Origin of the sequence: Methylobacterium fujisawaense (genome assembly GCF_039619325.1) — a bacterium.
GTDB classification, from domain to species: domain Bacteria; phylum Pseudomonadota; class Alphaproteobacteria; order Rhizobiales; family Beijerinckiaceae; genus Methylobacterium; species Methylobacterium fujisawaense.
The window spans coordinates 3,058,373-3,171,470 of record NZ_CP155000.1 but is presented as its reverse complement, the minus strand read 5'-3'; the positions used below and the strand labels follow the sequence as shown (position 1 = coordinate 3,171,470).

Sequence of the window (113,098 nt, the reverse complement as noted above, 5' to 3'; positions counted from 1 at the left end):
GCACCGCCGCGTCGATATAGCCTTCCTCAATCAAGCCGAGGGCTCGCTCTACGCTCGGCACCGGCCCGACAACCGTAGCTCCAGCTGCCATCAGCCAGCGCTTCACATCCATAGCGATAAGGTACTCGTCCTCGACGACGAGGATGCGCCGGTGGGAGAGCGGTCGGGCGGCGTTGGACACTGGTGCTCCGGGACACGTGACGCGTGGGCTAGGCTCGTCACTCATGGACAGTCCTGCCTTGCGCCAGATCAGGAGACCGGCATCTCGATCCGGCAGCGGACGCCATCCGCGCCAAGCGCGTAATCGACCGTGGCTTCCAGTGCGTAGGCCAGCGCATCCTGGATCAGCTCCGTGCCGTAGCCGCGCCGTGTGACCTGATCGGTCTCGATGGCGACGCCGCTCTCGATCCAGCTAAGCTCCAAGCGGCGATGCTCGCGTCGGTCGCATATCACCTGCCAGGTTACGCAGAGATGGCCAGCGCCGTCGCGCAGCGCGCCATACTTGAGGGCGTTGGTCGCCAGTTCGTGCAGCGCGAGGGCGAAATTTTGCACCTGCCGGGCGGTCAGGAAGACCTCCGGTCCTGAGATCGTCGCGCGCTGAGATCCGCTTTCCCCATGTGCGGCCAACTCGGCCCGGACCAGCGCACCGACCTCGACCTGATCGCTGCCGGATTGGCTGAGCAGTCCCTGGGCGCGGCTGAGCGCTTGCAGCCGCACCTCAAAGGCTTCGACCGACCCGCCTCGCCCCACCGTGCGGTACGCTATGGACCTGATGACGGCGAGGAGGTTGCGCGCCCGATGCTGAAGCTCGTTGACCAGAACTTCCTGGCGCGCCAGCAGCTTGTGGCGGTCGGTGACGTCGATGTTCATGCCCGACCATTTGCGGATTGATCCGTCCGCATTCGTGATCGGCACGGCGCGGACGTTCGACCACCGCCACGACGTGGTCGGGGCATGCCACAGGCGGTACTCGTGATCGACCGCGGTTCGCGATGCTACGGCCCGCTGCCACTTCGCCGCGGTGAGATCCCGATCATCGGAGTGAACAGCGTTGAGCCAGCCGAGACCGAGCCAAGCGTCCAGGCTCTGGCTGGTGAACGCGCGCCAACCCGGACTATCGACCTCGATGAGCCCATCAGCCGACGCTTCCCAGCTGAACTGACCGAACCCTTCGACCAGACCGCGGAACCGCTCCTCGCTTTCGCGCAGCGCTGCCTCGGCCCCCTTGCGGGCTTCGACGTCGATGTTCAAGCCGACCCATTTCTCGATCGTTCCGTCGGCCCTGGGTACTGGGGCGGCACGGATGTTGGTCCAGCGCCACCCGCCATCAGGAGCGCGAAGGCGGAACTCGGCATCGACGAGCCCATGCGCTGCAATGGCCTCACACCAATGCCGTTCGGCAGAAGCCCGGTCGTCAGGATGGATGGCGTCCAGCCAACCGTAGCCGAGCCACGCCTCTAACGTCTGGCCGGTATAGGTACGCCAACTCGGGCTGTCGGTAGTAACGACGCCTGCAGCATCGGTCTCCCACACCGCCTGCGCCCAGCTCCCAATCAACAGGCGATGGCGCGCCTCGCTCTCGCGTATGGCCGCCTGTGCCTTGAAGCGGTCAGTCACCTCGAATAGCGTCTGGAGCGAACCTGCGATCCCGCCGATCTCGTCGCGAACCGGTGACCAGTCGGTGTCGAAGACGCGCTCCTCTAGCCGACCATCCCGCCCTTCAAGCGGGACCATGAAGTCGGTGAGCCGTGTCGCTCGCCCGGCCTGAGCATGGTCCACCAGCGGCGCGATCACGGTGTCATAAGCGTCCGGCCAACCTTCTGCGACAGGTCGACCGAGGAGTGCGGGATGCCGGTCTCTGGCGATGGGGATGTAGGCATCGTTGTAGATCTGAACGTGTTGTGGCCCCCAGAGGATCGTCGCAGGGCTCGGCATCGCCAACACGAGATCCACGACGGTGCGCAACGACTGTGGCCAGCACTCGATCGGTCCAAGCGGCGTCGAGGCCCACTCGAGCGTGCGGATGAGCCTCGCCATCTCGCTGCCTCTGTAGGGCCAATCCGTCATTGCTTCGGGCTCCTGGCGTGATCTCTCATGCCGGCAACTGTACCGCCCCACGGCAGGTTCGCCAGTTTGCCGGCCTGTTTCGGCCGCTGGAAGTGCCCCTTCGTCGTCGACACGCCGTCGGGCTGCTTACAGGGGTGAGCAGGCTCGCGGCCGATGTCCGCTTCTACGGCCCCCCATCCTGAAGCGGATTGGCGGAAAGCCACCCGACCCAGTCGTTCAGAGGCTCTCGCTCAAGCGACTGGGTCTGGCCGTAAACGGCCGGTCTGCTTCGGAGCAATATCGCCGCAAAAGCGGACGGCCTCCTATCGACCCATCTCGGTCACGCGGACCGCCGTCGGCGCTTCTCCAAAGCGGCCGTTCGTCATCTCGGCGGCAACTCCGGCTCGGGGTGGTTCCTGCTCGTCTGCTTCCGAACGACGGCTGCATTCGATATGACATAGCCCCAGCCACTTCTTGCGACCGACCACATCGAGATAGCGTCGGCGGGATAGGGTTCAGCACCGCCGCGCCAAGCAATCGTGGGACGTTGTCCTTGCCGAACTACAACTACGTCGTGGACGGATCCTCCAGGTAGGCGTCCACAGCAGCGTTCTGCTCGTCGGCGCCGATCGTCTTCGACCTGAAAAGCGATCCAATCGTTTGCTCGTCAGCCATGCCCCCGAATAGCCGTCACCGGCTGCTGGGATCTAGATGTGCGGTCCCACTGTCTGGCGGCCCAACTGACGGATCGCTCCGACGTCATACTGGCTCAACCGGAGTGATCTACCGACCGCACCTCCGAAATTTTGCTCCAGAAAGATCGCGGACCTCACTCCCTTCGCCCTCGGCCCCTTCTCCGAATACGATAGCTCCCGTCTTTCCAAAACCTGGCACTGTCAGCACAAATGCATACAGGCCATTCGGTACTCTACTCACCAAAATCCAGCTATTGCGACCCGATGCGTGGGCTCCTTCGCCATATGTATAACTAAAATCAACGCCGCTATACACATAGCGATTGCCATGACTTTCAATAATCACATGGTTTGCATCGATTTTGATGACTGGATCATTCAGGCTTTCGCATCTTTTAGCCCAAGTCCCAATATAATATTTAGGAATTTTCCTATTATCTTGCGCTTTGAGTGGCATCGGCAGTATCATTATAGTCATCGTTAGAATGACAGAGCCAATATGACGTGATACTATGTTATTAAAAGACATGCGCCTCACATTTATACCTTGTTGGCCTCTAACCTGATACTACACGCACGACGAGACTTGCTGTTTCTTTCATGAATTATGAATGTCGGTTAGTTAAGTGGAGTTTCGCTCAATAGGCTAGCGAAAAGGTTTTGCGGCCCGTCGGGTTGATCCGTGAATCGCTAGATTTCCAGATCTTGGACACGAAGGTCACGTTCTTCGTCGAGAACTTGATGCTCGATGGGTCCTGTCCGACGCTGATAAGTTGTCGCTTCACGCCCCAACCGGTTTCAACTTCTTCGGTAAGGATAGCAGCGCTTTGAACTGCGTTGCCGGTGGCGTCGGGGAGATATGTTACGAACACCAGCGCATGCTTGTTGTCGGGCGAGCGGAATATCTGGAAGGTAGTGTCTTCGGTGATCTTGCAGTCGATCGGGTCACCATTTGGATTCACGCACCCGAACGCCTTGTCCCCTTTGAACATAAACTGTGCGATGCCTAGGTGTCCGTCTTTCGATGCTGCGGACGCTGCTAGCGGCATCGAGACCGCGATTAGGGTGAGTACGATACGGAGCATCAGTCAGGCCCATCAATTGATAGCTAGACCTTATCTTAGACAACCTAACGGAGGGCTGACCAACTTCGTTGGCGACGCCTCTATTCGCCGTCAGGATTTCGTGCGGTCTCGATAAGAGATCACTTACCCTGATCATTCGCGTCGCGTCTCGCTCATGCGCTCGGGCCCCCGTCTAAGCTATCGGGCGGGCTAAGAAGCTCTTCCAACCGATGAAACGGACAACTTCCCCTTTCCCGAACAGGGAAGATGTGATGTCAGGCTTGATTTCGATGGGTGCTGAATCAATTTTGACGGTGCAGGGTGAGGCGATGCTGCAAAATGACGAGGTGGCCGCGATGTTGCAGATGCGTCAACCGGCCCTACGCGGTGGTCTGAGTTCGAGATTATTGCACGGTCAGGATCAAGGGTCATACGAGAGTAAGCGCGCCGACCATTTCCGCTATTTTGCATTGTCGCCCGGAAGCGGACGGGCAGAAAACCACCCGTCCGTGTCGTAGGCCCCCCTCATCGAGAGGCCTGCAAGCGGACGTTGCCATCGTCTGCAACGGGTCGGGAGCAGGCAAAGAGACGGCGTCCGATTCCGTGCTTCGTCGTCCGAGAGCGGACGGGCAGAAACTCACCGTACGCGGTCATTCCGCTGGCGACCCATATCGGTCGCTAACGCTGCCTTCGTTCAGCCCCGTAAGCAGACATTGGGCACGTCGGGGGCGCCCATCGCACAAATGCAGTCCCAATTGTTGGTGCCAAATTTAGATTGGTGGTTAGGTCTCTATAATCCCGCCGCGCGAGGCAGATTGCCTAAAATTTTGTGGATGCGCTCGGCGGTTGACTAACACATAGGTGGCGAAACTAAATCCGGCTCCGACAAAGAGAGCGGCAGCATCGAATGCTACGAACGCCGCATCGCTATCGTACGTTCTTGCGACAAGGTTGTACCCGATAGTGATGCAGTCTACGGCCGGGATAGCAAAAAATGCGGCGGCGGCCATTGCCACCCCAACAATCCAGGCTCGGCGGGCGTCGGCGAGCAGGCCTACGAGGGCCATTGACAGCCATCCGGCGAAAAAAAACCGCACTTCGACTTCGGAGCGTCCGGGCATCGCGACTGGAAACAGGCGATTGGCCAGGAAGTAGCACGCCACCGCGATCGGCAGCCCAGCCACGGTGCCGACGTTGAGCGCGTGGACGAGCCGGTGGCCCAACGGTATCGGCGAGGCGGCAGCCTTTTTGGGTAGTCGTGCCACCGACCACAGCACGAGACCCGTGGCCACCATGGCGCAGCCTGATAAGCCCGACAGGAAGAACAGGGCTCGTAGCGCCGGGCCGGCAAAATGCGCCTCGTGCAGGCCCACCATCGTGGTGAAGGTCGCGGTCGCCGGCCCCAAGTCACCTGCGCGGATCTCGACGATCTGACCGGTGGGACCGTTGAAGGCGATCTGCGGATTCTGGTGCGATAGGCCGTAAGGCTCCTCGAACACGGCCACAACAGTGGAGTTCGCGTCCCTCGGGTTGACGATCGTGAGCCGCTCCAGCGGCTGCGCGATCTTGCTGATGGCTGTTACGACCATCGGGCCGACGGGGGCTAGCTCGCCGGCTGAGCCCGTCGGCGGGCGCGGAGCGGTAATCTGGCCCGACTCGACGTAATACCGCTGAGTGTCGCCCCGGTAAGCGGCGTTCAAGCCCCACGGCATGTACATGACCGATAAGGTGATAAGCCCCGTGTATGTGATCATAAGGTGGAATGGCAGGGCAAGAACACCCGTGACGTTGTGGGCGTCGAGCCAGCCACGCTGATCGGCGCGCCGCCGAAACGTAAAGAAATCGACGAAGATGCGCCGGTGCGTGATGACGCCCGAGATCAGTGCGACCAGCATGATCATCGCGCAGATGCCGACGATCCAGCGCCCCCAAAGCGGTGGGAGGCTTAGTTCGAAGTGGAAGCGGTAGAGGAAGTCTCCGCCCCGCGTCTCCCGCACCGCAGCCAGCGCACCGGTATCTGGATCGAGCAGGATGTGGCCCGGAGGACGCCCGGGACCCGTTCGCCAGAACAGCTCCAGCACCGGCATTTCGGGCCGCGGCAGCGTGATGAACCACGTCCGCGCACCTCGCGCATGCGCCTGCAGATAAGCGACACCACGATCGGCCGCCGCCGCCAGCTCCGCCGGACCGAATGTCCGGCCGTACCGGAGTTCAGGCCTCATCCACTGCGAGATCTCGGTCCGATAATAGCTCGCCGTGCCAGTCACGAAGACGGCGAACAGGATCCAGCCGACGACGAGGCCAGACCAAGTGTGCAGCCAGGCCATCGACTGCCGGAAGGTCTTGCCCATAGCGCGAACCTCACCAGCGATAGCGTAGGGTCGCATAGACCGTGCGCGGCAGGCCGTAGTAGCAACCTGAATAGGTGAAGCAGCCGGTGACGTAGCGCTCGTCGAGCAGGTTCTGCACGTTGATCTGCGCCGTCAGTCCGGTCAGCCGCGGATCGAAGTGCTTCATGTCGTAGGAGACGACGGCGTCGATCAGCACGCTCTCCGGCACTTGGAAGGTGTTGGCCGGGTCGCCCCAGGACGGTCCGAGATAGCGTACGCCGCCGCCGAGGCCGAGGCCGAACAGTGGGCCCTCGGTGAAGCGGTAGTCGACGAACAGCGAGGCGGTCGTGTCGGGAACCTGCACCGGTCGCAGGCCCTGGAGCGGCACTTGCCGGCGGGTAAGGTCGTTCGCGGTGAAACCGGTGTCGCGGACGTTGCGGATGTCGAGGAGAGAGAAGCCACCGATCAGGCTAAGACCTTCAGCGATGGTCGCCCGCGCCTCGAACTCGACGCCTTGCACCCCGACCTCTCCGGTCTGCACGACAAAACCGGGATTGTTTGGATCGGTGGTGGTCGCATTCGAGCGCCGGATGTCGAAGAAGGCGGTCGTCAGCAGGATGTCAGTGCCGGGGGGTTGGTACTTGATACCTGCTTCGTACTGATTGCTGGAGATCGGGTCTGGAATGCGGCCGGCGGTCCCAAAGGACCGGTCGAAGATGCGCCCGGTGACGATCGGTTCGAACGCCTCGCTGTAGGATACATACGGGGCTACACCGCTGTCGAAGAGGTAGAGCAGGCTGGCGCGTCCGGTGAAGGCTTCAGCCGGCACGTCCTGGATGGCTAGGCTGTTCGTTGGGGAGAAGGTGCGGGTCGGACCGGTCTGACGCGCTGTGTCGTAGCGGCCGCCGAGCGTCAGGATGAAGCGGTCGACCTTCGCCTGATCCTGGAAGTACACGCCGGTCTGCTGCGCGTCGATCCGCGACGTCGATGTGAATGCCGGGAACCGGATTGGCAGGTTATGATCGGGGGCAAGCGCGTTCAAGCTCGTCGTTGCCGGGAACGGGCCGGTGACCGACCGTGTGCTGAAAGTCCGGTGATCGACGCCGAGCAGCGCCGTGTGGGCGATCGGGCCGGTGTCGAAGTTGGCGATGAAGTTGTTGTCCATCGTGTAGGCTTCGATGTCGACCTGGGTGCCGCCGATCGATCGGCCGATGAGTGGCCCGCTCGTGTATGGGCCGTTGACGTCGCCGAAGGTCGTGAACACGCTGCGGTAGTCGCCCTCCGAGCGCAGGTAGCGGCCGGCCGAGTGGAAGCGTAGGTTCTCGGAAATACGGTGGTCGAACAGGTACTCGATGGAGGCTTGGGTGCGATCGGAGCGCTCGATGTTGCGATCGCCGTCGTAGAAGTTCACCGGCAGCCGGCCGAAGACGCCGCTGCCGAAGTTGCGTGGGAATACCGTGCCGACGGCCGGGAAACCGCCGTAGAAGCCCGAGAACGGATCGCGCTGGTAGTTGGCGAGGATTGTGAGCGACGTGTCGGTGGAGGGCCGCCACGTGAGGCTCGGGTTGATGAAGGCGCGTTCGACCTTCGTGGTCACGGCTGGCCCATCGCCGTTCCACCCGAGGCCGATGACCCGGTAGGCGAACTGGTCGGCAAGTCCCGGGATGTCGGACTCGATTGGTCCACCGACGTCGAAACCACCGCGCACCTCGCTGAAGCCGCCGCCCTGGACGAAAATCTCGCCGTGGCGAACGAACTGCGGCACCTTCGAGACGAGGTTGACGAGGCCACCTGGGCCAGACTGCCCGTAGAGCACCGAGGCCGGCCCCTTGATGATGTCGACCCGCTCCAGCCGGTAGGGATCGACGGTGGGGAAGGCGTCGCGGCTGGTTGGTAGCGCCATATTGTCCAGGAAAATCGGGGCGGAGAAGCCGCGGATGAAGAACTGCTCCAGGCGGGTCGAGCCGGCACCGCCCCGCTGCTCGGTGGTGACGCTCGGGGTGTAGCGCAGCGCCTGATTGATGGTCAGCGCGTTCTGATCCTCGATCTGCTGTCGCCCGATGACCGACACCGACTGCGCCGTCTCCAGAATGGGCGTGTCGGTCTTCGTGCCGACCGTGCTGCGACTTGCGACGTAACCCGGGACTGGGCCAGTCGGACCGCCGCGTCCATACAGATTGCCGTTCAAGGTGCGCCCGCTTGATTCTCCCATCACGCTGAGTTCAGAGAGCTCAACATCGGAAGCCGGTAATTGCTGTGCGGCGGCAGTGCCTATCCAGCACAGTGCGCAAGTCGTTGATAGCAAGGATCCGAATGAGCAACGCTTTATGTGAAGCGCACGCCCGGACGTGAAGCGGCCGGGCCCTAAATGACGCATTGTAAAGACTCTAAAGTGCACGGATCGACACATCGACGATCAAGTACTTCTTTCTAATCACGGTCCCGTGATGAGTCTGTGTTCCTTCAGACACAGTGTGAATGAACGTACATTGTCATTGATCTAATGAAGATCAGGGACATTGCGGCCGCTTTCGGCCGATTCTGTTGAAAAGCTCGGGTGTTGCGGCGGTAGTCGTGAGGTGGTTCACTCCTGTCGATAGACGGAGACCGAAGCAGATGATGGGACCTCGGCAAGTCGAGCAGGGTGCCCTGTTCTACGAGTTCTCGCTCGATACCCACGTCCCCGTCGACCATCTGCTGCGCGCCATTGATCGGTTCGTTGACCTGTCGGATCTGCGTGCGCACCTGCGGCCCTTCTACAGCACGACGGGCCGGCCCTCGGTCGACCCTGAGTTGATGATCCGCATGCTGCTCATCGGCTACTGCTTCGGCATCCGCTCCGAGCGCCGCCTGTGCGACGAGGTCCACCTCAACCTCGCTTATCGCTGGTTCTGCCGGCTCGGGCTCGACGGCCGGGTGCCGGACCATTCGACCTTCTCCAAGAACCGTCAGGGCCGCCTCCGCGACAGCGACCTGCTGCGCCGCTTGTTCGAGACCGTGCTCACCCGCTGCATCGCCGAGGGGCTCGTGGGCGGCGAGGGCTTCGCGGTCGACGCCAGCCTGATCAAGGCCGATGCCAACCGGCAGAAGGGTGTCGAGGGTACGAACGGCCTGCCACCCGAGACCGTCAGCCGCGCCGCCCGGGAGTACTTGGCTGTGCTCGACGACGCCGCGTTCGGGGCTGCGACGCCGGTCGTGCCCAAGCTCGTCTCCCCCGCCGACCCGGCTGCGCGCTGGACGGGCGCGGACGGCGGGCTGGCCGACTTCGCCTACGCGGCCAACTACCTGATCGACCTCGACCACGCGGTCATCGTGGACGTCGAGCCGACCACCGCGATCCGGCAGGCCGAGGTCACAGCCGCCAAGCGCATGATCGTGCGCTCGCGCGAGCGCTTCGACCTCTACCCGGCACGGCTCGCCGGCGACAGCGGTTACGGATCGGCCGCGATGCTGGGCTGGCTCGTCCACGAGCAGGGCATCGAGCCGCACATCCCCGTCTTCGACAAGTCTGAGCGCCGCGACGGCACCTTCAGCCGATCAGCCTTCACCTACGACCCTGGCGCTGACGCTTACACCTGCCCGGCCGGCAAGCACCTGCGGCAACGTCAGAAGGTCTACAGGTCGCCGCCTCCGCTCGTCGACGCAGACGGGATGCTGCGCTACCGCGCGAGCAAGCACGACTGCGATGCCTGCGCGCTGAAGCCACGATGCTGCCCCAACGCATCCGCCCGCAAGATCCCACGCTCGATCCATGAGGGCGCCCGGCAGATGGCGCGCGACATCTGCGCCTCGGAGGCGGGCCGTACCTCGCGGCGGGCGCGCAAGAAGGTCGAGATGCTGTTTGCCCACCTCAAGCGGATCCTGAAGCTGGATCGGCTTCGGTTGCGGGGGCCGGATGGAGCCCGGGACGAATTCCACCTCGCGGCCGCCGCCCAGAACCTACGAAAGCTGGCCAAGCTGATCCCGCTGGGGCAGCCGAGCCTAGCCTGATCGGCTGGGGGAGGCCCTCAGCCAAGCCCCGATCAAACCTCGATCCAGGCCGACCGCGAGTTTCTCAACGAAATCGGCCGTAAGCGGCCGGTCCGCTCTGGGGGGCCAACTGCACCGGAGCGGACACTCGAAGCGGTTCAGGCAGAGGCCTCGGGGTGCGCCCCATCAACCGGATCGCGGCTTCGAAAGTCATTCAAAGGCGCGACGCGGCAGCGGCTCTCGAGCCGCCCGATCGTCGGTCCTGATCGCGCTGCCTTGGACCCGGTCGGTACTGGCCGGCTTGATGCGCCGCGTCGCGGCAGGCCACCGCCTCGACGGAAAGCGTTCTACGCGCGTCGTCCCATCACGAGCGTGACCGGCTGTCCCGCAGAAGTCTCGATGGCGGTAAATTTACGGGCGCGAAGTTCTGCCTCCATCGCAGCACACGACCATAGGTGGCCGCCGCTTCGGGCCAGCCGCAGGGCTGCAAGCGCGGCGCCGACCGGATCCGGAGGCGGAGCGTAGAGACCGACAACAAGGTATCCCTTCGGCTCAAGGGCGACCGTTAGCCGGTCGAGCGCTGTCCGAGCCGCGTCCTGGGAGAGGAAGGGTGCCGGAAGCCACGTCAGCGCGTAGCCGGCTGGATTATCGAACTGGGTCACATCCTGCAGGCGGAGCTCAATACGGCTGCGGAATGGGCTTGCCGCCACGTTCGCACGGGCCAGTTCGAGGGCCGGCTCCCAGATGTCCAGGCCCACGACACGCAGCGAGGGCCACTGCGCTGCGGCTTCGAGAGCAATGCCGCCCACACCCGTGCCGACATCCAGGAAGCGCCCGGTGAGGGCGGCCGCGAGCGCCGGGCGGTCGGCCGACAGGGCCGCCAAGCGCCGTACGACGACCCGCGAGGCTTGGCCCTGAGCCTGCAACATCGCAGGATCGCGGACCTGCCAGACGGGCGGTCGCTCGGGACACTCCAACTGATCCCGCGCCTCCTGCAGGGCGTGCGTGACGGAGGCCAGGGACGCGGAGACCTGCGCCTGATCAAGGTCACCGAGGCCGCCCGGCACCACGGCGGCGACCACGTCGTGCAGCCGGCGCGCGACCTCGGGATGAATGTCCGGCGCCTCCTGCCGCAGGCGTAGGGCTGCACCGATCGCGGCAAGGCCTCTTGCCGCATCGCCCATCTGCCGCAGCGTGTGTTGAACGTCTTGGAAAGTCATCGGCGACCGCCAGAATGAAGTTCACCACGACGCGGCGTGGCGCCCGAAGCAGAAGAGCCGGACCCGGCAGCCACAGAACCCGGCCGGGCCGAGACCCGCAGGGTGATCACAGGCCGTGCGCCTGAGCGATCATCTGTGCCGCCCGCTCGCCGATGATGGCGCAGGGGGCCTGCGTGTTTCCCGCCGTCACACGCGGCATGATCGAGGCATCCGCGATGCGCAGAGCGTCGATCCCGTAGACGTTCAGCGATGCATCGACCACCGACATGGCATCGCGGCCCATCTTGGCCGTGCAGCTCTGGTGCCAGTAGGTCACGGCGGCATCACGGATGAAGTCTTCGAGTGCGTCTCCCCGGATGTCGCCCGGCATGGCCTCTCCGCGGACATGCGGACGAAACGCCTGGGCGTTGCCCAGCGCGCGGCACAGATCCACGCAGGCGACGGCCGTCGTCAGATCCGCGGGATCGGACATCATGTTGGCCTCGATCGCCAACGGCACTCCGGAATCGGCACTCGTCAGCCGAAGCCGGCCACGGCTCGCCGGGCGCGCCAGACCGGCGAACATCGTCCAGCCCTGCGCCGGCACACCGCGCGCCGCGGTCCGATCGCTCGGCACGGGAAATTCGACCTGGCAGAAGAGCACGTCCGGCGCATCGAGCCCGGGGCGGCTCGTCCAATACAGGGTCGCCTCGCTGCCGCTGTTACGGGGGGCGATGGGTTCGGCATACTCCCAGATGCATCCGAACGAGACATGGTCCTGAAAGTTCTGGCCGACGCCCGGCAGGTGCTGCACCACCGGGATGCCGAAGCGCGTCAGCTCCGCATGGTCCCCGATGCCGGAATGCATCAGAACCTTGGGCGTCTGGATGGCGCCCAGGGACAGCACCACCTCGGCCCGGGCTCTGATCTCCAGGACCTGCCCGGCGCGGACCACTTCGACGCCGACCGCGCGCCGCTGCTCGATCAGGACGCGCCGCACGGTCGTGTCGGTGAGGACCGTCAGGTTGGGGCGGTCGAGCCAAGGGTGGACATAGGCCCGGTAAAGCGATTGGCGCCGGCCGTCGCGAACCAGCATGTCCGAAATCGAGGCGCCGCCCGGCCCCTCCATCATCTGGCCATTCGGATGCGCGAAGGTCGGGATGCCGACCTCGCGGGCCGCATCGAGCATCGCGTGTGCGATGGGGCTGGGATCCGAGGCGGGCTGGACCCAGACCGGCCCGGACTCGCCGCGATACCGCGGATCCGGTGAACCCTGCCAGTTCTCGATTCGACGATAGATCTGGAGGACGTTGTCGTAACTCCACTCGGCATCGCCCGCCTCCGCAGCGAAGTAATCCCAGTCACTGCGATGCCCGCGCGCCCAGACCATCACGTTGATGCTGGAGCCGCCCCCGAGACCTTTGCCCATCGACATCGACAGGGCACGACCGTTCAGGTGCGGGTTCGGCTGCGCCTGAAATCCCCAATCCCGCTCGCTGCCCAAGTTGGCCGGCCATTGTGCAGGGTCGAGCACCGTCTCGGCATCGTCGCTGCCTCCGGCTTCGATCAGCAGCACGCGCAGGTCGGGATTTTCCGCGAGGCGCCGCGCCACGACCGAGCCCGAGGATCCGGCGCCGCAAATGATGACATCGTATTGCGAGCGCAGGTCGGCGACCAGGCGCTGCTGGTTTTCCTGCGCGCGCCGGGATGAATCGCGGTCCTCGCGACGAGACTGACTCATGATAGGCAACATCCTTCTAATTCTGCGCTGCCGTTGCTGAGGAACGGAGCGTTTTGTCCCGCCAACACGGCGGGTCCCGCAAAAATGATCCTGAGTCGCAGGAATTCGGGTGGATGTTCCATGCCTTCGACCTCCGCGACTGTGATCGACGTCACACCGGAAGCGCGGGATGAAGTTCACGAGGGCCTGTTCGCTTCGGATCCCGAATGCGTTACAGAGATCTTCGCGGACTAGCATGCTGCGCTTCTCGTGATAGGCTCGGTTCGCCCCCACGCCATTGTCGTCGATCTTGCGGACGGAGATGCGTCTTGGTCCGGGCTTCTGCAAAGCCTCGGGACGAACCGATCCCTCGGTCACAGCCGCATCCTGGCTTTAGGAACTTCCGACCGAGGAGGGCCGTCCGGAGGTTCGGCGGGCGACCTGGATCGCGTCTCCCCGAGCGGCGGTGACGGCCATACGCCGATCGCTGGCCGATAGCCGGTCCTCGTGGGACGGCGTGGCCAGCCGGGCTGTGAGTTTTGTCACGGACCCGCCCGCCGGTCAGAGGCGACACGGTGCGGCATCATGCTGACACCAGGCTGCGCCGCGGAGAACTCTGCGGAGCGCACACGAGCCTGGGTCGGCACAGTCGAGAGAGGATGTCGTGAGCGCGCCGAACAGGCTTGTCGGGCTCTTGGCCGCCAACGCGTTCTTCGCCGAGCTGGGCCAAGACGCTCTACAAGCCATCGCCGGCCTTTGCCGGATGCGCAGCGTTGCGCGTCACGAGATCCTCTTCCAGAAGGGGGACCCAGGCGATGCCCTCTACGCGATCCGTCGCGGGCAGATCCGCATCGCCACCGGCACCGAGGACGGCCGGTCCGTGACGCTCAACCTCCTCGGCCCGGGCGATGTCTTCGGCGAGATCGCCCTGCTCGATGGCCATGCCCGCACCGCAGAGGCCATCGCGCTTGAGTCGACGGATCTCTTCGTCATCGACCGGCGGGACTTCCTCGAACTCCTGGCGCACGACGCGGCCCTGGCGGCGCGGATCATCGGCTTCCTGTGCCGACGGTTGCGCTGGATGAGCGAGCGCATGGAGGAGGCGACGCTCCTTCCCCTCGATGCCCGGCTGGCGCGGCGTCTGGTTATGCTGTCCGAGGATTACGGCGCAGAAATCCAGGTGACACAGCAAGAACTCGCCGCTTACGTTGGCGCGGCGCGGGAAAGCGTCAATCGCGTCCTTCAGGATTGGCGTCGATCCGGCATCATCGATCTGGGGCGCTCACGCGTGCGTGTGAAGGTCGCGCCGCGTCTGGCGGCCCTCGGCGCGCCCTCACGGCTCTGAGGCGGCAGAAGGGATCCACCCCATGAGGAATCTCGCGCGCGTCGTGACCGCATGCGCGGCCGTCGTCGTCCCGGTCACCGTCCATGCCCAGACGCGCTGCACGGAAACGACCCGCTTCGACCCGCCTCTGCGGATCCTGCGATGCGCCGACGGGCTCACGCTCGAAACCGAGCGAGCGGCCACGTTACGGCCGGTGGATCGGGACGGCGACGGGCAGCTCGAGGGAGCGGAGATCGGCGGCAGCGCCGTACTCGTGACCCTGCCGCCGCGCTCGAACACGCGCCGGGGCGGCTTCCAGATCCTCACCCCCCACGCGATTGCCTCCGTGCGCGGCACGATCTACGCCGTCGATGTGACCACCGCCAAGACGGCGGTTTTCGTGGCTCGCGGACGCGTCGCCGTCGCGCGCCGGAACACCCCAGGCGTGTCCGTCACGCTCGGCCCGGGTGAGGGCGTCGATGTCGGTGAGGATCAGGCCCCCCTGGACGTGCGACGGTGGCCGCAGGAGCGCGTCAGAAGCCTGCTCGAGCGCTTCGGGCGGTGAGAGCCGCGGGTCCGGTGCCGGGGCTTGAGTCGATCTCGCGCCCCGGGCGGACCGAGCGACGCTTCGCCCTCCTCATGTTCGTGGCCGCGCTGGGTTGGAGCGGCTGGCTCGCGCACCTGCACATCGCCGGACAGGCGACGCCCCTCGATTACCTGGAGGCGGCGGCGACGGACCTGCGCATGCGCGTGGCCGGTCCACGCACGCCGCCCAAAGATGTCGCGATCGTCGCCATCGACGACGAAATCGTCCGCCGGGAAGGAGGCTTTCCCATCTCGCGCACGACGATGGCGCGGCTGATCGAAACGATTGCCGCGGCCCACCCCCGTGCGCTCGCCGTCGATGTCCTGTTCCTCGAAGACGGGCGCCAGCCCGAGGCGGATCATGCCCTCGCCGCCGCCCTCCGCAAGGTGCCCGCCGTCCTGGCGGCGGCAGCCGTCTTCGACGAGGCCACGAACGAAGGGGGCATCCCGGTCACCACCGCCGTGCATCGCCCGATCCCGGTGATCGGCGCGGCCGCGCTGTCGGGCCTCGTCAACCTGTCCGAGGACGCCGCCGGCGTGCCGCGGCACCTTCCCCTCGTTGCCCGGACGGACGAGGGCGTTGCGGCCGCTTTCGTCCTGCGCACAGCGGCCCTGGCCGCCCGAAGCGATCCGGTTCTGAGCGAGGGACAGGTACGGATCGGGTCTGCCGTCATCCGGCTCGACCTCGGCTATCATCTTCCGCTCCGTCCCTACGGGCCGCGGCGCACGATCCAGACCTTGAGCGCCGCCGCACTTCTCGATGGGACGGCACCTGTCGCCGCTCTGGCGGACCGTGTCGTGGTGATCGGCGCGACGGCACTCGGGGGCAGCGACACCTTTGCGACGGCGTTCGATCCCGTGATGCCCGGCGTCGAACTGCTGGCGACCGGCATCGCCCATCTGACCGCGGGCGACGGACTCGTGCGCGATGCGCGCGTTCGGCGGCTCGACGGGGTGGCGGCCGGGATTCTCGCGGGCGCCGCCGTGCTCCTGATCGCGCTGGCCCCACCGCTCCCAGCGGCCATCCTCGTACTCCTCCTGCTGGCCGCCTGGTTCGCTCTGGGCACCGTCGCCTTCAGCCAGGGCATCTGGATGAGCGCCGCCCTGCCGCTCGCAGCCGCTGGCCTGCCGACGCTCCTGTGCGCGGTGGCCCGCCAGACGCTGGATCGCCGACAGGGCCTGAGGCTCGCGCGATCGGAGCAGGCCCTGCGCCGACTTCAACCCGCCGCGCTCGCGGAACGGCTCGCCTGGGACCCGACCTATCTGGCCGCACCCCTCACGCGCGAGATCCCGGTGCTCTTCATCGATCTGACCGGCTTCACCGGCCAGAGTGAGCGCCTGGGCCCGGTCCGCACCCGCGCCCTCCTCAAGACGTTCCACGATCTCGTGGACGAGACCGCCTCGTCGCACAAAGGCCTCGTCGTCAACTTCATGGGCGACGGCGCGATGGTCGTGTTCGGCGCCCTGGACCCCGATCCCGCGCAGGCCGAAAACGCCGTGCGGGCGGCCGGCGATCTCGTCGTCCGGACCCGCGACTGGATCGCGCGCGATCCCGAACTGGCAGGCGCCGGACGGGCGCTCGACGTGCGGATCGGCGCGCATTCCGGACCGGCGATCCTCTCGCGCCTCGGCAGCGACACCAATCAGCAGGTCACGGCGACGGGCGATACCGTCAACGTCGCGAGCCGCCTGCTGGCCGTGGCGTCGGAGGCCAAGGCCCGCCTCGCCGTCAGCGCCGATCTCCTGACGGCTGCCGGCATCGTTGAGCCGGCCGGCCTCTTCGACGAGCGGCGGACGGCTTCCATCCGCGGACGGTCCCAACCCATCGCGGTTTGGTTGACGCGCGAACCTGCGCGGCTGCCATAGATCCTGCGCCACGCCGCGTTTCCGGGCCTCTGTGACCGCGGTCACAGCGGCCGGCCATCGTCGGGCGCAGAGTGCTGTCACCCCAACAGGGAGAAGCACGATGAAGACGACTTCGACGAAGACGATGATGGTCGCAGGTCTCGCGCTCGCGACACTGGCCGGCGGTGCCGCCAGCGCCGATGCCCGCGGGTTCGGCCACGGCGGGTTCGGTCACGGCGGCTTCGGCCATCACGGCGGCTTCGGCCATCGCGGATTCGGGTACGGTCGCTTCGGAAACGGCGGGTTCGGCCACCATCGATACTTCCACCACCGTGGCTACCGTCGGCACTTCGGCGGGTTCGACTGGAATTATCCCACGGGTGGCTACTTCCTGAGGTCGGATTTCAGGGATTGCCGCGTCGTCTACAACCCCTTGTTCTTCGGACACGAGCGCGTCTGCAGCTGACGGAGCATCCGTCTTCGGCTGATTGAGGCCCCGGTGCGCGACCAGCCGCCGCTGCACCCGCAGCGGCGGCCGGTTGGCCGACGTCGTCACACCACCGCTTGCCGTGACGACGGGATGGGAGCCGGCACCTCGGACCCATTCGTCCCGAAGACGCCGCCCGAATATCGAAAGTCAAACCGCAACCGCATGAGACATGAGCCGAGCGGCAGCGCGGAGCGGAGCGGTCGCGAGTTTGTCGCCGCCGCAGCGCGTTCGCTTGAAGGCGTGCACGCGACCGTGGTGATGGTGGTCCCACCAAGGAAGATGTTGGTGCCGCGTTCCGGGCGCGCCGCGCGTCCGAGGCTGTGCCGGGGAGCAGGGCGATGACGGCGACGAGGACATCGGGACGTGCAGAGGAGCCAATCGAACCCGCAATGGGCCGCACGACCCCTGATTTCTATGCGAGCCTGCCCCAGTTTACCGCCTTCTCCAGCCTCATGGATCCAGGCCTCTATCGGCCGCTTCCCACGACCTGGTGGCTGGGTGTGACCGATGTCGTCGGCTCTCAGCAGCAGATCGGGCTCGGCCGCTACAAGGCGGTCAATGCGGCCGGCGCAGCCATCATCGCGGCCGTTTCGAATGCGCTCGGCCGGCGCGCGTTCCCGTTCGTCTTTGCAGGCGACGGGGCAAGCTTCGCGATTGCCCCGGAAGACGTAGACGCCGCCAGAGAAGCGCTGGCCGCAACGGCCGTCTGGGTCCGCGAGGCGCTGCAGCTCGAGTTGCGCACCGCTCTGGTACCGGTCTCAGCCGTGCGCGATCGCGGGCTCGACGTGCGCGTCGCGCGCTACGCGCCCAGTGCTCACGTTTCCTATGCCATGTTCAGCGGAGGCGGCCTGCCCTGGGCAGAGACCGCCATGAAGGCCGGCGACTATGCCGTCGCACCGGCTGAGCCCGGCAGCCAGCCCGACCTGACCGGCCTCTCCTGCCGCTGGCAGGCAATCCGTCCCCGCCACGCGTTGATTCTCTCGCTCATGCTCGTGCCGCAGCACAGCGGCGACGCGCCGGCCTTCCGGCAACTCGTGCAAGAAATCCTGCACAGTGTGGAGATCAGTGCCGCGGTCGCACATCCGATGCAGGAGAAGGGACCGCAGATGCACGGACCGTGGGCGGGCCTGGATCTTGAGCTGCGCGCCATGCCGGGCTCCCGTCGGAGCCGCCTCTGGCGCAAGCTTCGCCTCGTGGCACGATCGATCCCCGAATACCTGATCTACCGCATCGGCTTGCGGGTGGGAGGGTTCGATCCGGCCGCGCTTCGGCACGAGATCGTCGGGAATACGGACTTCCGCAAATACGATGATGCGCTGCGGATGACGCTGGACTGCACAGAGGCCTTCGCGGATCAGCTGGAGGCGCAGCTCGCCGGTGCGGAGGCGCGGGGGATCTGCCATTTCGGGCTGGAACGGCAGTTGGCTGCGCAGTTGACCTGCATCAGCCCTCCGGTGCCCGGCCGCGGGCACATGCACTTCATCGATGGCGCTGGCGGAGGCTACGCCGCGGCCGCCGCAAGGCTGAAGGCTCGGGCGGCAAGCGTCGGGGCCGTGGTGCCGACCAGCCCGTGAGGGGGCTGTGAAGCGTGGCTGCTGCCGGATGAAGCGCGGGCGCTCGGGACGACCTACCTCGAGCGGCGTTCAGGATCACTGTGCAGCACCGCACCGGCGAGCGTTTGGTCGATGACGGGACCTTCGCGGTCGGCGCCAGCCTGATCGGTGCCGCTGCCTGCGAGCGGCGACCGGTGGAAGGCGCGAAAATCTTCACCGTGTAGGTGCTTCTCCGGCCTGGGATCTTTGCGGAAGGGATGTCCGCTTCGGGGCGTTCTCGAAACACGCTGAATGACCGGGATGGGCGCATTGCTGCTGAGCTGGTCTCGAAGCCCCTCGACGCAGAAGCCGAGGGGCCGAACGCTCAAATCTCAGTTCCTTCGGACAGCGTCAGAGCATCTTCGACGTCCACACCGAGGTACCTGACCGTGCTCTCGATCTTGGTGTGACCGAGCAAGATCTGGACGGCACGCAGGTTGCCCGTCCGCTTGTAGATCAACGACGCCTTCGTGCGACGCAGGGAATGGGTTCCGAAGTCCTCGCTGCGCAGTCCGATGCCCCTGACCCACTCATCGACCAAGCGAGCATACTGCCGAGTGCTGATGTGTGTGACGCCGTCGAGCCGGCTCGGAAAGGCATAGTCCTCGAGCGTTCCACCCCTGGCCTCTAACCATGCGAGAATGCTGGTACGTGCAGGTTCGAGCAATTCGAACTGCACTGGTCGACCGGTCTTGCGCTGGATTACGATGGCGCGGCTACGGACGCGACCGCCGCTGACGAGCTCACCGATCTTAAGCTTGACGATGTCGCAGCCGCGCAGCTTGCTGTCGATGGCAAGGTCGAACAATGCCCGGTCGCGTGTACGCCGTTCGCGGTCGAGCCAGAATCGGATGGCCCAGACCTGCTGAGGTTTGAGGGCTCGTTTGGCGCCGAGCTTGCGGCCAGCGTTCCAGGCCGGCCGCCCTTTCGTGGCCGGATCGTGTGCTGAGTGTCCCATCGTCTGTCTCCTCGCCGGCTCATGCCGGCGAGGCGAGGAGACACCCGAACCAAAGTTATGAAGATGGGGGCATATGCGGACGTTCCGCTGGCGACCCAACCCAGCCGCCCGGACCGCTCCCGTCGCTTCTCTAAAGCGGACGTCCGTCGGCGGTTTGGCAACTTCGTTCGACCCACCCTTACGCGGTGTGCGCTTTATCACCGAGTCTTTGAGAGCGGGTGCTTTAGCCAGCTCAGATGAGCATCAGCATCCACGACGTCAGCGTCCCGATCTTTGTCAACGCGCTTCGCAACATGAGCATGTGGCTCGACAAGGCGGCATCGGAAAAGCCGGAAGCCGAGTTGCTCATCCGGCGGCTGGCTCCGGACATGAAGCCTCTGCCTGCCCAGTATCAAATGGCGTCCGACAGTGCGAAGAACGCGGTGGCACGGCTCGCCGGGATCGAAGCGCCCTCGATGCCCGACGTCGAGGCGACCTTCGCTGAACTCAAGGAGCGCTGTTCCAGGACGATTACCTTCGTTGAAGGCATTGATCCGGCGGCGTTGGCCTCAGGCGCGGAGCGGGAAGTGGAGCTGAAGTTTCCGAACGGCATGGGATACCGCTTCAGCGGGCAAGCCTATCTCACCGGCTTCGCGCTTCCGAACTTCTTCTTCCACGTGACCACAGCCTACGGGATCCTCCGCGGCGCTGGAGTGAGCCTCGGCAAGCCGGATTTTCTTCAGCATCTCGGGCCGCCGAACATTCACGCCGCGAAGTAGTCGATCCGGCTCCACCCAAAGCCCATAGCCGACCTGCCGGATTAGGTGAACGCGCGCATGACGCCTGCGCCGCGGCAAGTTCTGCGTCGCCGACCGAGCCAAAACGCTACGGGCGCGTGCTCGGTGCGGCTGAATGCGACCGAGTAAATGAGCTGGCAGGATTTCGACGTCCACTCTAATGTCTCTGTTGCGCGTAAGCAGACGGTCAGAAACCCACCCCCAAGTTGACGTAGCCACCGTACGTCGCCGGCCTGGTGTCGAAGCGGATCCACGACGAGGTGCCGTCCTCGCGCGGCGAGGCCGCGCCCCCGCCCGCGCTCAAGGTGCCCTACGTCTATTTCGGGCTGATGCGGCGCGGCGAGTACCAGATCGACTGCGGAGAGGCCTGGACAATCCAGGCGCGGCTCTACGCGGTCTCCAGCGCCTTCGACCGGGACCAGGGCTGGCGCGTCGTGACACGATGATCGCCGCCCGCAACGGCCTCGAGAGGCCCGACCTGCCGCTCACCGATCCCTACAGCCCGCGCACGCCGATCGAGGTGGTGCAGGCTGGCGACGTGATCGACCCGCTGCAGGCGAAGTCGGTCTTCCTCGATCTCCGCACCCGCATCGCCCGGCCCGCACCAGGAGCCCTGAGCATGGCCGAGCCCGCACTCCTCCCCGGCAACCGGTTCCGCGCCTATCGCGGCGCGGGCTAGCCCCTCGTCTACCACTTCGTCTGCCTCGCCACGTCGATCACCTGACGCTGACCAACACCTACGAGCACACCACGGTCGCCGATTGCGACGACCCAACCGGCATCGGCGCCTTCACCAGCCAGTTCCGGGGCGACGGCCCGCGGGCCTGGGCGCTAAGCGCGGCCCGGTCATATGAGCGGAGCCGAGACGGGCAGCACGCTGGTGACGGCGGACTTCGCCGGGCGGCCGTGCCGGTTCCAGTTGCGGCTCCGCGAGATGGCCGAGCTGGAGCGCCTGTGCGGGGCCGGAATCGGGGCGATCTTCATGCGGCTCGGCATGCACCAGTTCCCGCACCAGGACGTGTGGGACGCGATCCGCCTCGGGCTCGAAGGCAGCGGCCTGAGCGGCATCGCGGCCTCGGCCCTGGTGCTGCGCTATCAAGACGACCCGCTGATGGACCACCTGCCGCTCGCAGGCCGGATCGTCGCGGCGGCGGCCAACGGCGTGCCGAAGGCGGCCGACGCGGCGGGAAACGCCGAGGCCGAGGAGGAGGGGACAGCCGCCCCGGCGACCTCTCGGTCCTCTACGGCGCCGGGGCGGTCGCGGGCTTCGCGCAGGAAGCGGTCCGCCGGATGACGCTGGCCGAGTGGCATGTCGTGGTGGCGGCCTTCATCGCTGCAAACGGGCCGCCGGAGGCCGGTGGCAGCGAAGATGCGTTCCTGGCCGTGCTGGCGGAGGAGATGGCGGCGGGGCGGGCGTGAGACGATCGCTCGCGACGAACAACACATTTCGTGACAGCGCGATTTCGTGAACAGGAACGGATAGAGATTGGGACTCGTTGAACCTTCAGGTTGCGTTTTTTGAACCAGAACAACCGGGGAAATCTCGCATGACGCCATCGCTGAAATCCGCCCTTGCCGCCTCAGGCTATGTCGGCGTCTGGGAAACGAACCTCGCCACACAAACCGTCGCCATGACGGGGGCTCTGCCCAATCTGCTCGGCGTCGACGAGCAGCGGGCTGCGGCGGGTGTTCCAGTGTCCGCTTTTCTGGAGGGCGTTCACCCTGACGACCGAGAGCGGGTCGCATACCTCATACAAGAGGCCCATCGCACCGCAGGACGCTTCGAGGCCGATTTCCAAACCAACGATGGTCCCGGGGGTGTGCGTCGCGTCGCTGCACGAGGCCGGGTTGAGATTGACGCGGACGGCCGGGGTCATCGCTGCCTCGGTGTCGTTCTGGATCTCGGGGACGGCGGCCTCGCTGACCTCACGGTGTCAGCCCAGCGGTTTCGAGCGATCGATCGCGTCGTCGACGCGTTGATTGCCGTCCGGCCTTTGCTTGCAGACGCCGGCTCTCCGATCCTGCGTACGCTGATCGATGCAACGCTACTTGAATTCGGTAGGCTTCTAGCCAGTCAAATGGAGCAAGCTGACCGTCAAATAAATTGAGATTTATTCAGAGGCATTGCGCTGACGAGCGGCTACGGAGCGGACGAAATCGATACAAGCACGGCGATCGTCGCGATCAAAGACGCTTTCGAACGCGGTCAAGAGCTCGAGCGCTTCTCCGACTGAACTGACGTTTACGGGCTCGTCGTGGAAGATCGCAACGTCGTCCCCGAGCGCTGCAGCGATACGCTGCAGCATTTTGCGGCTTCCGGCTCGTTCTTCGATCATTGCTGCGCTCCAGCCCCAGGTAAACGGTCGCAGGTACGCGACCGCTGGAGGAAGCGAAACGAACACCCGACCCTGCCTCAGGAATGTGGAAGGACACCGCCCGGTATCCGGCGCCTGCAACCTGTGCGGGCGCACTAATATAATAATGCACCTGCGAAGGATCGGTTGCGACACGCCGGGCATCAAACGCGAGCATGGCGCACCGGCCTGAAATGTGCGTCGCGCGCCCGGTCAGCACGAGGATCGTCACGGACGCGCTGGGTGCTTGAGCTTAGCCCCTCTCGGCTGGACGACCCTCACCGGCCAGCCCGTGACCCCGTTTTTGGGATGAGGAAGGTTGGAGTGTCGTCATCGCGCCTGCTAGGAGATGCCTTCAGTGGGCGCACGCACCGACGCTGCTGAGTGGATCCGCGGAAAAGCGGACGGGCTCATATCGACCCAACCCAGCCATTCATCTGAGGATCCGGTCAGCCCGCAAGCAGACCTTGGAACAGCCTTCAACTCTAGCCGAACCGCAAGATCGGTCGAGTAGGTCATACGCATGTGGGCGTAGCTGGTCGCGCCACGAAGGTCGGGACGATGAGTGCGGCGCTTCGAAACTACCACGCCCGGATGCAGAGGGTGCTGGATCACATCGATCGGCACCTGGATGACGATCTGGACCTGGAGACGGTCAGCGGGATCGCTGCTTTCTCGAAGTTCCACTTCCATCGGCAGTTCACGGCGACCTTCGGGTTGTCCGTGCATCGCTACGTTCAGCTTGCTCGCATGAAGCGCGCTTCATACCGGCTGGCTTACAGGGACACCCAGAGCGTCACTGAAGTCGCGATGGATGCCGGCTACGACGCACCGGACGCCTTCGCCCGAGCCTTTCGGCAACGGGTCGGGCAGTCGCCCTCGTCGTTCAGGAAGGCTCCCGACTGGGAACCGTGGCTTGCGGCCTTCGGGCCTCTCGAAGAAGCGAGGAACAAGCTCATGCAAAGAACATTCACTGCCGACGACGTGGCGATCCGTAATGTGCCGTCGATGCGGGTGGCGATCATGGAGCACCGCGGCGATCCGGCGACGCTCGGTGCCACCGTCCAACGGTTCATCGCGTGGCGGAAGTCCGCCGGCCTCCACCCCAGGACGAACCCGACCTTCAACGTATGGCGGTCTGAGCGTCGTCCTGCGTCGCCGGTCGACTATAGCGTTGACCTCTGCGTCGGGACCGACAAACCGATCGAGGCGAATGGCGAGCAGATCAGGGTCGGTGAAATCCCTGGCGGACGTTGCGCGGTGCTGCGGGTCATCGGCAACACCGACAACCTGGAGGTTCCAGCGCTCTACCTCTATCACACGGGGCTTCCCTCCAGCGGCGAGGAGGCACGGGATTTCCCACTCTACTGCCAGCGCTTTGCGTTTTTCCCGGAGGTTCCTGAGCATGAGGCGATCGCGGAGTTATTCCTGCCGCTGAAATAGCCCTATGCAACGGCGGCCTGTCTCGCTTTCCAGCCGGAAGCGGTCAGTCCCGTTTCCACCCTGTCCGGCCATTCCGCATATGAGCCAAACCGTCCGTCTGGGCCGCCGTCTGCACTTCCCCATAGCGGTCATTCGTCGGCAGCCCGGCAAAGTGAGCTTGGGGCGTGAAGCCGGATTGTTGGCCTTCCCGATCACCGGTGCCTAACCAGCCCTGGTAATGCACCACCAGCCCAACGACTGGCAGGGTGATGGAAACGTCGAAGTGAAACAGCTCCGCCTCCTCCCACTCGCGGGCGGTGGCGCGGGGTGCGAGAGCCAGCGGCAGGGGCAGCCGCGCGACGGACCAGCCGCGCAGCACCATGCGCAGTCCGCCGCCCTCGGGCGCGAGGCCGAACCTGAAGCGAAGCGGACCGAACCGCTCCACGACGCAGCCACGCTCTTCGGAGAACTCGCTCGTGAATCGGCGACCGGAGAACGCACGCGTCCAGCGCTCCACCCCGCGCTTCTCGCTGAAGCTGACGTGAAGACCGTGTTCGCCCGCGACCGGCAATCCGAGGAGCGCGGCGAGGCCGCGTGTGACGGGGTTACGGCCCCGCCTCACGACGGCGCGACCGTTCGCCCCCGCCTCGCGCAGTACGCTGTGTAGAGCCGCGACGCTCGGCGCGAGGTCGGCGAAGCGCGGACCCAAGACGCGCGCGTAGAGCGCATCGGCCTGTACCGACTCCCGCACGTCGTGGCGGATCGACAGGCGCGCGAAGCTCGGCTCGAAATCGGATAGATCGAGCGCAGTTCCGGCGTCGCGCGCGCCGGGCGCGATCGCACCCGCCAGGATCCGCTCAGCCAGGATCGCCGCCGGCAGCACCGGGATCTCCGGGCCGTGACCGTCGGCCGCGATGAGGGTCCAGCATCGTTCGACGCGGCAGCCCTCGGCCGAGCCGAACATCCGGACGACCATGCCCGACCGATCCGATCCCCAGCGCGCGGTCAGCCGCTGCGCCAGCAGAAGCCCGCGCGCGAGCCCCTGCAAGGAGGGGATCCAGCCCCACCGCACCGGCCAGCTCGCACACCAGAGGCCGACCGTCTGCACCGCGAGTTCGGTCCCGGCCCTGAAGGTGACCGCCGGTCGGCCCGGAAGCCGATCGGGCAGGAGATCGAGGTCCGGGACGTCCGCCAGGGCCAGCCAGCGGCGGCCGAGGGACGCGCCGTCGGCCAGGGCGAAGCGCTCGCGCCGCAACTCCTGCCAGCCGACACCCGCCGACCAGCGCTGTCCGCGCCAGAGCCGGATCGGCTTGCCCACATAGCTCAGGATAGCCGCGGCGACCGACGTCCCGGCGGTCGCACGGTTCGAGGCGCTGATCGCGATCTCCACGGCGGTGACCGCGTCCATCCCCTGCGCCAAGCGCCGGGCGACGGCCCCGGACAGGGCGGGGACGCTCGATGCGCCGGCCAGGATCGTGACGCCGGCCGCGCGTGCGGCAGCGTCGAGCCGGCCGATCCCGGTCACGAATGCCCGGCCATCCGCGAGATCGAGGTAAGGGATCGCCGCCGCGATACAGGCCCGGGGCAGGTCGTAGCCGCTGCCCTGGAAGGGTCCGGCCGCATCGATCACGAGGTCGGGACGGACGCGTTCCAGCATGGGCGCGACGGCATCGTTGCGGTCGGCCTGAAGGGGACGGCATGGAGGATGGGCCGCGCAGAACGCATCGGCGCGCGCGAAGCGGCGGCCGGCGACGACCACGTCGTGACCGACCGCCGCCAGCCGCCGCGACAGGCGAGCCCCGAAGCCGCCGTACCCGCCGAAGACCAGTACCGTGCTCACGCCGCCTCTCCCTGCCCCGCCGGCTCGGCGTCCTGGAAGACCGCTTCCTGGTGGATCAGCCGCCCGAACCAGGGGTGGGCGATGTCGAGGATGAAGCGGAAGGCGCCCGGCGTCGCGTCCCCGCCGGCATCGGCGTGGGTTACGGTGAGCGCACCGGGGGTGAGCCATCCCGGCAGGTGCAGGCGGCGCCCGAGGTAGTCGATGAAATAGCGGTGGCTGCGAAACATCAGCGCCCCGTCCTCGACTGCCACGGTGAGGGTCATGCCGACGCCGGCGCCGACATGCTCCTCCAGGCCGGTGGGACCGGCGAAGCGCTTGGCCGAGTGGATTACCTGTGGGAAGCCGGATGCGCGGGCGTACAGCCGCGTCCAGATCTGACCACCGCCATCCGGGTCCTCGGTGACGGTGACCACGCCGGCACGGCCGGTCTCGCGTTCCAGAGGCAGCGGGCTGCCGACGAGGCGCGTGGCCTGCGCCACGAGCCAGCCGAGGCGGCTGACGTGCATCACGACGACGTGGCCGACATAGACCGCGCTCGCCCCCTGCGCGAGTCGCTTACCGAAGCGATGGCGCACGGCCGGCGACAGGTTCGCCCATTCGCGTTCCGGGATCAGGGCCCTGAAGCGCAGGTCGAGGAGGTCGCCCGGTCCGTCGATCGACCGTGCGGGGCAGAATGCGCGGGACGGCCCCGCATCGTCTCGACGGACGCTTGCCATCGCGGTCACCTGGGCACCTCGCTCGTTCCGTTTTCGTGATCCCGACCCTCGAAAGGTCACTCAGCCTAGGCCGGCAGAAACTTCACGATCCGACCGCCCAGCCGGATCAGTTTGGCCAGCGTCCCCCGAGGCACGTTGAGCATCTGGCCGTACCAGCGCTCCATCGACTCGGTGAAATCGAGCATCGCGCGCAGGCGCCGCTTGGCGACCGCCCCGAGCGCGGGGTCCGCGTCCGCCTCGGCGACGCAGGCGCGCAGCGCCGCGATAGCGGGATCGATCTCGCGCTCCTTGCGCCCGGCGGCGATGCGCGTGACCATCTCCCAGAGGTCGGTCTCAGCGGCAAAGTGGTCACGGCGCTCGCCCATCACCGGTACACGGCGGATCAGGTTCCAGCCGAGCAACTCTCGCAGAGAGTTCGAGACATTCGAGCGCGCGATGCCGAGCATGCCGGCGATGTCCTCGGCGGTGAGAGGACGATCGGAGAGGTAGAGCAGCGCATGGATCTGCGCGACTGAGCGATTGACGCCCCACTGGCCGCCTAGGTCGCCCCAGCGCAGCACGAAGCGCTCGACCGCAGCGGGCAGGGAACTCGGCGGGTCTGTTATTTCTGTCATGACAGAAATAACAGACCCAACCGAACCTCATGTCAAGGGGATGGGACAAAGGGGCGTCGACGCTCAACCGGAGGCGGGCGCGGCAGCGGGAACTCCCTATGACGAAGCAGGATGACGATATCTGGCGGCGGATGCGTGGCAGCAGGTATCGTGAGGGTTTACTCAGGGCTGTGTGCGGTTACTGCGATTTGATCCGCTACAACGCATCCGTTGTCCGGAAGCAGACCTGCCGAACAAGCGGACGGCCTTCTTTCGACCCAATGCAGTCGTTCACGCATGGCCGTGCAGCTCCCGGAAGCGGACCTATGTTCCTCCACATCTCTGGCGGTGATGCTCCTAATTCTACCGTTCAGAAGACTGACGCAGTCTTCGTAGCGGCTGAGCCTTTCGGTCCAAGCTGCTCCGGATGCAGACCTTCAGACTCTCTCATCGGAACGACGGATGGAAGATGCAAGGCCGACCGATGCTCCCTGAGCAGCACGAAAGCTGAATGGATCAAACGCCGCAGAAATCGGTTCTTCTGCCGCTGGCAGCCGAGCTCATTTCGCCATTGCCGACCTGGCAGCCTGGATCCTCGCCTTCACAGCTTCGAGGTTAAAGCTCGCACCCTTTTGCATCGGCGGGAACTCAATGGCCGTCATGGCCAGCTTCTCCACCTCTTGCTGAACGAAAACGTAGCGCCAGAACTCGTACAGGAACCAGCTCATGTAGTTCTGCGCCCCGGTTTTCGTCCCATCGTCCGGCCAGCCCGTGCGCTCGAAGGGATCGAGCCGCAAGTTTGTAATGTAGGGGATGTCGGGCTTGGACTTGTCCCCCACCCATCCGCGGGGCTGGTCGATGAAGCGGTACTTGTAGTCGCCGATCCGGACAGCCCCCAGTTCGCTCTCGCCGAAATACCAGACTTCGTTACGCTTAGACGGGCCCTTGCCGGTGAGCATGTCCAGCTGGTTGTAGCCGTCCAGATGCACCTTGTAGGTCCGGTCGCCGATCTGCTTGCCCTTCTTCAGCTCCTCAACGATGTTTGGGTCACCCGCTGCCGCTACAAGCGTCGCGAACCAGTCGAGACCGGATATGACGCCATTCTCGACCTTGCCGGCTGGCACCTTGCCAGGCCAGCGGATCAGAGCTGGCGCGCGAAAGCCACCTTCCATGACCGTACCCTTGGACTGCGCGAACGGTGTCTGACCGCCGTCAGGCCAGGTGAAGACCTCCGTACCGTTGTCCGTCGTGAAGACCACGATGGTGTTGTTGTCGATCCCAAGATCCGTCAGCTTCTTCATCACCGCGCCCACGACGTCGTCGAGCTGCGCCATGCCGGCTTCCTGGATGCTCCAGCCGTTCTGGGAGTTGCGCATACCCTGGTACTTCGGTGACAGGTGTGTGGTGACGTGCATGCGCGTTGGGTTGAGCCAGACGAAGAACGGCTTGCCGTCGGCCTTAGCTTTGTCGATGAACCCGAGGGCTAGATCACGGATCTCTTCGTCCACGGTCTCCATCCGCTTTGGGTAGAGCGTTCCGGCATCCTCGATCCGCTGCTTACCGACCCTGCCCCAGCGCGGGTCTTCGGTAGGATCATCGACGTTCGTCGCCCACGAGTGGATCATGTTGCGCGGGCCAACCCTGTTCAGCAGGTCCTGCGGGTAGGCGGGGTGGGCCGGGTCTTCCATAGCGTCGAGGTGGTAAAGATAGCCGAAGAATTCATCGAAGCCGTGCACCGTCGGCAGGAACTCGTTCTTGTCGCCGAGATGGTTCTTACCGAACTGGCCAGTGGTGTAGCCCATGCCCTTCAGCGCCGTGGCGATGGTCACAGCCTCTGCCGGAATGCCGATGGAGGCACCAGCTTGGCCGACTGTGGTCATGCCGGTGCGGATAGGCAGCTCGCCTGTGATGAAGGCCGCACGGCCCGCCGTGCAGCTCGCCTCCGCGTAGTAGTCGGTAAACAACATGCCCTCGGCGGCGATCCGGTCGAGGTGAGGTGTCCGTCCGGCCATCATGCCGCGGTGATAGGCGCCAATGTTCCAGATGCCGATGTCGTCGCCCATGATGACGAGGATGTTCGGCCTTTGCTCAGACGCTGGTTGCTGCTGGGGTTGTGATTGGGCCTGTGCGGATGTGGTTGAGGCAGCCGAGACCAGCGCGGCTGTGGCGAGGGCCGATGTCCCGGTGAGAAGCATGTTGCGGCGGTTCAGGCCTCCGTCGACGTGCAGATCTGCCGGATTTCTCTCGCGGACATGGTCAGGATTCATGGTTGCCCCCTCTCTCGCGCGATGCACCGGAAGCCGATGTGGCTAGTGGAGCTGTCGACCGGCTGCGGATGGCGTGCGGCCGGCCGGTAGCGTCGGCAGTAGTTCGGCGCGCACAGGTGCGAGCCACCCTTGACCACGCGGCGGGGCATGCGGATCGCAGGCTGGCTGGGGTCGTAGCTCCTGTCCTCGCGCTCGCCCCGAGGGTTCTCAGGGACGCAGCAAGTCTTCACGGCGTCTTCGGAGTGTCGCGGCGCGAAGAAGTCGGCCGTCCACTCCCAGACATTGCCGATCATGTCGTGCAGCCCGTAGCCGTTCGGCGGGAAGGCGGTGACCGGCGAGGTTCTCTCGTAGCCGTCCTCCGCGCGGTTCTCGTGCGGGAAGTCGCCTTGCCAAGTGTTGGCCATGTGGCGCCCACCCGGTGTGAGTTCGTCCCCCCAGGCGAACTCCGCCCCGTCAAGGCCGCCGCGCGCGGCATACTCCCCTTCGGCCTCGGTCGGGAGGTCCTTGCCGGCCCAGGCGGCACAAGACCCGGCATCCGCGTAGGCGAGGTGGACGACCGAGTGCTCGTCGAGGCCGGCGATGGAGGAGCCTGGCCCGTAGGGCCGGCGCCGGTGCACGCCGAACTTGAAGCGCCACCAAGCGCCTTCACCCCGCAGGTCGACGGGTCCCTTCGGCGGCTTGAACACCAGCGAGCCGGCCTGCAACATGTGCGGCAGCGCGCCGGGATAGTCTTTCGGATCAGGTTTTCGTTCGGCCAAGGTCACGTAGCCGGTAGCCCGCACGAAAGCGCGGAACTGGGCGTTCGTGACTGGGGTACGATCGATCCAGAAGCCGTCGACGGTGACCCGGTGGACCGGAGCCTCTTCCGGGTAATGCCGATCCGAGCCCATCCGGAAGGTGCCGCCAGGCACAAAGACCATGCCCAGCGATGCATCCGACGACACCGTTCGCCGACAGAGAAAAGAAGCGCCTGACATCGCGCGCTCCTAGACGCGGGTCAACGAGAATGCCTGCTCAGGATCGCAGCGCAGCAGGGTAGCAAGTCTGCGCACGGCAGCTTGATTGAATGGGACAGCAGTTCGGACTCGGCCCGGAAGCGTGCTCGATTTATGCCGTTCCGATTGGACTTGCCTCGCCGATTCGTCTCGTTGAGTTGCATGCTCACAATAGTGTCGCATTAACTGTTGCAAGGCCACCAAGATCCGTGGGAGAAGGTTAATACGCACGGCAGGCTTGCCGCAGGCAAAGTCTTGCGGAGTTTTGATCATGTCGAGAACCTAGCGAACACTGGCGACGGCGACCGTCTGCGCAGCGGGGCTACGGGCCTCCCCCGGCGCGAGGGCGGCCAAGTCGGCCCATGGCGTCTATCTGCTCGGATTTCGTGGCCCGCTCGCGGGTGCAACACCCCCGCTAGGCTTCTACTTCGAGTCCGACACCTTTTTCTGTCAGGGCGACTCAGAAGCTGGTGACCCTGCCCCGGAACGCCCTCGTTCGTAACCAGAGTCCGTTTTGATTCTAGTCCTGGCGGGGCCGGGCTGCGAACTCATTCGGGGTAAAGCCGCCTGACCTGACCGGTATATTGGACCGGGCCGAGTGAGAGGCTCCTGCATGGCCGCGGTCATGGGTAGCGGGAAAGCCAGATCCGGGTAGCTGACGGGCGCGGGCGGCCGATAGTCCAGCGACGAATGCGGTCGGACGCGGTTGTAGGTGGTTTGCCACAGCCCGACCACGATCTGCGCCTCCTTCAGCGAGTAGAAGATCTCCTAGCGTAGGCACTCGTCACGAAGCCTGCCGTTGAAGCTCTCGCAGTACCGGTTCTCCCAAGGGGATCCTGGCGCGATGTACTGGATCTGCGAGCCGGCCTTGGTGACCCACCTGCGCAGCGCCTTCGAGATCATCGCTGGGCCATTGTCGCAGCGGATGTACTCCGGGAGGCCGTGCAGGCACATGGCGTCGGCCAGCGCCTCGATCACGCCGACGCTGTTGATGCGCCGCGCCACCTTCAGCGCAAGGGACGCCCGGCTAAGCTCGTCGATCCGCGTCAGGATGCGCTGGCTCCGGCCGTCGTGCGTTTGAGCCTGCACGAAGTCGAAGCTCCAGACGTGATCGCGGTAAAGCGGCCGCAGCCGCACGCACGAGCCGTCGTTGAACCAGAGCCGGCTGCACGGGCGGTGCTTCCGGGGAACCTTGAGCCCCTCACGACACCAAATGCGCTCGACCCGATCCTTGCCGACCCGCCAGCCGTCTGGTCTCAACAGCGCGGTGACGCGGCGGTAGCCGTAGCGCCCGTATTCGGACGCCAGGGCGTTGATGGCGCGGGTCAGCTCATCCTCGTCGGCCAACACGGTGGGCACGTAGCGTTGCCTGCCGCGGTGCTGGCCGACGATCCGGCAGGCGTGACGTTCCGAGAGGCCGAATTTCTCCTGGATCGCCGCCACTGCCTGCCGACGTCGCTCGGGGGCTACAAATTTCCCGAGGCGACGTCCGCCAGCACCTGCTTTTCCAGGGACAGGTCCGCCACAAGCCGCTGCAACCGAGCGTTCTCGCGCTCCAGATCCTTCATCTTCCGCGCCTAGCATTACAGTTGCGTTTTTGGCGAGGTTCTGACTCCTTGCGGCACCATGATTCGCGCATCATGGACGTCGGGCGCCTCGATAGAGGCGACACTGGAACTCTGGGCCTCTTCGCTGCGGGAGGTGAAGGGACGCATGCGCCCGCTGTTCACGCAGGAGCGGGTGGCGGCCTCGGCGGGCGCATTCCTGGACGGACTGCTCGGCGCGGAGCGGCGCAAGACCGGTTGGATGCGGGCGGAAGCTGCGGGCGATCCCGGGCCCTGGCGTCAGCAAGCGGTGCTCGGTCGCGGACGCTGGGATGCCGACGCCCTGCGCGACGTCGTGCGGGACTATGCCCTGGAGACCCTGGCCGACCCGGACGCGGTTCTGGTTCTCGACGAGACGGGCTTTCTCAAGCAAGGCAAAACCTCGTGCGGTGTGCATCGCCAGTACACCGGCTCGGCCGGCAAGATCACGAACTGTCAGATCGGCGTGTTCGCGGCTTACGCCTCGCGGCACGGTCACGCGTTCATCGATCGGGCCTTGTACCTGCCCAGGACCTGGACCTCGGATCCGGCCCGATTGGCCGCCGCCCATGTACCGGAGGGGACGAGCTTTTCGACCAAGCCGGGATTGGCTCTGGCTATGATCGAGCGGGCGATGGCCGCCGACGTGCCGTTCTCCTGGGTCGCGGCCGATACCGTCTATGGGGTCGGCGACATCGAGATGGCTCTGCGGCGCGCGGGCAAGGGCTACGTGCTCGGGGTCAAGACCGATCACCTGTTCAATTCCTGGGTCGGCAAACCGCCGGTGGCCGGCACCGCCGAGGCGATCGCCAACGGCCTCGCACCGTCAGCCTGGACGCGCCTGTCGGCGGGCGAGGGCACGAAGGGCGCGCGGCTTTACGACTGGGCCTACTGCGAGTTGGCCGACCCTCGACGGTGCCGACTACGATCAGGCCGGCCTGTGGACGCGCGGCCTGCTGATCCGCCGTAGCCTGACTGACGGCAGCTTAGCGTACTTCACGACATGGTGCCCGGCCGGCACGTCGATCGCGACCCTGGCGGCGATCGAGGGCCAGCGTTGGGCGATCGAGGACGCGTTCGAGACGGCCAAGACCGAACTCGGGCTCGCTCACAACGAGACCCGTTCCTGGCACGGCTGGCACCGGCACGTCAGCTTGGTGATGATGGCGTTTGCCCTGCTGGCGGTGATCCGCCATCACGCCAACGCGCCGCCCCCAAAAAGACGGGCGCGGCCGAGACGGCGCACGCGCTGATCCGTTGGTCGGTCCAGGAGATCCGCCGGATCGCCGTGCAGCTGGCACAGCGGCGCATCCAGCCCGCTCACGTCATCACATGGTCGCTCTGGCGAAGGGCGCATCAGGCGGCCGCCCGAAACGCCCATCTCAAACGCCGTGCTTCAGCCGAAAGGGGACGTCGACAGCGTAAGCCCAGCGCGACAAACAGCAAGCGAAAACGCCCTAAAACGCAACTGTAATGCTAGTCGACCTGCAAGCCGCCGTACTCCTTGCGCCAGCGATAGTAGCTCTGCTCGGAGATCTCCGCGTCCTTGCACGCCAACGCCAAACTCTCGACCTGGGCTGTCTGCACCTCGATCTGGCGCAACGTCAGCACGACCTGCTCCGCGCTCGTCTTCTGACCTCGCTTCATGTCCCAGCTCCTTCGGTCCTGGCTGATCCTCTCAATCAGCCCGGTCCAAAGCCAGGCGGTCAGGCTACGGACCGACATGGATCAGGACGCCGTCCTCGAACACCACGTCCGCGCCGGTGCGGTAGACGTGGCCGCCGCTGTCGGGATCCCAGGCGACGACCCACCGGGGGCCCGTCACCAGGGTGGCGCCCATCGCCCCGTCCGCAGCTTCGTCGTGAATCGATACCCTCGCTCTTGCGCCGACGAGGCGGGCAAGATCGGTGCCCGGTCGGGCCGGCATCGCGGTGCGGCGCGGCCCGGGTTTCGCATCGCGCGGGCCACTGTCGTCAGCGGCAGGCCCGCGCGTCGGTTCCGCAGGAGGCGGCATGCATCATCGCGACACCACCGGACCCGCGCGCATCCTGGTCATCAACCCGAACGCCTCCCGGGCGGTGACGGCCGCCATCGACGCGGCGCTGACGCCGCTGCGCCTGGCCGGCGGCCCCGTCATCGCGGTGACGGACCTGCCCGAGGGGCCGGCGGGCATCGCGACCCAGCAGGACGCGGATTCCGTGGTGATGCCGCTGGCCCGGCGCATCGCGGAGGATCCGGCGGACGCCTTCGTCATCGCCTGCTTCAGCGACCCCGGCCTGCATACGGCCCGCGAGGTCGCCGGCGGCAGGCCCGTGATGGGGATCGCCGAGTGGGGCCTCCTCCGGTCGCTCACCCTCGGCGAGCGCTTCGGCATCGTCGCCCTCTCGGAGGGCAGCGTGCGGCGCCAGCGTCGGATGGTCCGCCAGATGGGCCTCGGCGAACGCTATGCCGGCAGCCGGCCGGTGGAGGCCCGGGCCGACGAGACGGCGGGGGAGGCGATCCGCGACCGCCTGATCGCGGCGGCCCGGACCCTGGTGAAGCGCGACGGCGCCGACGTCATCGTGCTCGGCTGCGCCGGCATGGCCCCGCACCGGGCCGCCGTCGAGCGGGCGGTCGGGTGTCCGGTCGTCGAGCCCTGCCAGCAGGCGGTGGCGGCGGCCCTCGGGGCGGTCCTGCTCCGGGCGGACCTATAGGGAGACACCGGCGATGCACTACGACCTGCTGATCCGCGGCGGCACCTGCGTGACGCCCTGGGGCACCGAGGCGATCGATCTCGGCATCCGCGACGGGCGCATCGCGGCCCTCGCGACCCCGGCCGGCGCGACCGCGGAGGCGGTGATCGACGCCGCGGGCCTGCATGTCCTGCCCGGCCTGATCGACAGCCACGTCCACCTGCGCGATCCCGGCGACCCGGCGGTGGAGACGATCGAGACCGGCACGCGGGCCGCGGTGCTGGGCGGGATCGCCACCCTGTTCGACATGCCCAACACCGTCCAGCCGATCGCCGATACCGAGCGCCTCGCGTGGAAGCGCGACTACGTTGCGGGCCGGAGCTGGTGCGACATCGGCCTCTACGTGGCCGGCACGAAGGCCAATATCGACGCGCTCGCCGCGCTGGAGCGCGTGCCGGGCGTCTGCGCCGTCAAGGTCTTCGCTGGCAGCTCCACGGCGGCGCTGATGATCGAGGACGACGCGCATCTCGAACGCGCCATGCGCGCCGGCCACCGGCGCATGGCCTTCCACAGCGAGGACGAGGACCGGCTCCAGGCCCGCAAGCCGCTGTTCGGCCGGGGCCAGCCGTACCGGACCCACATGGAATGGCGCGACCCGGAATGCGCCTTCCTGGGCACGCGCCGCCTCATGGCGCTGGCGCGGAAGACCGGCCGGGCGACCCATATCCTGCACGTCTCCACCGCCGAGGAACTCGCCTACCTGCGCGATTTCCGCGACGTCGCCACCTTGGAGGTGCTGGTCAATCACCTCACGCAGGTGGCCCCGGACTGCTACGACACCCTCGGTGGCTTCGGCGTCATGAACCCGCCGATCCGCGACGAGCGCCACCGGGCGGCCGCCTGGGCGGCCGTGCGCGACGGGACCGTCGACACGATCGGCAGCGATCACGCGCCCCATGCGCGGGCCGCCAAGGAGCGGCCCTGGCCGGACTGCCCGGCCGGCCTCACCGGGGTCCAGACCCTGGTGCCGATCATGCTCGACCACGTCGCGGCCGGGCGCCTGCCGCTCGCCCGCCTCGTCGACCTGATGGCGGCCGGGCCGGCCCGCGTCTACGGGCTCCGCGGCAAGGGCCGGATCGCCGCCGGCTACGACGCCGACTTCACCCTCGTGGACCTGAAGGCGCGCCGCAGGATCGAGGAATCCTGGATCGTCTCGCCCTGCGGCTGGACGCCCTTCGCCGGCACCGAGGTCACCGGCTGGCCCGTCGCCACGCTCGTGCGCGGCCACCTCGTGATGCGCGACGACGCGGTGCTCGGCACGCCCGTCGGCGGCCTCGCGCGCTTCGCCGCATGATGAGGCCCGCCCTCAACCGTCGCAGGTTTCCGCCGCCAGCCAGGTGGTGAGGATCGCGACGGCGTCGAGAAGGTCGTCGATCGCCATGGCCTCGTCGGGGTTGTGGCTGCCGTTGGCGTTGCGCACGAACAGCATGGCCATCGGCACGCCGGCCTTGGCGAAGGCGGCGGCGTCGTGGGAGGCGGGGCTGCCGAGGGGCCGTGTGGCGATGCCGAGCGCGTCCGCGGCCGCCGCGAGGCCGTCGCGGATCCGGGGCGAGACCGCGCCGACGCCCGCCTCGGCGCGGGGCCCGAGGGCCACCGTGACACCGCGGCGCTCCGACACGTCCGTCACGGCGGCCAGGAATGCGGCCTCCAAGGCCGACAGCACCTCGGCCGCGTAGGCCCGCATGTCGAGGCTGAACCGGAACTCGCCGGGGACGGTGGTCAGGCCGTGGGCCGCGGCATCGGTGTGGAACCGGCCGAAGGTGACGGCCATCGGGCAGCCGGCCGCCTCGCGCTCCGCCCAGACCCGATCGAGGGCCAGGGCAATCTCAGCGCCCGCCATGGCTGCATCGCGGCGGAAGCGGCGGGGTGTGCCGACATGGTCGTAGCGCCCGACGATCCGGACGTCGGGGTAGCGGACGTTGCCGGGGATCCCGGTGCAGAGGCCCGCCGGGATCCCGGCCTCCTCCAGGCTCGGCGCCTGCTCGATATGCACCTCCAGGAAGGCGTGGATCGCGGCGGCGTCGAGGGCGGGCGGGCCGCTGCGCAGCGCCTCCGGGTCGCCGCCCTCCCGGGCGATGTGCGCGGCGAGGCTGAGGCCGCTGTCGATCCGGGCGGCGTCGAGCGCCCCGTCCGGCAGGGTTCCGAGGGCCGCCCGGCTGCCGATATAGGACACCTGGAACCAGACGCTCTCCTCGGCGCGGATGCCCATGACGGTGATGTCGCGCGCCGGGGTCAGCCCCAGCTCGCGGAGCGCCGCGACGGCGGCGAGACCGGCCACCACCCCGGCGGCGCCGTCGAAATTGCCGCCGTGGGCCACGGTGTCGAGGTGGGAGCCGATCAGGATCGGCGGCAGGCTCCGGTCCCGCCCCGGCAGCGTCAGGGTGGTGTTGGCGGCCGCATCCCGCCCGATCGCGAGGCCGAGAGCGGCGGCGCAGCGCGTCACCACCCCGTGCGCCGCACTCTCCTCCGGACTGTAGGAGGCCCGCGTGAACCCGGGATCGGTCCGGCCGCACCGGGCGAGGTCGTCGAACAAAGCCGCCACCCGGCCGCGCTGCGCGCGGACCGCCGTGCCGATCGCCGATACCGTGTCCATCCCGCCGCTCCCGGTGCGCGGGCCCGGGGCGGACCGCGACGGCGCCATCCTGCCACTTTCGTGCCGGCGTCGGTGAGGTCGCGACAGGGTCACGGCGGTCGCGGAGATCCGGCCACCCGGCAGCCCACGGCTTCGCCGGCACGCCCGCCGGTCCGCGCCGCGTCCGGCGAGTGCGCCCCGACCGGCTCGTCCGTCCGCGCGCGGTCGGACACGGCTTCCGATTGATGCGGTCGCTGGATGCAGGCATCCCGTCGACGCACTACCGGCGACACCAGTTCGGCACCCGATACGAGAATTTTGACGTTCTCGGCACAGGACCGCCCGCAGCGCGCACAAATGCTGCCAATATGCGCAAGGCCCATGCCGGCCTGCAGCCTCTTTGACCTTCCCGTCCTCCGGACCTCGGCCGACAATCGCCAGATCCATCCATGGGAGCTTCGGGGTCGATGACGCATCTCACGCGACGCGGCGTCTTGGGCACAGGCCTCTCGGGCACGGCGGCGCTGCTCGCAGCCCCGGCCCTCATCCGCCCGGCCTTCGCGGCCGACACCGTCAAGCTCGGCTGCCTGTTCTCGTCCTCGGGCACGATGGCCAATCTCGAGGGCCGGCTGAACCACGTGGTCCGCATGGCCGCCGACGCGATCAACGGGCGCGGCGGCGTCAACGGCCGCCAGATCGAGGTGCTGACCTCCGATCCCGCCTCCGACTGGCCGCTCTACGCCCAGGTCGGCCGGCAGATGCTCCAGCAGGAGAAGGTCGCGGCCCTGTTCGGCTGCTGGACCTCCGTGTCGCGCAAGTCGGTGCTGCCGGTGGTCGAGCAGAATGACGGGCTGCTGTTCTACCCGCTGCACTTCGAGGGCGACGAGAATTCCAAGGCCGTCGTCTACGTGAACTCGCCGCCCGCGAGCTCCGTGCTGCCGGCGGTGGATTACCTGATGGGCCCGGACGGGGTCGGGGCGAAGCGCTTCTTCATGATCGGCTCGGACTACGTCTGGCCGCGCACGATCAACAAGCAGCTCAAGGGCTACTGGACCAGCAAGGGCATCCCCGAGAGCGCGTGGCGCGAGGAATACGTGCCGTTCGGCTTCTCGAACTTCCAGACGCTGGTGAACCAGGTCCGCAGCTTCGCCAGCCAGCCGGGCGGCCAGGCGATCGTGGTGCTCACCGTCGTGGGCTCCTCGATCCCCGACTTCCTGCGCGAATTCGCCAACCAGGGCATCAGCGCCACCGACGTGCCGATCCTCGGCCTCGACATGGTGGAGGCGGATCTCGAGGGGCTCGATACCGCCAAGCTCGTCGGCCACCTGAACTGCTGGGCCTATCTCCAGGCCGCCAAGGGCGAGCGCAACCAAAAGTTCCTCGCCGACTGGGCCGCCTACGTGAAGGCCAAGAACGTCCCGTTCAGCGCCGAAACGGTGATCGACCCGATGGTCTCGGCCTATGACAGCGTCAACCTCTGGGCGCTGGCCGCCGCCAAGGCCGGCTCCTTCGCGGTGCCGGAGGTGCGCAAGGCCTTCGCGGGCCTCAGCTTCGACGACCCGTCGGGCTACACGCTGACCATGACGGGGGAGAACAACTACGTCTCCCGCGGCGTGTTCATCGGCTCGGTCAACGAGAAGCGCGGCTTCGACGTCCTCTGGCAATCCCCGAACGCTCCGAAGCCGGTCCCGTTCAGCCCCTATGGCTGATCGGCTCCGCGCGCTCTTGGCCCTCTGCTGTCTGGCGCTGCTGGCGGTTCCTGCCTGCGCCGCGCCAATCGACCGGGCGGCCTTCGCGGCGGGTCTGTGCGGGGACGGCGCCGCGCAGGTCCGCGCGGCCGAGGGTCTCGTGCAAGCCGGCGGCGATCTGGCGGCCGACGACCTCGCCTATGCCGGCGGGCTCCTCGGCGCGCTGGCCGAGCGCCGTCTCGCCTGCCCGGCGGAGGGCGCACTCCTGCTCGACCGCCCGGGCGCATCTGACGGGCGCGATGCGGTCAGCGGCGCGCCGCGTCCGGCCGCCGAGGCGCGCGCGCCGATCCTCGGCCTGCGCCAGCGCGCCGCCGTCGAGACCGCGCGCGGCACCGTCGCCCTGCTGACCGGCCCGGATCCGGCCGCCCGCGCCGCCGGTCTCGCGATCCTGGAACGGCGCATCGCCACCGTTCCGGCTTCGGTCCTCGACCGGGCGCGGGACGCGGAGACGGATACCGGCCTGAAGGGGACGATCGCCGGTCTCGCCCAGGCCGCCGCCCTGTCGTCGCCCGATCCGGCCCGGCGCCGGGCGGCGATCGCCGCCGTGGCCGCGAGCCCGTCCGGGGCCGCTGAGGCGCGCCTCGCGGCGCTCAAGAGCGATCCGGCCTACGCCGCCGATCCGGCCTTCCGGGCGGCCCTCGATGCCGGCCTCGCGCAGGTCTCCCGCGCGGTGGCGATCGGCGACGGGCTCGCGGTCGTCTATAACGGCCTGAGCTTCGCCAGCATCCTGTTCATGGCGGCGGCCGGGCTCGCGATCATCTTCGGGCTGATGGGCGTGATCAACCTCGCCCAGGGCGAATTCATCATGCTCGGCGCCTACGCCACCTACGGCGTGCAGGAGGCCTTCCGCCGCCTCGCCCCCGGCCTGCTCGACCTCTACCTGCTCGCCGCCATCCCGGTCGCCTTCGGGGCGGTCGCCCTGGTGGGCATCGGGGTCGAGGCGCTGATCCTGCGCCACCTCTACCGGCGGCCGCTCATGAGCCTGCTGGCCACCTGGGCGGTGAGCCTGTTCCTGGTGAACCTCGTGCGCGTGACGGTCGGCACCCAGAACCTGCAATTCGTCATGCCGGCCTATGTCAGCGGCGGCGTGCCCCTCTACGCCGACTTCGTCATGACCTGGAACCGGCTGTTCGCCATCGCCTTCGCGGCCGCGACGCTGGTCCTGACGCTCGTGATCCTGCGCCGCACCCCGCTGGGCCTCGACATCCGCGCCGTGACCCAGAACCGCGACATGGCCGCCTGCCTCGGCCTGCCGACCCGCCGGGTCGACCGGCTCGCCTTCGGGCTCGGCTCGGGCCTGGCCGGGCTTGCCGGGGTGGCGCTCTGCCCGATCTACAGCGTCAATCCCGGCATGGGCTCGGGCTTCATCGTCGACAGCTTCATGGTCGTGGTGCTGGGCGGCGTCGGCAGCCTCGTCGGGACCCTGGTGGCGGCCCTCGGCGTCGGCGGCGCCAACGTGCTGATCGAGCCGATCTCCGGCGCGGTCGCCGCCAAGGTGATCGTGCTCGTCGGCATCATCCTGTTCCTGCAGCGCCGGCCCGAGGGGCTGTTCGCCGTGCGACGGCGGCGATGAGCGGCGCCGTGCAGACCGCCCTCGCCGCCCCCGCCGGACCGGGACGCCGCGCCGTGCGCGATCCCCTGGTCGCCGGCCTCGTCGGGCTCTGCCTCGCGGCCGCGGTCGGGCTCTTCGTGGCACCGCCCGCCCCGTATCTCGTCAACGCGGTGGGTCAGCTCGCCGCCTTCGCGATCCTCGCCGTGTCGCTGGATCTGGTCTGGGGCTATCTCGGGATCCTCAGCCTGGGGCACGGGCTGTTCTTCGCCATCGGCGGCTATGTCTGCGCCATGCACCTGCTGGCCCACGGCGTGGCCGTGACCGGCGTGCTGCCGGACTTCGTGCAGTTCATGGGCTGGAAGAGCCTGCCGGCCTACTGGACGGGCCTCGACCACGCGGCCTACGCCTTCGTCCTCGCCCTGGCGCTCGCCGGCCTCGTCGCCTTCGTGTTCGGGCTGGCCTCGTTCCGCTCGCGGGTCAACGGCGTCTACTTCTCGATCATCAGCCAAGCGCTCGTCTACGTCGCGATGCTGCTGATGTACCGCAACGATACCGGGCTCGGCGGCAACAACGGCATGACCGGCTTCCCGCTGCTGTTCGGCTGGCCGATGGGCTCCCCCGGCGTCGTCACGGGGCTCGCCGTCGCCGCCCTCCTGACGCTGGCGGCGGTGCTGGCCGGCGCGCGGCTCCTTGTCGGCAGCGCGATCGGGCGGCGGATGCTCGCCTGCCGCGACGACGAGACCCGCCTGCGCACGCTGGGCTACAGCACCACCCGGCTCAAGCTCGGGATCTGGTGCCTCTCGGCCATGATCGCGGCGCTCGCCGGCATCCTGTACGTGCCGCAGGTCGGCATCATCAACCCCCGGGTGCTGGCGCCGGACCTGTCCATCGAGATCGCCGTCTGGGTGGCGATCGGCGGGCTGGGACGGCTTGGCGGCGCGGTGATCGGCGCGATCCTGGTCAACGGCCTGAAGTTCTGGCTGAGCGCCGCGATGCCGGAGGCGTGGCCCTTCATCCTGTCCGGGCTGGTGCTCGTCGTGGTGCTGGTCCTGCCGAACGGCCTCCTCGACCTCGTGGGCTGGCGCCCGCGCCCGACCTGGCTGCGGGGCGCCCGATGACCGCCCTCACCATCGACGCCCTGACGGTCGCCTTCGGTCGCTTCACGGCCCTCGATGCCGTCTCGCTCGCGGTCGATCCCGGCGAGGTGCGGGCCGTGATCGGCCCGAACGGCGCCGGCAAGACCACCCTGCTCGACGTGATCTCAGGGATCACCAAGCCGGTCTCCGGCCGCGTGATGCTCGGCGACCGGATCGACCTGACCAAGCGCTCCGAGGCCGAGATCGCGAAGGCCGGCGTGCGGCGCAAGTTCCAGAAGCCCAGCGTCTTCCCCGCGCTCACCGTGCGCGAGAACCTGGAGATCGGCTGCGGGCCCGCGCTCCCCGCCCGCGAGCGGCCCGCCCGCATCGCCTCCGTCCTCGGCGAGATCGGCCTCGGACCCCGCGCCGAGGTGCCGGCCGGCCGCCTCGCCCACGGCGAGAAGCAGTGGCTGGAGATCGGCATGGTGCTCGCTGCCGAGCCGGCGCTGCTCCTGCTCGACGAGCCCGTGGCCGGGCTCTCCGACGCCGAGACCGCCCAGACCGCCGCGCTGATCCGGAGCCTGCGCCGGCCGGACCGGGCGATCCTGGTGATCGAGCACGACATGGGCTTCGTCGAGGCCATCGCCGACCGGGTGACGGTGCTGCACGAGGGCCGGACCCTCTACGAGGGCAGCATGGCAGGCGCCCGCCAAGACGCCCGGGTGATCGAGGTGTTCCTCGGCCGATGACGCCCGCATCCCAGCCCGCCCGCCTCGCCGTCGAGGGGCTCGACCAGCATTACGGCAGCGCGCAGGTGCTGCGCGGCATCGCCCTCACGGTCGAGCCGGGCGCCTGCCTCGCCGTGCTCGGCCGCAACGGCGCCGGCAAGACCACGCTGCTGCGCTGCCTCACCGGCTTGATCCCGGAAAGCCGCGGCCGGATCGCCCTCGACGGGACCGAGCTGACGCGCCTGTCGCCCGACCGGCGCGCCCGCTCGGGCCTCGCCTACGTGCCGCAGGGGCGCGAGATCTTTCCCGACCTGACCGTCGCCGAGAATCTGCGGGTGGCGGCCCGGGCCCACGGGCTGGAGCGGGCCGACGCAATTGACGAGGCGGTCGGCCTGTTCCCGGCGCTGCGCGGCCTCTGGCACCGTCCGGGCGGCAACCTCTCGGGCGGCCAGCAGCAGCAGCTCGCCATCGCCCGGGCGCTCGCCACCCGACCCCGGGCGCTCCTCCTCGACGAGCCGACCGAGGGCATCCAGCCCTCGATCGTCGCCGCGATCGAGACGGTGATCGCCGGGCTCAAAGGCCGGATCACCGTGCTGCTCGTGGAGCAGTATCTCGATTTCGCCCTCCGGGTCGCCGATTCCGTGGTGGTCTTGTCCCGCGGCAGCGTCGTCGAGCGCGGCGATCCGAAGGTGCTGAACCCCGAAGCCCTCACCCGTCACATCGCCGTCTGACATCCGCACAGGAGCCGCCGTGTCGACCCATCACGAGATCCCCGCGACGCCCGAGACCATGGTGCTCGGCTATTTCGACGCCGCGCTGCCGCCCGTGCTGACCGTGAAATCGGGCGACACCGTCACCCTGCACTCGCATCCGGCGGGCGGGCGCGAGTCGCTCCACCCCGACCCCGCCCGGGTGCCGGCCGACCTGCTCCACGCCCTCGACACCCTGGAGCGGGGCCCCGGCCCGCACTTCGTCACCGGCCCCGTCCACGTGGAGGGCGCCGAGCCGGGCGACATGCTGCAGGTCGACATCCTCGACCTGAAGTTCCGCCTCGACTGGGGCTTCGTGGCGATCCTGCCGCTCCTCGGCACCCTGCCGGACGAGTTCACCGAGTACGAGACCGTCCACGCCGACATCGACACCGCCCGCGGCCTCTGCCGCCTGCCCTGGGGCACGGAGCTGCCCCTCGACCCGTTCTTCGGCATCATGGGTACCGCCCCGCCCCCCGCCTGGGGCCGGGTCGGCAGCCCGGTGCCCCGTGCCTTCGGCGGCAACATGGACAACAAGGAACTGAAGGTCGGCACGACCCTCTACCTGCCGGTGTTCAACCCCGGCGGCGGATTCTACGCGGGCGACGGCCACGGCGTGCAGGGCGACGGCGAGGTCTGCATCACTGCCCTGGAGACCGGGCTGACCGGCACGTTCCGCCTCACCGTGCGCAAGGATCTCCCGGGCGCGTGGCCCTTCGCCGAGACGCCCACCGACCTGATGTCGATCGGCCTGCACGAGAGCCTCGACGAGGCGATGCGCCAAGCCGTGCGCGAGATGGTGCGCCTCGTCTGCGCACGCACCAGCCTCACCCGCAACCAGGCCTACATGCTGTGCTCGCTCGCCGGGAACCTGCGGATCACCCAGACGGTCGACGGCAACAAGGGCGTGCACATGCTGATGCCCAAGACTGCCCTCGCGTCGACGTCCGGGGCCGCCTGAGCGCATTCTCGGCTGATGCTGCCTCCTCCGTTTTTGCGAGCGCAGCGAAGCAATCCGGCAGCGCTACGTTCAACGGTCCCGCTGCCCTGGGTCGGTTCGCTGCGCTCGCGATGACGGGGAGGCAGCATCAGCCGATTCCTGCAGATGGAGACCGCCTCAGTTCGCGCTGCGTCCGAAGGCGAACCGGCCGACACAGGCTTGGGCGCCGCGATGGTGCGGCGGCTGGCTCAAGCTCGCGCGCTCCGTCGTGGCCGGTGCCCCGCGCCCCGGCTGGACGAGCAGGGCTGCCCGAAGCCGCAGCACCTCCGCCCGGAGGCCGGCATTCTCCCGCTCGACCTGATCGAGCCGGGCCACACCGGCGGGCTTCAGGCCGCCGAGGCGTCTTCGCCAGCGGTAGAAGGTGCCGAGCGAGATATGGGCGCTGGCGCAGATCGCGGCGATCGGTATGCCCCGCGCGGCCTCGTCCAGCAGGAAGGCGATCTCCTCGTCCGTGTGCAGGGATCGACGCATGCAGGGTCTCCCGGTTCGGCAGCCTCGGGGCACTCTTCGGGCGGAGGATCAGCAAGAAGCGGACCGGCCGCGACGGGCCGACCGCGGCGCTTTCGTGCCGCGAAGCCCGCGATCCGGGCCGGCGGCCGCCGATTCGCGTAACCGGCGCTCGGTTCTGCGGACTCCGTGCGCTTGGGTCTGCGGGGACTTGTTAGGCGCGCGTGGATCGGCGCTGCGACCGCATCGGAAAGGATTTTGGCATCGCCCAATCAGCTATGCCGCGGCGCGGCTGGCAAGGTAGCGGCGCCAGCCGCCGAACTGCGTGATGTCGGCGGCCCCCGCGACGCCCGCCGTCTCCACCAGGAAGCCCTTCGGCGCGGTCCCGTCGGCGAGCCGCAGGGTGCCGATCCCGAGCGGTTCCGGGATGGCCGCCACGAAGGCCCCGAAGGCGGCGGGCGGCAGGGCCCAGACCTCCGTCTCGATCGCGCCGCCGTCGCCCTCGGCCACCCGGAGCAGTCCGGGACGATGCGGCGGTCCGCCGGGCAGGGCGTAGAGGCGGTACTCCGGTCGGGTCGCCACCGTCCGCAGATACCGGGCGCCGTGCGCGGCGAGTTCGCGGTTCAGCGGCAGGCCCGACAGATGCGCCCCGACGACCGCCAGTTCGATCTCGCCGGGCCATCCGCGGGCCGGACCCGGCGCCACGGCCGGCACGGGCGTCTCCCCCGCGCCGATCCGGCCGGCCGCAGCCGCGTGCAGGCGGGCGCCCAGGGCGGCGAGGAGCCCATCGGAGCCACGCGGCGCGAGCAGGGTGATCCCCGAAGGAAAGCCGTCGGCGCGGGGCCGCCCCGGGACCGCGAGGGCGCACCAGTCGAGCAGGTTGACGAAGTTGGTGTAGGTGCCGAGCTCGCTGTTCGGGCCGATCGGGTCGGTGGCCACCGCCGCGCAGGTCTGGGGACGCGGATAGGTCGGCACGGCGAGCACGTCGACCCGGTCCCAGACCGCGTCCGCGTGCCGTCGCAGTTCCGCCAAGCTGTAGAGACCCGCGAAGGCGTCGGCGGCGTTGTAGCGCCCGGCGGCGGCGATCACCGCCCGCGTCGTCGGGTGCAGGATCTCGGGGCGCGTCTCCATGATCGGCCGGATCGCCGCGTAGCGCTCGGCGACCCAGGGCCCGTCGTAGAGCAGGGCCGCTACGGCGAACATCGGCGCGAAATCGACCGGCAGCGCCGCCCCGACGAGGGTCTCCAGATCGGCAATCGTCGCCGCGAAGGCCGCCTCCGAGTGGCCGTCGCCGCCGAAACGGAGGCTCGCCGCATCGGGAAGGCCCAGCCGCAGGCCGGGTGGAAGGCCGGCCGGTGCGGGCGGCACCGGCAAGGCCCGCGACCAGGGATCGGCGCTGTCGAAGCCCAGCATGACCCGGAAGGCGGCGTCGGCGTCGGCGACGGTGCCGGCGAACACGGAGAGCGTATCGAGGGTCCGGCAGGCCGGCAGCATGCCGCGGCTGGAGATTGACCCCAGGGAGGGTTTCAGACCGACGACGTTGTTGAGCGCCGCCGGCACACGCCCCGAGCCCGCCGTGTCGGTCCCGAGGGCGAAGGTCACGATTCCGTGGGCGACCGCGACGGCCGAGCCGCTGCTGGAGCCCCCCGGCACGTAGGCCGGATCGATGGCGTTGCGCGGGACCAGGTCGGGCGTGCGCAGGCCGACGAGGCCGGTGGCGAACTGGTCGAGGTTTGTCTTGCCGATCAGGATCGCCCCGGCCGCCTGTAATCGGGCCACGGCGGGCGCGGTCTCGGTCGGGGTGTAGGCGAAGTCCGGGCAGGCCGCGGTGGTCGGCAGGCCGGCCACGTCGATGTTGTCCTTGACGGCGAAGGGCACGCCCCAGAGCGGCCTCGACACAGGGTCGAAGGGCGGGAGCGCGGCCGCCTGCGCCAGCGCCTCGGCCTCCGGCACCAGGGCCAGGAAGATGCCGGGGTCGTCAACCGCGGCGAGCCGGCGGTAGGCCTCGGCCACGACGGTGCGCGGGTCGCGGCCGTCGGCGTAGGCCGCGTGCAGGAGCGGGATCGTCGGGAAGGGCGGCACGGCGGTTCCTCGGGTCGCTGCTCAGGATTCGTCGCCGGTGGCGCGGTACCAGTCGAGGATCTCGCCCCCCTGCATGAACACCGCGTCGCTGCGCACCAGGATCGCGTCGAGCAGCCGCTCCAGCAGGCCGATCCGGTGCGGGACGCCGGTGATGTAGGGGTGGATCGCGAAGCCCATCACCTTGGCGCCGCCGAGGGGACCGGGACCCGCCGCCTCGGCGGCGAGGCGGTCGAGGTTGGCGAGCGCCCGCTCCACGAACTCGTCGGCCCGGTGGTGTTGGATGGCGAGCAGCGGGATGTCGTTCAGCTCCACCGAGTAGGGCAGCGCCACGAGGGGCCCCGTGCGCGTCGCCACCCGACAGGGCCGATCGTCGACCACGAAGTCCCCGACATAGTCGACGCCGGCCGCGTGCAGGTGGTCGGGCGTGTCGAGGGTTTCGGTGAGGCCCGGCCCCAGCCAGCCGCGCGGCGGACGCCCCGTGGTCGCGGTGATCGCCGCGATGGTGCGAGAAATCATCTCCGGCTGGTCCTCGACCCGGTGAATCGGAACCTGATGGAAGCCGTGGGCCATGAACTCCCAGCCGGCCGCATGGGCGGCCTCGGCGATGCGGGGATAGGCCGTGCAGACCGAGCCGTTGATCGACAGGGTCGGGCGGATGCCGCGGCTGGAAAAAGCCTCGAGGAAGCGCCAGAAGCCGACCCGCATCCCGTACTCGTGCCACGCCCAGTTCGGGATGTCCGGGAGCAGGCTCGCGGCGGTCGGCGGCACCAGGATCTGGCGCGGCATCGGATGGTCGATGAGCCAGTGCTCGACATTGACCACCGGCCAGACGGCGACGTGCTTGCCCCCGGGCAGGGTCAGGCGCGGCCGGTCCACGGCGGCGCGGTAGGCGAGCCGGTTCTCGGGCCGGCGGGGATCGTCGGGGGCGGTGTCCATCAGGCGGCGGCCCGCGGGGCGTGGTGGCTGTGGAGCTGGGCCGCGAGCATCCGGCGCAGGTCGTTGAAGGCCGGGCTCGACACGTCGCGCCGCCGCGGCAGCTCGACCGGATGGATCGCCTCGATCCGGCCGGGGCCGGGCGACATCATCACGATGCGGTCGGCGAGAAAAATCGCCTCTTCAATGGCGTGAGTGACGAACAGGATCGTCAGCCCCGTCCGCGACCAGAGGTCGAGCAGCTCGTCCTGCAGCCGCTCGCGGGTCATGGCGTCGAGCGCCCCGAAGGGCTCGTCCATCAGCACGACCTCGGCCTCGTTGGCGAGCACCCGCGCGATGGCGACCCGCTGCTTCATCCCGCCCGAGAGCTGGTGCGGGTAGGCGTCGGCGAAGGCCTGGAGGCCGACCAGGGCGATGTAGCGCTCGGCGGTGTCGCGCACCTCGGCGGCGGGCCGCCCGCGGGCCTTCGGGCCGAAGCCGATATTGTCCCGCACGGTGAGCCACGGGAACAGGCCGTAATCCTGGAAGACCATGCCGCGGCTCGGCCCCGGCCCGGCGATCGGCTTGCCCCACATCAGGGCCTCCCCGGCGGTCGGGCCCTCGAAGCCGGCGGCGACCCGCAGCAGCGTCGACTTCCCGCAGCCCGAGGCGCCGAGCAGGCAGACGAACTCGCCGCGTCCCACGGTGAGGTTCGCCTCGCGCAGGGCCTCCGTGCGGCGCCCGCCGGCCGCGTAGGTCTTGGAGACCGCCCGCATGTCGAGGATCGGGATCGTCGGATCAGCCATGATTGGGGCTCCAGGCGAGCAGCCGGCGGCCGAGCTGCATGACCAGCCAGTCGGACACGAAGCCCGCGACCCCGATCACCGCCATGCCGCAGATCACGATCTCGGTGCGCGACAGCTGGCGCGCTTCCATGATGATCGCGCCAAGGCCGGTCTGGACCCCGGTCATCTCGCCGACCACGATCACCACCCAGGCGAAGCCGAGGCCGAGCCGCAGGCCGGTGAAGATCGACGGCAGCGCCGCCGGCAGCACCACCCGGACGAACTGCGCCGGCCCGGTGCAGCCCAGCATCGCGGCCGCCTCGAACAGGCGCGGCTCCACCGAGCGGACCCCGAACACGGTGTTGACCAGGATCGGGTAGAATGCCCCGAGGAACACGAGGAAGAAAGCCGAGCGCGGCCCGAGGCCGAACAGGATCATCGCCAGCGGCAGCCACGCGGTGACCGGGACGGGCCGCAGCACCTGCAGGACGGGGTCCAGCAGCGCCCGAATCAGGGGCACGCGGCCGATCAGCAGGCCGAGCGGCAGGGCGGCGGCGGCCGCCAGCGCGAAGCCGCCGTAGACCCGGCTCAGCGACGCCGCGAGATGGGTCCAGAGCGTGCCGCTGAACGCGTCGTCGTTGACGCCCCCGACCGCGAGGTCCCGCATTTCGGCCCAGACCTCCGCGGGCGGCGGGATCAGGCTGTAGGGCCGGCCCGCGGTGGTGACCTGCCAGACCGCGACGAGCGCGGCCGGCACCACGCAGGCGAGGGCCAAGCGGCGCAGGTGGGCGAGCCCGGCCCCGGCCCGGCCGGCCCCGCGGGCCGGGGCCGGCGTCACCGGCGCCGCTGCCGGCAGGGCGCCGGCCTCGATGCCGGTGCTCACGCCCGCCCCAGCGCGTCGACGAAGCGGGTGTCGATGAAGCCGGGCTCCGGCAGCCGCTTGATCTGCTTGAGCGCCAGCATGTGCTGCGCGTAGGCGTCGGCCTGCCGGACCTCGTTCGGCCCGAGGCGCCAGGTCAGCTCGACGTTCGGGGCCGAGAGTTCCAGCGCCTCGCGCTTCTGCCCGAGCTTGGCCACCGCCATGGCGATCATCGCGTCGCGGTCGCCCGCCGCGAAATCCGTCGCCTTGCGATGGATCTCCAGCATGGTCCGGACGAGGTCCGGCCGCTCCGCCAGCGTGTCGCGGTGGGCGCCGAACACCATGTTCAGCGCGCCCATCTCGGTGCCGTAGGGGTACTCGACGAGCTGGCCGACGTCCGAGGCGAGGCTGACGCCGGGCCCCGGCTCGGCGCCGACATAGGCGTCGACGTCGCCGCGGGCGAGCGCGATATGCATCTCCGAGAAGGAGACGCGCACGGGGGTGATGTCCTTCACCGAGAGGCCCTCCATGCGCATCCGCTCCAGGACGAAGACCTCCTGGGTGCTGCCGGGCCAGATCGCGACGCGCTTGCCGCGCAGGTCCTTGATGGCGTGGATGTCGGAGCCCTTCTTGGCGATCACCGCCATCCCGCGGTTGCAGGTGGAGGCGATCACCACGAGTGGCTCACCGGCGGCGGCGCCCAGCGTCGCGGCGGCGATGCCGAAGGTGCCGAAATCCACCGACTTGGTGACCACGGCGTTCTTGCACTCGGTGGGGCTCTCGAAGGGCACCACCTCCACGGTCACGCCCGCGGGGGTGAAGCGCTCGTAGAAGCTCGGCGCGATCGAGTGGATCAGCTTGAGCGAGCCCATCCGGATCGTGACCGGCGTGCCCGCGGCGCGGGCCCGCGACAGGGGACCGAGGGCGAAGCCGGCCCCGAGACCGGCCAGGAGGGTGCGGCGGCGGATCATCGAACGGCTCCTGCAGGGTCGCTATCGCCGTGACGCTAGGTGCGCTCCCTGTTGCAAGGAAGTGCTATTTTCTGAGCGTGTCGTTGCATTCTCGGCAACGGGGGCGCACGATGCCGGCGTGAAGCACCTGCGCACCGTCACCTACGTCGCCGAGGTCGCGCGTGCCGGCTCGATCCGGCGCGCCGCGGAGCGGCTGAACCTGACGCCCTCGGCCCTGACGCGGCAGATCCAGGATCTGGAATACGAGCTCGGCACGCCGATCTTCGAGCGCCTGCCGCAGGGGATGCGGCTCAACGCGGCCGGCGAGCTCTTCGCGCGGCACATCCGCGACCAGGTGGCGGATCTCGACCGGGTGAGGTCGCAGATCGCCGATCTGTCGGGGGTGCGCCGCGGTCACGTGTCGCTCGCCTGCAGCCAAGCCTTCGTCACGCAGGTGGTGCCCGAGGAGGTCGAGGCCTACCGGGCCCGGTTCCCCCAGGTCGGCTTCATGGTCCAGGTCCGCGATCACGCGCAGGCCGTGACGGCCCTGGCGGCGTTCGAGGCCGATCTCGCCCTGATCCTGCAACCGCCGCCTTCGGCGGAGCTGCATCCGCTCTTCTCCGGACACCAGATCCTCTGCGCGCTGATGCGCACGGGGCATCCGCTGGCGTCGGAGACCGGGCCGGTCCGGCTGCGCGACTGCCTCGGCCATGCCCTGGCCCTGCCCGACCACTCGCTCGCCATCCGCCATCACATCGAGCACGCCCTGGCCCGGCGCGGGGTCGAGCTCCGGCCGGTCGTCGAGTCGGGCTCGCTCGAATTCCTCCGCAACCTCGTCCTGCGGGAGGATCTCATCAGCCTGCAGATCCCGAGCGGCATCCCCCAGGATCCGCGGCTGCACAGCCGCCCGATCGATCTCCGCGACCTGACGCCGATGACGCTGGTCCTCGCGCAGTTGCGCGGGCGATCGCTCTCCGTCGCGGCGGCGAAGTTCGCCGATCAGCTTGTGGTTCGGCTCAACCGGGAAGCGGTCTGATGCGGCGCACGCCCTGAGGCCGGCGCGTCACCGTTCTCCGCACCCGATCAGGACGCGCCCGCTTCGGCCGTGGCGAGGAAGCCCCGCACGGTGTCGCGGAGAAAGGCGGCATCGGCCGGGTTGATCGACGGGTTGCCGGCGCGGTGGCCCCAGATGCTCGGGATCGGCTGCAGGACGGCGTCGCGCAGATGCGGCAGTTCGGCGGCGTTGTCGGCGACGCGGAAGTAGAGATCGGTCTCGCCCGGCATCAGCAGCAGCCGGGCGGTGATCGCGTTGAGCGCCCGGGTGAGATCGCCGCCGTAGCGCGGGTCGCGGCTGATGTCGCCCGCCTCCCAGGTGCAGAGCTGCGCGTAGAGATCGGCCGCAGGGCGGCGGGCGAAGCGTTCCTCCCAGTCGGTGCGCAGGAAGCTGTCGAGGTCCGGGGCGCCGAGCGCGGTGCGGTGGAGGTCCGCCCGGTAGAAGTCCTGGCTGAGCGCCCAGCCCGCATAGATGCGCCCGAAGGCCCGGAGGGCGGCGGCCGGCTCGGCCGAGAAGCGGCCCCCGCCGCCATGCTCCGGCGCCGCCTCCAGCACCGCCATGAGGCCCTTCAGGAACACGCGGTTGTGGGTGGCGGTGCGGGCGCTGCCGCAATTGATCACCGCGCGGGCCACGCGGTCGGGGAACAGGGCGGCCCAGTGATAGGCCTGCTGGGCCCCCATGGACCAGCCGTAGACGGCGTGCAGGCGCTCGATCCCCGACATCTCGGCGAGCAGGCGGCGCTGCGCGTGGACGTTGTCCCAGGCGGTGACGAGGGCGGGCCAGTCCGGGGTGTTCGACGGGCTCGACGACAGCCCGTTGCCGAACATGTCGGGGATGACGATGAACCAGCGGTTGGGATCCAGCACCCCGTCGGGGCCGATCAGCCATTCGAGGTCCGGATGCTGGGCTCCGTAGCTCGTCGGGTAGAGCACGACGTTGTCGCGCCCGGGCGACAGGGTGCCGTGCGTCTTCCAGCGCAGCTGCGCGCCCGGCAGCACCGCCCCCGACTGAAGCGTCAGGTCGCCGAGTTCGAAGGTTCCGGTGGCCGTCGCCCAGCCGCTCACGGGCGCAGCGTCCGCACGAAGCCGACCTGCCAGCGGTTGTCGCCCCGCTGCGGCACGCCGGGCCGCGCGCGCATCGCGGTATGGGCGTCCGGCAGGCGGTGGAACGGGATCGACGGATAGAGGTGGTGCTCGGTGTGGACGGGCATGGCCCACATGAGGCGCCGCATGAGGCCGTTGGTCAAGGTCGTGCGCGTGTGGGTCGGGCCGTTGTCGTCCATCGTGCCGGCCGCCCGCTCCAGGTCGGGCCGGCCTTCGGCGCGCCCGGTGTCGGACTGAGATACACGGAAGATCTACTGCGTACTTCGGTGTAATAATTTGTGTCGGAAAAATATTTCCCCATCCCGGCGATGTAATGGATCGGTCGGTCCGAAACCTGCTTGGCACGCGTGTTGCGAACGGGCTGGACGCTTCAGGAGTCCTCTGGCTTGTCCCGCACGTCCGACGTGACCGATCTCTCCCGCCGCACCGTTCTGGCGCTTCCCCTCGGCCTCGCAGCGGCCGCGAGCGGCGCGCGCGCCGCCGAGCCGAGACGCGGGGGCACGTTGGTGATGATCGTCCATCCCGAGCCCTCGACCCTGGCCCATTACGCGGTGTCGGCGGGCAACATCCCGCCGATCGCCACGCAGGTCTACGAGGGGCTCTGCACCTACGACTGGGACCAGAACCCGCAGCCGAACCTCGCGAAGTCGTGGGAGGTCGCGCCCGACGGCAAGACCATCACGTTCAAGCTCCAGGACGGCGTGACCTTCCACAACGGCAAGCCGTTCACCAGCGCCGACGTGCAGTACTCCTTCATGGAGATCCTGAAGAAGTACAATCCGATCGCACCGGTCATGCTCGCGGAGCTGGTGGCCGTCGACACGCCGGACCCGATGACCGCGATCCTGCGGCTCGCCAATCCGGCGCCCTACATCATGAAGGCGCTGTCCGGGCGGGACCTGCCGATCCTGTGCCGCTCGGTGTTCGAGGGCACGGATGTCCTGCAGAACCCCAGCGCCAACAAGCCGATCGGCACCGGTCCGTTCAAGTTCACGAGCTGGGAACGCGGCCAATTCGTGCGCCTGGACCGCAACGAGCATTACTGGAAGCCCGGCCTGCCGTATCTCAACCGGATCGTCGCCCGGTTCATCCCGGATGCGGCCACGCGCTCGGCCGCCATGGAGGCGGGGGAGGCGCATTTCGCCGGGTACAGCGCGGTGAACTACGCCGACCTCGCGCGGATGAAGACCAACCCGATCCTCGATCTGACGACCAAGGGCTACGAGATGACGCCGGCCCAGAGCGTCCTGGAGCTGAACGGCCGTCACCCGCATCTCCAGAAGAAGGACGTGCGCCAGGCGATCGCCTACGCCATCGACCGCAAGGTCATCCTCAAGGACGTGATGTTCGGCTACGGCCTGCCCGCCACCGGCCCGCTCAGCCGCAAGTTCAAGACCGCCGGCCTCTACACCGACGACGTGCGCCAGTACGACGTGCCGGACCGGCTGGACATCGCCAATAAGCTGCTCGACCAGGCCGGCGCCCCGCGCGGCGCGGACGGGACCCGCTTCGCCCTGCACCTGGAGGTGAACTCCTTCGGCGAGCAGTGGCTGCGGCAGGCCGAATATTTGAAGCAGGCGCTGGCCGTCGTGGGCATCGCCGTGACGCTGCGCTCCGAGGACACCGCGACCTGGCTGCGGCGCGTCTACACCAACTACGATTACGACCTGAACGAGCCGTTCCTCAGCCAGGGCGTCGACCCGGTCTACGGGCTGAACAAGCAGTTCCTCACCAGCCAGATCCGCAAGGGCGTGACCTTCGTCAACGACACCTTCTACAGCAATCCCGAGGTCGATCGCATGCTCGGCGAGGGCGCGCGCGAGCCGGATACCGAGAAGCGCGCCGCGCTCTACAAGAAAGTCCAGCAGATCCTGGCGGAGGACAGCCCGATGATCTGGCTCATCGACGTGCAGTACGTCAGCGTCTTCAACCGGCGCCTCAAGGACCACACGACCGGCCCCCTCGGAACCCAGCAAGCCTTCGAACGGGCCTGGATGGACACGTAGTCCCGTGCGGCTCGCGCGGTTCCTCGGTTACCGGCTGCTGCTGGCGATCCCGGTGGTGCTCGGCATCGTCGTGCTCAACTTCTTCCTGATCCACCTCGCGCCCGGCGACGCGGCCTCCGTGCTGGCGGGCGAGAGCGGCGCGGCGAGCCCCGAATACATGGAGCAGCTGCGCCACAAGTTCGGGCTCGACCAGCCGCTTGCCACGCAGTTCGGCGTCTATCTGCTCAACATGCTCCACCTCGATCTCGGCTACTCGTTCCGCAACGACAGCCCGGTGGGAAGCCTGATCGTCGACCGGCTCTGGCCCACCGGGCTCCTGATGCTCACCGCCTTCGCGGCCGCGTTGCTGATCGGCACGCTCCTCGGCCTCGTGGCCGCGACCGGGCGCAACAGCTGGCGCGACGCGGTCATCTCCCTGGTCAGCCTCGTGGCCTACGCGACGCCGGGGTTCTGGCTCGGACTGATGATGATCGTGGTCTTCGCGATCCGTCTCGGCTGGCTGCCCACCAGCGGTTACGACACGGTCGGCGCCGACAACGAGGGCTGGGACGAGGTCTGGGACGTCGGCCGCCACCTCGTCATGCCGGCGGTGGCGCTCGCGCTGTTCTACCTCGCGGTCTACGCCCGGGTGATGCGCGCCTCCGTGCTGGAACAGGTCGGCATGGACTACGTCACCACCGCCCGCGCCAAGGGGCAGACCGAGGCGCGGGTGATGACCGGGCACGTCCTGCGCAACGCGCTGCTGCCGGTGGTCACCATGGCGGGCGTGCAGGCCGGCAACCTGATCGGCGGCTCGATCGTGGTCGAGACGGTGTTCGGCTGGCCGGGGGTCGGCACGCTGGCCTTCAACGCGCTCCAGTCGCGCGACCTCAACCTGCTCCTCGGCATCTTCTTCGTCTCGGCCTGCCTCGTGGTGGTGATCAACCTCGCCGTGGACCTCGTCTACGTCTGCCTCGATCCGCGGCTGGAGCTCTAGCGATGCGTACGGCTCTGGCGCGGTTCGCCCGGAACCGCCTCGCGCTCGCGGGCGCGGCGGTGCTCCTCGGGCTGGTCGTCCTCGTGGCGCTCACGCCGCTCCTCTATCCGGGCGATCCGTTCGGGCTCGTCGGCCCCGCCCTCCAGCCGCCGGGCGGCCGGTTTCTGCTCGGGACCGACACGCTGGGCCGGGACGTGGCCGCCGAGATCGCGTACGGCGCCCGCACCTCCCTGATCATCGGCCTCAGCGCGACCGGGGCGGCAATCCTCCTCGGGACCCTGATCGGCGGGCTCGCCGGCTATTACCGGGGCGGCGTCGAGGTCGCGCTGATGCGGCTCACGGAGTTCTTCCAGACGATCCCCGCCTTCGTGCTGGCGATCCTGATCGTGGCGATCCTGTCGCCGTCGCTCTCCAGCGAGGTCGTGGCGATCGTGGCCGTCTCCTGGCCCGGCATCGCCCGGCTCGTGCGCGGGGAGTTCGTGGCGCTCGGCGGCCGCGAGTTCGTGCTGGCCTGCGACGGCCTGGGGGCGGGCGACGCCCGCATCGTCTTCCGCCACATGCTGCCGAACTGCACCGCGGCGATCATCGCGGTCGGCACGCTCCTGATCGGCACGGCGATCCTGATCGAGGCGGGGCTCGCCTTCCTGGGCCTCGGCGATCCGAACGTGATGAGCTGGGGCCTGATCATCAGCTCGGGCCGCGCGGTCCTCCGGTCGGCGTGGTGGATCTGTACCTTCCCCGGGCTGGCGATCCTGCTGACCGTCCTCGCCATCAACCTCGTCGGGGATGGCCTGAACGAGGTCCTGAACCCGAGGCTTCGAGAGCGATGAGCGACGCCGTCCTCGAGATCGAGACGCTTACGATTACGCTGCCGCCCGGCGCGGACCGGCCCAATGCCGTCACCGATCTGGATCTCGTCCTGCGGCCCGGTGCGGTCACCTGCCTGATCGGCGAGAGCGGATCGGGCAAGTCGATGGTGGCCCGCGCGATCCTCGGGCTGCTCCCGGGCCCGCGCGTGCGCGTCAGGGGTGGCCGCATCCTGTTCGAGGGCGCGGATCTCGCCGCGATCACCCCGCGTCAGATGCGCAAAGTCCGGGGCGCGCGCATCGCGATGATCTTCCAGGAGCCCATGACGGCCCTGAACCCGCTCCACACGATCGGGCGGCAGATCGACGAGGTCCTGCGCATCCACACGCCGCTCGGGCGCGCGGACCGCCGGGCGCGCATCCTCGCGCTGCTCGAAAGCGTCCACCTCCCGGATCCGGCCCGGCTGCTGCGCTCCTACCCGCACCAGCTCTCGGGCGGCCAGCGGCAACGGGCGATGATCGCCATGGCGCTGGCGTTGAACCCGCGGCTGCTCATCGCCGACGAGCCGACCACGGCGCTCGACGTCACCACGCAGGCGCAGATCCTCTCCCTGATCCGCGACCTGCAGCGCGAGCACGGCACGAGCGTCCTGTTCATCACGCACGATTTCGGCGTCGTGGCCGACATCGCCGACACGGTCGCGGTGCTGCAGAAGGGCGTCCTGGTCGAGCAGGGGCCCGCGGCCTCGGTCCTCGGCGCCCCGAAGCATCCCTACACGCGCGCCCTCATCGCCGCCGTGCCGAAGCTCGTGCCGCCGCCGCGGCGCGCCGCCAGCACCGCCCCCCTGGTGGTGGAGGCCAGGGGGGTCGAGAAGACCTACGGCGCCCGCGGCCTGTTCGGGGGCCGCGTCACCCGGGCCCTCGACGGCGTGGACGTCCTGCTGCGGCGGGGCGAGACCCTGGGCCTCGTCGGCGAGAGCGGCTCCGGCAAGAGCACGCTGGCGCGGGCACTCACCCGCCTGATGCCCGTCGACGGCGGGGAGATCCTGCTTGCCGGGCACAGCGTCGCCGAACTGAGTCGCCGCCAGATGCGTCCGCACCGTCGGCGCGTGCAGATGGTGTTCCAGGATCCCTACGGATCCCTCGATCCGCGCCAGCGCGTGGTCGACATCGTCGCCGAGGGGCCGATCATCCACGGCACCGAACCCGGCATCGCGCGGGTCCAGGCATGCGAGATGCTGGCGCTGGTCGGCCTCGACCCCGCGGCGGCGCAGCGCTACCCGCACGAGTTCAGCGGCGGCCAGCGCCAGCGGATCGGCATCGCCCGGGCGCTCGCCATGAAGCCCGAGATCCTGGTGGCCGACGAGCCGGTCTCGGCCCTGGACGTCTCCGTCCAGGCGCAGGTCCTGGCGCTGCTCGCCGACATCAAGGCGCGGCTCCATCTCAGCATGCTGTTCGTGACCCACGACCTCCGGGTCGCGCTGCAGGTCTGCGACCGGATCGCCGTGATGCGGTCCGGTCAGGTGGTCGAGGTCGCGCCGACGTCCGAGATCTTCTTCGCGCCGAAGCACCCCTACACGAAGGCGCTGTTCGCCGCGGTGCCCGGCGCCCAATGGCAGGACCCGATCCCCGCATGACGACCGCGCAGCCCCTCTCGACGGACCCGTTCCTGCCCGGGCCGCGCGTCCGCGTCGCCGGATCCGCGACGGGGCCGCTCGCCGGCCTCACCTTCGCCGTCAAGGATCTGATCGACGTCGCGGACAGCCCCACGGCGGGCGGCAACCCGGACTGGCCGCGGGTCTACCCGACGCCGACCCGCCATGCCGGCGTGGTGCAGAGGCTGCTCGATGCGGGCGCCTCGGCCGTCGGCAAGACGGTGACCGACGAGGTCTCCCTGGGAATCCTCGGCGAGAACGCCCACGACGGCACGCCGCTCAATCCCGCGGCGCCGGACCGGGTGCCCGGCGGCTCGTCCAGCGGCTCGGCCTCCGCGGTGGCTGCGGGCGCCTGCGACTTCGCCCTGGGCACCGATACCGGCGGCTCCGTGCGCGTGCCGGCGAGCTTCTGCGGGCTCTACGGCATCCGGCCGACGCACGGCCGCATCGACTTTTCCGGGATCTGCGTCCAGGCGCCGAGTTCGGACACCTGCGGCTGGTTCGCCCGGGACGCGGCGACCTTCGCGCGGGTCGGCGAGGTCCTGTTCGGCCAAGGCATGCCGGACCGTCTGCCCCACACGCTGCTCGTGGCCGCCGACGCGCTCGGCTTCGCGGACGCCGCCGTGCAGGAGGCGCTGGCCCCGCAGATCGACCGTCTGGCCGCCCTCATCGGCAATCGCCGCGACGTGACGCTCGCGCCGCAGGGCCTGTCCGTGTGGCAGCGGGCGCAGCGCGTCCTGCAGAGCAGCGAGGCGTGGCAGACCTTCGAGCCCTGGCTCGATGCCTGCAACCCCCGCATGGCCTTCTCGGTGGCCCGCTCGCTGATCCAGGGCTCGATGATGACCGATGCCGAGCGCAGCGCCGCGAGTTTGATGCGGATCGAGGCAAGGGCCCGCCTCGCGCGGCTCCTGCCCCCCGGCACGATCCTGTGCCTCCCGACCACACCGTTCCCGGCGCCGCTGCGCGGGCTGCCGCTCGGCGCGCTGCATCCGCTGCGCGAGCGGATCGCCTGCCTGACGAGCCACGGCGGCCTCACCGGCGTCCCGCAGGTCAATCTGCCGGGCGCCCACGTCGATGGCGCGCCGGTCGGCCTGTCGATCCTCGGGGCGCGCGGGACCGACCTCGATCTGATCCGCCTGGCGGTCGCCCTGGAGGGTTGAATGGACGTGACGGTGAACCGCCCGGAGATCGTGGCCGAGATCGCGGCATTGTTCGAGCGCTACGAGCAGGCGCTCATCGAGAAGGATGTCGCCGTCCTCGACGCGACCTTCTGGGACAGTCCGCACACGATCCGCTATGCGCTGGCCGAGAACTGCTACGGATTCGCCGAAATCCACGCTGCCCGCGTGGCGGCCGATCCGCCGCCGGGCGGCACCAAGGAGGCACGGATCCGGCTGGAGATCCTGACGCTCGGGAGCGACTTCGCCACCGTCAATCTGGAGTTCAAGCCGCGCGGCAAGGCCGGCATCGGGCGTCAGAGCCAGACCTGGATGCGCTTGCCCGGTCTCGGATGGAAGGTGGTGTCCGCCCACGTGTCCATCCTGCCGATCGGGACGTGACGCAGGATCGCCGGGCGCGGAGGACCGGACACATCTGGGTTCGGTCAGCCGCTCGGCGCGTCTCTGCCGCCAGCCAGTCGATGAACGTGTGAGCAGGACGCAGGCGTCCGCCTCTGGACGATTGCGCCGACGAGCTGAACGGCTGAGACGTTTTGGCAGGAGGCCGTCCGCTTTTGCAGCAGTCCCGGTTAAAGTCGGTGATCGCGGCGGTCGGGTTCTGCAGGCCGGCATAGGCGACCCCGCGATTGCGGAAGGCGTAGGGGTACTGATCGTCCGCCCGGATGGCGCTGTTGCAATCCGCCAGGGCATCCGCAAACGCACCCCGGTCGATGTTCGCCCGGCAACGCCCATCGAGTGCGATCGCGCGCTGCCGTGGTGTCCGGGCTTCGGCCAGGAGGCGGCTGCATCCGCTGACGCGCATCTCCGGGCTCCCGGACCGACACTTCTGAGTGGCATCAGCCAGAGCGGGTGAACTCGGGACCGCCATCGACGCGATCAGGCCGGCGTGGACCCATGCATTGAGGGCGAGCAAGGGAGCGCGTATGGTCGATCTGTCCTGCTTCCGGCTTGTCGGGCGGCACATCGATCTCAGCCGCAGCGATTGTTGAAGACGTCCCGGCCGGGCAGCTGCATCGAGTTCATCATGCGAAGCAGTTCGGCACGGTACAGATCGCTGAACTCGGCCGGGAAACGCCCCCCGATATTCGTGATCGTGCTGCGGTCGTCGCGCCGGATCGTCGCGAAATCGTAGAAGCTTCTGTCGTCGAAACTGCCTTGAGCGACAGCCGTGCCGCGGCCTTCGAGCACGAACCCGGCGCGAACCGGCGATGTATTGACCTCCTGCGTGCGGCAGATCTGGCCCCGTCGCGGCCGGATCTGCTCCGTGGTGAACTGTTGCGCGCTCCCGCAACGCTCGTTCGGGCTAACCTGCACCTACATCACCACCTGCTCGCCGTGCTGCCGCGAGTGCCAGATCGTCGTATAGGTCTGCTTCTGCGGATCGAACAGGTCGTTGGCGCGCGGTGGAATCTCGAGCAGGTTGGTCGAGTAGTTCAGCGTCCAGCCGGCGGCGCTGCCGACCGTGGTGCGCTGCCGCAGCTCACGCTGGCGCCGCTCCACCTCCGCACGGCGCTGCTCGTCCTGCTCCCGCTGACGTCGGACGTCCGCCCATTGCCGATCCATCTCCTCCTGCCGTCGCCGCCTGTCTTCCTCCTGACGCCGGGACTCGTTCGCCTGATGGCGCCGGGCCTCGTCCTGGCGATCCCGCGCGTGGGCGCATTCGACCGCGAAGGTGTCGACCAGGGCGCGGAAGCGGCCCGCCGGATAGGACGCGCTGTCGCTCGCGGTGGCCGTGGGATCTGTCCGTCGTCGGATGATGTTCTACCGCACATCGTCGAACAGCTTGCGCCGCCTCAGATCGGGCGCCTGCACCGGGCGGTTCCGGTGACATTCGTCACGGTCGCCGGTCGTCCGATCCGTGCCTCGGTTGGGATCCTGTCGCCCGGTCTTCGGATGGAGCTCCCCATCAGGTCGGGCGTTCGGCGCGCGGAACTTCGTGGGTCGCCTCCCAGGACACATCGCCGAATACGGCGCGCGTCGCGCGGTGAGCGCAGTCCCTGTCCGGTTCGGTCAAGGAGCGCCCGCCGAGACGGGCTATGTGAGCGGAGTATCGTCCGTTCAGCGGCTGCCGAGGAGGTCGCCATGGCGTTTTCACCGTTTTCACCGTTTTCACGAGGCGGGGCCGCCCTCCTGATGCTCGCCCTTACCGGCGGAGTCGCGGGTGGGGCCACCCGCGGGGAAGCGCAGATCCGCCTCGCGCAGGGTGGCATCGCCATCCCCAGCGAGGCGCAGCTCAACCGCCTCGAGCGCGAGGCGATCACCACGCCTCCCCTCGATGTGAGCGATCCTCCGCCGGGCGTCGAACCGGGCACGCAGAGGCGGCATCGGGACCCGCGGGATCGCCGCAACGACCGCAGGCTCCCGGGGGAGGGGGGCGCCTGCGAGGCGTGCTGAACGGTTCCGGCCGGCGCATCCGCGCGACACGCCCCCGGTCCGAAATCCCGGTGTGAGGTCACGATGCAGGATGCCAAGCCTGTCGCTGTCGATCCCGACCGGACGGGATCGGAAAGCCCGCGGCACCGCGCCAAGCCGCCCCGGCGGTGGAGCCGGGCGCTCGTGGCCGTCGCCATCCTGCTCGTGGCCGCCGGCGCGTTCGCGCTTGCACATGTCTGGTCGCCGCACGCCAACCTGCGCATCACGCTCGGCCCCCCCGGCAGCACGGCCGAGCGGTTCATCACAGCCTTCGTGTCCGTCTCCCGGGTGCAGCATCCCCGCGTCAATCTCGACCTCGTGCGGGTCGACGACCTCGCGGGGAGCGCCAAGGCTCTGGAGGAGCGCCGGACCGATCTCGCCATCGTGCGCAGCGACGCGGGGGCACCCGCCAACGCACAGACCATCGTCATCCTGCGCCGGGACGTGGTCGCCTTGATCGTGCCCCCGCACAGCCCTGTCACCTCGGTCGCCAACCTGGCGGGCAAGACCGTCGGCCTCGTGGCCGGGCCGCTGCAAGACACCAACACGCGTGTCCTCGACATGGTGCTGAGCTACTTCAACATCCCCGCCAAGGATGTCGGCAGGGCCATTCTTCCGATCGACGCGCTGGCCCAGGCCGTCCGGCAGAAGAAGGTGGCGGCCATCCTGGCGGTCGGTCCCATGGCGCCGGGCGAGATCGTCGATGGGGTCGCCGCCGTCGTGCGCGCCACGAAGGGCACGCCGGGCATCCTCGCGCTCGACGAGGCGGAGGCGATCGGCAAGCGGTTCCCCGGCTTCGAGGCGATCGACGTGCCCGTGGGGGCGTTCCGGGCGCATCCCGCCACGCCCAGCGAGTCGGTCACGACGCTGGCGGTCACCTATCGGTTCGCCGCCTCGGAGCTGATGCCCAACGTCGTCGCGGCCGCCATCGCCCGGTCGATCCTGACCACAAAGGCCAAGCTCACGGCCGTGACGCCGCTCGCCGCGCAGATCGAGGCGCCCGATCCGGACGACAAGAGCCCGATCCTGCCTGTCCATCCGGGGGTCGCCGCCTATCTCAGCAACGGGGACCAGAGCTTCTTCGACCAAGCCCAGCAATATCTCTATCTCGGCGGCGTGGTGATCAGCCTCGCCGGATCGCTCCTCGCCGCCGCCTCGGCGGGCTGGGCCCGGCGCCGATCGGAGGCGGAATGGCGCCCGGTCCGGCGCCTGGTCGAGATCGCCGACGCGGCGCCCGGCGCCGACCGTGCGGAGCTCGCCGCCCTGGAGGGCGAATTTCGGGCGATCGTCACGGCGATGCTGGGCTGCACGACCGGGGCCGTCAGCACCGACTGCCTGTCGGCCTTCGCGACGGCCCTGGCCCATGCGCGCGACGCCCTCGACCGCCGGCGCGCAAGCCTCGGCCCCGAGACGGCGCTCCCGTCCGCGCCGACGCTCGTGGTCGCCCATTGACGGTGGGCCGGGGCGGGGGCTCGGGCCGGCTGCGGCCGCCGATCGAGCGACCGAAGCCGTGAAGGCGCGCTAGCGCGCCGCCGGCGTGCGGAGGAGCAGGACGCGCAGGCGACCGCCGCCCAGCACGCGGCCGATCTCCCGGTAGGCGAAATACGGGAGCAGCGCCACGAACATCACCCAGGCGAAAGTGAGCACGCCCCGCGGGCCGCCGGCCATCTCCGGAAGAACGGTGCCCGGCGCCTTCCCGTGCCAGGCCCCCACCAGCACCTCTTCGAGTCCGTAGACCGCCACCAGGACGGCGGTGAACAGAAGGGAGCGATACAGGATCCCGTAGACGAGGGGGCCGCGCGTGATGCGCCGGCCGAGACGGAGGGATCCGAGCTTCGCCGCCTCGGCGATCAGCATGAACTTGGCCAGGACCAGGGCGTTGATCAGCCCGAGCGCATAGAAGTGATAGCTCGGATAGTGCGGGATATCCTGATCGACCCGTGCGTAGATGTTGATGCTGAACAGGATCAGGGTACCGAAAACGACGATCAGGTAGATCGCGAAGGCCAGGTAGCGCTTCGCTTCGACGGCGGCCCGACCTCCCAGGGATCGGGACTTTGCGCGCCCGTCGGCATCCGGCAGCTCCCGCGGGGCAGGGGCAGCCGCCATCGCCTCTCGAGACGTGACAGGGGGCATGGCTCGTTCTCCGCGGCTCCCGTGCGCCCATGGTCCGCGCGCCGGGCGCGTGGACCATGGGCCGGTTCCGCATGCGCGCCCGAAGCCCCGGGACCGGGCTGCCCGGTCCGGGGTCTGACAGGCCGCGGGTCAGGCCGCGAGCTTGACGGCATGCTTGCTCTCGATCGTCCGCCGGATCAGGCGGCGGGTCCGCTCGGTGAAGGCCATCTTGTCCGCCAGGCAGCTCTCCAGCAGGACGCCGACCCCGAAGTGACCGCTCACATCGGCCATGGCGACGAGGGCGACATACTCGGCGATGCGCAGATGCATCAGGTGATTGGCCTTGATCAGGATGAACAGGGCCTTGGCGGCCGGGGCCTGGATCTCGGCGAGCTCGCGCCGGAAGTCTTCGAGGAAGACTTCTTGAAGCCGACCGTTGGAGGCAATCGGTTTCTCGCCGATCAGCTGAAAGCAGCGATCGAGCGACTTGACCGTCTTCTCTTGGATGAAGGCGCGCGCCTGGAGCGCCTCTTGGATGGCCGGATCCTGTGTGGCTTGGCCCAGCTCCTCGTAAATCTTCGTCGCGCGCTCCGCGTGATGCCGCGCATCGCTCAACATGCGCACGAAAAGCTCCTTCGGTGACTTGATTGGCATGGTCATCTCCTCACGCTGCATCGTGATCAACCGAGGCATCTCTCGAATGCCGAGACCGCTTCGCGCGTCTTTGAGCAGACCGGAGTCAGCGTTCTTCCGATCGCCGGGATGTGCGGAACGCGCCGACCGCCGTGAAGCCCGGTCGGTCGCACCCTGACCGGGCACGCAAGGTCAGTTCCCTGCCTCGCCTCACCGCACCGAAGCGGAGGACCCATTATGCAGTCGCGGCGATCCCATGCTTGATCGGGGAAGACACCGGCCGCCGGCGCGATTGACAACGGCTTCGGGCCGCCTGGGCGCCGGACGGAAGCGACGTGCAGGATGGAACGCTGCGGTCCGAGCGGCGCAACGCGGCTGCGCCGGTTCACCGGTACGCGAGTCCCCGCGGATCAAGCGGCGTCGGCAGCTTAGCGTACGGTACGGCCGAGACGCGTCCGAGGGGCCGCAGGGCTTCGCGTCCGGCGCCCCTCGGCAGGTCGTTCTCCTGAACGGAGACCATCCATGAGAACTCTGCGGATTGCGTCGGTGGCCTGTGCTGCCCTGATCATGAGCGGCATGGTGGCCGAAGCGCGTGGCTTCTACGGCGGCCGGGGAGGCTTCCGCGGCGGTGGTTTTCGCGCCGGCGGCGTCCAGGGCGTCCGGGTCGGCGGCTATCGCGGGGGGGTGGGCTATCGCGGCCGCTACGGCGCGGTCGGCCGCTACGGCGCGGTCGGTCGTTACGGCGCAGTCGGCCGCTACGGCGCGGTCGGCCGCTACGGCGCGGTCGGCCGCTACGGTGCGGTCGGCCGCTATGGGGCGGTCGGTCGATACGGCGGGGTTGGCCGTTACGGATACGGATATGGCCGCTACGGCGTCCGTCCCTATGGCTACGGCCTGGGCGCGGCTGCCGTGGGCGCTGCCGCCGCCACCGGATACGGTGCCACCTACGGCCGCTGCGGACCCTACGCCTATTACGATGCCTATGCGGGCGTCTGCCGCCCGTATTGATCCTGCTGCGAGAGGGTCGAGGCCGGCAGGCCCCGACCCCTAACCCCCGATCATCCGGCCCGAGCCGGCGGCCCGCCCCGGCAGAGTGGCCCCAGAATGGGTTCGGACCAAGCCATGACCTCCCGAATCGTCGCCCCGCTCCTCCTCGCCGCCTGCCTGAGCGCACCCGCCCTGGCGCAGCCGTCCGGCTTGCAGCAGCCTGCGGCGCTCATTCACGGCAACTATTGTGGCCTCGGCAGCAATGCCCCGTTGCCGCCCGTCGATGCGCTCGATGCCGCCTGTGCGCATCATGACGCCTGCACCCCCGTCGGCGGATTGCCGTCACGGGCCTGCAATCTGCGGCTTCAGTGGGAGACGGACCGGATCGCGCGCGATCTGCGGCAGCCGGACGATATCCGCGCCCTGGCGGGCTTCATCGCAGCCGGGGCCGCAATTCTGCCGTTCGACCCCAATGCCCCGGTGGCCATGCGGATTCCGGCCTCCGTGCGCTACGACGTTCCTCCGGCTCGCGTCCATCGGCCCGTCTACCGCGCCTATTAGGGCACGACCTCCGGTTGCGTCGGCCGGACAAGGCTGCGGGGCAGCCAAGTCCGGCCGGCGCGGTTAAGTCTGGCCGGCGCGGTCAGCGGCGGAAGCCGCCCCGGAACCCGCCGACGCGCCGTCCGTAGACGGCGCGGCCCCCGTATACGCGGCCCCCCCGATACACCCGCGCACCCCGATAGACGGCACCGCCCCGGTATCCGTAGCGGGCGCCGCCGCGGTATCCGTATACGCCGCCACCCCGGGGCCCGTAGTAGCCCGGTGCGCCGGAGACGTTCGGTCGGCAGGCGCCGTAGGGGCCCCGATGAAATCCGGGCCCACAGCCGCCGGCGGCCTGCGCGGCCGCAATGCCGAGTCCGCCCGAGCCGATGGGAGGCAGGCCCAGCATGGCAGCCAGGGTGAGGGCTGCGAGCGAGATTGTCCGTGTCGCTTTCATCGGGATCTCCTGAATTCGCCGGGTGATGCCATGCAATCCGGATTCTTGTGCTCGATTGACCAATGCTGTCTGCCGTCCATGGGAAAGCGGTCGTCCGGCGATCGCGCCCTTGGCGCCCAAGGGCGGCCTGAAAGGCCGGCCCGATCCGTCCATTCAGGAAGGGGTACGGGATCGGGCGGCCCCGGATCGGCTGCCGCATCCGGAGGCCGGCTCCCACGCCTCCAGATGCTGGGCGTCGTACCGGACCAGCGTCTGAACGCGTGCGTGAAGGCGGCGGCTTCGGAAAAGCCCAGACAGGCCGAGATCTGCGCCAACGTCATGTTGGTATCGGCCAGGAGCTGCTGCGCCGTCTCGAACCGCATCTGGGTGGCCACCGACCGGAAGCTCGTGCCTTCGGCCCTCAGGCGGCGGCTGAGGGTGCGCCGATGCACCGCCAGATGGCGCGCGACGGCTTGGCCGGACCACGGATCCTGGATGAACTCCGCGCGGAGCAGCCGCCGCAACCGGTCCGACATCGGGAGCGGAGCTGCCGCCCCGACCTGTCGGATGCGGCCTTCGGCGATCCGGTGTGCCGTCCGATCTGCGCCCGGGACCGGCTGCTCCAGAAGGCGCGCCGGAAAGGCGAGGGCCGCCCATTCCTGATCGAACCTGACGGGCGCGCGGAAGAAGTGCCAATAGGGATCGGTCTGCTCCGGCGGTGTCCGCGGCAGCAGAAGCTCCGACGGGGACCAGCGGGCTCCGCACAGGGCGCGCACGATATTGACGACGGTGGCGAGCGCCCCCTCCGCCTGCAGGCCGACCGCTGTCGCGCCGGTCTCGTAGGGAAAGTAATGAAGCAGCGCCACGTCGGCCTCGACGAAGAGTCGGACCGCCGAGCCGCACGTCCAGGCCCAGGGCCGGGTCTCCAGCACATGGAGGGCGTCGCCGATGGTCGCCGCGTTCCGGATCAGGATGTTGCTGGGCCCGAGTGTGGCGAGGCCAATGCGCTGCCCCACCAGCAGGCCGAGATGGCCGCACCGCGTGCGGTTCGCCCCCAACTGGAGCACGCGGCCGAGCGCGGCGTTCGAGATCGGGCTGGCATCGTCTCCGGACGCCCAGCGATCGCAACCGGCCTCGCGCAGGATGTGGACGGGATCGGCGCCGAGTTCCCGGAGAGCGGCACGGGTCGCGCTCGCGACGCCGCCATGAACGGTTTCAACAGCGGGGGAAAGATCCGCATCCGATGGGTGGAAGAATTCGAGACTGTCACAAGAGTCTTCGCGCGCGAGAGCGAGGCGACTGTTCATTGCACAAATCCCATTTCTCCAAATCGGGGTCAATTCAAAATCTTGCCCTCCCGGCGGCATTGCGCTGGATCAATATTGTCCAAAAATCTGTGACATGTTTTGAATATGCAACTAAAATGCAGTATTCATGAAGGGTTTTGTCCGGGCATAGGGGGCCGATCGGCGTTTTCCCTATCGCGCGTCGGCATCTGCCGCTTCGGCCATCTCGAGCACGGCGAGGCGTGGTGCACGCCGGCGGGGAAGGCCTGGATCCCGCCCTCTCCGGAGAACAAGCCAGCGAGATCCGGGTGACGGACCGGGAACGGCGGGCGGCCTCGCGCGGGGCGATGCCGGCCCGGCGCCGCGCCTCCACCCGCAGCCGCGCCTCGGCCCGCAGGCCATCGCGCTCACCGGCGGGACGACGGACAAGGCGATGGGCTTAATGCAGCCCTATCCGGCCTGGAACACCGACATCGCGGCCCGCGGGATCGACATGCGCGCGCCGAAGAACCTGCCGGGCCCAGACGCCGCCGGCCTGCGCGATGCTGGGCCGACCGGGACACCCGACCGGCGGTCACCGGCTGCCGGGTCCGCGCGCGAGCCCCGCCAGGGTGAACAGATCGATCGACAGCTTGGCGCCGACCACGAAGGCGTCGGGGATGGTCTTGCGGTAGAATGGGAACCGGGTCTGGTCCGGACCGACGATGTATTGCAGGTTCGGCGTCAGCCGGATCGCCGGATTGACCTGGATGCCGTAGTTCAGCTCCATCATCACCTGCTGCGTCGGGATCTTGCGGAACAGGCCGAGCGTGCCCTGCGCCAGGGCGATGTTGGACAGGGCGAGCCGGCTGAAGGCCTGCGTGTTGATGACGAAGCCGACCGTGTCGAACGGCCGGCCCGCGAAGGTGCCGGTCTGCAGGGCGCCGATCTCCAGGAAGTGGTCCTCGACGAGCCGGCCCGAGGTGCCGGCCATCGCGACGCCGAACAGCGTCAGGCCCTGGATCGCCTTCGGATCCGGCCGCCACACCATCTGGTCGAACCGGGCGTAGACACCCGAGCGGCCGAACCGGGTCATCGCCGGCAGGCCGGTGAGCACCGCGGGCCGCCCGGTCACGTCGCGCACCGGATCGGCGTAATCCGAGGCGTCGTACCAGCCGCCGATCCCGTAATTGCGGGGCAGCACGTCGTTGGCGACGGTGGTCGTGTAGCCGAGTTCGAACGGCACGATGGCGCCCGTCGCGCCCTCGAGCGAGAAGTCGAGGCCGTTGTCGCCCGGCTGCTGATGCCGCGGGTTCGCCTCGTAGGCGCCGACATGGAAAAACGTCGTGTCGGTGAGCCACGCCCTGGCATGCGCCCCCCAGCTGGAGACCGGCCAGAAGGTGAAGTTCGAGGTCTTGAACACGAAGGTCGGGTTGCCGCAGGTAGAATTAGACTGGAAGTTGCAATAGAACGGCGAGTTCAGGAAGCTGATATTGGCGACCAAGCGGCCGACCTCGACGTCGAGGCGATTGTCGAACAGCTTCTGCTGGTAGGAGAGCAGCGTCAGCCGGGTGGTCTGGCCGCCGCCGTAGATCTCCTGCACGCTGGTGTTGTTGCCGATGACATCGTTCGACAGGCTGCGTCCGTGTCGGTTCGTCACCGCCACGTGGAATGCGCCGCCCTCGATCCCGGCGAGGCGCTGCAGGTCGCCGTCGATGCCGAGGACGAGCTGGCCGGCATAAGCCGCGCCCTGCCGGAGGCCGCCGACCGGGTTGATCGCCCCTTGCCCGGTGTAATTGGCCAGGAGACTGAGGCCGTTGCCGAGATCCAGGGTGCCGGGCGGCAGGGTCGGCGGCGTCGCGGTCTGCCCGAGCGTGTCGGCGGCGCCGGCCGCGCTGTCGGCCCCGTCGGAGCCCGGGCCGTCCGATCGCGGCGGCGGGCGGCTGGCCCGGCGCCGCAGCGCCGGGCCGACGGCCGTGGCCGGCACGGCGCGGCGGGCCCCCGCCTCCTGGCTCCATCCGGGCTGCGGCAGCGCCAAGCCCAACGCGAGCGCGAGCGCGGCGCGCATCGCCAAACCCTTCATGACGGATCCCCCCGTGACGCTCTGTGGTGTCCGGGCAAGGTCGTGCGCCGGGCTCCGGATCGGGGCCTCAGCCCGGGCGCTTCTTGATGAGGCCCACCGTGAGCGCGGTGACCAGGGTGCCGGCGGCGAGCGCCAGGACGGCACCCGGCAGGTTCGTGACGGCGTTCGGGATCGGCAGGACGAACAGGCCGCCATGCGGCACCTTCAGGGTCACGCCGAGGGTGAGCGCCAGGGCGCCCGCCACCGCGGACCCCGCGACCAGAGACGGGATCACCCGGAGGGGGTCGGCCGCCGCGAAGGGGATCGCCCCCTCGGTGATGAAGGCCGCCCCCAGCACGGCGGCGGCGCCGCCGGCCTCGCGCTCGGCTTGCGTGAACCGGGCCGGGAACAGGCGGGTCGCCAAGGCGAGGCCCAGCGGCGGGGTCATCCCGCCGAGCATCACCGCCGCCATGGGCGCGTCGACGCCGGAGGAGAGCAGGGCCGCCGCCGAGGCGTAGGCGGCCTTGTTGATCGGGCCGCCCATGTCGAGCGCCATCATGCCGCCGAGGACGAGCCCGAGCACCAGGGCGCTCGCCCCCTGCATGCCCTTGAGCCAGGTCGTGAGCGCCGACAGCACCGCCGCGACCGGCACGCCGACCACGTAGATCATCAGGAGGCCGGTGATCGTGGTGGCGAGGAGCGGCAGGATCAGGACCGGCTTCAGGCCCTCGAGGTTCCTGGGCAGCCGGATATGCGTGTTGAGGAAGCGGGCGGTGTAGCCGGCGATGAACCCGGCCGCGATGCCGCCGAGGAAGCCGGCCTGGAGATTGGCCGCCAGCATGCCGCCGATCATGCCGGGGGCGATCCCGGGCCGGTCGGCGATCGAGTAGGCGATGTAGCCGGCGAGCGCCGGGACGATCAGCGCGAAGGCCGCCTTGGCGCCGATCTGCCCGAGGGCGTAGCCCAGGGTTCCCGCGTGGTCCGGCGCCATGGCGTCGATTCCGCCGACCGCGAAGGCCAGGGCGATGAGCAGGCCGCCCGCCACCACGAAGGGCAGCATGAAGGAGACGCCGGTCATCAGGTGCTTGTAGGCGCCCGCCCTCCGCTCGGCCGCCTCCGGCCGTGCCTCGGCCGCGGCGTCGACCCCGGCATCGACCCCGGCATCGACCGCGCCGCCGGCCGCGCCGCCGGCCGCCTGCCTCTGCGCCTCGGCCAGCGCGGTGCCGATCAGCCCCTGGCCGTCGCGGATCGCCGCCTTGGTGTTGGTGGCGTAGACCCGCTTGCCGGCGAACCGCGCCCGGTCGATGCCGGTGTCGGCGGCGATCAGCACGATGTCGGCGGCGGCGATCTCCGCGGCGGTCAGGGTGTCGCGGGCGCCGACCGAGCCTTGGGTCTCCACGCGGATCGTGTGGCCCAGGGCCTCGGCCGCCGCCTGGAGGCCTTCGGCGGCCATGAAGGTATGCGCGATCCCGGTGGGACAGGAGGTGATCGCGACGATCCGCTTGGTCCCCGCCGCGGCTCTGGCGCCGGGGGCGGCCTCGGCGCCCGAGAGCGCCCGGTCGAGGACGCCGTTGACGTCGGTCAGCACATCCGCGATCGCGGCCCGCGCCCGGCGGAGCGCGCCGAAGCGGCCTTCGCCGAGGTCGCCCGAGCCCACGAGCAGCACCGCGCCGGCCTCGCGGATGGCCGCCTCCGGCAGCGGGTTTGCGCCGGGGGCGCCGCGCAGTTCCAGGAGGATCGGCTGGTTGCGCCGGCCGGCCGCCTTGCGGAGCGCCTCGAGGGCGAGAACGGCGTGGGTGGGGAGGTCTCCGCCTCCGACCACCGCCAGCAACTGTGCCATGGTTTCCTCCCTGCTTTGTGGTTCCGTCGCGCGGGTCGGCCGGGTGGCGCGGTGCGCGTCAGGCGAGCGTCCGCGTGCGGACCGCCTGCATCAGCGCCTGCACGGTGGCGCGGGGCGGCAGGCTCGCGCCCGCCTGGGTCAGCTTCCCGGCCGCGAAGGCGACGGCCAGTCGGGCGGTCCCGTCGGGGTCGAGCCCGGCTTCGAGCGCCGCCACGAGGCCCGCCACGAGGGCATCACCCGCCCCGACCGTGCTCGCCACGGCAATGGCGGGGGGCTGCGCCTGCACGGCGCCGGCCCGCGTCAGGAACAGGGCGCCCTCGGCGCCGAGGGACACCACCACCACCGGTATGCCGAGGCCGTGCAGGCGACGGGCCGCCGAATGCACGTCGGCGGGCGTCGGCAGCGCCCGGCCGGCCCATTCCTCCAGCTCCTGGCGGTTCGGCTTCACCGCGAAGGGAAGCGCCTCCGGGCCGGCCGCGAGGGCGGCCGCCAGCGGCGGGCCCGAAGCGTCGACGACCACCCGGGCCCCCCGGGCCTTCAGGCGCGCCGCGAGCTCCGCGTAGGTCTCCAGCGGCAGCGCCCCGGGCAGGCTCCCGGCCAGCACGATCCAGGCATCGCCGGCCGCATGATCGAGGAGCGCGGCCCGGGCCGCGCCGAGAGCGTCGGCCGTGACGGCGAGCCCCGGCAGGTTGATGTCGGTCGTGTCGCCGGTCCGCCGGTCGAGGAGCTTCAGGTTGGTCCGGGTCTCGCCGGGGATCCGCACGAAGCGGTCGGCGATGCCCTTCTCGGCGAACACCTGGGTGAAGGGGGCGGCGTTGTCGGTGCCCAGGATCCCGGTGGCGGTCACCGGCAGGCCCCAATCGGCCAGGCAGCAGGCGACGTTGACGCCCTTGCCGCCGGCATGGGACCGGACCGCCTGCGCCCGGTGGACCGTACCGGGCTCCAGGGCGTCGAGGATGACGGTCTGGTCGATGGCCGGGTTGAGCGTGAGGGTGACGATCGGGCTCACGCGGCGACCTCCGCGGCCTGCGCGGGACCGGGGGCGCGATCGAGGGCGCGGACCGCGGCCGCATCATCCTGCTCGCAGGCCAGGCTCGCGAGTGCCCGGAGCGCGCTCATGTCGGCGCCGCGCAGCCGCGCCTTGACGCCCGGCAGGTCGCGCGGCGTCATCGACAATTCGTGGACGCCGAGCCCCGCCAGCAGGCAGGCGCCGAACGGGTCGCCCGCGATCCCGCCGCAGACGCCCACGAAGCGCTTGTGGCGTGCGGCGCCCGCGCAGGTCATGTGGATCAGCCGCAGCACCGCCGGATGCAGGGAATCCGCCTCGGGCGCGAGGTCCGTGTTCTGGCGGTCGATGGCCAGGGCGTACTGCGTCAGGTCGTTCGTGCCGATCGAGAAGAAGTCGCAGTGGCGGGCGAGCACGTCGGCCTGGATCGCCGCGGCCGGCACCTCGATCATGATGCCAAGTTGCACGGAGGGGGCGCCGATCTCGGCGCGGATCCCCTCGGCGATCGCGCGCAGCCGCAGGATTTCGGGGACCGAGGTGATCATCGGCATCATGATCGAGAGCGGCGCGTGCGGGCCGGTCGGGGCGGCGGAACCGACATGGTCCCGGGCGGCCCGGTAGAGGGCGCGGAGCTGCGGCTCCAGCAGGTCCGGCCGACGCAGCAGCAGCCGGGCGCCGCGCACGCCGAGGAACGGATTCTCCTCCCGGGGCAGCTGCAGATGTGCGACCTGCTTGTCGCCGCCGATGTCGAGGGTGCGTACGATCAGCGGGCGGCCGTCGAGGGCCTTCAGCATGCCCGCGTAGGCGGCGTATTGGTCGTCCTCGGAGGGGGTGTCGCCGCGCTCCAGGAACAGGAATTCGGTGCGCATCAGGCCGACGCCCTCGGCGCCCTGGTCGAGGGCGAAGGGGACCTGATCGGCGTTGTTGACATTGGCGCCGATCGCGACCGCGTGGCCGTCGCGGGTGCGGGCCGGCAGCGCCCGCTCGCGCGCCTCGGCCTCGGCCTGCCGGCGCTGCCCGTCGCGCCACGCCTCGGCCGAGGCGCGGTCGGCCGGGCTCGGATCGAGGTAGAGGCGGCCGGTGGTCCCGTCGAGGATCGCCATCGTGCCGCCGGCGAGCGGCAGCAGCCCGGGGCCGCCGGCCACCAGGGCGGGGATGCCCAGCGTCCGGGCCAGGATCGCCGTGTGCGAGGTCGGGCCGCCCTGGGCCGTAGCGAGGCCGATCACGCGGGTGGGGTCCAGGCCCGCCGTGTCGGAGGGCGCGAGGTCGGGGGCGATCAGGATGCAGGGCCGGTCGGGCAGGTCGTGGCGGCCTTTCAAGGTCGGATCGATCTGCGCCAGCACCCGGCGGCCGACGTCGCGCAGATCCGCGGCGCGTCCGGCGAGGACCGGGTTGCCGAGGGCGGCGAGTTCTCCGGCGAGGCGGTCCACGGCTTGGTCCCAGGCATAGGCGACGCCGTGACCCTCGACCATGAGCTGGCAGGCGCGGGTGATCAGATCCGTGTCGGCGATCATCTCGGCCTGGGCCCGGAAGATCCCGGCATCGGCCTTGCCGAGGCGCCGCTCGGTGTCGTCGGCGAGGGCCTTGAGCTGATCGGCCGTCGCGGCGAGCGCGTGGTGAAGGCGGTCGGCGCCGCTCGTCAGGGGCTCGGGCGCGTCGGGAACGGTCACGTCGGCGCTGGCGAGGACGTGGATCGGCCCGATGCTGAGGCCGGGGCTGGCGCCGATCCCCGCCAGGATCCGCGGCGCGTCCGCGGGGTTCCAGCCGGCGACGGGACCGGCCGCCTCCGCGGCGCGCTGCGCCGCCGCCTTCTCGCCGGCGCTCAAGCCCGTGACCGCCGCGCAGATCCGCGCCAGGGCGCCGGCCTCGTCGTCCCCCTCGGCGGAGATCGTCACCGGGTCGCCGCAGCGCAGGCCGAGCTGGAGCAGGCCGATCAGGCTCTTGGCATCGGCGACCTGGGCCGCGTGCCGGACCTGGATGCGCGCCGAGCAGGATTTTGCCACCGCGACCCAGTGCGCCGCGGGCCGGGCGTGCAGGCCGGCGGGATAGTCGACGGTCCAGTCGAACCGCTGGCGCAGGTCCGTGGCCGGGCCCGACGCGCCCGGGATCGCGTCCTCGGACAGGGCGTCGGCGATGTCGCGCTCGTGCGCGGTGGTGCGCAGCTGTTCCAGCCGCGCCTCGTCCTGGATCAGGCGCGTCAGCCGGCGCAGGACCGTGATGTGGGTGTCGGACTGCGCCGCGATGGCCACCACGAGATGGGCCGCCTGCCCGTCGGTCCAAAGGACGCCCGCGGGCACCTGCAGGACGGCGAGGCCGCTGTGGCGGACGAGGTGGCGGTCCTCGACCATGCCGTGCGGGATGACGACGCCGTGGCCGAGATAGGTGTTCGCTACCCCCTCCCGGCGCAGCATGCTCTCGCCATAGGCCCCGTCGATGCAGCCCGCCGCCGTCAGGAGCTGCGCCGCCTCGCGGATCGCCGCCTCCTTGCTGGCCGGTGCGGCCGCAATGCGCACCAGGATGCGCGGCGCGAATGTCGGTGTCGGTGCGAGCATGGCGTGCTCTCCTCCCATCGCGAGCGACGGCTCGTCGGCCACCTGCTCGTTGATGGCAGTGAAAACGTTTTCACTTTACCTGTCAACAAGGCCCGGGGCGCCCGATCGCCTCACGGTTGCGATACGGTTCGCGCGGTGGCATTGACGGTGTAACACCGCTGGAAACGTTTCCCGGATGATGCGGCGATGAAGGTGGGAATCCGCGACGTCGCCCGTGCGGCGGGCGTCTCGACGGCGACCGTGTCGCGGGCCCTCGGCCGCGGCCCCGTGAGCGAGGCTCTCCGCGAGCAGGTCGAGGCGGCCGTGCGCGCCACGGGCTACCGGCCCAATCTCTCCGCGCGGCGGCTGCGCTCGCAATCGGCCCGGACCATCGGCCTGATCGTCGCCGACATCCGCAACCCGTTCTTCACGGCGGTGAGCCGGGCCGTGGAGGATGCGGCCTTCGGCGCGGACATGCGGGTCATCCTCTGCAACACCGACGAGGACCCCGCCCGCGAGGCGATGTACCTGCGCCTGATGGAGGAGGAGCGGGTCACCGGCGTGATCTTCGCGCCGACCGTGGCCACGACCGGGGGGCTCGGCGCGCGCCGGTTCGATTTCCCGGTGGTGCTGATCGACCGGGCCGGACCGCCGGGGGCCTACGACAGCGTCGTCCTCGACAACGTGGCGGCCTGCGCGACCCTCGTCGATCATCTGGCGGCCCAGGGCTACGGGCGGATCGGCGGCCTGTTCGGCTCGACGAGTTCGACCGCGCAGGAGCGCCGTGCCGGCTATCTGGAGGCGATGGGGCGGCACGGCTTGGCGCCGCAGATCCGCAGCGTGCCCCCGAACGCGGCCGCGGCGATGGCGGAGGCCACGCGCTGGTTCCAGGAGCCCGACAGGCCGGAGGCGCTCGTGGTCTCGAACGGGCTCATCCTGATGGGGGCCGTGCGGGCGGCCCGTGCCCTGAATCTCGCGCTCCCGCGGGATCTCGCGCTCGCCGGCTTCGACAACGAGCCGTGGACCGAACTCGCCGAACCGGGCCTCACCGTGATCGAGCAACCGGTCGCCGAGATCGGCACCCAGGCGATGCGCCTGTTGTTCGAGCGGATCGAGAGGCCGGATCAGCCGGTCCGGCGCGTGGTCCTCAGCGGCTGTCTCGTCCCGCGCGGTTCGACTGGGACACGGTGACGGTCTGCCTATGCGCGCGCGGCGCAGCGGATCGGGTTGTCTGCCGGGCGGAACACGCCACCGGTTCCGGCCGCGCGGGGCGTTGGGTCGGCGGTCCGCGCCGGGCAGCGCCCGAAGCGGGTCTTCCGGCTACCCAGGGCAAACGCCATGCGGTAGCCTCCCGCCGGGCCCGGTCCGGACGAGCGGTCCCGGTCCACCTGCCGAAGGCTTCGGCGCGCATCTCCGGATGCCGGGCCGCGCCCGGCCGGATCGGCTGCGCGAAGGCTCCGACGGCCGGCACGGTCTCCGGTCGCGAAGGGCATGACCGACAGGGTGCCCGAGGCTCGGGACGACACCGCAGACATCCGCGCCTTCGAAACAGGATCCGACGATGACCGACGAACCGCACGGCCTCGATCGCGGCTTGACCAATTACGGCGACCGCGACTTCGCGCGCTACCTGCGCCGGTCCTTCGCCCGCTCCATGGGTATCTCGGTCGGACTCCTGAACAAGCCGGTGGTCGGCATCGCGATGACGCCGTCGGGCTTCAACAATTGCCACCGGGGCATGCCCGAGCTGGTGGAGGCGGTTTCCCGCGGCGTGCTGGCGGCCGGGGCCCTGCCGCGGCCCTTCCCCACCGTGTCGCTCGGCGAGGTTTTCCTCAATCCGACCAGCATGATGTATCGCAACCTGATGGCCATGGACACCGAGGAGATGATCGGGGCCCAGCCCATGGACGCGGTCGTGCTGATCGGCGGCTGCGACAAGACCGTGCCGGCCCAGCTCATGGGGGCGGCTTCCGCCGACCTGCCGGCGATCCAGCTCGTCACCGGGCCGATGTCCACCGGGCGCCACCGCGGGCAGAGGCTCGGCGCCTGCACGGATTGCCGGGGCTTCTGGGCCAAGTACCGGGCCGGCACCGTCGATGCGGAGGAGATCGCCGAAGTCGAGGGACGGCTCTCGGTCACGCAGGGCACCTGCGCGGTGATGGGCACGGCCTCGACCATGGCGTGCATCGCCGAGGCGCTGGGCCTGTCGCTGCCCGGCACCGCGGCGATCCCCGCGGTGCATTCCGACCGGCTGGTGGCCGCCGAGGAGACCGGCCGGGCCGCCGTGCGTCTCATCGAGACGAAGATCCGGCCCTCCCAGGTCATCACCGAGAAGTCGGTGGAGAACGCGATCCGGGTGCTGATGGCGGTCTCGGGCTCGACCAACGCCATCGTGCATCTCACGGCGATCGCCGGGCGGCTCGGCATCCGGGTCTCCCCCGAGCGCTTCAACCAGATCTCGGACGAGACCCCGGTTCTGGTCGATCTCAAGCCCGTGGGTCAGGGGTACATGGAGGATTTCCACGCCGCCGGTGGCATGGGGGCGCTGTTGCGCGAGCTGCGGCCGCTCCTGCACCTCGACACCGTCGATGTGGAGGGCCGCACCCTCGCCGAGCGCCTGGACGAGCCCGCCGGCTGGGTCGACCGCACGGTGATCCGCCCCTTCGCCGAGCCGGTCTCGGCCGTGGGCGGGTTGGTCGCCCTGTCGGGCAGCCTCGCCCCGGACGGAGCGATCTTCAAGCGCGCGGCCGCGACCCCGGCGCTGTTCGAATCCGAGGGTCGGGCGGTGGTGTTCACCGGCCTGGAGGATCTCTCCGCCCGCATCGACGATCCCGACCTCGACGTCGAGCCGGGCGATATCCTCGTGCTGCAGAACGCCGGTCCCCACGCCGCCGGCATGCCGGAGGCCGGGTACCTGCCGATCCCGAAGAAGCTCGCCCGGGCGGGGGTGACGGACATGGTGCGGATCTCCGACGCCCGGATGTCCGGTACGGCGTTCGGCTCGATCGTCCTGCACGTGGCGCCCGAGGCGGCGGTGGGCGGACCGCTGGCGGCGGTGCGCGACGGCGACCGGATCCGCCTCTCGATCCGGGACAGGCGGGTCGACCTGCTGGTCGAGGCCGACGAGATCGCCCGCAGGCTCGCTGACCACCGGCCGCCGCCGGCCCCGGCCCGGGGCTACAAGGCCCTCTACCGCCGCACCGTCACGCAGGCCCCGCACGGCTGCGACTTCGACTTCCTGACGAAGGTCGACGCCTAGGGCCTCGTCCGATCGCGCGGCCGGCCTGCGTCGTCGGGTCGACCGTCGCGACGTCCGATCCTATCCGACCTCTCGACTCGGCTCGGCGGTGAGGCCGTCGAAATAATCGAAGAAGACGCGGTCCGGATCGTACCTGTCGCGCAGGTCGCACAGCCTCCGCCACTTCTCGGGCGTGAAGGCCTGGGCGACGATCTCGGGCTGTTCGACCGTGTTGGTCTCGCCGATGTAGTATCCGACGTTGAACGGTTTCAAGACGGCGGTCACCGCCCGATGCCATTCGGCATTGACGGCGTCGGCATCCGCATCGTGCCACATCGTCCAGGGGCCGCCATAGATCTTGGAGGTGATCGAGCGCGCCATGTCCCGTTGCGGTCCCGGAACATGGGGCCCGCAGAAGATCGTCGTCAGGAACACCGAGATCGCCGAGGGGGCCCGCTGCCAGGCCGGCAGGATGGCCGCCATCACCGCGCCGGGGCAGTGGTCGGAATAGGTGGCTTCGACTCTGGATCGCACGCCCTCCGGGAAAAGCGCGCCGGAGGCATCGAAGAGCTGCTCGAAATCGAGGGGCGTGACCCGGGAACGCGACAGTGGCTCGACCGGCGCATCGTCCAGCGGCTGCAAGGCGCGCCGGGCCGCTTCCGGATCGTCCTCGAAGGCGGTCGCGGTGACCATGCAGACCCAGCCGTTGCTGCCGGCCGCCCTGTCCGCCAGCGCGGGCGGGGCCTGGACGAGGAACAGGGTCAGCTCGACGCTGGGCGAGATCGCCGGTGCGGCCTGCCCCAGCCAGGTGCCGACAGCCGGGGCATCCGCGAGCCGATAGAAGGACTGACTGCCATGAATCGCCCTCGGCAGCGGGTGAAGTTTCAGAACGTATTTCGTGACGATGCCGAAGAAACCCGAGCCTGCGCCGCGTGCGGCCCAGAAGAAATCCGCGTTCTCGGACTCGCTCGCCCGGATCAGCGTGCCCTCGGCCGTGACGAGTTCGATCGCCTCCAGGCTCTCGGTGCCGTATCCCCAGACCGTGGGGTTCCAGGCCATGCCGCCACCGAGGAAGTAGCCGCTGGCCTTGACCTGCGGACAATGGCCGGTCGGAAAGGCGAGCCCGTGGGCGTTGAGCGCCGTCTGGATCTCGCGATTGCTGAGGATGGGCTGGATGACCGCCCTGCGATGCTCGACATCGATCGAGAGGATCCTGTTGAGGCGTTCGAGGTCGATCAGGATGCCGCCGTTGCGCAGCGTCGGCTGGCACCAATTGTGGCCGCCGCCGCGGACGACCACCTTGAGGCCATGCGCGCGGGCGAACTTCACGGTGGCGATGATGTCGTCCTCGTCGGCCACCTTCACGATCATGCGCGGCGCCCGGTCCGGGATCAGCCGGTTCCACAGATTCCCATGAAGGGCGTCCCGGAACTGCGCATCGCCCGCGTCGATGACGGGACCCTTGCAGAGCGTCCTCAGATCCTGAGCATTCATGGCCAAGCCCTGCACGAGCAAGGAACCCGCCCGGACCGATCTGCCCGAGCGGGTTCAAGGTTGCGGGCGGTCGCCCGGCCCGACCCTCAATAGGGGACGCAGTCCGCCTTCTGGGCGTATTTCTTCCACACCTCCACGGCTTCTTCGCGCATGATCTGCTGGGTCGGGATCGAGCGCTCCCCGACATCCTTCTTGAGCTCGGCGTAGATCATGCTGTCGTCGAAGCCGCCGTATTCGAGCGCGTCCTCGACCTGAGCCGCATAGTAGACATTTTTGATCCCGGCCCAATACGCGGCCGCCATGCACATCGGGCAGGGCTCGGCACTGGTATAGAGCGTCGCGTCCCGCAGCTTGAAGGTACCCTGCGACTTGCAGGCCTTGCGGATGGCCTCGATCTCCCCGTGCCACGTCGGATCGTTCTCGGCGACGACGCGATTGGCGCCCTCCGCGATGATCTCACCGTCTTGGACGATCACGCAGCCGAACACGCCGCCGGCACTGTCGACCAGCGACGTCTTCTCCGACAGCGCGATCGCGCGGGCCATGAACTGTTCGTGTTTTTCGGTCATCGAATCCTCTGTATCGGCATGTTTTCGGGCCAAGTGCAACTATGATCTGCGGCGATGTTCTTGTCGATGTCCGGGGGTATGATCGTCGATCGACGGATTTGAACTTGGCGCCGTATGATCAAGAATCCTGCCTCGGAGGCCGGCATCGCCTTCGGTTCGGGACAGATGGTCTCGTGGGTCGATGAAACGGCGCAGGTTGCGGGGGGGGGGCGGGATCGAGCCGCGCCCGCATCCGCCGCGATGGTTCTCGCAGATCAGGTCGTCCCGCCAAGGCCGTGCGTCCCGTGAAGCGCATGTCCGTTCGCCAATACCGGATGGTCATGATCCGACGACGATCTGACTAGACATGGCACCGGGAGACGCGTCAACGCCGTCAAGACATCCGCCGCAATTGAATTGTAAATATTCACGAATGCAATAAATATCTGAAGCATAGACGATCAGATTCGCCGGGGTCGCGGTTCCTGCAGCAGATCCGAGGCGTTGCAGTCGCGCCGCGGAGTTTGCGAAGTCGGATGGCGCTCGGTCTGAGACGCAGGAACAAGAAAAAATATTTCCGCCTCCGCCTCGTCCGTTTGGCCAGCGCGCCGCCTTTTTGTTGTCGCTCCGTCCCAGACCTGCGGCACGCGAGGCGCCGGCGCGCTGGAAAAAGTCCGGCGATTCTGGCTGCGTCCCCGAGATATAACTATCCTTTCGATGTTTTGATTCGCAGAACGATCTATACCTGTATTATATTATATTTACAATATTTACATTGGCCTTTTCTGCCAAGGCCTTGACTTTAACTGGTGTCGGCTTGCTGATGGGGGCATGCAGAGCGACGCCGCCGGCGGAACGGCGGCTATGCGATGCGAGACCAATCTTCGGCTGTTCCTCCTCGTCTTTCGTGGGGCGGCGGGCTTCTTCAAGTCTGCCGCGGTCGCGGTGTGATGGTCCCCGAACCGATGCTTCGATCCGCCCGGCGGTGTGGCTCGGTTTAGCGCCGAGGGCCGCACCCCGCTTCGCACGAGCGGGCGAGGGCAGGGCGTCGTGCAACGGAAGTGCGTCGGTTCATGAGCGGTGCCTCGACGTCCGTCACCATCGTGACGCAGACGACCATCCGGCCGGAGAGCGCCGACGCCTTCGCCCGATGGCAGTCCGACACCCATGCCGTCGTGGCGACCTTTCCGGGCTTCATCGAGCAGCAGCTCATCCCGCCGCGGCCGCCGCTGCAGGTGGATTGGGTCATCCTGCAGCGCTTCAGCGGCCTGGAGCAGGCGCGGGCGTGGCTGGCCTCGCCCGAGCGGCAGGCCCGGATCGAGGGCGCCACGCCCATGCTCGTGGGCCGCGACGACGTCCATATCGTCAAGGACGATGCCAGTGCAGCCCGCACGTCGCCGGTCAGCGCGGTGATCAGCACCCGCGTGAAGCCCGGCCTGGAGGCCGCCTACCTCAAGTGGGAGCAGAAGATCGCCGCCGCCCAGTCGAAGGCGCCCGGCATGCAGGGCTACCGGTTCGAGCCGGCCGTGCCGGGGGTGCAGGAGGATTACGTCGCGATCCTGCGCTTCGACGGCGAGGCGAACCTGCAAACCTGGATGGACTCGCCCGAGCGGCGGGCCCTCGTCGCCGAAGCGGCGCCGCTGACCGCGGAATTCCACACGCGGACGGTGCAGAGCGGCTTCGAGCAATGGTTCCGCACCGTCGCCCCGGCCGGAGGCCCGGCGCCCGCGGCGTGGAAGATGAACATGATCGTCGTGCTGACGCTCTACCCCACCGTGTTCCTGTGGGGGGTCCTGGTCGGCACACCGATCCTCTCCGGGATGCTGAAGCTGGATTTCCCGGTCGCCCTGTTCATCGGCAACGTGTTCAGCGTGCTCCTCACCGCGCAGATGGTGCCCTGGACGGCCCGGCGGCTGGGCTGGTGGCTGTCGCCGGCTCCGGGGCGGCGGGCCCGGGCCAACCTTCAGGGCGCCGCGCTGCTGATCGCCGCCTACGCGATCATGATCCTTGCCTTCTGGAAGCTGTCTTGACCGGGCTCCGGTTGCTATCCCGGATGAGGCCGTTCTCCGCGGCGGGTCTGCTGATCCTGGCCTGCGGATCCGGGCCGGTCGGGCCGGCCCGGGCCGAGCCTTCGCCGGATTCGGCCACGTCCCCGGCTCCGGAGGTCGCCGGGGCGGCAGGCGGCACGCGCGTTCCCGGGGCGCGGGCTCCGGCCCGCGCGGAGCGCCAGGAGGCCGGAATTTCCGTGGCGGCCGCCACCGTGATGGCGGCGCCGCCGCCCTCGTACCTCGGCTTCTCCGACACGGTGGTGAGCTACCGCTTCCAGGGGCCGTCGGCGGAGCCCGGGCTCTTCGTGCGGCGTCCCGACGGCACGGCGCAGGGTGGGTTCGCCCCGCGCGAGGTGCCGAAGAACGTCGTCAACGTGTTTCACGCCGACTCATGGGCTTACGGCACCAACCTCATCTCCCTCGACATCCTCACATCCGGCTCCCAGGATCCTGCGGGCGACAAGCGGCGCCCGTTCAAGGATTACGGCGCGACCGAAATCTACCTGATCTATCGCGGCGTCCTGAGCCTCAACAAGATCTTCGATACCGAGACCTTCGCGATTCCGGGCTTCGTCAAGGATGTCGGCCTGTCGTTCGGGGCCGACATCAACACCAAGGACACGTATTTCGACGCCGAGAAGCGGGCCGGCACCTTCGGCCTCAGCTTCGCCTTCGACGTGCCGGCCGGGTTCGTGAACCTGAAGGTCCAGGGCTACAAGGACTTCTCCCGCAACGGCTTTGCGGGGAACGGGCCCACGCCGGGCATCCCCGGGAATGGCGCCGTGCCGGGCTTCGATTACTCGCACTTCCGCAGTGTCGAGTTCAAGTTGACCCCGGAATTCGAGATCACCTACACGATCCCGCTGCCGTTCACTGGGCTGCCGCTGTCCCTGGCCGGCTTCAACACGATCATCCTGCCCAAGGGGCGCTACGGCACGATCAACCAGAACGACACGCAATTGGAGTTCGCCTCACAGACGAACCTTGTCCTGGATGTCGGGCAGTTGCTCGCCGGGACCCCCAACCGGGTCGAGGTCTTCGCCGGGTTCCAGTATTGGCGCAACAAGTTCGGCGCCGACCCGCGGCGCACCATCAACACCGAGGAAAAGGCGCTGATCGCGGGGGTCGCCTACCACCTGAAGTGACGGCGACGCGCGTCCCCGCTCGCGGTGCGGGGGATGGCGCCGACGTCTCGGGGCCGGCGTCCCGGAAGGCCGCGCCGCCGGGACCGGCCCCGCGCCCTCAGGCGCGCACCAGCTTGGACACGACGGCCAGCAGCTGCTCGGGCTTGAACGGCTTGGTGATCCAGCCGGTCGCCCCGGCCGCCTTCGCCTGCTGCTTGATACCCTCGTCCGATTCCGTGCTCAGGAAGAGGATCGGAACGCCCGTGCAGGCGGGCAACGTTCGCAATTGCTTGATCATCTCCAGCCCGTTCATCACCGGCATGTTGAGATCCGTGATGACGAGGTTGAGGCTGGCGCTCTTGGCTTTCGCCAAGCCTTCGGCGCCATCGCCGGCCTCGATCACCGTGTGGCCGGCCGGGCCGAGGACGACCTTGATCATCTGCCGGATGCTGGGCGAGTCGTCGACGGCGAGGACAGTGGCCATGACAAGGATTCCGTTCTTGTGCCTGAAGCGTGGGCCTAGCGGAGTGCCTGGCCGGGGAGGGCGATCGCAGCGCGTTGGAACGCGCCGCTGACCGCCGGCGGCACATTGGCCAGCGCGATCTCCGTGGCTTGACGCTGTGCCGCCTTGTCCGCCGCGAGCACGATCTGGACGAAGGTGATGTCCGCGCGCTCGACCGCCGCGCAGTCCAGGGTGAGGCGCGTCGCGCCGGCGAGGGCCGCCGCCAAAGCGCCCTGCAGCGACCGGACCGTCCGGATGGTGCAGTCGGATTCGAGCGTGAGGACGGAAGCCTCGGACATGCGGGTTCAGGCCCTCGACGACAGGATTGGGCGCCGCTGCGCCTCTCCGGCGGAGACAACACCGCGGCGGGTAAATTCTTTCTGACCGACGGCAGACCAATCCACCGCTGTTGCCGCCGCCGCCGGACGCTGCACAGCTGGAATTCGATTCAGCATGGAACGGAATTCAAGCGTCAATACAGAAATCTGTTGTCTCGCTCTTGCGCTTCATTGCCGGTGATAACGCTTTCTTTAACGGCGATCCTTACCGTCGGGCCGACGCCGTCCATCGGTTTGCGGCTTGACCGGCGCGCGACGGTCGACGCCGAGAGATCCGACATCTGATGTCCTTCCAAGCTGCCCACGACATTCTCAGGCAGGTCCCGGCCCGCTTCCGGCGGGCCGACGGACGGCGCGGATCCGGCGCAGTGCCCGGCGCGGTGTCCGGCTCCGCGCTCGCGCCGCCGGATCGTCCCGAGACGATGGCATCCCCCGCCGCCGATACGTCGCCGGCGCCGCAGATCGAGATCCCGGCCGACCCGGCGGCCGCCACGCGGTCGGCCGATCTGCTCCAGGCCTGGCTCGGCCTCTCGGCGCAGCAGCGGGGGCTCCTGGACGCCCTCATCGCCGAGCTCGGGATCGTCTCCGCGGATGTGGAGGCGAATGTCCACGGCCTGTCCAACCGCTTTCAGAACATCGCGGCCTCGACCTGCGAGCAGTCGGAGATCGTGCGCGGCCTCGTCGCCTCGGTTCAGACCGTACGGATCGACGACAAGACCCTGGACCTCGGAGATGTCGCCGCCGGCCTCGGCGAGACGCTCGCCGCGCTGATCGCGCGGATCACGCTGATGTCCTCCCGCGGGACGACCCTCGCGCAGGGGCTGGCGGGGGCGCTCGACGGCCTGTCGTCGGTCGAGGGCAGCGTGGCGGAGATCGAGAAGATCAACCGCCAGACCAACCTGCTTGCCCTGAACGCCAAGATCGAGGCCGCCCGGGCCGGCAGCAGCGGCGCGGCCTTCGCGGTGGTCGCCGACGAGGTGCGCGGCCTCGCCACGACCATCAACGCCCTGTCGGACGTGATCAAGCAGCAGATCGGCACCATGGCGGCCGACCTGCGCAGCAGCCACGCCCTGCTGGGCGACATCGCGGCGATCGACATGTCCGAGGAGAGCCGCACCGCCGAGCTGCGCGTCCGCATGGTGATGCGGGCCCTCGTCGAGCAGAACGCCCAGGTCGCCGGCGTCCTGCGCCAGACCGCCGAGACGACGCAGGCCATCACCGAGGACGTGTCGGCGGCGATCGTGGCGATGCAGTTCCAGGACCGGGCCAAGCAGCGCATCGAGAACGTCGAAGGCCTGCTGCGCGCGGCCGGTGCGGAACTCGGCCGTCTCTCCGGCGCGAGCGCGGGCGACGGCGCGGTGCCGGATTCCGGCGCCGACCCGGCCTGGATCGAGGCGGCGATCGCGCGCTGCACCCTCGGCGAGGTCCGGGCGCGCCTGACGGAGCGACTGCTCGGGGTCGCCCCGGCCGCGCAGCGCCCGGCCGCCGACGATCTGGACGGCATCGACCTGTTCTGAACCCGAGCGCGCCGCCAGGCGCGGTCCGCGGGCAATCCGGTCCGGCCCGGTCGGCGGTTGCGCCGCGGCCGGGGCTTCGGCGCCGGATCTGCCGCGACCGGCCCCACGTCTCATCCCCGTCTCTCCGCCGGCCGCACCCAGCAGGGCCGCGGCCCGCATCCGCATGGGATGCACGACGAGAGCCCGTGCCGGACCGACCGGCGCAGGATGCCGGATACGGCGATCCTGTGATCCACGGCTCACGCGATCTCAGTATCCGATAATCAAATTCTCTGAGCAATTGGCGGATATACTGTCTGTCAGGCATCGAAACCTCGGCGTTAACCGAAAATTTTTAGTCGGATTATATACAACCGGCGAAATCGGGCGGCGGATGATCGTCGTTTCGCGTCGCCGTGAGGGTGCGGCGCGACTCGGCAATCCAGCCGAACGCCTGAGTTCAAAGACATTCGCCCGGTGACAAAGTCGAAGTCTTCGCGTTCGCTCGAAGCCGGGCGGTTCATTCTGCATCTGTATCTAGCGTGAGCGGGTCCGACCGTCCCATGACTGCTCTCGATCCCGCCGACGTCTTCCGGGCCGAAGCCGCCGAGCTTCTGGCCTGCCTGGAGACGACCCTGCTCGACCTCGGCGACAGGCCCGAGGACCGCGCCCTGATCGACACCGCCTTCCGCGCCCTGCACACCATCAAGGGCTCGGGCGCCATGTTCGGCTTCGAGCAGGTCGCCGCCTTCACCCACGACTTCGAGACCGCCTTCGACCGCGTCCGTCGCGGCGAGGTTGCGGTCGGCCACGACCTCGTCAACGTCTCGCTCTCGGCCAAGGACTATATCCGCGGCCTCATCGAGGAGCCCGAGGCCAGCGCGCCCATCATCGGCGAGGCCATCCTGGCCGAACTCGAGCAGCTCCTCGGCACCACCGGCCGCCCCGCCGCCGCGCCGTTGGCCCCCCATCCGGAGCCGGTCGCCGATCCCATCCCGATGGTGGAGGGTGGCTGGCAGATCGGCATCGCCTTCGCGCCCGACGTGCTGCGCAACGGTACCAATCCCCTGGCGCTCCTCGACGAACTGCGCGACCTCGGCGCCTGCACGATCGTGCCGCGCCTCGACGCGCTGCCCGAACTGCCGGGCCTCGATCCCGAGAGCCTCGCCATCGGCTGGGACGTCACGCTGCGCGCGGCCGTGACCCGCGAGGCGATCGAGGATGTCTTCCTGTTCGTGCGGGACGAGATGACCCTGACCCTGGTCCCGGTCTCGCCGGCGCAGCCGGACGCCGCACCCGAACCGGTCGAGGCCGCGCCCGGGCCGTTTGCGCCGCCGACCGTCACGGCTCCGGCGGCGGGTCTCGCCGCCATCGCCTCCGTCGAAGCCCCACCCGTCGCGCCGCCGGCGATCGCGCCCGCGGCCCCGACCCCTGAGCGGAGCCCGGCGCGGCGGGCCGAGGAGCGGCCGGCCAGCAGCGTGCGGGTCGAGGCGGAGCGGCTCGACGAGCTGATGGACCGGGTCGGCGAACTGGTCATCGCCCAGGCCCGGCTGAGCCAGCTCGCCGGCCTGAGCGCCGATCCCGGCCTCAAGGGCATCGCGGAGGAGATCGAGCGCCTGTCGGCGCGGCTGCGCGACACCACGATGAGCATCCGCATGGTCGCCATCGGCGCGCTGTTCGGCCGTTTCCGCCGCCTGATCCACGATCTCTCGCGCGATCTCGGCAAGCCGGTGGAGTTCGTCACCGGCGGCGAGGACACCGAACTCGACAAGACCGTGATCGAGCGGCTGGCCGACCCGCTCGTCCACCTGATCCGCAACGCCATCGACCACGGCATCGAGGCGCCCGGGCGCCGGGCCGCCGCCGCCAAGGCCGCGACCGGGCGTATCACGCTGACCGCCGAGCATGTCGGCGCCCAGGTGCTGGTGAGCGTGCGCGACGACGGCGCCGGGCTCGACGCGGCACGCATCCGCGCCAAGGCCGAGGAGAAGGGCCTGTGCGCGCCCGGCGCGGTGCTCACCGACCAGCAGGTCTACCAGTTCCTGTTCGCGCCGGGCTTCTCGACCGCCCAGGAGATCTCGGCCCTGTCGGGGCGCGGGGTCGGCATGGACGTGGTCAAGAAGACGATCGAGAGCCTGCGCGGCACGATCGACATCGCGACCGAGCCGGGGGGCGGCACGACGGTCGCCCTGCGCCTGCCGCTGACGCTGGCGATCATCGAGGGATTGCTGATCCGGGTGGGGGAGGGGCGCTACGTCATCCCCCTGGCGGCGGTGGAGGAATGCGTCGAGCTGCCCGCCGGCGAGCGCGGCGGGCGCGGGCGGGACTTCCTGAACATCCGGGGCGCGCTGGTGCCGTTCCTGCGGCTGCGCAGCCTGTTCGGGGCCGCGGGCGAGCCGGAGCTGCACCAGAAGGTGATCATCGTCGCGGCGGGCGAGGCCCGGGTCGGGCTGGTGGCGGACCAGATCATCGGCAACCACCAGACGGTGATCAAGTCGCTGTCGAAGCTGCACGCGGACGTGGCGACGTTCTCGGGGGCGACGATCCTGGGCGACGGCACGGCGGCGCTGATCATCGATGTCGGCCGGCTCGTGAGCGGCGGCGGCGCCGAGGGCGCGCGCGCGTATCAGGAGGTGGCGTGATGAGCGGCGGCGTGACGAGCGGTTCTTTCGGAACCGGACCGCAGGCGGGGGCGCGGGGCGGCCAGCAGGTGGTGATGTTCCGGATCGGTACGGAGAGCTTCGCGCTGGATGCCGGGATGGTGCGCGAGATCATCGATCCGATCCCGGCGACGCGGGTGGCGGGGGCACGGCCGCATATCGACCGGATCGTGAACGTGCGCGGCAACGTCATCCCCCTGGCCGACATCCGCGAGCACTTCGGGATGCCGGCGGCGGCGGACAGCCCGGACACGCGCTTCCTGGTGCTGGAGGTTGCGGTGGGGGGCGATCCGGTGGTGGTCGCGCTGGTGGCCGACAAGGTGTTCGCGGTGACGGAGATCGATCCGGCGAGCTGCCAGGCGGTGCCGCCGGTCGGCACGACGTGGCGCCCTGAATACATCCGGTCGATCGTCAAGGCGAGGGATGAATTCATCATCGTCCCCGAACTCGAGCAGATCCTCAACTGAAGTCTTGTGGCTGTCCTGTCCAAGTGTTGCGTGCGTGGGGTGAGTACGATGCGTTTCTCGATCAAGGCCAAGCTCGCAGGCGGTTTCGGCGCCGTCCTGCTCCTGACCGCCGCGGCCGGCGGCGTCGGCTATCAGAAGTTGATGTCTTCCGAGGAGTCGATGAAGTTCGTCATCAGCCGCGCCGAGCTGCAGGCCCTCGTGCTGGACGCGAAGGGCCACGCGATCAATGGCGTCAGCAACGTGCGGGCGGCGGTGATCAGCACCGATGACGCCCAGATGACGGAGTTCAGCAAGCGCGCTGCGGACAACCGCAACGACGCCGTGGCGGGCTTGGCCAAGGCGAAGGGCTACATCGTCGCGGATGAGGGCAAGCGGCTGCTGGATGACCTGTCCGACAAGTACGAGAAGCAGCGCGCCCTGGCCGGGAAGATCATCGATCTGACGAAGCAGAATTCCGGCGTCAGGACCTGGGCCGAGATCAACACGACGGGTCGGCCGGCGACGGCGGCGCTCCGTTCGGAACTCGACACCTTGGCCAAGGGCCGCTCGGGCGAGACATCGGGTGACGACTTGGCCAAGTCTGCGGCCGCCTTCCAGATCCGCATGGAGCGGGCCTGGGGACAGCTTCAATCGGCGACCGGTGCGACGACCCTCGAGGTGCTGGAGCAGCGGGTGAACGCGGCCAAGCAGGTGCGGGATGAGGTCGCGCACGCCATGGACGACCTCCTGCGCGCGAGCGCCGCGCAGGGCATCTCGACCGAGGGGGTGCGCCAGAAATACGCCGCTTGGTCGGCCTCGTTCCAGAAGGCGCTGGCGACCATCGAGACGGGGGCCGCCGTCAAGGCCGCCGACCTCGCCTCCGGCGAATACGCGACGCTGAGCCTCGCGGCGAACCGGGCCTTCGACGCGCTGGCCGAATTCCAGAACCGCCGCATGATCGACGCCGTCGGCAGGGCCAAGGCCGATGCGAGCGAGGGCCAGACGATCCTGCTCGCCACCGTTGCGGCGGCGCTCCTCCTCGGCCTCGGCATCGCCACCTGGCTCGCCTTCTCGATCTCCCGTGGCCTCGGCCGCGCCGTGACCCTCGCCGACGCGGTGGCGATGGGCGACCTGAGCCAGACCGCGAAGGTCACCTCCAACGACGAGCTCGGCGATCTCGTGGGGGCCATGGGCCGCATGACCGAGAACCTGAACGCGACGGCCGCGCTCGCCAACGCCATCGCCCAGGGCGACCTCAGGGTCGAGGCCCGGCCGCTCTCCGACAAGGACACGATGGGCATCGCCCTGCAGACCATGCTGACGAAGCTGCGCGCCGTCGTGGCCGAGGCGAGCGCGGCGGCGAGCAACGTGTCGGCGGGGTCCCAGGAGCTGTCGGCCTCGGCCGAGCAGCTGTCGCAGGGCTCGACCGAGCAGGCGGCCTCGACCGAGGAGGCCTCGGCCTCGATGGAGGAGATGGCAGCCAACGTGAAGCAGAACGCCGAGAACGCCAGCCAGACCGAGACGATCGCCCGGCAATCGGCCCAGGACGCGGAGGCCAGCGGCGTCGCCGTCGGCCGCGCCGTCGAGGCCATGCAGACCATCGCGCAGAAGATCACCATCGTGCAGGAGATCGCCCGCCAGACCGACCTGCTGGCCCTCAACGCCGCCGTCGAGGCGGCCAGGGCCGGCGAGCACGGCCGCGGCTTCGCGGTGGTGGCCAGCGAGGTGCGCAAGCTCGCCGAGCGCAGCCAGGCGGCCGCGGCCGAGATCGGCACGCTGTCGTCCGACACCGTCAAGGCCGCCCAGCAGGCCGGCGACATGCTCGGCAAGCTCGTGCCCGACATCAAGAAGACCGCCAGCTTGGTGGAGGAGATCACCGCCGCCTGCCGCGAGCAGGATGTCGGCTCGGGCCAGATCAATCAGGCGATCCAGCAGCTCGACAAGGTGACCCAGCAGAACGCCAGCGCCTCCGAGCAGGTCTCGGCCACCTCCGAGGAACTGGCCACCCAGGCCGAGAAGCTGCAGGCGACGATCGCCTACTTCCGCATCACCGAGGCGGCCGCACCGGTCGGGACTCTGGCCGGTGTCGATCAGGCGGTGACGCGGCTGCGCGCGACCGCGACGCGGATGGGCGCGCCCTCGGCGGCGATCCGCTCGCCGAGCCCGAAGCGGGCGGTGGGGCGCAACCCGGCCGCGGCCGGGGGCTTCGCCCTCGACATGGGCGAGGGCGACGCGCAGGACGCCGCCTTCACCCGCGTCGCCTGACACCTCGCCCGACAGGTCGCCCGACCTGTCGGGCGAGGCCCGGATCCGCGCGGCGCTCGTCCCCGCGCGGATCCCGCCGTCGGCGCGCGTCGCAGTCCATCCGGAGACTCTGCATGTCCAGTGTGTGGCAGTACCTGACCCTCGGTCTCGGCGCCGAGACCTTCGGGATCGACGTCGAGCACGTCCACGAGATCCTGGACTACCGGGTCCCGGCGGCCCTGCCGCAGGCGCCGGCCTTCCTGCTCGGCATGATCGACGTGCGCGGGCAGAGCTACCCGGTGGTGGACCTGCGCACCAAGCTCGGCCTGCCGCCCGTGGCGCGCACGCCGGCGACGCGGATCATCCTGCTCAACGTGCCGATGCCGGGCCGGGCGCTGCGGGTCGGGTTCGTGGCCGACCGGGTGATCGAGGTGACGGAACTCGACGGGACCGAGATGGAGGCGGCCCCCGAGGTCGGCGGCCGCTGGAACGCGCGCTACATCGCCGGGATCGGCCGCCGGGGCGAGGCGTTCGTGGTGGTGTTCGACCTCGTCGCGCTCATGGACGGCGACGGGCCCGCGCTCGCCGCGTCGCCCCAGGCCGCCTGAGCGGACCCGGGACCATGGAGACCGATCCGGGTCACCTGAGCGACCGGCATTTCCGCTCGGTCGCCGACCTCGTCCAGCACCATGCCGGCATCCAGCTGCCGCCGGCCAAGCGCACCATGGTCGAGGGCCGGCTGCGCAAGCGCATGCGCGCCCTCGATCTTCCGACCCTCGAGGCCTATGGCCGCCACCTGTTCGAGGCGGGCCATCTCGCGGACGAGTTCCCGCACCTCGTCGACTGCGTGACGACGAACAAGACCGACTTCTTCCGCGAGCCCGCGCATTTCGATCTGCTGCGCACGACGATCGTCCCGCGGCTGGCGGCGCGGGGCGACCGGCCGCTGCTCAAGGTCTGGAGCGCGGCGGCTTCGACCGGGGCGGAGGCCTATACGCTGGCGATGGTCCTGCAGGACATGGCCGCCGACCGGTTCCGCTACGCCATCCTCGGGACCGACATCTCCTCGGAGGTGCTCGAACGCGCCCGGACGGCGATCTACCCGGAGGAGATGCTGGAGGCGGTGCCGCCGGACCTGCGGCGGCGCTACGTGATGGTCGCGCGCGATCCGGCCCGGCGCGAGGGGCGGATCGTGCCCGAGCTGCGCGCCCGGGTGCGGTTCCAGCGGCTCAACCTGATGGACGAAAGCTACCCGATCGACCGGGACGTCGATCTCGTCTTCTGCCGCAACGTGCTGATCTACTTCGACAAGCCGACCCAGAAGGCCGTGGTCGCACGCCTGGCCGGGCACCTGCGCCCCGGCGGATACCTGATTGTCGGCCATTCCGAATCGATGGCGGGCGTCGGCGTGGCGGGCCTCGACCAGATGTCCTCGACCGTCTTCAGCAAGCTGAGGGATTCCGGCCGGTGAGTGCGTCGAGACCGATCCGCGTCCTCATCGTCGACGACTCGGCCTCCGTCCGCCAGACCCTGTGCGGCATCCTGGAGACGGCGCCCGACATCGCGGTCCTGGGTACCGCGGCCGATCCGTTCATCGCCGCCCGCCGGATCCAGGAGGAGATCCCGGACGTCATCATCCTCGATCTCGAGATGCCGCGCATGGACGGCCTGACCTTCCTGCGCAAGATCATGGCGCAGAAGCCGCTCCCGGTGATCGTCTGCTCGACCCTGACCGAGGCGGGTTCCCGGATCCTGTTCGAGGTGCTGGAGGCGGGCGCCGTCGACGTACTGCCGAAGCCGCGGGTCGACACCCGCCAGTTCCTGCTCGAATCCACGGTGCGGGTCTGCGACGCGGTGCGCGCGGCCGCCCGGGCCAAGCTGCGCGGCAGCCGGCCGCCGCGACAGCTCGTCGAAGCGAAGCTCTCGGCCGATGTCGTCCTGCCGCCGCCCGTGCCCGGACGTGTCGTGGTCGAGACCGACCGGATCGTCTGCATCGGTGCATCGACGGGCGGGACGGAAGCCCTGCGCGACGTGCTCGAGGTGCTGCCCGCCGAGTCCCCCGGCCTCGTCATCGTGCAGCACATGCCGGAGCACTTCACGGCGGCCTTCGCCAAGCGCCTGAACGGGCTCTGCGCGATCACCGTCAAGGAGGCGGAGGACGGCGATCCGGTGCTGCGGGGCCGGGCCCTGATCGCCCCGGGCGGGCGGCACCTCATGGTCGAGCGCCGGGGCGGCAGCTACGCGGTGTCGGTGAAGGACGGTCCGCTCGTCGCGCGCCATCGCCCATCCGTCGATGTGCTGTTCCGGTCGGCCGCCCGGGCGGCGGCCGCGAACGCGCTGGGCATCCTGATGACCGGCATGGGCGACGACGGCGCCAACGGCCTGCTGGAGATGCGCCGGGCCGGGGCGCAGACCGTGGCGCAGGACGAGGCGAGTTGCGTGGTGTTCGGGATGCCCAAGGAGGCGATCGACCGCGGCGCGGCCGCCAAGATCCTGCCGCTCGAGCAGATGCCTGGGGAGATCCGGCGGTTCGGCCTGACCGTGGCGGGGCCGCGCTGAGGCCGGTGTGACCGCCGGCCTCGGGCTCAGGACTGGTCGCGACGCTCGGACTTCGCCTCGGATTTCGCCCGGCGCGCCCGCGTGCGGCTGTATTGCGGAGGCGATCCGCGCAGCGCCCCGGCGGGAGCCGTCTTCACGGAGCGGGCCGGAGGCGGCCCCATATCCCCGCCGCGGCGCGCACCCGCTTTCGCGCGCTTCGTACTCCGCCCGCTCGACGTTGCGATGCTGCCTGCGCGGATGCCGGCCTCCTGTGTCCGGGCATTCAGCAGGTCCTGAACACCGGGCGGATGATCGGGCACGGGAAACAGGCTGGCCAGCCCGTCGGCGACGCCTCTGAGTACGGCATCCGCCTGCTCTTGATCTTCCCTGCCCTGTACGACGATGAAACTCATCTGCGCACCCGGATCGTTGGTTCAGATCCTAAACTCGATGGGATGCGAAGGGTTGCTCAGGCCGTTGTGAAGTCGTCCGGTGATGTCGGACATCGGCGCTTCATGAACGCGATGTAATCAACTTGCAGTCGTGTCGCGAAGAGTGCCGAATCATTGGGCAGGCCCGTGGCAGGGCTTCGCGACCTCTCGCGGCGACCTCTGGCGGCGACCTCTCGCGGCGGCCGCTTCGGCGCCGGCAGGGTCGGGGCCGGCCCGGCGCAGGACGGGGCGAGGCTGTGCCCGTGCGCCACGTCCCCAGGGCGCCGCGTGCCGGCACCTCCGTCACCACGCGGCGCGGAAAGCCCGGCCGGCTCACGCGGCGTAGCGGTCGAGCGCCAGATCGTCGCTCGCGATCTCCGGGGCCCGGCCGGACACGAGGTCGGCGAGCAGGCGGCCCGAGCCGCAGGCCATCGTCCAGCCGAGGGTGCCGTGGCCGGTGTTGGTGAACAGGTTCGCGATCCGCGTGCCCCCGACGATCGGCGTGCCGTCCGGCGTCATCGGCCGCAGGCCGGTCCAGAACGCGGCCCGGGAGAGGTCGCCGCCCGCGGGGAACAGGTCCTGCACCGAGCGCGCGAGGGTCTCGCGGCGCGGCAGGCGCAGGGCGCTGCTGAAACCGGCGAGTTCGGCGGTGCCGCCGACGCGGATGCGGTCGCCGAGCCGGGTGATCGCCACCTTGTAGGTCTCGTCCATCACCGTCGAGACCGGGGCGGCGGCCGTATCGGTGATGGGCAGGGTCAGGGAATAGCCCTTCACCGGGTAGACCGGCAGGGCGATCCCGAGGGGGCGCAGCAGGGCCGGCGTGTAGCTGCCCAGCGCCGCCACGTAGGCCTCCGCCCGCAGGAGCTCACCGTCGGCGGTCTCCACCGCCGTCACCCGGTCGCCGGCATGGTGCAGGCGCGCGATCGCCGTCCCGTAGCGGAAGGTGACGCCGAGTCCCTCGCAGATCGCGGCGAGGCGCTGCGTGAACAGGTGCGCGTCGCCGGTCTCGTCGCCCGGCAGCCGCAGGCCGCCGACGAACACGTCCGGCACCGCCGCGAGCGCGGGCTCCGCGGCGATGCAGCCCGCCGGATCCAGCACCGTGTAGGGCACGCCGTAGGCGTCGAGGACGCGGGTGTCGTCGCCGACATGGTCGAGCTGCTTCTGCGTCCGGAAGAGCTGCAGCGTGCCCTTCTCCCGGTGGTCGTAGGCGATGCCCGTCTCGGTGCGCAGGTCCCGCAGCACGTCGCGGCTGTACTCGGCGAGCCGGACCATGCGGCCCTTGTTCCGCCGGTAGGCCTCCTCGGTGCAGTTGGCGAGCATCCGCGTGAGCCAGCCGTAGAGGCGGGGCTCCAGGCGCGGCCAGAGCACCAGGGGGCGGTGCCGCATCATCAGCCACTTGAGCGCCTTCACGGGGATCCCGGGGGCCGCCCAGGGCGCCGCGTAGCCCGGCGAGACCTGGCCGGCATTGGCGAAGCTGGTCTCCAGGCCGGCGCCGGGTTGGCGCTCCAGCACGGTGACCTGATGGCCGGCCCGGGCGAGGTAATAGGCCGAGGTGACGCCGACGACGCCGCCGCCGAGGATGAGGACGTTCATGGCGGGCCTCAGGCTCCGAGAAAGACGCGATGGAAGCGGTGGCCGAGGTTGGTCAGGACCTCGTAGCCGATCGTGTCGGCCGCCGCGGCGACGGCGTCGACGTCGCGCTCCGGCCCGATGATGTCGACGAGCGCCCCCGGCCCGATCGTGCCGGGGGCCAGGTCGGTGACGTCCAGGACGAGGCTGTCCATCGAGACCCGCCCGACCACGGGCAGGCGCGTGCCGCCGAACCAGGCCGCGCCGCCCGCCGTGCTTCGGAAGAACCCGTCCGCGTAGCCGATCGCCACGGTGGCGAGGCGGCTGTCCCGGCCGACCTTCGCCGCGTGCCCGTAGCCGACGGGGGTTCCGGCCGGGACGCTGCGCGTCTGCATCACCCGCGCCCGCAGACCGATCACCGGCCGCATCGGATTCGGGGCGTCCGCCTGCGGGGCGATCCCGTAGAGGGCGGCGCCGGGGCGCACCAGGTCGAACCGGAAGTCCGGCCCGAGGAAGATCCCGGACGAGGCCGCGAGGCTCGCGGGCACGGCCGGCAGGCGCCGCCGGACGACCTCGAAGACGGCGCGTTGCGCCGCGTTGACGGGGCTGTCCGGCTCGCCCGCACAGGCGAGGTGGCTCATCACCAGCCGCAGGTCGAGGCCCGCGAAGGCGTCCGGCGCGTCGAGGAGCGCGCAGGCCTCTTCGGCCGCGAAGCCGAACCGGGCCATGCCGGAATCGATCTGGAGGATCGCGGGCAGGCGCCGGTCCAGGCGCCGGGCGAGACCCTGCCAGCCGTCGCGCTGCGACCGGTCGTTGAGGACGGGGACGAGGTCGTGGGCCGCGCAGGCCGCCTCGCTGCCCGGGGAGGCGCCGTTGAGCACGGCGATCACGGGGCCGGGGCCGAGGATCGCCCGGAGGGCGACGCCCTCGCCGACCTGCGCCACGAAGAAGTGCCGACAGCCGGCGGCGGCCAGGACCGGCGCCACCCGCTCGGCGCCGAGCCCGTAGGCGTCCGCCTTGACCACCGCCGCGCAGACGGCCGGCCCGGCCTGCAACGCGAGGGCACGGTAATTGTCGGCGATGGCCCCGAGGTCGATCGTCAGGAGCGCGGCTGCCGTGCCTGCGGGACCGGCATCGGGCCGGTGATCGCGATCGATCCTGCTCATGGCGACCCCCGGGGCGGCTCCCTGATGCGCTGCCGCCAAGCTATACGGAGGATCGTCGAACAGGCGTCCGATGTGTCGAAGCGTCTTGCGACGATGGGCGGCTCGTGCAATTTTCTACGACGATTTCGAAGATCCTTCGTGACCCGCCGTGGACGAGATCGACCGCCGCATCATCCAGGCCCTGCGCGTCGACGGCCGGATCAGCAATGCCGACCTCGCCGCCGCAATCGGCCTGTCCGCCTCCGCCTGCCACCGCCGCGTGCGCCTGCTGGAGGAATCCGGGATCATCCGGGGCTACACGGCGCTGATCGGCGGCGGCGCCGACGCGCCGGGCCTCGTGGTGCTCACGCAGTTCACCCTGGACCGCCAGACCGAGGATTACCTCAACCGCTTCGAGGCGGCCGTCCGGCGCTGTCCCGAGGTGCAGGATTGCTATCTGATGACCGGGACGGCCGATTACCTGGTCAAGCTCAAGGTGGTCGACGCGGCCGATTACGAGCGGCTGCACAAGGATGTTCTGTCGCGTCTCCCCGGCGTGGCCCGGCTGCAATCGAGCTTCGCCATCCGGACCGTCGTGGCGGCGGGCCGGCCCCTCTGATGGCCGATGCGGATCAGGATGCGAGAGGAGCCCCGGCATGACGTCGAGTCCTGGTTCTGACGCGGTAGTCCCCTGCGACCTGCGCCTGCGCGATGTCACGCTCGCCGAAGGCCGCCGGGCGACCATCGACATCCGGGACGGCCGCGTGGCCGTCCTGCACGATCCCGGCGCGCCGCTGCCCCCCGCTGCACGCACGATCAACCTCGGCGGCGCCCTGGTGCTGCCGGGCTTGGCGGACGGGCACGTCCACCTCGACAAGTGCCTGCTCGGCCTCGCATGGCGCCCCCACCGGGCGCAGGGATCCGTCCGCGCGATCATCGCGGACGAGAAGGCCTTCCGCCGGACCACGCGGGTGCCGCTCGCCGCGCAGGGCGCCGAGGCCCTCCTCGAACGCATGCTCCGCGGCGGCACGACGAGCCTGCGGACTCATGTCGACATCGACGATGTCACGCGGCTCGACCACCTCGCCCAGATCCTCGACCTGCGGGCGCGCTGGTCCGACCGGATGCAGATCCAGATCGTCGCCTTCCCGCAGAGCGGGATCCTGGGATGCCCGCCGGTCGCGGGCGACCTGGACGCGGCCCTGCGGATGGGCGCCGATCTCGTCGGCGGCCTCGATCCCGTCGGCATCGACGGCGATCGCGACGGTCACCTGGACATCGTCTTCGCCCTGGCCGAGCGTCACGGAAGCGGTATCGACATCCACCTTCACGACGGCGGCGAAGCCGGCCTCGACACGATCGCGGCGATCGCGGCCCGCACGGCGGCGGCCGGCCTCGGCGGGCGGGTCACGATCAGCCACGCCTTCGCCCTCGCGGAAGCCGACGATCTCCAACTCGGCCGGATCGCGGAAGGCCTGAACCGGGCCGGCGTCGCGATCCTCAGCAGCGTGCCGGGCGGGCGCCGGTGCCCGCCGATTCCGCGGCTGCGGGACCTCGGCGTCCCGGTCTGCTTCGGCACCGACAATGTCCGCGACTGCTGGAATCCCGCCACGGTCACCGGCATGGTCGACCGCGCCCAGCTCGCCGCCTACCGGTTCGATCTCCGCACCGACGGAGAGCTCGCCGCGCTGCTCGATCCCGTCACAACCGTCCCGGCGCGGGTTCTGGGGCTGGGCCCGGGCGTGGTGGCGCCGGGGGCCCGGGCCGACCTGATCGCCTTCCGCGCCGGCAGCGTGCCCCAGGTGATCGTCGAGCGCCAGGCGCCCGTGCTCGTCGTGGCGCGGGGGACCGTCGCGGTCGACCGGCACGGTGCGGCCGCCGGAGGCCCGCCGCCGTGAACGACCGCGCCCTGCGCTACCTCCTCGCCGTCGTGCGCGCGGGCTCGGTCCGGGCCGCCGCCGAGGGCCTGAACGTCGCCGCCTCGGCCGTCAGTCGGCAGATCATCGAGCTGGAGGCGCAGGTCGGCGAGACGCTGCTCGAACGCCTGCCCCGGGGCGTGGTCCCCACCGAGGCCGGCCGTCTGGTCGCCGAGCACGCGCAGCGGCAGGCCGACGAGGCGGCGCTCTTGGAGGACCAGCTCAAGCGCCTGCGCGGGGTGCAGCGGGGGACGATCAGCCTGCGCTGCGGCGCCGGCTTCCTGATCGACCTCCTCGACAACGCCCTCGCGGGCTTCGCGCAGGACCATCCGGGCATCGCCTATCAGGTCGAGATCGGCACCACCGACGGCATCCTCGCGGCGATCGCGCGGGGTGAGGCGGATATCGGCCTCGTCTACAATCCGCCCGCGCATCCGGATGTCCGCGGCGTCGTCTCCGCCCGGCAGCCCTTGCTCGCCGTCCTGCCGAAGGGTCACCCCCTCGCCAATGGGTCGGCGCCGGTTCCCCTGCGCAGCTTCGCCACCGAGCCGGCCGCCCTGCTGCCGCCCGACCACGGGGTGCGCCAGCTCCTCGGCCGCGTCGAGGCGGATGGCGGGTTCCGGCTGGTGCCGCGGCTGGAGACGGCGTCCTTCGAACTGCACCGCCGCTTCGTCATGGCGGCCATGGGGGTGGCCTTCCTGCCCCGCTTCGTGGTCGCGGCCGAATTGCGCGCCGACCTCCTGGACGCGGTGCCGTTGCGCGACGCCATCCTGTCCGAGGCGAGCGCCCACTTGGTCATCCGGGCCGGGCGACGGCTGCCCGAGGGGGCGGCCCGGCTGCTGGGCTGGCTGGCCGACCACATGGTGGCGTTCCGGCCGCCGCCGGCCTGACCGGGACCGTGCTGAATTTCCGCACGCATCGTGCAGAAATCGGTTGTTGTCGCAACGCTCGATTGCCGGAACGATAGTGCCGCATCGTGAGGACGGATCGGCATGACCATCGCAACGGTAGGGGTCGTCGGGCTCGGCAATATGGGTCTGGGCATGGCCGCGACCCTGGCCCGCAAGGGCTTCACGGTCCTGGGCTACGACCTCAGCCCGGCCCGGCGCCCGGCCGCGGAGGCCGCCGGCGTGACCACCCTCAACACCCTCAACGAGGTCCTGCAAGCGGCCGACGCCCTGGTCTTCTCGCTGCCGCTGGCGCGGGACGTGGAGGCGGTGGTCACCGCGGAGGGCGGCCTCCTGTCCCGGACCGACCGGAAGGTAATCGTGGTCGACACCTCGACCTCGGATCCCGGCACCACCCGGCGCCTGGCCGAGCGCCTCGCCGCGGCCGGCCACGCCCTCCTCGACGCGCCGGTGAGCGGCGGACCGTCCGGCGCCGCCGAGGGCACCCTGACCATGATGGTCGGCGGGGCGGAGGCGGATTACGCCCTGGCCCGGCCGGTCCTGGAGGCCATGTCGGCCCGCGCGCCGCATGTCGGGCCCTCGGGCGCCGGCAACATCGTCAAGCTCGTCAACAACCTGCTGGTGGCGGCCCATCTCGTGACCACCGGCGAGGCCCTGCGCCTGTCCGAGGCCGCGGGCCTCTCGGCCGACGAGGCGGTCAAGGTCGTCAACACCGCCACCGGCCGCAGCGCGATCAGCGAGGTCATGGTCCCGCGCTGGGTCCAGTCCGGCACCTTCGACAGCGGCTTCTCGGCCGGCCTGATGCGCAAGGACGTGCGCCTCGCCCTGGAGCTCGCCGCCGAATGCGGGATCGACCTGCCGCTCTCCGCCGAGGTGAAGCGGATCTGGCAGGCCACGCAGGCCGCCATCCCCGACACGGCCGACTTCACCCGCATGGCCGATTACCGCGATCACAAGGGAGCCCACTGATGTCCGGCACGCCGCACTCGCCCGCCGCCGACCGGGTCGCCGCCCTCCTGGCCGACCTCCTGCCGGGCGGCCGCATCGGCAGCGTCGTGGCCGGCGAGGTCCTCGCCGGGACCGGCGCCGCCCTCGACCTCGTCAACCCCGCGGACGGCGGTGTGCTCGCGACCTTCGCCGATGCCGGGCCGTCGGTGGTCGATGCCGCCATGGCGGCGGCCCGCGACGCCCAGCGCGCGTGGTGGGGGATGAGCGCCGCCGCCCGGGGCCGGGCCCTGTGGGCGGTCGCCGCCCTGGTCCGGCAGCACGCCGGGGCGCTCGCCGAGCTGGAGACCCTCTCGGCCGGCAAGCCGATCCGCGACACGCGCGGCGAGGTCGCCAAGGTCGCCGAGATGTTCGAGTATTATGCCGGCTGGTGCGACAAGCTCCACGGCGACGTCATCCCGGTGCCGAGTTCGCACCTGAACTACACCCGTCACGAGCCCTTCGGCACCGTGGTGCAGATCACCCCCTGGAACGCGCCGATCTTCACCGCCGGCTGGCAGATCGCCCCGGCCCTCTGCGCCGGCAACGCCGTGGTGCTGAAGCCCTCCGAGCTGACGCCGCTGACCTCGCTGGCGCTGGGCCTGCTCTGCGACCGCGCCGAGGGGATGCCCCGCGGCCTCGTCTCGGTGCTCGCCGGCGCCGGTCCGACCACGGGGGCCGCCGCGGTGGCCCATCCCGACACCCGCCTCGTCGTGTTCGTCGGCTCGGCCGAGGCCGGCGCGCAGATCGCCGCCGCGGCGGCCCGCGCCATCGTGCCGAGCGTGCTGGAGCTCGGCGGCAAGTCGGCCAACATCGTGTTCGCCGACGCCGACCTCGACCGGGCGCTGATCGGCGCGCAGGCCGCGATCTTCGGCGGCGCCGGCCAGAGCTGCGTGGCGGGCTCCCGGCTCCTCGTGCACCGCTCGATCCACGCGTCCTTCGTGGAGCGCCTGTCCCACGCCGCCGCGCGCATCCCGGTGGGGGCGCCGACCGACCCGGCGACGCAGATCGGGCCGATCAACAACCGGCGCCAGCGCGACAAGATCGCCGGCATGGTCGAGGCCGCGGCGAGCGCCGGCGCCACCATCGCGGCCGGCGGCTCCTGCCCCGCGTCCCTGCGGGACACGGGCGGCTTCTATTTCGGCCCGACCATCGTGGACGGCGTCGCGCCGGACGCGGCGATCGCCCGGGAGGAGGTGTTCGGCCCGGTCCTCACGGTCCTGCCGTTCGACGGCGAGGACGAGGCGGTGGCGCTGGCCAACGGCACGCCCTACGGCCTCGCGGGCGCGGTCTGGACCGGCGACGGCGGCCGCGGCCACCGGGTCGCGGCGGCTTTGCGGGCCGGAACGGTGTGGGTCAACGGCTACAAGACCATCAACGTGGCCTCGCCGTTCGGCGGCTTCGGCCGCTCGGGCTTCGGCCGCTCCTCGGGCCGCGAGGCGCTGATGGCCTACACGCAGACCAAGAGCGTCTGGGTCGAGACCGCCGCCGCGCCGGCGGTGACCTTCGGATACGTGGGCTAGAGCTGTGCCCAACCGCGGAACGGTAGACTGACGGGCGAGCGACGCGGGCTCGGACAGCGCGACGGACCCCCTCTCCCGTGCGGGAGAGGGTTGGGGTGAGGGGCGCAGAAGGTTCAGGATCGGGCACGCTCTCAATGGGCGGTCCCGTCGAGTTTCCCTCGGACGCCGCACACCCCTCACCCTGTCCCTCTCCCGCACGGGAGAGGGGACCCGCGCTCCGTCCGGCTCAGGCACGCCCCTCGGCGTCGTCCCGCGCAGAGATCAACGACAAGACCGGCGATCAAGACCGGCAGGCGGAGCAACGGGCAGCCCCGACGGGGCCAAGGAGGATGACGATGGCGGGCGAACTGTTTGCGACGAACACGCGGCCGGACGCGCCGCCCGTCTCCGGCGGCGGGAAGCTGACGCTGTTCCTGCTCGCCCTGGTCATCGTCATCATCGCCGAGGCGATCGGCAACGTCAGCATCCCGGTGGGGGCCGGCAAGATCGTCCTGCTGCCGCTGCTCTGGGCCCTGCTCCTCGGCGGGGCCCTGGGGCTGATGAGCCCGCGCCTCCCGGCGCCCCTGCGGCTGACGGGCGCCCTGCAGAACGCGGCCGGCGCCTATCTCCAGCCGGCGCTGCTGATCTTCATCGCCAAGCTCGGCCTGCTGGTCGGGGGCTCGCTGCCGAAGATCCTGGCCTCGGGCTGGGCGCTCGCCTTCCAGGAATTCGGCCATTTCTTCGGGACGATGGTGTTCGGCCTGCCGGTGGCGCTCCTCCTCGGCATCAAGCGCGAGGCGATCGGCGCGACCTTCTCGGTCGGCCGCGAGCCGAGCCTCGCCATCATCGGCGAGCGCTACGGCATGGATTCTCCGGAGGGCCGCGGCGTGCTGGCGGAGTACCTGACCGGCACGGTGTTCGGCGCGGTGTTCATCGCCCTGCTGGCCGGGCTGATCGCCAGCCTGGGCGTCTTCAACCCGCTGGCCCTGGCGATGGGCGCCGGCGTCGGCTCCGGCAGCATGATGGCCGCCGCCTCGGGGGCGATCGCCGCTCAGCAGACCCCCGAGGTCGCCAAGGATGTCGCGACCTTCGCGGCGGCCAGCAACCTCGTCACCACGACGATCGGCACGTACTTCACCCTGTTCCTGTCGTTGCCCTTCACGATCTGGGCCTACGGCAAGCTGGAGCCGATCCTCGGCCGCAACCGGCCGGATGCCGCCCGCCCGGCGGCGGTCGACCCGCAGGCGGAGGCACCGGTCCATCAGGAGGTGCGGATCGGCCTCGCCGAGACCGTCCTGGCCTGGATCCTGATCGGTGCCTACGGGCTCATCGGCAACTGGCTGACCTACGGCGTCGTCCCGGACGCGAAGGTCGTCGGCGGGATGGCGATCATCATCGGCACCGTGCTGGCCGGCTGGATCGTCTACCTGCTCCTCGGCCGGCGCCTGCCGGCGGTCCTGTGGGTCTCGATCATCGGCATGGCCCTGACCTATCCCGGCACGCCCTACGCCGCCGAGATCGCCGCCCTGACCGGCAAGATCAACTTCCTGGCCCTGGCCACGCCGATCCTGACCTTCGCGGGCCTCTCCGTCGCCAAGGACGTGCCCGCCTTCCGCCGCCTCGGCTGGCGGATCGTGGTGGTCTCGTTCATGGCCAATGCCGGGACGTTCCTCGGCGCGGCCCTGATCGCGCAGTTCTTCATGCATCCGCCGCTGGGGTGAACCGCCGCGCCGTCCGGCGTAGGGTGAGGCAGGGGGAACGAGGCGCTCCGGCGGCCTCTGGCATGGGTGAGAGACCACATGGGGATCGAGGCAGAGACCGTGGAGCGGATGGTCGCGTGGCGGCGCGACCTGCACACCCATCCCGAACTGGCCTACCAGGAGGTCCGCACGGCGGATCTCGTCGCCCGGGAACTGGCCGCCTGCGGCCTGTCCGTGAAGACCGGGCTCGGGCGCACGGGCGTGGTCGGGACCCTGAGCCGGGGCGACGGCCCGATCATCGGCCTGCGGGCCGACATGGACGCCCTGCCGATCCAGGAGGCGACAGGCGTCGCCTACGCCTCCCGGACGCCCGGCGTGATGCATGCCTGCGGCCATGACGGCCACGTGGCGATGCTGCTCGGCGCGGCGCGGCATCTCGCGGCCCGCACCGACCTGACCGGGACGGTCCACTTCATCTTCCAGCCCGCGGAGGAGTGCGAGGGCGGCGGGCGCGCGATGGTCGAGGACGGCCTGTTCCGGCTGTTCCCCTGCGACTCCGTCTACGGGCTGCACAATTGGCCGGGCCTGCCCCTCGGGACCTTCGCGACCCGGGTCGGCGCCATCATGGCCTCCCTCGACACGTTCGAGATCGCGGTCACCGGATTCGGCACCCATGCGGCCATGCCGGAGCGCGGCACCGACACGCTCGTGGTCGTCTCCGAGATCGTCCTCGCCCTGCAGACCATCGTCAGCCGCCGCATCGCCCCCACGGAGCCGGTCGTGCTCAGCGTCACGCAGATCCATGGCGGCGACGCCTACAACGTCATTCCCGACCACGCCGTCATCCGCGGCACGGTCCGCTGCCTGGACGAGGCGGTGCGCAAGCGCGTCGCGGAACTCATCGAGGCCATCGCCGGCGGGACCGCCGGCACGCACGGCGCCCGCGCGGCGGTAGCGTACCGGTTCGGATACCCGGCCACGGTCAACACCGCCGATGCCGTCGGCACCGCCCTCGCGGCCGCCGAGACCGTCCCGGACATCTCTGCGCGCCGCGGCGATGTCGGCCCCTCCATGGCGTCGGAGGATTTCGCCTACATGCTCGAAGCCTGCCCGGGCGCCTATGCCTGGATCGGCACCGACGGGACGCGGCCGAGCCTGCCGCTCCACAATCCGGGCTACGATTTCAACGACGAGGCCCTGCCGGTCGGCGCGGCCTACTGGGCTGCACTGGCCACACACAGCCTCGGGACCTGAGGCTGCGGGACGGAAGGCGCGGCCGCGGACATCGTCGGTCTGTCCGCGGCGCAGGCTCCAGAATAACGCCCGCGCAGGCCGCGCGGGCGCATCTTGAGGGCGGGTGTCAGGCCGCCATCGGCGCGTAGCGCTTGTGACCCTTCACGTCGAAGCGGTCGAGCATCATGACCTTGTCCCAGACCTTGACGAAGTCCGCCACGAAGCGCCGCTGGCCGTCGCTGCCCGCGTAGGCGTCGGCGATCGACCGGAGCTGTGCGTTCGACCCGAAGACGAGGTCGCTGCGGGTCGCCTCGAACTTCGTCTGGCCGCTCGCACGGTCCTTGAGCGCGAAGGTCATCCCGTCCGCATCCGCCTTCTCCCAGACCAGATCGACGTCGGTCAGGTTGCGGAAGAAGTCGGTCGTCAGCACCCCGATCCGATCGGTCAGGACGCCCCGGTTCGACCCGTCGTGGTTGGCGTTGAGCGCCCGCAGGCCGCCGGTCAGGACGGTCCATTCCGGGGCCGTCAGCGTTAGCAGGTTGGCCTTGTCGAGGAACATCTCCTCCGGCGAGACGCTGCGGGTCATCTGCCCGAAGCCGTCATCGACGTAGTTGCGGAACCCGTCCACGACCGGCTTCAGCCACTCGAACATCTCGAGGTCCGTGAGCGCCTGCGTCGTGTCCACCCGGCCCGGCGTGAACGGCACCGGCGTGTCGACTCCGGCATCGCGGGCCGCCTTCTCCACGGCGACGCAGCCGCCGAGCACGATCAGGTCCGCGAGGGAGATCTTCTTCCCGTCGCTGCGCCCGCCGTTGAAGGTCGACATCACGTTGCGCAGGGCCTCGATCACCGGCGCGGCCCGGCGGTTGACGGCCCAATCCTTCTGCGGGGCGAGGGCGAGTCGGCCGCCATTGGCACCGCCGCGCTTGTCGCTGTCCCGATAGGTCGAGGCCGCCGAGAAGGCCGTGAAGGCCAGATCGGACACCGACAGGCCGGTCCCGGCGATCGCCTGCTTCAGCACGGCGATCTCGGCCTCGCCGACGAGGTCGTAGTCACGCTCCGGCAGCGGATCCTGCCACAGGAGCCCGTCCTCGATCACCACCTCCGGGCCGAGATAGCGGTGCTTCGGACCCATGTCGCGGTGCGTGAGCTTGTACCACGCCTTGGAGAAGGCCTGGGTGAAGGCGTCGAAGTCGTTGAGGAACTTCTCGCAGACCTTGCGGTACTCGGGATCGACCTTGAGGGCGATGTCCGAGGTCATCATCATCAGCGGGTGCATCTGACCCGCGACATGGGCGTCCGGCGTCTTCGGCGCGTTGGGGTCCTTCGGCGTCCACTGGAGCGCCCCGGCCGGGCTCTTGGTCTGTTCCCACTCGAACTTGAAGAGGTTCTCCAGGTAGGCGTTGTCCCACTTGGTCGGATCGGGCGTCCAGCTGCCCTCGATGCCGTTGGTCATCGTGTCCTTGCCGGAGCCGGACCCCTTCGGATTGTGCCAGCCGAGGCCCATCGCCTCCATCGGCGCCATCTCGGGGGGCGGACCGATCTCCTTGGCGGGGGTCATGCCGTGGCTCTTGCCGAAGGCGTGGCCGCCCGCGATCAGCGCCACGGTCTCCTCGTCGTTCATCGCCATGCGGGTGAAGGTCACCCGGATGTCGTTGGCCGACCCCTGCGGATCGCCGTTGGCGTAGGGTCCCTCGGGGTTCACGTAGATGAGCGCCTGGTGGGAGGCGGCGAGCGGGTTCTCCAGGTCGTAGTCGGCGTCGCCGTTCTTGCCGCGCCAGCGCTTGTCGCGGTTCACCATGTCGTCGAAGCTCGAGACCGAGCCCATCTCGACCACCTCGGGGCCCCAGTAGGTGGCGTTGTCCGCCTCCCAGGCGTCGAGCCGCCCGCCGCCGAACCCGTAGGTCGGCAGGCCCATGATCTCCAGGGCGCAATTGCCGGTCAGGACCATCAGGTCGGCCCAGGACAGGGCGTTGCCGTACTTGTGCTTGATCGGCTGCAGGAGGCGGCGCGACTTGTCGGTGTTGCCGTTGTCCCACCAGCTCGAGATCGGCGCGAAGCGCTGCATGCCGGTGCCGGCGCCGCCGCGCCCGTCGGCGATCCGGTAGGTGCCGGCCGAGTGCCAGGCCATGCGGATCATCTGCGGGCCGTAATTGCCGTAGTCGGAGGGCCACCAGTCCACCGACGAGGTCAGGAACTGCTTGATGTCGCGCTTGAGCGCCTCGAAGTCGATCTTGGCGAACTCAGCCGCGTAGTCGAAATCCGGCCCGAGGGGATCGGCCGCCAGCCCGTTCTGGTGGAGCACTTCCACCCGCAGGCGATGGGGATACCAGTTCTCCAGCGTCGGCCGGTTGCCGTGGGCGCCGCCGATCCGGTCGCCGCCGAACGGACACTTGCCCGCCATCGGGAACGTCGTGGTGTCCGTCTTGTCGATCGTCTCGCTCATCAGTGGTCCCCTAGGCATTGAGCCGCCGGCCGCCCGAGGCTCGGGCATCGAAGGCGGCGGGGCGGTGCAGGCAGTTCGAACCTCCGGGGAATCCCCGTCGCGCTCGAGGCTGGTGACGAAATGAGGCAGTCGCTCCCGGGATCAAGTTCGGAGCAGCGAAGTCCTTCCAAGGACCGGGGCAGGCGGCCTCGCAATAGTGCCGATGACATTGCCGTGATCCGACACGCCTCCGCAGGCGCCGAGGGCGCGCGGGGATTCCACGTCGACACGGATACCCGCCCGGGGGTCGCTGATCCTCGCGAATCTGTGTCTCGGCGTGTCAGCGCACCACTTGGCGTACCCTCTGGCGTGAATCCGCTCCTCGTCAGGGCGCCGGACGCGCGCTGGCTGCCGGGGCGGCCCCGCCGGAGCCCGTCTCGGAACCGGTCACGACCTTTCGGGCCGCGGCCTGGCTCTGGCTGACGTAATCGGGGGGCGATGCCGCGCCCTGCCAGATCAGCAGACCGGCCCATGCGGCGATCATCAGCGCCACACTCACGGCGAGCACGACGAGAACCGGCCTGCCCCGCCGGCCCTGGCGGCTCTCCTGAGCCGTGCGACGTTCGATCATCCGCTCCTCGCTGAGCCCGTCTTTAGACATCCGGGCTCAAACCCGCGACGCTGCGCCTGGGTCCCGCCCTGCGACGCTGTGCACCGCCGCTGCCCTCGGCCCCATTGGCGGCGATGCGCGAGGATCATACAGTCATACACATGACCTTCACGCCCGCGCCGCAGCCCGATCTCCGTCTGCCGCTCTATCAGCGACTGCGCGACGCGATCGCCTTCCAGATCGCGCGCAACGTCTGGCGGTCGGGCGAACCGATTCCCACGGAGGCGGAACTCGCGGCGACCCATCGCGTCGCCATCGGCACCGTGCGCAAGGCGATCGATGTCCTGGTCGCCGACGGCTTGGTGGAGCGTCAGCAGGGCCGTGGCACCTTCGTCCGCCGGCCGCGCTTCGACCGATCCTTGTTCCGGTTCTTCCGGCATCTAGGGCCGGATGGGAGCCAGGCCGTGCCGGAAGGGCGGATCCTGCTGCGCGAGGCCCGGCCGGCGCCCGCGGCCGTGCGCGAAGCCCTCGGCCCCGACGCAGGCGGCGAGGCGATCCGCCTGATCCGGACGCGGCTCCTGCAGGGCCGACCGATCCTGTCCGAGGAGATCTGGCTGCCGGCCGCGCGCTTCGCACCGCTCCTCGAGACTCCGCTGACGGAGATCGGCGATCTCCTCTACCCCGCCTACGAGCGCCTCTGCGGCGAGATCGTCGCCCGGGCGGAGGAGACCCTGACGGTCGGCATCGCCGATGCGACCGACGCCGAGCGCCTCGGGATCGCGGAGGGCGAGCCCGTCGTCGTGATCGCGCGCCTCGCCTTCGGCTTCGACGCCCGCCCGATCGAGTGGCGCGTGACGCGCGGCGCCGCCAAGGACTTCCGGTACCACATCGACATCCGGTGAAAGGCCGCCGCCTTGACGGGCTGTCGGGCCCATGCTCATTAAGTCATATAAATGACTAGTCCTCTTCAGAGGGCGGAGGAAAGCCCGTGTTCCGCTGGTACCGTGAGGTCGGTCCGGCCGAGCGTCGCACCTTCTGGGCCTGTCTGGGCGGGTGGTCGCTCGACGCCCTGGACGTGCAGATGTTCAGCCTCGCCATCCCCGCCCTGGTCGCGAGCTTCGGGCTCAGCCGCCCGGAGGCCGGCCTGATCGGCGCGGTCACGCTGGTCACGGCGGCGATCGGCGGCTGGCTCGGCGGCCTCATGGCGGATCGGATCGGCCGCGTCCGGGCCCTCCAGATCACGGTGCTGTGGTTCGCGGTCGCGACCTTCCTGGCGGCCTTCGCGCAGAGCTTCGGCCAGCTCTTGATCGTGAAGGCGCTACAGGGGATCGGCTTCGGCGCCGAATGGGCGGCCGGCGCGGTCCTGATGGCGGATGCCATTCGGCCCGAGCATCGCGGCAAGGCGCTGGGCGCCGTCCAGGGCGGCTGGGCGCTCGGCTGGGGCGCGGCCGTGCTCCTGTCCACCGCGGCCTTCTCCGTCCTGGATCAGGAGACCGCCTGGCGGGCTCTGTTCGCCTGCGGCCTCGCGCCCGCGCTCCTCGTCCTCTACCTCCGCCGCTCGGTCCCGGAGCCGGTCCGACCGGCCGCCGGACCGATCCGGCCGGCCATCGGGCCGCTCCTGATCTTCTCGCCCGGCCTGCGCCGGATCACGGTGATCGGGACACTGCTCGGGCTGGGGGCGCACGGGGGCTTCCACGCCCTGTTCACGTGGCTGCCCACGTATCTGAGCGTTGAGCGCGGCGCCTCCGTGGCGGGCACCGGGCTCTACCTCGCGATCATCATCGCGGCCTTCGGCCTGGGCTGCCTCGTGGCGGGCGGCCTCGTGGACCGGCTCGGCCGCCGGCGGACGGTGGCGTTGTTCGCCGCCGGCTGCATGGCCCTGGTCGTCCTCTACCTGCTGGTGCCGGTCGGCGGCACGGGGCTGCTCCTTCTCGGCGCCCCGCTCGGTTTCTGCACGGCCGGGATCCCCGCGAGTCTCGCCGCTCTGTTCAGCGAGCTCTTCCCGGACGGCCTGCGCGGGACCGGGATGGGCTTCTGCTACAATGCCGGCCGTCTCGCCTCCGGGGTGCTGCCCCTCGGCGTCGGCCTGCTCAGCGAGATCTGCGGCCTTGGGACGGCGATCGGACTGTCGGCCATCGGCGCCTACGGGCTCGTCCTCCTCGCCGTCGCGCTCCTGCCGGATCGGCAGTCCGGCGGCGCGCTGCTCCCCCAGACCGTGAGATGATCCGATGAACCGGCGCCTGTTTTGCCGTACCCTGTTCGCGGGCGGCGTCGCGCTCGCATTCCCCGTCTGCGGCCGGGCGGCCGAGACGGGCCTCGACGCGCGCGACGGCGTGGCGGCGGTGGATACCCACGCCCACGTCTTCACCCGGACCCTCACCCTGGTCGGGGACCGGCGCTACGCCCCGGCCTACGACGCGAGCATCGCCGATTATCGCGCCATGCTGGACCGGAACGGCATGGCGCGCGGCGTGCTGATCCAGCCGAGCTTCCTCGGCACCGACAACAGCTACATGGTCTCGGCCCTGCGATCCGCCCCGGAGCGGCTGCGCGGCATCGCGGTGCTGGACCCCGCGGCGGAGACGGCCACCCTGCGCGATCTCGCCGACCAGGGCGTCGTCGGTCTGCGCCTCAACCTGATCGGCCGGCCGGACCCGGAGTTCGGCAGTCCGGTCTGGCGGGCCCACCTCGCCCGCGTGGCGGATCTCGGCTGGCAGATCGAGGTCCAGGCCGAGGCGCGGCGCCTCGCGCATCTGCTGCCGCCGCTGATCGAAGCGGGCGTTCCGGTGGTGGTCGATCATTTCGGCCGGATCGACCCCGCCCTCGGCATCGCCGATCCGGGCTTCGCCGACCTCCTCGGCTTCGGCCGCGGCGGCCGCGTCTGGGTCAAGCTCTCGGGCGCCTACCGCATCGGCAGCGGCGCGGCCGGCCGGCAGACGGCGCTGCAGGCGGCCGAGCGCCTGCGCGGTGCCTTCGGTGCGCGGCGCCTGCTCTGGGGCAGCGACTGGCCGCACACGCAGTTCGAGACCCAGGCCAGCCCCGCCGAAGCGCGGCGCGACCTCGACGCCTGGGTACCCGACCCGGCCGAGCGCCGGATCATCCTGGGCGAGACGCCCGCCGCCCTTTTCCGCTTCGACCACTGAGCCGCCCGGCGCGCGCCAGCCCGGATTTCAACGAGGACAGGACCATGGCAACACCGACCATGCCTCACGGGGCGGACGCGGCCGCCTTCGAGAGCCGAACGATGCGGAAGGTCGGCCTGCGCCTGATCCCCTTCCTCGTGCTCTGCTACTTCATCGCCTACGTCGACCGGGTGAATGTCGGATTCGCGGCGCTGACCATGAACCGCGACCTCGGCCTTTCCGCCGCGGCCTTCGGCCTGGGCGGCGGCCTGTTCTTCGTGGCCTACGTGCTGTTCGAGGTGCCGAGCAACCTCGCCATGGAGCGGGTCGGCGCCCGGATCTGGATCGCGCGGATCATGATCACCTGGGGGCTCGTCGGCATCGGTTCGGCCTTCGTCACCGGTCCGGCGAGCTTCGCCACCGCCCGCTTCCTGCTCGGCGCGGCCGAGGCCGGCTTCTTCCCCGGCGTGATCCTGTACCTGACCTACTGGTTCCCCAAGGCCTACCGGGCGCGGATCGTGGCGATGTTCATGGTCGCGATCCCGCTCTCCAGCTTCTTCGGCTCGCCGCTCTCGGCGGCGCTGCTCACCCTCGACGGGGCCGCGTCCCTGCGCGGCTGGCAGTGGCTGCTGATCATGGAGGCGATCCCGGCCGTCCTCCTCGGCATCGCCGCCCTGGCGCTGCTGCCGAGCCGGCCGGCCGAGGCGGCCTTCCTGAGCCCGGCGGAGCGCCGATGGCTGGCGGACCGGCTGGAGACCGAGCGCCGCGCCGCGGAGGCGGGTTCATCCCACCACGCCCACGGCCTCGCGGCGGTGTGGGCGGTGCTCGCCAGCCGTCAGGTCTGGCTCCTCGCCGTGATCTACGCGGGCAGCTCGGCCACCAGCAACACGCTGTCACTGTGGATGCCGCAGATCCTCAAGGGGTTCGGCCTCAGCAACCTGGAGACCGGCCTGCTGAACATGATCCCCTTCGGCATCGCCTCGGTGTTCATGATCGTCTGGGGCCTGCGGGCGGACCGCAGCGGCGAGCGCATCTGGAGCACGGCCCTGCCGCTGGCACTGACCTCGCTGAGCTTCGCCCTGACCCTGCTGACGGGCTCCCTCTGGATCACCCTGGTCCTGCTCTCGCTGGTCCTGCTCGGCAATTACGCGATCAAGGGCCCGTTCTTCGCCCTGGCGACCGAGACGCTGCCGCCGGCCCAGACGGCGGCCGGCATCGCGGCGATCAACACGCTGGCGCATCTGGGGACCGGAGCGATCACCTCGCTGATCGGGGTGCTGCGCGAGCAGACCGGCAGCTTCCCCGTCGCCCTGCTGCCGCTCTGCGCCCTCACGGGCATCGGCTGTGCCCTGGTCTTCTGGATCGGCCGGCACCCGTCGCGGCCGCCGGCCGTCGGCCCGGCCCCGTCGGTGGCGGGGGGCTGAGGCGGCGGGGAACCGTCCGGCCGCCCGTCGATCCCGCGACCGGCCTCCTCGGCGATCCCGCGCCGCCATGCCATGATGGCGCGGGAGGATTCGACATGCACGACAGCGGCGACGATCACACGCACCCGCATGCGCACGACGAGGCCCACGAGCCGGGCGCCCCGGAGCGGTGGAAGCACGACGGCGTGCGGGTCATCCCGGGCGACCGGCTCGATGCCAACACCGCGCAGACGCCCGGCATGTTCCGGCAGGCGGCCGTCAACGCCGCCCGGGTCGGCGCCCAGAAGATCTGG

Annotated in this window: 102 protein-coding genes and 3 pseudogenes (2 of these 105 cut by a window edge); 58 read left to right on the top strand and 47 right to left on the bottom strand. The window is 69.7% G+C overall.

Annotated elements, in window-relative coordinates; all coding sequences use genetic code 11:
* The 4 genes from ABC766_RS15095 to ABC766_RS15080 form a co-directional block, all read right to left on the bottom strand.
* Positions 1 to 181 carry the 5' portion of a hypothetical protein gene (locus ABC766_RS15095; protein WP_345822590.1) on the bottom strand. The gene continues 95 nt to the left of window position 1, outside the view, so the window shows 181 of its 276 coding nt (coding positions 1–181); its start codon is at positions 179 to 181; its stop codon lies beyond the left edge, outside the window.
* A gap of 68 nt (positions 182 to 249) precedes the next feature.
* Positions 250 to 2,037, bottom strand: coding sequence for a sensor histidine kinase (locus ABC766_RS15090; RefSeq protein WP_345822588.1), 1,788 nt, complete (start codon positions 2,035 to 2,037; stop codon positions 250 to 252).
* A gap of 792 nt (positions 2,038 to 2,829) precedes the next feature.
* A complete protein-coding gene (locus tag ABC766_RS15085; protein ID WP_345822587.1) occupies positions 2,830 to 3,198 on the bottom strand; it encodes a hypothetical protein in 369 nt (122 codons plus the stop codon).
* Between the two features lie 181 nt (positions 3,199 to 3,379).
* Positions 3,380 to 3,826, bottom strand: a complete 447-nt coding sequence (locus ABC766_RS15080) for a hypothetical protein (protein WP_342145323.1) — start codon at positions 3,824 to 3,826, stop codon at positions 3,380 to 3,382.
* 251 nt (positions 3,827 to 4,077) lie between these two features.
* On the opposite strand from ABC766_RS15080, the gene ABC766_RS15075 reads away from it, so the two are divergent.
* Complete coding sequence (locus tag ABC766_RS15075) at positions 4,078 to 4,323, top strand: hypothetical protein (RefSeq protein ID WP_345822586.1); 246 nt, start codon at positions 4,078 to 4,080, stop codon at positions 4,321 to 4,323.
* A gap of 264 nt (positions 4,324 to 4,587) precedes the next feature.
* On the opposite strand, the gene ABC766_RS15070 is transcribed toward ABC766_RS15075, so the two are convergent.
* Entirely contained in the window at positions 4,588 to 6,156 is a 1,569-nt protein-coding gene (locus tag ABC766_RS15070; protein WP_345822585.1) for a PepSY-associated TM helix domain-containing protein, read from the bottom strand.
* A gap of 10 nt (positions 6,157 to 6,166) precedes the next feature.
* Complete coding sequence (locus tag ABC766_RS15065) at positions 6,167 to 8,512, bottom strand: TonB-dependent siderophore receptor (protein ID WP_425287652.1); 2,346 nt, start codon at positions 8,510 to 8,512, stop codon at positions 6,167 to 6,169.
* A 239-nt stretch (positions 8,513 to 8,751) separates the two neighbouring features.
* Between ABC766_RS15065 and ABC766_RS15060 the strand changes: the two genes are divergently transcribed.
* Positions 8,752 to 10,125: an IS1182 family transposase gene (locus ABC766_RS15060; protein WP_345822584.1), complete on the top strand. Its 1,374-nt coding sequence runs from the start codon at positions 8,752 to 8,754 to the stop codon at positions 10,123 to 10,125.
* 326 nt (positions 10,126 to 10,451) lie between these two features.
* Here the strand turns inward: ABC766_RS15060 and ABC766_RS15055 are convergent, their stop codons facing one another.
* Both ABC766_RS15055 and ABC766_RS15050 read right to left on the bottom strand, forming a co-directional pair.
* Positions 10,452 to 11,288 carry a class I SAM-dependent methyltransferase gene (locus ABC766_RS15055; RefSeq protein ID WP_342145465.1) on the bottom strand — a complete coding sequence of 279 codons (837 nt, stop codon included), beginning with the start codon at positions 11,286 to 11,288 and terminating at the stop codon, positions 10,452 to 10,454.
* A 142-nt stretch (positions 11,289 to 11,430) separates the two neighbouring features.
* A complete protein-coding gene (locus tag ABC766_RS15050; protein ID WP_287090218.1) occupies positions 11,431 to 13,044 on the bottom strand; it encodes a GMC family oxidoreductase in 1,614 nt (537 codons plus the stop codon).
* Between the two features lie 643 nt (positions 13,045 to 13,687).
* Between ABC766_RS15050 and ABC766_RS15045 the strand changes: the two genes are divergently transcribed.
* The 6 genes from ABC766_RS15045 (at position 13,688) to ABC766_RS15020 (ending at position 19,044) form a co-directional block, all read left to right on the top strand.
* Positions 13,688 to 14,368, top strand: a complete 681-nt coding sequence (locus tag ABC766_RS15045; protein WP_342145466.1) for a Crp/Fnr family transcriptional regulator — start codon at positions 13,688 to 13,690, stop codon at positions 14,366 to 14,368.
* Positions 14,369 to 14,390: 22 nt separating this feature from the next.
* Positions 14,391 to 14,912: a FecR domain-containing protein gene (locus ABC766_RS15040; protein WP_345822583.1), complete on the top strand. Its 522-nt coding sequence runs from the start codon at positions 14,391 to 14,393 to the stop codon at positions 14,910 to 14,912.
* Positions 14,913 to 14,926: 14 nt separating this feature from the next.
* Complete coding sequence (locus tag ABC766_RS15035) at positions 14,927 to 16,798, top strand: adenylate/guanylate cyclase domain-containing protein (protein ID WP_342145468.1); 1,872 nt, start codon at positions 14,927 to 14,929, stop codon at positions 16,796 to 16,798.
* Positions 16,799 to 16,898: 100 nt separating this feature from the next.
* The gene (locus ABC766_RS15030) at positions 16,899 to 17,243 is read left to right on the top strand and encodes a hypothetical protein (RefSeq protein ID WP_342145613.1); all 345 of its coding nucleotides are present in this window, start codon (positions 16,899 to 16,901) and stop codon (positions 17,241 to 17,243) included.
* Between the two features lie 413 nt (positions 17,244 to 17,656).
* Entirely contained in the window at positions 17,657 to 18,841 is a 1,185-nt protein-coding gene (locus ABC766_RS15025; protein ID WP_345822582.1) for a DUF3095 domain-containing protein, read from the top strand.
* A gap of 80 nt (positions 18,842 to 18,921) precedes the next feature.
* Positions 18,922 to 19,044 carry a hypothetical protein gene (locus ABC766_RS15020; RefSeq protein ID WP_345822581.1) on the top strand — a complete coding sequence of 41 codons (123 nt, stop codon included), beginning with the start codon at positions 18,922 to 18,924 and terminating at the stop codon, positions 19,042 to 19,044.
* A gap of 140 nt (positions 19,045 to 19,184) precedes the next feature.
* Here the strand turns inward: ABC766_RS15020 and ABC766_RS15015 are convergent, their stop codons facing one another.
* On the bottom strand, positions 19,185 to 19,817 hold the full coding sequence (locus ABC766_RS15015) for a tyrosine-type recombinase/integrase (protein WP_345822580.1): 633 nt from the start codon (positions 19,815 to 19,817) through the stop codon (positions 19,185 to 19,187).
* A gap of 236 nt (positions 19,818 to 20,053) precedes the next feature.
* Here ABC766_RS15015 and ABC766_RS15010 point away from each other — a divergent pair, with 236 nt between their 5' ends.
* From ABC766_RS15010 to ABC766_RS14985, 6 genes are all read left to right on the top strand, one after another.
* Positions 20,054 to 20,575: a DUF1993 domain-containing protein gene (locus ABC766_RS15010; protein ID WP_342145331.1), complete on the top strand. Its 522-nt coding sequence runs from the start codon at positions 20,054 to 20,056 to the stop codon at positions 20,573 to 20,575.
* Between the two features lie 254 nt (positions 20,576 to 20,829).
* The gene (gp17, locus tag ABC766_RS15005) at positions 20,830 to 21,039 is read left to right on the top strand and encodes a tail completion protein gp17 (RefSeq protein WP_342145330.1); all 210 of its coding nucleotides are present in this window, start codon (positions 20,830 to 20,832) and stop codon (positions 21,037 to 21,039) included.
* Positions 21,036 to 21,272 (top strand): hypothetical protein, encoded by a 237-nt coding sequence (locus tag ABC766_RS15000; protein WP_345822578.1) that lies wholly within the window; start codon positions 21,036 to 21,038, stop codon positions 21,270 to 21,272. The genes gp17 and ABC766_RS15000 overlap by 4 nt, the downstream gene beginning before the upstream one ends.
* A 171-nt stretch (positions 21,273 to 21,443) precedes the next feature.
* Positions 21,444 to 21,887: a gene transfer agent family protein gene (locus tag ABC766_RS14995; RefSeq protein WP_342145328.1), complete on the top strand. Its 444-nt coding sequence runs from the start codon at positions 21,444 to 21,446 to the stop codon at positions 21,885 to 21,887.
* Positions 21,884 to 22,012, top strand: coding sequence for a hypothetical protein (locus ABC766_RS14990; protein ID WP_345822576.1), 129 nt, complete (start codon positions 21,884 to 21,886; stop codon positions 22,010 to 22,012). The genes ABC766_RS14995 and ABC766_RS14990 overlap by 4 nt, the downstream gene beginning before the upstream one ends.
* A 128-nt stretch (positions 22,013 to 22,140) precedes the next feature.
* Positions 22,141 to 22,701, top strand: coding sequence for a PAS domain-containing protein (locus ABC766_RS14985; protein ID WP_342145326.1), 561 nt, complete (start codon positions 22,141 to 22,143; stop codon positions 22,699 to 22,701).
* A gap of 3 nt (positions 22,702 to 22,704) precedes the next feature.
* Here ABC766_RS14985 and ABC766_RS14980 read toward each other — a convergent pair whose 3' ends face one another.
* Positions 22,705 to 22,929, bottom strand: a complete 225-nt coding sequence (locus ABC766_RS14980) for a hypothetical protein (protein WP_342145325.1) — start codon at positions 22,927 to 22,929, stop codon at positions 22,705 to 22,707.
* Between the two features lie 579 nt (positions 22,930 to 23,508).
* Here ABC766_RS14980 and ABC766_RS14975 point away from each other — a divergent pair.
* Positions 23,509 to 24,390, top strand: coding sequence for an AraC family transcriptional regulator (locus tag ABC766_RS14975; protein WP_345822575.1), 882 nt, complete (start codon positions 23,509 to 23,511; stop codon positions 24,388 to 24,390).
* 43 nt (positions 24,391 to 24,433) lie between these two features.
* Here ABC766_RS14975 and ABC766_RS14970 read toward each other — a convergent pair whose 3' ends face one another.
* From ABC766_RS14970 to ABC766_RS14945, 6 genes and pseudogenes are all read right to left on the bottom strand, one after another.
* Complete coding sequence (locus tag ABC766_RS14970; RefSeq protein ID WP_345822574.1) at positions 24,434 to 26,209, bottom strand: DUF4166 domain-containing protein; 1,776 nt, start codon at positions 26,207 to 26,209, stop codon at positions 24,434 to 24,436.
* Positions 26,206 to 26,925, bottom strand: coding sequence for a DUF4166 domain-containing protein (locus ABC766_RS14965; protein ID WP_345822573.1), 720 nt, complete (start codon positions 26,923 to 26,925; stop codon positions 26,206 to 26,208). The genes ABC766_RS14970 and ABC766_RS14965 overlap by 4 nt, the downstream gene beginning before the upstream one ends.
* Before the next feature lie 65 nt (positions 26,926 to 26,990).
* Complete coding sequence (locus tag ABC766_RS14960) at positions 26,991 to 27,539, bottom strand: GbsR/MarR family transcriptional regulator (protein ID WP_345822572.1); 549 nt, start codon at positions 27,537 to 27,539, stop codon at positions 26,991 to 26,993.
* A gap of 539 nt (positions 27,540 to 28,078) precedes the next feature.
* Positions 28,079 to 29,713 (bottom strand): arylsulfatase, encoded by a 1,635-nt coding sequence (locus tag ABC766_RS14955; RefSeq protein WP_345822765.1) that lies wholly within the window; start codon positions 29,711 to 29,713, stop codon positions 28,079 to 28,081.
* 68 nt (positions 29,714 to 29,781) lie between these two features.
* Complete coding sequence (locus tag ABC766_RS14950) at positions 29,782 to 30,705, bottom strand: formylglycine-generating enzyme family protein (RefSeq protein WP_427902308.1); 924 nt, start codon at positions 30,703 to 30,705, stop codon at positions 29,782 to 29,784.
* A 684-nt stretch (positions 30,706 to 31,389) separates the two neighbouring features.
* A pseudogene (locus ABC766_RS14945) lies at positions 31,390 to 32,357 on the bottom strand (IS3 family transposase); the annotation flags it as partial.
* 49 nt (positions 32,358 to 32,406) lie between these two features.
* Between ABC766_RS14945 and ABC766_RS14940 the strand changes: the two are divergent.
* A pseudogene (locus tag ABC766_RS14940) lies at positions 32,407 to 33,616 on the top strand (IS701 family transposase).
* A 226-nt stretch (positions 33,617 to 33,842) separates the two neighbouring features.
* Here the strand turns inward: ABC766_RS14940 and ABC766_RS14935 are convergent.
* Together ABC766_RS14935 and ABC766_RS14930 are read right to left on the bottom strand one after the other, a co-directional pair.
* A pseudogene (locus ABC766_RS14935) lies at positions 33,843 to 34,010 on the bottom strand (transposase); the annotation flags it as partial.
* A gap of 64 nt (positions 34,011 to 34,074) precedes the next feature.
* Positions 34,075 to 34,203, bottom strand: a complete 129-nt coding sequence (locus tag ABC766_RS14930) for a hypothetical protein (RefSeq protein WP_342144791.1) — start codon at positions 34,201 to 34,203, stop codon at positions 34,075 to 34,077.
* 172 nt (positions 34,204 to 34,375) lie between these two features.
* On the opposite strand from ABC766_RS14930, the gene ABC766_RS14925 reads away from it, so the two are divergent.
* A complete protein-coding gene (locus tag ABC766_RS14925) occupies positions 34,376 to 35,056 on the top strand; it encodes an aspartate/glutamate racemase family protein (RefSeq protein ID WP_345822569.1) in 681 nt (226 codons plus the stop codon).
* A 13-nt stretch (positions 35,057 to 35,069) separates the two neighbouring features.
* Positions 35,070 to 36,389 (top strand): dihydroorotase, encoded by a 1,320-nt coding sequence (locus tag ABC766_RS14920; protein ID WP_345822568.1) that lies wholly within the window; start codon positions 35,070 to 35,072, stop codon positions 36,387 to 36,389.
* A gap of 12 nt (positions 36,390 to 36,401) precedes the next feature.
* Here ABC766_RS14920 and ABC766_RS14915 read toward each other — a convergent pair whose 3' ends face one another.
* A complete protein-coding gene (locus ABC766_RS14915) occupies positions 36,402 to 37,688 on the bottom strand; it encodes a hydantoinase/carbamoylase family amidase (protein WP_345822567.1) in 1,287 nt (428 codons plus the stop codon).
* Between the two features lie 446 nt (positions 37,689 to 38,134).
* On the opposite strand from ABC766_RS14915, the gene ABC766_RS14910 reads away from it, so the two are divergent.
* The 6 genes from ABC766_RS14910 to ABC766_RS14885 are packed head-to-tail and all read left to right on the top strand — an operon-like array spanning position 38,135 to position 44,481.
* Positions 38,135 to 39,376: a transporter substrate-binding protein gene (locus ABC766_RS14910; RefSeq protein WP_345822566.1), complete on the top strand. Its 1,242-nt coding sequence runs from the start codon at positions 38,135 to 38,137 to the stop codon at positions 39,374 to 39,376.
* Positions 39,369 to 40,988 carry an urea ABC transporter permease subunit UrtB gene (gene urtB / locus ABC766_RS14905; RefSeq protein WP_345822565.1) on the top strand — a complete coding sequence of 540 codons (1,620 nt, stop codon included), beginning with the start codon at positions 39,369 to 39,371 and terminating at the stop codon, positions 40,986 to 40,988. The genes ABC766_RS14910 and urtB overlap by 8 nt, the downstream gene beginning before the upstream one ends.
* On the top strand, positions 40,985 to 42,085 hold the full coding sequence (gene urtC, locus ABC766_RS14900; RefSeq protein ID WP_345822564.1) for an urea ABC transporter permease subunit UrtC: 1,101 nt from the start codon (positions 40,985 to 40,987) through the stop codon (positions 42,083 to 42,085). Before urtB ends, urtC begins: the two co-directional genes overlap by 4 nt.
* Entirely contained in the window at positions 42,082 to 42,792 is a 711-nt protein-coding gene (locus ABC766_RS14895) for an ATP-binding cassette domain-containing protein (protein WP_345822563.1), read from the top strand. The genes urtC and ABC766_RS14895 overlap by 4 nt, the downstream gene beginning before the upstream one ends.
* Positions 42,789 to 43,502: an urea ABC transporter ATP-binding subunit UrtE gene (gene urtE / locus ABC766_RS14890; RefSeq protein ID WP_345822562.1), complete on the top strand. Its 714-nt coding sequence runs from the start codon at positions 42,789 to 42,791 to the stop codon at positions 43,500 to 43,502. The genes ABC766_RS14895 and urtE overlap by 4 nt, the downstream gene beginning before the upstream one ends.
* Positions 43,503 to 43,521: 19 nt before the next feature.
* A complete protein-coding gene (locus tag ABC766_RS14885; protein ID WP_043385385.1) occupies positions 43,522 to 44,481 on the top strand; it encodes an acetamidase/formamidase family protein in 960 nt (319 codons plus the stop codon).
* A 156-nt stretch (positions 44,482 to 44,637) separates the two neighbouring features.
* Here ABC766_RS14885 and ABC766_RS14880 read toward each other — a convergent pair whose 3' ends face one another.
* The 6 genes from ABC766_RS14880 to ABC766_RS14855 all read right to left on the bottom strand — a co-directional run bounded on the left by ABC766_RS14880 (position 44,638) and on the right by ABC766_RS14855 (position 50,576).
* Positions 44,638 to 44,991, bottom strand: a complete 354-nt coding sequence (locus tag ABC766_RS14880; RefSeq protein WP_345822561.1) for a transposase — start codon at positions 44,989 to 44,991, stop codon at positions 44,638 to 44,640.
* 252 nt (positions 44,992 to 45,243) lie between these two features.
* The gene (atzF, locus tag ABC766_RS14875) at positions 45,244 to 47,049 is read right to left on the bottom strand and encodes an allophanate hydrolase (RefSeq protein ID WP_345822560.1); all 1,806 of its coding nucleotides are present in this window, start codon (positions 47,047 to 47,049) and stop codon (positions 45,244 to 45,246) included.
* Between the two features lie 21 nt (positions 47,050 to 47,070).
* Positions 47,071 to 47,985 carry a polysaccharide deacetylase family protein gene (locus tag ABC766_RS14870; protein WP_345822559.1) on the bottom strand — a complete coding sequence of 305 codons (915 nt, stop codon included), beginning with the start codon at positions 47,983 to 47,985 and terminating at the stop codon, positions 47,071 to 47,073.
* A complete protein-coding gene (locus tag ABC766_RS14865) occupies positions 47,985 to 48,767 on the bottom strand; it encodes an ABC transporter ATP-binding protein (protein WP_345822558.1) in 783 nt (260 codons plus the stop codon). Before ABC766_RS14865 ends, ABC766_RS14870 begins: the two co-directional genes overlap by 1 nt.
* Positions 48,760 to 49,629, bottom strand: coding sequence for an ABC transporter permease (locus ABC766_RS14860; RefSeq protein WP_345822556.1), 870 nt, complete (start codon positions 49,627 to 49,629; stop codon positions 48,760 to 48,762). The genes ABC766_RS14865 and ABC766_RS14860 overlap by 8 nt, the downstream gene beginning before the upstream one ends.
* On the bottom strand, positions 49,626 to 50,576 hold the full coding sequence (locus ABC766_RS14855; protein ID WP_342144304.1) for an NrtA/SsuA/CpmA family ABC transporter substrate-binding protein: 951 nt from the start codon (positions 50,574 to 50,576) through the stop codon (positions 49,626 to 49,628). Before ABC766_RS14855 ends, ABC766_RS14860 begins: the two co-directional genes overlap by 4 nt.
* Before the next feature lie 118 nt (positions 50,577 to 50,694).
* Here ABC766_RS14855 and ABC766_RS14850 point away from each other — a divergent pair, with 118 nt between their 5' ends.
* The gene (locus ABC766_RS14850) at positions 50,695 to 51,591 is read left to right on the top strand and encodes a LysR family transcriptional regulator (RefSeq protein WP_342144302.1); all 897 of its coding nucleotides are present in this window, start codon (positions 50,695 to 50,697) and stop codon (positions 51,589 to 51,591) included.
* A 47-nt stretch (positions 51,592 to 51,638) separates the two neighbouring features.
* Here ABC766_RS14850 and ABC766_RS14845 read toward each other — a convergent pair whose 3' ends face one another.
* Entirely contained in the window at positions 51,639 to 52,673 is a 1,035-nt protein-coding gene (locus ABC766_RS14845) for an alpha/beta fold hydrolase (RefSeq protein WP_342144301.1), read from the bottom strand.
* The gene (locus tag ABC766_RS14840; RefSeq protein ID WP_287090624.1) at positions 52,670 to 52,891 is read right to left on the bottom strand and encodes a fatty acid desaturase; all 222 of its coding nucleotides are present in this window, start codon (positions 52,889 to 52,891) and stop codon (positions 52,670 to 52,672) included. Before ABC766_RS14840 ends, ABC766_RS14845 begins: the two co-directional genes overlap by 4 nt.
* Before the next feature lie 207 nt (positions 52,892 to 53,098).
* Between ABC766_RS14840 and ABC766_RS14835 the strand changes: the two genes are divergently transcribed.
* The 6 genes from ABC766_RS14835 to hpxZ are packed head-to-tail and all read left to right on the top strand — an operon-like array spanning position 53,099 to position 59,714.
* Positions 53,099 to 54,718 (top strand): ABC transporter substrate-binding protein, encoded by a 1,620-nt coding sequence (locus tag ABC766_RS14835; protein ID WP_342144298.1) that lies wholly within the window; start codon positions 53,099 to 53,101, stop codon positions 54,716 to 54,718.
* A gap of 4 nt (positions 54,719 to 54,722) precedes the next feature.
* Positions 54,723 to 55,694: an ABC transporter permease gene (locus tag ABC766_RS14830; RefSeq protein WP_043755366.1), complete on the top strand. Its 972-nt coding sequence runs from the start codon at positions 54,723 to 54,725 to the stop codon at positions 55,692 to 55,694.
* Positions 55,695 to 55,696: 2 nt separating this feature from the next.
* On the top strand, positions 55,697 to 56,524 hold the full coding sequence (locus ABC766_RS14825) for an ABC transporter permease (protein WP_345822554.1): 828 nt from the start codon (positions 55,697 to 55,699) through the stop codon (positions 56,522 to 56,524).
* The gene (locus ABC766_RS14820) at positions 56,521 to 58,137 is read left to right on the top strand and encodes an ABC transporter ATP-binding protein (RefSeq protein ID WP_043385410.1); all 1,617 of its coding nucleotides are present in this window, start codon (positions 56,521 to 56,523) and stop codon (positions 58,135 to 58,137) included. Before ABC766_RS14825 ends, ABC766_RS14820 begins: the two co-directional genes overlap by 4 nt.
* Complete coding sequence (locus tag ABC766_RS14815; protein ID WP_342144294.1) at positions 58,134 to 59,315, top strand: amidase; 1,182 nt, start codon at positions 58,134 to 58,136, stop codon at positions 59,313 to 59,315. Before ABC766_RS14820 ends, ABC766_RS14815 begins: the two co-directional genes overlap by 4 nt.
* Positions 59,316 to 59,714, top strand: coding sequence for an oxalurate catabolism protein HpxZ (gene hpxZ / locus ABC766_RS14810; protein WP_279901376.1), 399 nt, complete (start codon positions 59,316 to 59,318; stop codon positions 59,712 to 59,714).
* A gap of 588 nt (positions 59,715 to 60,302) precedes the next feature.
* Here the strand turns inward: hpxZ and ABC766_RS14805 are convergent.
* Positions 60,303 to 60,521 (bottom strand): hypothetical protein, encoded by a 219-nt coding sequence (locus ABC766_RS14805; protein ID WP_342144291.1) that lies wholly within the window; start codon positions 60,519 to 60,521, stop codon positions 60,303 to 60,305.
* Positions 60,522 to 60,647: 126 nt separating this feature from the next.
* Positions 60,648 to 60,896 (bottom strand): hypothetical protein, encoded by a 249-nt coding sequence (locus tag ABC766_RS14800; RefSeq protein WP_345822552.1) that lies wholly within the window; start codon positions 60,894 to 60,896, stop codon positions 60,648 to 60,650.
* A 519-nt stretch (positions 60,897 to 61,415) separates the two neighbouring features.
* On the opposite strand from ABC766_RS14800, the gene ABC766_RS14795 reads away from it, so the two are divergent.
* Together ABC766_RS14795 and ABC766_RS14790 are read left to right on the top strand one after the other, a co-directional pair.
* A complete protein-coding gene (locus ABC766_RS14795; protein ID WP_345822550.1) occupies positions 61,416 to 61,727 on the top strand; it encodes a hypothetical protein in 312 nt (103 codons plus the stop codon).
* Between the two features lie 63 nt (positions 61,728 to 61,790).
* Positions 61,791 to 63,197, top strand: a complete 1,407-nt coding sequence (locus ABC766_RS14790; RefSeq protein ID WP_345822549.1) for a TAXI family TRAP transporter solute-binding subunit — start codon at positions 61,791 to 61,793, stop codon at positions 63,195 to 63,197.
* Positions 63,198 to 63,266: 69 nt separating this feature from the next.
* On the opposite strand, the gene ABC766_RS14785 is transcribed toward ABC766_RS14790, so the two are convergent.
* Together ABC766_RS14785 and ABC766_RS14780 are read right to left on the bottom strand one after the other, a co-directional pair.
* The gene (locus ABC766_RS14785; RefSeq protein WP_345822548.1) at positions 63,267 to 63,854 is read right to left on the bottom strand and encodes a hypothetical protein; all 588 of its coding nucleotides are present in this window, start codon (positions 63,852 to 63,854) and stop codon (positions 63,267 to 63,269) included.
* Between the two features lie 156 nt (positions 63,855 to 64,010).
* Positions 64,011 to 64,535, bottom strand: a complete 525-nt coding sequence (locus ABC766_RS14780; protein WP_345822764.1) for a DUF892 family protein — start codon at positions 64,533 to 64,535, stop codon at positions 64,011 to 64,013.
* A gap of 480 nt (positions 64,536 to 65,015) precedes the next feature.
* On the opposite strand from ABC766_RS14780, the gene ABC766_RS14775 reads away from it, so the two are divergent.
* Together ABC766_RS14775 and ABC766_RS14770 are read left to right on the top strand one after the other, a co-directional pair.
* Positions 65,016 to 65,501 carry a hypothetical protein gene (locus ABC766_RS14775; RefSeq protein ID WP_345822547.1) on the top strand — a complete coding sequence of 162 codons (486 nt, stop codon included), beginning with the start codon at positions 65,016 to 65,018 and terminating at the stop codon, positions 65,499 to 65,501.
* Between the two features lie 114 nt (positions 65,502 to 65,615).
* The gene (locus tag ABC766_RS14770; RefSeq protein ID WP_345822546.1) at positions 65,616 to 66,041 is read left to right on the top strand and encodes a hypothetical protein; all 426 of its coding nucleotides are present in this window, start codon (positions 65,616 to 65,618) and stop codon (positions 66,039 to 66,041) included.
* 82 nt (positions 66,042 to 66,123) lie between these two features.
* Here the strand turns inward: ABC766_RS14770 and ABC766_RS14765 are convergent, their stop codons facing one another.
* From ABC766_RS14765 to ptsP, 6 genes are all read right to left on the bottom strand, one after another.
* Positions 66,124 to 66,477 (bottom strand): GCG_CRPN prefix-to-repeats domain-containing protein, encoded by a 354-nt coding sequence (locus ABC766_RS14765; protein WP_236961854.1) that lies wholly within the window; start codon positions 66,475 to 66,477, stop codon positions 66,124 to 66,126.
* Positions 66,474 to 67,823 carry an AraC family transcriptional regulator gene (locus tag ABC766_RS14760; RefSeq protein ID WP_345822543.1) on the bottom strand — a complete coding sequence of 450 codons (1,350 nt, stop codon included), beginning with the start codon at positions 67,821 to 67,823 and terminating at the stop codon, positions 66,474 to 66,476. The genes ABC766_RS14765 and ABC766_RS14760 overlap by 4 nt, the downstream gene beginning before the upstream one ends.
* Before the next feature lie 493 nt (positions 67,824 to 68,316).
* Positions 68,317 to 69,804, bottom strand: a complete 1,488-nt coding sequence (locus ABC766_RS14755; RefSeq protein ID WP_345822542.1) for a carbohydrate porin — start codon at positions 69,802 to 69,804, stop codon at positions 68,317 to 68,319.
* A gap of 67 nt (positions 69,805 to 69,871) precedes the next feature.
* On the bottom strand, positions 69,872 to 71,623 hold the full coding sequence (locus ABC766_RS14750; RefSeq protein ID WP_345822541.1) for a fructose-specific PTS transporter subunit EIIC: 1,752 nt from the start codon (positions 71,621 to 71,623) through the stop codon (positions 69,872 to 69,874).
* 58 nt (positions 71,624 to 71,681) lie between these two features.
* Positions 71,682 to 72,632: a 1-phosphofructokinase gene (pfkB, locus tag ABC766_RS14745; RefSeq protein WP_342144383.1), complete on the bottom strand. Its 951-nt coding sequence runs from the start codon at positions 72,630 to 72,632 to the stop codon at positions 71,682 to 71,684.
* A complete protein-coding gene (ptsP, locus tag ABC766_RS14740) occupies positions 72,629 to 75,181 on the bottom strand; it encodes a phosphoenolpyruvate--protein phosphotransferase (protein WP_345822539.1) in 2,553 nt (850 codons plus the stop codon). The genes pfkB and ptsP overlap by 4 nt, the downstream gene beginning before the upstream one ends.
* A gap of 186 nt (positions 75,182 to 75,367) precedes the next feature.
* On the opposite strand from ptsP, the gene ABC766_RS14735 reads away from it, so the two are divergent.
* Both ABC766_RS14735 and ABC766_RS14730 read left to right on the top strand, forming a co-directional pair.
* Positions 75,368 to 76,351 (top strand): LacI family DNA-binding transcriptional regulator, encoded by a 984-nt coding sequence (locus ABC766_RS14735; RefSeq protein ID WP_043389142.1) that lies wholly within the window; start codon positions 75,368 to 75,370, stop codon positions 76,349 to 76,351.
* Positions 76,352 to 76,721: 370 nt separating this feature from the next.
* Positions 76,722 to 78,419, top strand: a complete 1,698-nt coding sequence (locus ABC766_RS14730) for a dihydroxy-acid dehydratase (protein WP_043389141.1) — start codon at positions 76,722 to 76,724, stop codon at positions 78,417 to 78,419.
* A gap of 60 nt (positions 78,420 to 78,479) precedes the next feature.
* Here ABC766_RS14730 and ABC766_RS14725 read toward each other — a convergent pair whose 3' ends face one another.
* Positions 78,480 to 79,892 (bottom strand): FAD-binding oxidoreductase, encoded by a 1,413-nt coding sequence (locus ABC766_RS14725; protein ID WP_345822538.1) that lies wholly within the window; start codon positions 79,890 to 79,892, stop codon positions 78,480 to 78,482.
* A gap of 86 nt (positions 79,893 to 79,978) precedes the next feature.
* Positions 79,979 to 80,461, bottom strand: coding sequence for a nucleoside deaminase (locus ABC766_RS14720; RefSeq protein ID WP_345822537.1), 483 nt, complete (start codon positions 80,459 to 80,461; stop codon positions 79,979 to 79,981).
* Between the two features lie 1,052 nt (positions 80,462 to 81,513).
* Here ABC766_RS14720 and ABC766_RS14715 point away from each other — a divergent pair.
* Entirely contained in the window at positions 81,514 to 82,470 is a 957-nt protein-coding gene (locus ABC766_RS14715) for an antibiotic biosynthesis monooxygenase (RefSeq protein WP_043760000.1), read from the top strand.
* A 23-nt stretch (positions 82,471 to 82,493) separates the two neighbouring features.
* Positions 82,494 to 83,633: a hypothetical protein gene (locus ABC766_RS14710; protein ID WP_345822536.1), complete on the top strand. Its 1,140-nt coding sequence runs from the start codon at positions 82,494 to 82,496 to the stop codon at positions 83,631 to 83,633.
* Between the two features lie 97 nt (positions 83,634 to 83,730).
* On the opposite strand, the gene ABC766_RS14705 is transcribed toward ABC766_RS14710, so the two are convergent.
* From ABC766_RS14705 to ABC766_RS14695, 3 genes are all read right to left on the bottom strand, one after another.
* Positions 83,731 to 84,096 carry a response regulator gene (locus ABC766_RS14705; protein WP_043389132.1) on the bottom strand — a complete coding sequence of 122 codons (366 nt, stop codon included), beginning with the start codon at positions 84,094 to 84,096 and terminating at the stop codon, positions 83,731 to 83,733.
* Between the two features lie 35 nt (positions 84,097 to 84,131).
* Positions 84,132 to 84,413 carry an STAS domain-containing protein gene (locus tag ABC766_RS14700; RefSeq protein ID WP_043389130.1) on the bottom strand — a complete coding sequence of 94 codons (282 nt, stop codon included), beginning with the start codon at positions 84,411 to 84,413 and terminating at the stop codon, positions 84,132 to 84,134.
* Between the two features lie 173 nt (positions 84,414 to 84,586).
* Positions 84,587 to 84,733, bottom strand: coding sequence for a hypothetical protein (locus ABC766_RS14695; protein WP_158498479.1), 147 nt, complete (start codon positions 84,731 to 84,733; stop codon positions 84,587 to 84,589).
* Between the two features lie 3 nt (positions 84,734 to 84,736).
* On the opposite strand from ABC766_RS14695, the gene ABC766_RS14690 reads away from it, so the two are divergent.
* From ABC766_RS14690 to ABC766_RS14660, 7 genes are all read left to right on the top strand, one after another.
* The gene (locus ABC766_RS14690; RefSeq protein WP_345822535.1) at positions 84,737 to 85,969 is read left to right on the top strand and encodes a methyl-accepting chemotaxis protein; all 1,233 of its coding nucleotides are present in this window, start codon (positions 84,737 to 84,739) and stop codon (positions 85,967 to 85,969) included.
* Positions 85,970 to 86,511: 542 nt separating this feature from the next.
* Positions 86,512 to 88,590, top strand: coding sequence for a chemotaxis protein CheA (locus ABC766_RS14685; protein WP_345822534.1), 2,079 nt, complete (start codon positions 86,512 to 86,514; stop codon positions 88,588 to 88,590).
* Positions 88,590 to 89,075 (top strand): chemotaxis protein CheW, encoded by a 486-nt coding sequence (locus ABC766_RS14680; RefSeq protein WP_345822533.1) that lies wholly within the window; start codon positions 88,590 to 88,592, stop codon positions 89,073 to 89,075. Before ABC766_RS14685 ends, ABC766_RS14680 begins: the two co-directional genes overlap by 1 nt.
* 48 nt (positions 89,076 to 89,123) lie before the next feature.
* Positions 89,124 to 91,319, top strand: coding sequence for a methyl-accepting chemotaxis protein (locus tag ABC766_RS14675; RefSeq protein ID WP_345822532.1), 2,196 nt, complete (start codon positions 89,124 to 89,126; stop codon positions 91,317 to 91,319).
* 113 nt (positions 91,320 to 91,432) lie between these two features.
* Positions 91,433 to 91,906, top strand: a complete 474-nt coding sequence (locus ABC766_RS14670) for a chemotaxis protein CheW (protein ID WP_043354099.1) — start codon at positions 91,433 to 91,435, stop codon at positions 91,904 to 91,906.
* A 14-nt stretch (positions 91,907 to 91,920) separates the two neighbouring features.
* Positions 91,921 to 92,769 (top strand): CheR family methyltransferase, encoded by an 849-nt coding sequence (locus tag ABC766_RS14665; protein WP_345822531.1) that lies wholly within the window; start codon positions 91,921 to 91,923, stop codon positions 92,767 to 92,769.
* The gene (locus tag ABC766_RS14660) at positions 92,766 to 93,857 is read left to right on the top strand and encodes a protein-glutamate methylesterase/protein-glutamine glutaminase (RefSeq protein WP_043354103.1); all 1,092 of its coding nucleotides are present in this window, start codon (positions 92,766 to 92,768) and stop codon (positions 93,855 to 93,857) included. The genes ABC766_RS14665 and ABC766_RS14660 overlap by 4 nt, the downstream gene beginning before the upstream one ends.
* A gap of 26 nt (positions 93,858 to 93,883) precedes the next feature.
* Here the strand turns inward: ABC766_RS14660 and ABC766_RS14655 are convergent, their stop codons facing one another.
* From ABC766_RS14655 to alr, 3 genes are all read right to left on the bottom strand, one after another.
* Positions 93,884 to 94,249, bottom strand: coding sequence for a hypothetical protein (locus tag ABC766_RS14655; protein ID WP_345822530.1), 366 nt, complete (start codon positions 94,247 to 94,249; stop codon positions 93,884 to 93,886).
* 351 nt (positions 94,250 to 94,600) lie between these two features.
* A complete protein-coding gene (locus tag ABC766_RS14650) occupies positions 94,601 to 95,860 on the bottom strand; it encodes a D-amino acid dehydrogenase (protein WP_345822529.1) in 1,260 nt (419 codons plus the stop codon).
* Positions 95,861 to 95,868: 8 nt separating this feature from the next.
* The gene (gene alr / locus ABC766_RS14645) at positions 95,869 to 97,002 is read right to left on the bottom strand and encodes an alanine racemase (RefSeq protein ID WP_345822528.1); all 1,134 of its coding nucleotides are present in this window, start codon (positions 97,000 to 97,002) and stop codon (positions 95,869 to 95,871) included.
* A 148-nt stretch (positions 97,003 to 97,150) separates the two neighbouring features.
* Here alr and ABC766_RS14640 point away from each other — a divergent pair, with 148 nt between their 5' ends.
* From ABC766_RS14640 to ABC766_RS14610, 7 genes are all read left to right on the top strand, one after another.
* Positions 97,151 to 97,600 carry an Lrp/AsnC family transcriptional regulator gene (locus ABC766_RS14640; protein WP_043354111.1) on the top strand — a complete coding sequence of 150 codons (450 nt, stop codon included), beginning with the start codon at positions 97,151 to 97,153 and terminating at the stop codon, positions 97,598 to 97,600.
* 37 nt (positions 97,601 to 97,637) lie between these two features.
* Positions 97,638 to 98,879 (top strand): amidohydrolase, encoded by a 1,242-nt coding sequence (locus tag ABC766_RS14635; protein WP_345822527.1) that lies wholly within the window; start codon positions 97,638 to 97,640, stop codon positions 98,877 to 98,879.
* Positions 98,876 to 99,787 carry a LysR family transcriptional regulator gene (locus tag ABC766_RS14630; protein ID WP_043354113.1) on the top strand — a complete coding sequence of 304 codons (912 nt, stop codon included), beginning with the start codon at positions 98,876 to 98,878 and terminating at the stop codon, positions 99,785 to 99,787. Before ABC766_RS14635 ends, ABC766_RS14630 begins: the two co-directional genes overlap by 4 nt.
* A gap of 102 nt (positions 99,788 to 99,889) precedes the next feature.
* Entirely contained in the window at positions 99,890 to 100,774 is an 885-nt protein-coding gene (locus tag ABC766_RS14625) for an NAD(P)-dependent oxidoreductase (protein ID WP_345822526.1), read from the top strand.
* Positions 100,774 to 102,312: an aldehyde dehydrogenase family protein gene (locus ABC766_RS14620; protein ID WP_345822525.1), complete on the top strand. Its 1,539-nt coding sequence runs from the start codon at positions 100,774 to 100,776 to the stop codon at positions 102,310 to 102,312. The genes ABC766_RS14625 and ABC766_RS14620 overlap by 1 nt, the downstream gene beginning before the upstream one ends.
* Before the next feature lie 335 nt (positions 102,313 to 102,647).
* Positions 102,648 to 104,012 carry a DUF3100 domain-containing protein gene (locus tag ABC766_RS14615; protein WP_236952765.1) on the top strand — a complete coding sequence of 455 codons (1,365 nt, stop codon included), beginning with the start codon at positions 102,648 to 102,650 and terminating at the stop codon, positions 104,010 to 104,012.
* Positions 104,013 to 104,090: 78 nt separating this feature from the next.
* Positions 104,091 to 105,245, top strand: a complete 1,155-nt coding sequence (locus ABC766_RS14610) for a M20 aminoacylase family protein (RefSeq protein ID WP_345822524.1) — start codon at positions 104,091 to 104,093, stop codon at positions 105,243 to 105,245.
* Between the two features lie 106 nt (positions 105,246 to 105,351).
* Here the strand turns inward: ABC766_RS14610 and katG are convergent, their stop codons facing one another.
* Entirely contained in the window at positions 105,352 to 107,670 is a 2,319-nt protein-coding gene (gene katG / locus ABC766_RS14605) for a catalase/peroxidase HPI (RefSeq protein ID WP_345822523.1), read from the bottom strand.
* A 364-nt stretch (positions 107,671 to 108,034) separates the two neighbouring features.
* The gene (locus ABC766_RS14600) at positions 108,035 to 108,280 is read right to left on the bottom strand and encodes a hypothetical protein (protein ID WP_345822522.1); all 246 of its coding nucleotides are present in this window, start codon (positions 108,278 to 108,280) and stop codon (positions 108,035 to 108,037) included.
* Between the two features lie 140 nt (positions 108,281 to 108,420).
* Between ABC766_RS14600 and ABC766_RS14595 the strand changes: the two genes are divergently transcribed.
* From ABC766_RS14595 to ABC766_RS14575, 5 genes are all read left to right on the top strand, one after another.
* On the top strand, positions 108,421 to 109,161 hold the full coding sequence (locus tag ABC766_RS14595; RefSeq protein ID WP_279900030.1) for a GntR family transcriptional regulator: 741 nt from the start codon (positions 108,421 to 108,423) through the stop codon (positions 109,159 to 109,161).
* Between the two features lie 86 nt (positions 109,162 to 109,247).
* Positions 109,248 to 110,483: an MFS transporter gene (locus tag ABC766_RS14590; protein WP_075381203.1), complete on the top strand. Its 1,236-nt coding sequence runs from the start codon at positions 109,248 to 109,250 to the stop codon at positions 110,481 to 110,483.
* A 4-nt stretch (positions 110,484 to 110,487) separates the two neighbouring features.
* A complete protein-coding gene (locus ABC766_RS14585; RefSeq protein ID WP_345822521.1) occupies positions 110,488 to 111,402 on the top strand; it encodes an amidohydrolase family protein in 915 nt (304 codons plus the stop codon).
* A gap of 44 nt (positions 111,403 to 111,446) precedes the next feature.
* Positions 111,447 to 112,805, top strand: coding sequence for an MFS transporter (locus ABC766_RS14580; protein WP_083683655.1), 1,359 nt, complete (start codon positions 111,447 to 111,449; stop codon positions 112,803 to 112,805).
* A gap of 95 nt (positions 112,806 to 112,900) precedes the next feature.
* Positions 112,901 to 113,098, top strand: partial view of a cupin domain-containing protein gene (locus tag ABC766_RS14575; RefSeq protein ID WP_043389080.1) — the start only. Its footprint extends 327 nt past the window's final position; only the first 198 of its 525 coding nucleotides appear in the window; its start codon is at positions 112,901 to 112,903; its stop codon lies beyond the right edge, outside the window.

Bases quoted from the DNA above. Each gene is read 5' to 3' on its own strand.
- ABC766_RS14750 (WP_345822541.1), bottom strand. From the start codon at position 71,623: ATGGCACAGTTGCTGGCGGTGGTCGGAGGCGGAGACCTCCCCACCCAC.
- ABC766_RS14700 (WP_043389130.1), bottom strand. From the start codon at position 84,413: ATGTCCGAGGCTTCCGTCCTCACGCTCGAATCCGACTGCACCATCCGG.
- ABC766_RS14980 (WP_342145325.1), bottom strand. From the start codon at position 22,929: ATGATCGAAGAACGAGCCGGAAGCCGCAAAATGCTGCAGCGTATCGCT.
- ABC766_RS14635 (WP_345822527.1), top strand. From the start codon at position 97,638: ATGACGTCGAGTCCTGGTTCTGACGCGGTAGTCCCCTGCGACCTGCGC.
- ABC766_RS14690 (WP_345822535.1), top strand. From the start codon at position 84,737: ATGTCCTTCCAAGCTGCCCACGACATTCTCAGGCAGGTCCCGGCCCGC.
- ABC766_RS14730 (WP_043389141.1), top strand. From the start codon at position 76,722: ATGACCGACGAACCGCACGGCCTCGATCGCGGCTTGACCAATTACGGC.
- ABC766_RS14950 (WP_427902308.1), bottom strand. From the start codon at position 30,705: ATGGTCTTTGTGCCTGGCGGCACCTTCCGGATGGGCTCGGATCGGCAT.
- ABC766_RS14720 (WP_345822537.1), bottom strand. From the start codon at position 80,461: ATGACCGAAAAACACGAACAGTTCATGGCCCGCGCGATCGCGCTGTCG.
- alr (WP_345822528.1), bottom strand. From the start codon at position 97,002: ATGAGCAGGATCGATCGCGATCACCGGCCCGATGCCGGTCCCGCAGGC.
- ABC766_RS14620 (WP_345822525.1), top strand. From the start codon at position 100,774: ATGTCCGGCACGCCGCACTCGCCCGCCGCCGACCGGGTCGCCGCCCTC.
- ABC766_RS15060 (WP_345822584.1), top strand. From the start codon at position 8,752: ATGATGGGACCTCGGCAAGTCGAGCAGGGTGCCCTGTTCTACGAGTTC.
- ABC766_RS14815 (WP_342144294.1), top strand. From the start codon at position 58,134: ATGACGACCGCGCAGCCCCTCTCGACGGACCCGTTCCTGCCCGGGCCG.
- urtC (WP_345822564.1), top strand. From the start codon at position 40,985: ATGAGCGGCGCCGTGCAGACCGCCCTCGCCGCCCCCGCCGGACCGGGA.
- ABC766_RS14895 (WP_345822563.1), top strand. From the start codon at position 42,082: ATGACCGCCCTCACCATCGACGCCCTGACGGTCGCCTTCGGTCGCTTC.
- ABC766_RS14595 (WP_279900030.1), top strand. From the start codon at position 108,421: ATGACCTTCACGCCCGCGCCGCAGCCCGATCTCCGTCTGCCGCTCTAT.
- ABC766_RS14960 (WP_345822572.1), bottom strand. From the start codon at position 27,539: ATGACAGAAATAACAGACCCGCCGAGTTCCCTGCCCGCTGCGGTCGAG.
- ABC766_RS14925 (WP_345822569.1), top strand. From the start codon at position 34,376: ATGCATCATCGCGACACCACCGGACCCGCGCGCATCCTGGTCATCAAC.
- ABC766_RS14985 (WP_342145326.1), top strand. From the start codon at position 22,141: ATGACGCCATCGCTGAAATCCGCCCTTGCCGCCTCAGGCTATGTCGGC.
- urtB (WP_345822565.1), top strand. From the start codon at position 39,369: ATGGCTGATCGGCTCCGCGCGCTCTTGGCCCTCTGCTGTCTGGCGCTG.
- hpxZ (WP_279901376.1), top strand. From the start codon at position 59,316: ATGGACGTGACGGTGAACCGCCCGGAGATCGTGGCCGAGATCGCGGCA.
- ptsP (WP_345822539.1), bottom strand. From the start codon at position 75,181: ATGCTCGCACCGACACCGACATTCGCGCCGCGCATCCTGGTGCGCATT.
- ABC766_RS15070 (WP_345822585.1), bottom strand. From the start codon at position 6,156: ATGGGCAAGACCTTCCGGCAGTCGATGGCCTGGCTGCACACTTGGTCT.
- ABC766_RS14865 (WP_345822558.1), bottom strand. From the start codon at position 48,767: ATGGCTGATCCGACGATCCCGATCCTCGACATGCGGGCGGTCTCCAAG.
- ABC766_RS15015 (WP_345822580.1), bottom strand. From the start codon at position 19,817: ATGGGACACTCAGCACACGATCCGGCCACGAAAGGGCGGCCGGCCTGG.
- ABC766_RS15090 (WP_345822588.1), bottom strand. From the start codon at position 2,037: ATGGCGAGGCTCATCCGCACGCTCGAGTGGGCCTCGACGCCGCTTGGA.
- ABC766_RS14735 (WP_043389142.1), top strand. From the start codon at position 75,368: ATGAAGGTGGGAATCCGCGACGTCGCCCGTGCGGCGGGCGTCTCGACG.
- ABC766_RS14910 (WP_345822566.1), top strand. From the start codon at position 38,135: ATGACGCATCTCACGCGACGCGGCGTCTTGGGCACAGGCCTCTCGGGC.
- ABC766_RS15010 (WP_342145331.1), top strand. From the start codon at position 20,054: ATGAGCATCAGCATCCACGACGTCAGCGTCCCGATCTTTGTCAACGCG.
- ABC766_RS14975 (WP_345822575.1), top strand. From the start codon at position 23,509: ATGAGTGCGGCGCTTCGAAACTACCACGCCCGGATGCAGAGGGTGCTG.
- ABC766_RS14780 (WP_345822764.1), bottom strand. From the start codon at position 64,535: ATGCAGCGTGAGGAGATGACCATGCCAATCAAGTCACCGAAGGAGCTT.
- ABC766_RS14710 (WP_345822536.1), top strand. From the start codon at position 82,494: ATGAGGCCGTTCTCCGCGGCGGGTCTGCTGATCCTGGCCTGCGGATCC.
- ABC766_RS14915 (WP_345822567.1), bottom strand. From the start codon at position 37,688: ATGGACACGGTATCGGCGATCGGCACGGCGGTCCGCGCGCAGCGCGGC.
- ABC766_RS14990 (WP_345822576.1), top strand. From the start codon at position 21,884: ATGACGCTGGCCGAGTGGCATGTCGTGGTGGCGGCCTTCATCGCTGCA.
- ABC766_RS14675 (WP_345822532.1), top strand. From the start codon at position 89,124: ATGCGTTTCTCGATCAAGGCCAAGCTCGCAGGCGGTTTCGGCGCCGTC.
- ABC766_RS14580 (WP_083683655.1), top strand. From the start codon at position 111,447: ATGGCAACACCGACCATGCCTCACGGGGCGGACGCGGCCGCCTTCGAG.
- ABC766_RS15025 (WP_345822582.1), top strand. From the start codon at position 17,657: ATGGGCCGCACGACCCCTGATTTCTATGCGAGCCTGCCCCAGTTTACC.
- ABC766_RS15080 (WP_342145323.1), bottom strand. From the start codon at position 3,826: ATGCTCCGTATCGTACTCACCCTAATCGCGGTCTCGATGCCGCTAGCA.
- ABC766_RS14610 (WP_345822524.1), top strand. From the start codon at position 104,091: ATGGGGATCGAGGCAGAGACCGTGGAGCGGATGGTCGCGTGGCGGCGC.
- ABC766_RS14770 (WP_345822546.1), top strand. From the start codon at position 65,616: ATGACCTCCCGAATCGTCGCCCCGCTCCTCCTCGCCGCCTGCCTGAGC.
- ABC766_RS15055 (WP_342145465.1), bottom strand. From the start codon at position 11,288: ATGGGCGATGCGGCAAGAGGCCTTGCCGCGATCGGTGCAGCCCTACGC.
- ABC766_RS15050 (WP_287090218.1), bottom strand. From the start codon at position 13,044: ATGAGTCAGTCTCGTCGCGAGGACCGCGATTCATCCCGGCGCGCGCAG.
- ABC766_RS14665 (WP_345822531.1), top strand. From the start codon at position 91,921: ATGGAGACCGATCCGGGTCACCTGAGCGACCGGCATTTCCGCTCGGTC.
- ABC766_RS14705 (WP_043389132.1), bottom strand. From the start codon at position 84,096: ATGGCCACTGTCCTCGCCGTCGACGACTCGCCCAGCATCCGGCAGATG.
- ABC766_RS14820 (WP_043385410.1), top strand. From the start codon at position 56,521: ATGAGCGACGCCGTCCTCGAGATCGAGACGCTTACGATTACGCTGCCG.
- ABC766_RS14920 (WP_345822568.1), top strand. From the start codon at position 35,070: ATGCACTACGACCTGCTGATCCGCGGCGGCACCTGCGTGACGCCCTGG.
- ABC766_RS14880 (WP_345822561.1), bottom strand. From the start codon at position 44,991: ATGCGTCGATCCCTGCACACGGACGAGGAGATCGCCTTCCTGCTGGAC.
- ABC766_RS14670 (WP_043354099.1), top strand. From the start codon at position 91,433: ATGTCCAGTGTGTGGCAGTACCTGACCCTCGGTCTCGGCGCCGAGACC.
- ABC766_RS14800 (WP_345822552.1), bottom strand. From the start codon at position 60,896: ATGGATCGGCAATGGGCGGACGTCCGACGTCAGCGGGAGCAGGACGAG.
- ABC766_RS14725 (WP_345822538.1), bottom strand. From the start codon at position 79,892: ATGAATGCTCAGGATCTGAGGACGCTCTGCAAGGGTCCCGTCATCGAC.
- ABC766_RS14650 (WP_345822529.1), bottom strand. From the start codon at position 95,860: ATGAACGTCCTCATCCTCGGCGGCGGCGTCGTCGGCGTCACCTCGGCC.
- ABC766_RS15030 (WP_342145613.1), top strand. From the start codon at position 16,899: ATGAAGACGACTTCGACGAAGACGATGATGGTCGCAGGTCTCGCGCTC.
- ABC766_RS14765 (WP_236961854.1), bottom strand. From the start codon at position 66,477: ATGAAAGCGACACGGACAATCTCGCTCGCAGCCCTCACCCTGGCTGCC.
- ABC766_RS14795 (WP_345822550.1), top strand. From the start codon at position 61,416: ATGGCGTTTTCACCGTTTTCACCGTTTTCACGAGGCGGGGCCGCCCTC.
- ABC766_RS15085 (WP_345822587.1), bottom strand. From the start codon at position 3,198: ATGCCACTCAAAGCGCAAGATAATAGGAAAATTCCTAAATATTATATT.
- ABC766_RS14785 (WP_345822548.1), bottom strand. From the start codon at position 63,854: ATGGCGGCTGCCCCTGCCCCGCGGGAGCTGCCGGATGCCGACGGGCGC.
- ABC766_RS15075 (WP_345822586.1), top strand. From the start codon at position 4,078: ATGTCAGGCTTGATTTCGATGGGTGCTGAATCAATTTTGACGGTGCAG.
- ABC766_RS14775 (WP_345822547.1), top strand. From the start codon at position 65,016: ATGAGAACTCTGCGGATTGCGTCGGTGGCCTGTGCTGCCCTGATCATG.
- ABC766_RS14695 (WP_158498479.1), bottom strand. From the start codon at position 84,733: ATGTCGGATCTCTCGGCGTCGACCGTCGCGCGCCGGTCAAGCCGCAAA.
- katG (WP_345822523.1), bottom strand. From the start codon at position 107,670: ATGAGCGAGACGATCGACAAGACGGACACCACGACGTTCCCGATGGCG.
- ABC766_RS14615 (WP_236952765.1), top strand. From the start codon at position 102,648: ATGGCGGGCGAACTGTTTGCGACGAACACGCGGCCGGACGCGCCGCCC.
- ABC766_RS14965 (WP_345822573.1), bottom strand. From the start codon at position 26,925: ATGGCAAGCGTCCGTCGAGACGATGCGGGGCCGTCCCGCGCATTCTGC.
- ABC766_RS14625 (WP_345822526.1), top strand. From the start codon at position 99,890: ATGACCATCGCAACGGTAGGGGTCGTCGGGCTCGGCAATATGGGTCTG.
- ABC766_RS14655 (WP_345822530.1), bottom strand. From the start codon at position 94,249: ATGAGTTTCATCGTCGTACAGGGCAGGGAAGATCAAGAGCAGGCGGAT.
- urtE (WP_345822562.1), top strand. From the start codon at position 42,789: ATGACGCCCGCATCCCAGCCCGCCCGCCTCGCCGTCGAGGGGCTCGAC.
- ABC766_RS14995 (WP_342145328.1), top strand. From the start codon at position 21,444: ATGAGCGGAGCCGAGACGGGCAGCACGCTGGTGACGGCGGACTTCGCC.
- ABC766_RS15040 (WP_345822583.1), top strand. From the start codon at position 14,391: ATGAGGAATCTCGCGCGCGTCGTGACCGCATGCGCGGCCGTCGTCGTC.
- ABC766_RS14680 (WP_345822533.1), top strand. From the start codon at position 88,590: ATGAGCGGCGGCGTGACGAGCGGTTCTTTCGGAACCGGACCGCAGGCG.
- ABC766_RS14760 (WP_345822543.1), bottom strand. From the start codon at position 67,823: ATGCCGCCGGGAGGGCAAGATTTTGAATTGACCCCGATTTGGAGAAAT.
- ABC766_RS14840 (WP_287090624.1), bottom strand. From the start codon at position 52,891: ATGGACGACAACGGCCCGACCCACACGCGCACGACCTTGACCAACGGC.
- ABC766_RS15065 (WP_425287652.1), bottom strand. From the start codon at position 8,512: ATGCGTCATTTAGGGCCCGGCCGCTTCACGTCCGGGCGTGCGCTTCAC.
- ABC766_RS14715 (WP_043760000.1), top strand. From the start codon at position 81,514: ATGAGCGGTGCCTCGACGTCCGTCACCATCGTGACGCAGACGACCATC.
- ABC766_RS14755 (WP_345822542.1), bottom strand. From the start codon at position 69,804: ATGAAGGGTTTGGCGATGCGCGCCGCGCTCGCGCTCGCGTTGGGCTTG.
- ABC766_RS14790 (WP_345822549.1), top strand. From the start codon at position 61,791: ATGCAGGATGCCAAGCCTGTCGCTGTCGATCCCGACCGGACGGGATCG.
- ABC766_RS14870 (WP_345822559.1), bottom strand. From the start codon at position 47,985: ATGGACACCGCCCCCGACGATCCCCGCCGGCCCGAGAACCGGCTCGCC.
- ABC766_RS14930 (WP_342144791.1), bottom strand. From the start codon at position 34,203: ATGGGCGCCACCCTGGTGACGGGCCCCCGGTGGGTCGTCGCCTGGGAT.
- ABC766_RS14825 (WP_345822554.1), top strand. From the start codon at position 55,697: ATGCGTACGGCTCTGGCGCGGTTCGCCCGGAACCGCCTCGCGCTCGCG.
- ABC766_RS14585 (WP_345822521.1), top strand. From the start codon at position 110,488: ATGAACCGGCGCCTGTTTTGCCGTACCCTGTTCGCGGGCGGCGTCGCG.
- ABC766_RS14855 (WP_342144304.1), bottom strand. From the start codon at position 50,576: ATGATCCGCCGCCGCACCCTCCTGGCCGGTCTCGGGGCCGGCTTCGCC.
- ABC766_RS15000 (WP_345822578.1), top strand. From the start codon at position 21,036: ATGATCGCCGCCCGCAACGGCCTCGAGAGGCCCGACCTGCCGCTCACC.
- ABC766_RS14600 (WP_345822522.1), bottom strand. From the start codon at position 108,280: ATGATCGAACGTCGCACGGCTCAGGAGAGCCGCCAGGGCCGGCGGGGC.
- ABC766_RS14685 (WP_345822534.1), top strand. From the start codon at position 86,512: ATGACTGCTCTCGATCCCGCCGACGTCTTCCGGGCCGAAGCCGCCGAG.
- ABC766_RS14955 (WP_345822765.1), bottom strand. From the start codon at position 29,713: ATGCTTCTCACCGGGACATCGGCCCTCGCCACAGCCGCGCTGGTCTCG.